Annotated in this window: 111 protein-coding genes, 1 tRNA gene and 4 pseudogenes (1 of these 116 running past the window's edge); 58 read left to right on the top strand and 58 right to left on the bottom strand. The window is 59.6% G+C overall.

What is annotated here, in order from left to right; all coding sequences use genetic code 11:
* Positions 1-1,307: the 5' portion of a type I glutamate--ammonia ligase gene (gene glnA / locus P775_RS14190; RefSeq protein ID WP_099911596.1), read on the bottom strand. Its footprint begins 100 nt before the window's first position; only the first 1,307 of its 1,407 coding nucleotides appear in the window; its start codon is at positions 1,305-1,307; the stop codon falls past the left edge of the window.
* A gap of 40 nt (positions 1,308-1,347) precedes the next feature.
* Complete coding sequence (locus tag P775_RS14185; RefSeq protein ID WP_099911595.1) at positions 1,348-1,686, bottom strand: P-II family nitrogen regulator; 339 nt, start codon at positions 1,684-1,686, stop codon at positions 1,348-1,350.
* Positions 1,687-2,100: 414 nt separating this feature from the next.
* Between P775_RS14185 and P775_RS14180 the strand changes: the two genes are divergently transcribed.
* From P775_RS14180 to P775_RS14170, 3 genes are all read left to right on the top strand, one after another.
* The gene (locus P775_RS14180; protein ID WP_099911594.1) at positions 2,101-3,669 is read left to right on the top strand and encodes an NAD(P)H-hydrate dehydratase; all 1,569 of its coding nucleotides are present in this window, start codon (positions 2,101-2,103) and stop codon (positions 3,667-3,669) included.
* Positions 3,670-3,823: 154 nt separating this feature from the next.
* Positions 3,824-3,907 (top strand) — tRNA-Leu (locus tag P775_RS14175).
* 333 nt (positions 3,908-4,240) lie between these two features.
* Positions 4,241-4,672, top strand: a complete 432-nt coding sequence (locus tag P775_RS14170; protein WP_099911593.1) for a PACE efflux transporter — start codon at positions 4,241-4,243, stop codon at positions 4,670-4,672.
* A 322-nt stretch (positions 4,673-4,994) separates the two neighbouring features.
* On the opposite strand, the gene P775_RS14165 is transcribed toward P775_RS14170, so the two are convergent.
* From P775_RS14165 to P775_RS14155, 3 genes are read right to left on the bottom strand one after another with little or no spacing between them, the layout of a single operon-like run.
* Positions 4,995-6,059 (bottom strand): HlyD family secretion protein, encoded by a 1,065-nt coding sequence (locus P775_RS14165; protein ID WP_099911592.1) that lies wholly within the window; start codon positions 6,057-6,059, stop codon positions 4,995-4,997.
* Positions 6,060-6,072: 13 nt separating this feature from the next.
* Positions 6,073-7,761 carry an MFS transporter gene (locus P775_RS14160; protein WP_099911591.1) on the bottom strand — a complete coding sequence of 563 codons (1,689 nt, stop codon included), beginning with the start codon at positions 7,759-7,761 and terminating at the stop codon, positions 6,073-6,075.
* Complete coding sequence (locus tag P775_RS14155) at positions 7,758-8,228, bottom strand: MarR family winged helix-turn-helix transcriptional regulator (RefSeq protein WP_099911590.1); 471 nt, start codon at positions 8,226-8,228, stop codon at positions 7,758-7,760. Before P775_RS14155 ends, P775_RS14160 begins: the two co-directional genes overlap by 4 nt.
* Before the next feature lie 309 nt (positions 8,229-8,537).
* Between P775_RS14155 and P775_RS14150 the strand changes: the two genes are divergently transcribed.
* From P775_RS14150 to tsf, 3 genes are all read left to right on the top strand, one after another.
* The gene (locus tag P775_RS14150; protein WP_245875699.1) at positions 8,538-9,854 is read left to right on the top strand and encodes a HupE/UreJ family protein; all 1,317 of its coding nucleotides are present in this window, start codon (positions 8,538-8,540) and stop codon (positions 9,852-9,854) included.
* Between the two features lie 413 nt (positions 9,855-10,267).
* Entirely contained in the window at positions 10,268-11,026 is a 759-nt protein-coding gene (gene rpsB, locus P775_RS14145; RefSeq protein ID WP_099911589.1) for a 30S ribosomal protein S2, read from the top strand.
* A gap of 148 nt (positions 11,027-11,174) precedes the next feature.
* Positions 11,175-12,050, top strand: a complete 876-nt coding sequence (gene tsf / locus P775_RS14140; protein WP_099911588.1) for a translation elongation factor Ts — start codon at positions 11,175-11,177, stop codon at positions 12,048-12,050.
* A 154-nt stretch (positions 12,051-12,204) separates the two neighbouring features.
* On the opposite strand, the gene aroQ is transcribed toward tsf, so the two are convergent.
* Together aroQ and P775_RS14130 are read right to left on the bottom strand one after the other, a co-directional pair.
* Positions 12,205-12,648 carry a type II 3-dehydroquinate dehydratase gene (gene aroQ / locus P775_RS14135; protein ID WP_099911587.1) on the bottom strand — a complete coding sequence of 148 codons (444 nt, stop codon included), beginning with the start codon at positions 12,646-12,648 and terminating at the stop codon, positions 12,205-12,207.
* Positions 12,649-13,136: 488 nt separating this feature from the next.
* Positions 13,137-14,360: an acyl-CoA dehydrogenase gene (locus tag P775_RS14130; protein WP_099911676.1), complete on the bottom strand. Its 1,224-nt coding sequence runs from the start codon at positions 14,358-14,360 to the stop codon at positions 13,137-13,139.
* Between the two features lie 100 nt (positions 14,361-14,460).
* Here P775_RS14130 and P775_RS14125 point away from each other — a divergent pair, with 100 nt between their 5' ends.
* A complete protein-coding gene (locus tag P775_RS14125; RefSeq protein ID WP_099911675.1) occupies positions 14,461-15,363 on the top strand; it encodes a LysR family transcriptional regulator in 903 nt (300 codons plus the stop codon).
* A 96-nt stretch (positions 15,364-15,459) separates the two neighbouring features.
* Here P775_RS14125 and phoB read toward each other — a convergent pair whose 3' ends face one another.
* The 6 genes from phoB to P775_RS14095 all read right to left on the bottom strand — a co-directional run bounded on the left by phoB (position 15,460) and on the right by P775_RS14095 (position 21,699).
* Positions 15,460-16,149, bottom strand: coding sequence for a phosphate regulon transcriptional regulator PhoB (gene phoB / locus P775_RS14120; protein ID WP_099911586.1), 690 nt, complete (start codon positions 16,147-16,149; stop codon positions 15,460-15,462).
* A 2-nt stretch (positions 16,150-16,151) separates the two neighbouring features.
* Positions 16,152-16,913 carry a phosphate signaling complex protein PhoU gene (gene phoU / locus P775_RS14115; RefSeq protein WP_099911585.1) on the bottom strand — a complete coding sequence of 254 codons (762 nt, stop codon included), beginning with the start codon at positions 16,911-16,913 and terminating at the stop codon, positions 16,152-16,154.
* 4 nt (positions 16,914-16,917) lie between these two features.
* Complete coding sequence (gene pstB, locus P775_RS14110; RefSeq protein ID WP_099911584.1) at positions 16,918-17,715, bottom strand: phosphate ABC transporter ATP-binding protein PstB; 798 nt, start codon at positions 17,713-17,715, stop codon at positions 16,918-16,920.
* 41 nt (positions 17,716-17,756) lie between these two features.
* Positions 17,757-19,121, bottom strand: coding sequence for a phosphate ABC transporter permease PstA (pstA, locus tag P775_RS14105; RefSeq protein WP_099911583.1), 1,365 nt, complete (start codon positions 19,119-19,121; stop codon positions 17,757-17,759).
* Positions 19,118-20,581, bottom strand: a complete 1,464-nt coding sequence (gene pstC / locus P775_RS14100; RefSeq protein WP_099911582.1) for a phosphate ABC transporter permease subunit PstC — start codon at positions 20,579-20,581, stop codon at positions 19,118-19,120. The genes pstA and pstC overlap by 4 nt, the downstream gene beginning before the upstream one ends.
* A 77-nt stretch (positions 20,582-20,658) precedes the next feature.
* Entirely contained in the window at positions 20,659-21,699 is a 1,041-nt protein-coding gene (locus P775_RS14095; protein ID WP_099911581.1) for a substrate-binding domain-containing protein, read from the bottom strand.
* Positions 21,700-22,063: 364 nt separating this feature from the next.
* Between P775_RS14095 and trhA the strand changes: the two genes are divergently transcribed.
* A complete protein-coding gene (trhA, locus tag P775_RS14090) occupies positions 22,064-22,708 on the top strand; it encodes a PAQR family membrane homeostasis protein TrhA (protein WP_099911580.1) in 645 nt (214 codons plus the stop codon).
* Between the two features lie 23 nt (positions 22,709-22,731).
* On the opposite strand, the gene P775_RS14085 is transcribed toward trhA, so the two are convergent.
* The 3 genes from P775_RS14085 to P775_RS14075 all read right to left on the bottom strand — a co-directional run bounded on the left by P775_RS14085 (position 22,732) and on the right by P775_RS14075 (position 24,559).
* The gene (locus tag P775_RS14085) at positions 22,732-23,187 is read right to left on the bottom strand and encodes a GNAT family N-acetyltransferase (protein ID WP_099911579.1); all 456 of its coding nucleotides are present in this window, start codon (positions 23,185-23,187) and stop codon (positions 22,732-22,734) included.
* An 80-nt stretch (positions 23,188-23,267) separates the two neighbouring features.
* Positions 23,268-24,299 carry an ATP-binding protein gene (locus P775_RS14080; protein ID WP_099911578.1) on the bottom strand — a complete coding sequence of 344 codons (1,032 nt, stop codon included), beginning with the start codon at positions 24,297-24,299 and terminating at the stop codon, positions 23,268-23,270.
* Positions 24,296-24,559 (bottom strand): hypothetical protein, encoded by a 264-nt coding sequence (locus tag P775_RS14075; RefSeq protein WP_143520913.1) that lies wholly within the window; start codon positions 24,557-24,559, stop codon positions 24,296-24,298. The genes P775_RS14080 and P775_RS14075 overlap by 4 nt, the downstream gene beginning before the upstream one ends.
* 127 nt (positions 24,560-24,686) lie before the next feature.
* Between P775_RS14075 and P775_RS14070 the strand changes: the two genes are divergently transcribed.
* From P775_RS14070 to P775_RS14060, 3 genes are all read left to right on the top strand, one after another.
* On the top strand, positions 24,687-25,580 hold the full coding sequence (locus P775_RS14070; protein ID WP_099911576.1) for a PfkB family carbohydrate kinase: 894 nt from the start codon (positions 24,687-24,689) through the stop codon (positions 25,578-25,580).
* 90 nt (positions 25,581-25,670) lie between these two features.
* Positions 25,671-26,579: a pseudouridine-5'-phosphate glycosidase gene (locus P775_RS14065; protein ID WP_099911575.1), complete on the top strand. Its 909-nt coding sequence runs from the start codon at positions 25,671-25,673 to the stop codon at positions 26,577-26,579.
* A 138-nt stretch (positions 26,580-26,717) separates the two neighbouring features.
* Complete coding sequence (locus P775_RS14060) at positions 26,718-27,407, top strand: DUF502 domain-containing protein (RefSeq protein WP_099911574.1); 690 nt, start codon at positions 26,718-26,720, stop codon at positions 27,405-27,407.
* An 8-nt stretch (positions 27,408-27,415) separates the two neighbouring features.
* Here the strand turns inward: P775_RS14060 and P775_RS14055 are convergent, their stop codons facing one another.
* Positions 27,416-28,447: a patatin-like phospholipase family protein gene (locus P775_RS14055; protein WP_425439911.1), complete on the bottom strand. Its 1,032-nt coding sequence runs from the start codon at positions 28,445-28,447 to the stop codon at positions 27,416-27,418.
* 80 nt (positions 28,448-28,527) lie between these two features.
* Positions 28,528-28,758: a hypothetical protein gene (locus P775_RS27625; protein ID WP_143520912.1), complete on the bottom strand. Its 231-nt coding sequence runs from the start codon at positions 28,756-28,758 to the stop codon at positions 28,528-28,530.
* Positions 28,759-28,968: 210 nt separating this feature from the next.
* Between P775_RS27625 and P775_RS14050 the strand changes: the two genes are divergently transcribed.
* Positions 28,969-30,783 (top strand): extracellular solute-binding protein, encoded by a 1,815-nt coding sequence (locus P775_RS14050; RefSeq protein WP_099911572.1) that lies wholly within the window; start codon positions 28,969-28,971, stop codon positions 30,781-30,783.
* Positions 30,784-30,789: 6 nt separating this feature from the next.
* The gene (locus P775_RS14045; protein WP_099911571.1) at positions 30,790-30,906 is read left to right on the top strand and encodes an entericidin EcnA/B family protein; all 117 of its coding nucleotides are present in this window, start codon (positions 30,790-30,792) and stop codon (positions 30,904-30,906) included.
* 17 nt (positions 30,907-30,923) lie between these two features.
* Here P775_RS14045 and P775_RS14040 read toward each other — a convergent pair whose 3' ends face one another.
* A complete protein-coding gene (locus P775_RS14040; protein WP_099911570.1) occupies positions 30,924-31,547 on the bottom strand; it encodes a helix-turn-helix domain-containing protein in 624 nt (207 codons plus the stop codon).
* Positions 31,548-31,612: 65 nt separating this feature from the next.
* On the opposite strand from P775_RS14040, the gene P775_RS14035 reads away from it, so the two are divergent.
* The 4 genes and pseudogenes from P775_RS14035 to P775_RS14020 all read left to right on the top strand — a co-directional run bounded on the left by P775_RS14035 (position 31,613) and on the right by P775_RS14020 (position 35,718).
* Positions 31,613-33,112, top strand: coding sequence for a class I adenylate-forming enzyme family protein (locus P775_RS14035; protein ID WP_099911569.1), 1,500 nt, complete (start codon positions 31,613-31,615; stop codon positions 33,110-33,112).
* A gap of 63 nt (positions 33,113-33,175) precedes the next feature.
* Entirely contained in the window at positions 33,176-33,811 is a 636-nt protein-coding gene (locus P775_RS14030) for a DsbA family oxidoreductase (RefSeq protein ID WP_099911568.1), read from the top strand.
* A gap of 36 nt (positions 33,812-33,847) precedes the next feature.
* Positions 33,848-34,094: pseudogene (locus P775_RS14025) on the top strand (multidrug MFS transporter); the annotation flags it as partial.
* 409 nt (positions 34,095-34,503) lie between these two features.
* Positions 34,504-35,718 (top strand): NADP-dependent isocitrate dehydrogenase, encoded by a 1,215-nt coding sequence (locus P775_RS14020; RefSeq protein ID WP_099911567.1) that lies wholly within the window; start codon positions 34,504-34,506, stop codon positions 35,716-35,718.
* 193 nt (positions 35,719-35,911) lie between these two features.
* Here the strand turns inward: P775_RS14020 and P775_RS14015 are convergent, their stop codons facing one another.
* Positions 35,912-36,565: a VPLPA-CTERM sorting domain-containing protein gene (locus P775_RS14015; RefSeq protein WP_180287446.1), complete on the bottom strand. Its 654-nt coding sequence runs from the start codon at positions 36,563-36,565 to the stop codon at positions 35,912-35,914.
* Positions 36,566-36,936: 371 nt separating this feature from the next.
* Here P775_RS14015 and P775_RS14010 point away from each other — a divergent pair, with 371 nt between their 5' ends.
* Complete coding sequence (locus P775_RS14010) at positions 36,937-37,557, top strand: YitT family protein (RefSeq protein WP_099911565.1); 621 nt, start codon at positions 36,937-36,939, stop codon at positions 37,555-37,557.
* Between the two features lie 447 nt (positions 37,558-38,004).
* On the opposite strand, the gene P775_RS27620 is transcribed toward P775_RS14010, so the two are convergent.
* Complete coding sequence (locus tag P775_RS27620) at positions 38,005-38,274, bottom strand: hypothetical protein (protein WP_143520910.1); 270 nt, start codon at positions 38,272-38,274, stop codon at positions 38,005-38,007.
* 156 nt (positions 38,275-38,430) lie between these two features.
* Here P775_RS27620 and P775_RS14005 point away from each other — a divergent pair, with 156 nt between their 5' ends.
* The 8 genes and pseudogenes from P775_RS14005 (at position 38,431) to P775_RS13980 (ending at position 42,004) form a co-directional block, all read left to right on the top strand.
* A complete protein-coding gene (locus tag P775_RS14005; RefSeq protein ID WP_099911564.1) occupies positions 38,431-38,835 on the top strand; it encodes a substrate-binding domain-containing protein in 405 nt (134 codons plus the stop codon).
* A gap of 455 nt (positions 38,836-39,290) precedes the next feature.
* Entirely contained in the window at positions 39,291-39,650 is a 360-nt protein-coding gene (locus tag P775_RS29575) for a hypothetical protein (RefSeq protein ID WP_099911563.1), read from the top strand.
* Positions 39,651-39,924: 274 nt separating this feature from the next.
* Entirely contained in the window at positions 39,925-40,197 is a 273-nt protein-coding gene (locus P775_RS13995; RefSeq protein WP_143520909.1) for a sugar ABC transporter permease, read from the top strand.
* 111 nt (positions 40,198-40,308) lie between these two features.
* Positions 40,309-40,603 (top strand): annotated as a pseudogene (locus P775_RS28975) (carbohydrate ABC transporter permease); the annotation flags it as partial.
* A gap of 370 nt (positions 40,604-40,973) precedes the next feature.
* Positions 40,974-41,165 (top strand): annotated as a pseudogene (locus tag P775_RS30060) (MGH1-like glycoside hydrolase domain-containing protein); the annotation flags it as partial.
* A 49-nt stretch (positions 41,166-41,214) separates the two neighbouring features.
* Positions 41,215-41,361, top strand: coding sequence for a hypothetical protein (locus P775_RS28095; protein ID WP_180287444.1), 147 nt, complete (start codon positions 41,215-41,217; stop codon positions 41,359-41,361).
* Between the two features lie 189 nt (positions 41,362-41,550).
* Positions 41,551-41,817 carry an ATP-binding cassette domain-containing protein gene (locus P775_RS27615; protein ID WP_143520908.1) on the top strand — a complete coding sequence of 89 codons (267 nt, stop codon included), beginning with the start codon at positions 41,551-41,553 and terminating at the stop codon, positions 41,815-41,817.
* Positions 41,774-42,004, top strand: a complete 231-nt coding sequence (locus tag P775_RS13980) for a TOBE domain-containing protein (protein WP_099911560.1) — start codon at positions 41,774-41,776, stop codon at positions 42,002-42,004. Before P775_RS27615 ends, P775_RS13980 begins: the two co-directional genes overlap by 44 nt.
* A gap of 15 nt (positions 42,005-42,019) precedes the next feature.
* Here P775_RS13980 and P775_RS13975 read toward each other — a convergent pair whose 3' ends face one another.
* Complete coding sequence (locus P775_RS13975) at positions 42,020-42,817, bottom strand: SHOCT domain-containing protein (protein WP_099911559.1); 798 nt, start codon at positions 42,815-42,817, stop codon at positions 42,020-42,022.
* Positions 42,818-42,988: 171 nt separating this feature from the next.
* Positions 42,989-43,318 carry an arsenate reductase family protein gene (locus P775_RS13970; RefSeq protein WP_099911558.1) on the bottom strand — a complete coding sequence of 110 codons (330 nt, stop codon included), beginning with the start codon at positions 43,316-43,318 and terminating at the stop codon, positions 42,989-42,991.
* Positions 43,319-43,498: 180 nt separating this feature from the next.
* Between P775_RS13970 and P775_RS13965 the strand changes: the two genes are divergently transcribed.
* Complete coding sequence (locus P775_RS13965; RefSeq protein WP_099911557.1) at positions 43,499-44,443, top strand: MYG1 family protein; 945 nt, start codon at positions 43,499-43,501, stop codon at positions 44,441-44,443.
* A 155-nt stretch (positions 44,444-44,598) separates the two neighbouring features.
* Here the strand turns inward: P775_RS13965 and P775_RS13960 are convergent, their stop codons facing one another.
* From P775_RS13960 to purC, 5 genes are all read right to left on the bottom strand, one after another.
* Positions 44,599-45,933: a sigma-54-dependent transcriptional regulator gene (locus tag P775_RS13960; RefSeq protein WP_099911674.1), complete on the bottom strand. Its 1,335-nt coding sequence runs from the start codon at positions 45,931-45,933 to the stop codon at positions 44,599-44,601.
* An 8-nt stretch (positions 45,934-45,941) separates the two neighbouring features.
* Positions 45,942-47,723 carry a sensor histidine kinase gene (locus P775_RS13955; protein WP_099911556.1) on the bottom strand — a complete coding sequence of 594 codons (1,782 nt, stop codon included), beginning with the start codon at positions 47,721-47,723 and terminating at the stop codon, positions 45,942-45,944.
* A gap of 35 nt (positions 47,724-47,758) precedes the next feature.
* A complete protein-coding gene (gene purQ / locus P775_RS13950; protein WP_099911555.1) occupies positions 47,759-48,427 on the bottom strand; it encodes a phosphoribosylformylglycinamidine synthase subunit PurQ in 669 nt (222 codons plus the stop codon).
* A gap of 109 nt (positions 48,428-48,536) precedes the next feature.
* Entirely contained in the window at positions 48,537-48,767 is a 231-nt protein-coding gene (gene purS, locus P775_RS13945) for a phosphoribosylformylglycinamidine synthase subunit PurS (protein ID WP_099911554.1), read from the bottom strand.
* A gap of 89 nt (positions 48,768-48,856) precedes the next feature.
* Positions 48,857-49,618: a phosphoribosylaminoimidazolesuccinocarboxamide synthase gene (gene purC / locus P775_RS13940; protein ID WP_099911553.1), complete on the bottom strand. Its 762-nt coding sequence runs from the start codon at positions 49,616-49,618 to the stop codon at positions 48,857-48,859.
* Positions 49,619-49,897: 279 nt separating this feature from the next.
* Between purC and P775_RS13935 the strand changes: the two genes are divergently transcribed.
* The 5 genes and pseudogenes from P775_RS13935 (at position 49,898) to P775_RS28090 (ending at position 54,368) form a co-directional block, all read left to right on the top strand.
* Entirely contained in the window at positions 49,898-50,212 is a 315-nt protein-coding gene (locus P775_RS13935; protein WP_099911552.1) for a DUF1476 domain-containing protein, read from the top strand.
* A gap of 136 nt (positions 50,213-50,348) precedes the next feature.
* Positions 50,349-51,362 carry a betaine--homocysteine S-methyltransferase gene (gene bmt, locus P775_RS13930; protein ID WP_099911551.1) on the top strand — a complete coding sequence of 338 codons (1,014 nt, stop codon included), beginning with the start codon at positions 50,349-50,351 and terminating at the stop codon, positions 51,360-51,362.
* Between the two features lie 292 nt (positions 51,363-51,654).
* Entirely contained in the window at positions 51,655-53,442 is a 1,788-nt protein-coding gene (locus P775_RS13925) for an SLC13 family permease (RefSeq protein WP_099911550.1), read from the top strand.
* Between the two features lie 281 nt (positions 53,443-53,723).
* Positions 53,724-54,097 (top strand): annotated as a pseudogene (locus P775_RS13920) (cobalamin-dependent protein).
* A 97-nt stretch (positions 54,098-54,194) separates the two neighbouring features.
* Positions 54,195-54,368 carry a hypothetical protein gene (locus tag P775_RS28090; RefSeq protein ID WP_180287443.1) on the top strand — a complete coding sequence of 58 codons (174 nt, stop codon included), beginning with the start codon at positions 54,195-54,197 and terminating at the stop codon, positions 54,366-54,368.
* Positions 54,369-54,521: 153 nt separating this feature from the next.
* On the opposite strand, the gene P775_RS28970 is transcribed toward P775_RS28090, so the two are convergent.
* Together P775_RS28970 and P775_RS13910 are read right to left on the bottom strand one after the other, a co-directional pair.
* Positions 54,522-54,794, bottom strand: coding sequence for a hypothetical protein (locus P775_RS28970; RefSeq protein WP_245875696.1), 273 nt, complete (start codon positions 54,792-54,794; stop codon positions 54,522-54,524).
* Between the two features lie 232 nt (positions 54,795-55,026).
* Positions 55,027-55,632 (bottom strand): hypothetical protein, encoded by a 606-nt coding sequence (locus P775_RS13910; RefSeq protein WP_143520907.1) that lies wholly within the window; start codon positions 55,630-55,632, stop codon positions 55,027-55,029.
* A gap of 156 nt (positions 55,633-55,788) precedes the next feature.
* Between P775_RS13910 and P775_RS13905 the strand changes: the two genes are divergently transcribed.
* The 7 genes from P775_RS13905 (at position 55,789) to lexA (ending at position 61,289) form a co-directional block, all read left to right on the top strand.
* The gene (locus tag P775_RS13905; RefSeq protein ID WP_099911548.1) at positions 55,789-56,370 is read left to right on the top strand and encodes an anthranilate synthase component II; all 582 of its coding nucleotides are present in this window, start codon (positions 55,789-55,791) and stop codon (positions 56,368-56,370) included.
* A complete protein-coding gene (gene trpD / locus P775_RS13900; protein ID WP_099911547.1) occupies positions 56,367-57,383 on the top strand; it encodes an anthranilate phosphoribosyltransferase in 1,017 nt (338 codons plus the stop codon). Before P775_RS13905 ends, trpD begins: the two co-directional genes overlap by 4 nt.
* Entirely contained in the window at positions 57,376-58,029 is a 654-nt protein-coding gene (locus P775_RS13895; protein ID WP_099911546.1) for a uracil-DNA glycosylase, read from the top strand. Before trpD ends, P775_RS13895 begins: the two co-directional genes overlap by 8 nt.
* Complete coding sequence (gene trpC, locus P775_RS13890) at positions 58,026-58,829, top strand: indole-3-glycerol phosphate synthase TrpC (RefSeq protein ID WP_099911545.1); 804 nt, start codon at positions 58,026-58,028, stop codon at positions 58,827-58,829. The genes P775_RS13895 and trpC overlap by 4 nt, the downstream gene beginning before the upstream one ends.
* Positions 58,826-59,302 (top strand): cyclic pyranopterin monophosphate synthase MoaC, encoded by a 477-nt coding sequence (gene moaC / locus P775_RS13885; protein WP_099911544.1) that lies wholly within the window; start codon positions 58,826-58,828, stop codon positions 59,300-59,302. The genes trpC and moaC overlap by 4 nt, the downstream gene beginning before the upstream one ends.
* The gene (locus P775_RS13880) at positions 59,299-60,465 is read left to right on the top strand and encodes a molybdopterin molybdotransferase MoeA (protein ID WP_099911543.1); all 1,167 of its coding nucleotides are present in this window, start codon (positions 59,299-59,301) and stop codon (positions 60,463-60,465) included. The genes moaC and P775_RS13880 overlap by 4 nt, the downstream gene beginning before the upstream one ends.
* A 128-nt stretch (positions 60,466-60,593) precedes the next feature.
* Positions 60,594-61,289 (top strand): transcriptional repressor LexA, encoded by a 696-nt coding sequence (gene lexA / locus P775_RS13875; RefSeq protein WP_099911673.1) that lies wholly within the window; start codon positions 60,594-60,596, stop codon positions 61,287-61,289.
* Here lexA and P775_RS13870 read toward each other — a convergent pair.
* Positions 61,253-63,328, bottom strand: a complete 2,076-nt coding sequence (locus tag P775_RS13870; protein ID WP_099911672.1) for a ComEC/Rec2 family competence protein — start codon at positions 63,326-63,328, stop codon at positions 61,253-61,255. The two genes, lexA and P775_RS13870, sit on opposite strands and share 37 nt — an antisense overlap.
* A gap of 118 nt (positions 63,329-63,446) precedes the next feature.
* On the opposite strand from P775_RS13870, the gene gltX reads away from it, so the two are divergent.
* Together gltX and gltA are read left to right on the top strand one after the other, a co-directional pair.
* Positions 63,447-64,856 carry a glutamate--tRNA ligase gene (gltX, locus tag P775_RS13865; RefSeq protein ID WP_099911542.1) on the top strand — a complete coding sequence of 470 codons (1,410 nt, stop codon included), beginning with the start codon at positions 63,447-63,449 and terminating at the stop codon, positions 64,854-64,856.
* Between the two features lie 89 nt (positions 64,857-64,945).
* Positions 64,946-66,241 carry a citrate synthase gene (gene gltA, locus P775_RS13860; RefSeq protein WP_099911541.1) on the top strand — a complete coding sequence of 432 codons (1,296 nt, stop codon included), beginning with the start codon at positions 64,946-64,948 and terminating at the stop codon, positions 66,239-66,241.
* 160 nt (positions 66,242-66,401) lie between these two features.
* Here the strand turns inward: gltA and P775_RS13855 are convergent, their stop codons facing one another.
* From P775_RS13855 to P775_RS13835, 5 genes are all read right to left on the bottom strand, one after another.
* Positions 66,402-67,178, bottom strand: a complete 777-nt coding sequence (locus P775_RS13855; protein WP_099911540.1) for an enoyl-CoA hydratase-related protein — start codon at positions 67,176-67,178, stop codon at positions 66,402-66,404.
* Positions 67,179-67,248: 70 nt separating this feature from the next.
* Positions 67,249-67,731 (bottom strand): cytochrome c-type biogenesis protein, encoded by a 483-nt coding sequence (locus tag P775_RS13850; protein WP_099911539.1) that lies wholly within the window; start codon positions 67,729-67,731, stop codon positions 67,249-67,251.
* The gene (locus P775_RS13845; protein WP_099911538.1) at positions 67,728-69,692 is read right to left on the bottom strand and encodes a heme lyase CcmF/NrfE family subunit; all 1,965 of its coding nucleotides are present in this window, start codon (positions 69,690-69,692) and stop codon (positions 67,728-67,730) included. The genes P775_RS13850 and P775_RS13845 overlap by 4 nt, the downstream gene beginning before the upstream one ends.
* Before the next feature lie 76 nt (positions 69,693-69,768).
* Positions 69,769-70,335, bottom strand: a complete 567-nt coding sequence (locus tag P775_RS13840; RefSeq protein ID WP_099911537.1) for a holin family protein — start codon at positions 70,333-70,335, stop codon at positions 69,769-69,771.
* A complete protein-coding gene (locus P775_RS13835) occupies positions 70,326-70,937 on the bottom strand; it encodes a holin-associated N-acetylmuramidase (protein WP_099911671.1) in 612 nt (203 codons plus the stop codon). The genes P775_RS13840 and P775_RS13835 overlap by 10 nt, the downstream gene beginning before the upstream one ends.
* An 88-nt stretch (positions 70,938-71,025) precedes the next feature.
* Here P775_RS13835 and P775_RS13830 point away from each other — a divergent pair, with 88 nt between their 5' ends.
* Complete coding sequence (locus tag P775_RS13830; protein WP_245875694.1) at positions 71,026-71,463, top strand: cupin domain-containing protein; 438 nt, start codon at positions 71,026-71,028, stop codon at positions 71,461-71,463.
* Between the two features lie 81 nt (positions 71,464-71,544).
* On the opposite strand, the gene P775_RS13825 is transcribed toward P775_RS13830, so the two are convergent.
* The 4 genes from P775_RS13825 to zwf form a co-directional block, all read right to left on the bottom strand.
* Positions 71,545-72,228, bottom strand: a complete 684-nt coding sequence (locus P775_RS13825; RefSeq protein WP_180287442.1) for a PRC-barrel domain-containing protein — start codon at positions 72,226-72,228, stop codon at positions 71,545-71,547.
* A gap of 139 nt (positions 72,229-72,367) precedes the next feature.
* Entirely contained in the window at positions 72,368-73,948 is a 1,581-nt protein-coding gene (gene pgi / locus P775_RS13820; protein WP_099911535.1) for a glucose-6-phosphate isomerase, read from the bottom strand.
* Between the two features lie 5 nt (positions 73,949-73,953).
* Positions 73,954-74,631, bottom strand: coding sequence for a 6-phosphogluconolactonase (pgl, locus tag P775_RS13815; protein WP_099911534.1), 678 nt, complete (start codon positions 74,629-74,631; stop codon positions 73,954-73,956).
* Positions 74,628-76,082: a glucose-6-phosphate dehydrogenase gene (gene zwf, locus P775_RS13810; RefSeq protein ID WP_099911533.1), complete on the bottom strand. Its 1,455-nt coding sequence runs from the start codon at positions 76,080-76,082 to the stop codon at positions 74,628-74,630. The genes pgl and zwf overlap by 4 nt, the downstream gene beginning before the upstream one ends.
* A 418-nt stretch (positions 76,083-76,500) precedes the next feature.
* Here zwf and P775_RS13805 point away from each other — a divergent pair, with 418 nt between their 5' ends.
* The 4 genes from P775_RS13805 to P775_RS13790 are packed head-to-tail and all read left to right on the top strand — an operon-like array spanning position 76,501 to position 79,796.
* Positions 76,501-77,442: a nucleoside hydrolase gene (locus P775_RS13805; protein WP_099911532.1), complete on the top strand. Its 942-nt coding sequence runs from the start codon at positions 76,501-76,503 to the stop codon at positions 77,440-77,442.
* Positions 77,439-77,885 carry a GNAT family N-acetyltransferase gene (locus P775_RS13800; protein ID WP_099911531.1) on the top strand — a complete coding sequence of 149 codons (447 nt, stop codon included), beginning with the start codon at positions 77,439-77,441 and terminating at the stop codon, positions 77,883-77,885. Before P775_RS13805 ends, P775_RS13800 begins: the two co-directional genes overlap by 4 nt.
* Positions 77,882-78,364, top strand: coding sequence for a GNAT family N-acetyltransferase (locus P775_RS13795; RefSeq protein ID WP_218967701.1), 483 nt, complete (start codon positions 77,882-77,884; stop codon positions 78,362-78,364). Before P775_RS13800 ends, P775_RS13795 begins: the two co-directional genes overlap by 4 nt.
* 13 nt (positions 78,365-78,377) lie before the next feature.
* Entirely contained in the window at positions 78,378-79,796 is a 1,419-nt protein-coding gene (locus P775_RS13790) for a protein adenylyltransferase SelO (protein ID WP_099911530.1), read from the top strand.
* Here P775_RS13790 and P775_RS13785 read toward each other — a convergent pair.
* Positions 79,793-80,680 carry a DMT family transporter gene (locus tag P775_RS13785; RefSeq protein WP_099911529.1) on the bottom strand — a complete coding sequence of 296 codons (888 nt, stop codon included), beginning with the start codon at positions 80,678-80,680 and terminating at the stop codon, positions 79,793-79,795. The two genes, P775_RS13790 and P775_RS13785, sit on opposite strands and share 4 nt — an antisense overlap.
* A 115-nt stretch (positions 80,681-80,795) precedes the next feature.
* Here P775_RS13785 and P775_RS13780 point away from each other — a divergent pair, with 115 nt between their 5' ends.
* From P775_RS13780 to P775_RS13770, 3 genes are all read left to right on the top strand, one after another.
* On the top strand, positions 80,796-81,743 hold the full coding sequence (locus P775_RS13780) for a zinc transporter ZntB (protein ID WP_180287441.1): 948 nt from the start codon (positions 80,796-80,798) through the stop codon (positions 81,741-81,743).
* An 88-nt stretch (positions 81,744-81,831) separates the two neighbouring features.
* Entirely contained in the window at positions 81,832-82,698 is an 867-nt protein-coding gene (locus P775_RS13775; RefSeq protein WP_099911527.1) for a tellurite resistance TerB family protein, read from the top strand.
* A gap of 64 nt (positions 82,699-82,762) precedes the next feature.
* Positions 82,763-83,653, top strand: coding sequence for a DMT family transporter (locus P775_RS13770; RefSeq protein ID WP_099911526.1), 891 nt, complete (start codon positions 82,763-82,765; stop codon positions 83,651-83,653).
* Here the strand turns inward: P775_RS13770 and P775_RS13765 are convergent, their stop codons facing one another.
* Positions 83,654-84,925: a DEAD/DEAH box helicase gene (locus tag P775_RS13765; protein WP_099911525.1), complete on the bottom strand. Its 1,272-nt coding sequence runs from the start codon at positions 84,923-84,925 to the stop codon at positions 83,654-83,656.
* Positions 84,926-85,260: 335 nt separating this feature from the next.
* On the opposite strand from P775_RS13765, the gene P775_RS13760 reads away from it, so the two are divergent.
* The 3 genes from P775_RS13760 to eno all read left to right on the top strand — a co-directional run bounded on the left by P775_RS13760 (position 85,261) and on the right by eno (position 87,464).
* Entirely contained in the window at positions 85,261-85,674 is a 414-nt protein-coding gene (locus P775_RS13760; protein ID WP_099911524.1) for a Fur family transcriptional regulator, read from the top strand.
* Positions 85,675-85,855: 181 nt separating this feature from the next.
* Positions 85,856-86,170 (top strand): hypothetical protein, encoded by a 315-nt coding sequence (locus P775_RS13755; protein ID WP_099911523.1) that lies wholly within the window; start codon positions 85,856-85,858, stop codon positions 86,168-86,170.
* Between the two features lie 19 nt (positions 86,171-86,189).
* Entirely contained in the window at positions 86,190-87,464 is a 1,275-nt protein-coding gene (eno, locus tag P775_RS13750; RefSeq protein WP_099911522.1) for a phosphopyruvate hydratase, read from the top strand.
* Between the two features lie 100 nt (positions 87,465-87,564).
* On the opposite strand, the gene ccmE is transcribed toward eno, so the two are convergent.
* From ccmE to P775_RS13725, 5 genes are all read right to left on the bottom strand, one after another.
* Entirely contained in the window at positions 87,565-88,020 is a 456-nt protein-coding gene (gene ccmE / locus P775_RS13745; RefSeq protein ID WP_099911521.1) for a cytochrome c maturation protein CcmE, read from the bottom strand.
* 34 nt (positions 88,021-88,054) lie between these two features.
* On the bottom strand, positions 88,055-89,083 hold the full coding sequence (gene argC, locus P775_RS13740) for an N-acetyl-gamma-glutamyl-phosphate reductase (protein WP_099911520.1): 1,029 nt from the start codon (positions 89,081-89,083) through the stop codon (positions 88,055-88,057).
* 114 nt (positions 89,084-89,197) lie between these two features.
* Positions 89,198-90,010 carry a glutamate racemase gene (gene murI, locus P775_RS13735; protein WP_099911519.1) on the bottom strand — a complete coding sequence of 271 codons (813 nt, stop codon included), beginning with the start codon at positions 90,008-90,010 and terminating at the stop codon, positions 89,198-89,200.
* A gap of 28 nt (positions 90,011-90,038) precedes the next feature.
* Positions 90,039-90,923 (bottom strand): lysophospholipid acyltransferase family protein, encoded by an 885-nt coding sequence (locus P775_RS13730; RefSeq protein WP_099911518.1) that lies wholly within the window; start codon positions 90,921-90,923, stop codon positions 90,039-90,041.
* 92 nt (positions 90,924-91,015) lie between these two features.
* Positions 91,016-94,438 carry an indolepyruvate ferredoxin oxidoreductase family protein gene (locus tag P775_RS13725; RefSeq protein WP_099911517.1) on the bottom strand — a complete coding sequence of 1,141 codons (3,423 nt, stop codon included), beginning with the start codon at positions 94,436-94,438 and terminating at the stop codon, positions 91,016-91,018.
* A gap of 162 nt (positions 94,439-94,600) precedes the next feature.
* On the opposite strand from P775_RS13725, the gene P775_RS13720 reads away from it, so the two are divergent.
* The 3 genes from P775_RS13720 to purL all read left to right on the top strand — a co-directional run bounded on the left by P775_RS13720 (position 94,601) and on the right by purL (position 98,414).
* Positions 94,601-95,506, top strand: a complete 906-nt coding sequence (locus P775_RS13720; protein WP_099911516.1) for a LysR family transcriptional regulator — start codon at positions 94,601-94,603, stop codon at positions 95,504-95,506.
* Between the two features lie 473 nt (positions 95,507-95,979).
* A complete protein-coding gene (locus P775_RS28085; protein ID WP_180287440.1) occupies positions 95,980-96,123 on the top strand; it encodes a hypothetical protein in 144 nt (47 codons plus the stop codon).
* Positions 96,124-96,254: 131 nt separating this feature from the next.
* A complete protein-coding gene (gene purL / locus P775_RS13715) occupies positions 96,255-98,414 on the top strand; it encodes a phosphoribosylformylglycinamidine synthase subunit PurL (RefSeq protein ID WP_099911515.1) in 2,160 nt (719 codons plus the stop codon).
* A gap of 88 nt (positions 98,415-98,502) precedes the next feature.
* Here the strand turns inward: purL and P775_RS13710 are convergent, their stop codons facing one another.
* The 3 genes from P775_RS13710 to P775_RS13700 form a co-directional block, all read right to left on the bottom strand.
* A complete protein-coding gene (locus tag P775_RS13710; RefSeq protein ID WP_099911514.1) occupies positions 98,503-100,422 on the bottom strand; it encodes an OmpA family protein in 1,920 nt (639 codons plus the stop codon).
* 157 nt (positions 100,423-100,579) lie between these two features.
* Positions 100,580-101,839: a vWA domain-containing protein gene (locus tag P775_RS13705; RefSeq protein ID WP_099911513.1), complete on the bottom strand. Its 1,260-nt coding sequence runs from the start codon at positions 101,837-101,839 to the stop codon at positions 100,580-100,582.
* 67 nt (positions 101,840-101,906) lie between these two features.
* Positions 101,907-102,815, bottom strand: coding sequence for an AAA family ATPase (locus P775_RS13700; RefSeq protein WP_099911512.1), 909 nt, complete (start codon positions 102,813-102,815; stop codon positions 101,907-101,909).
* 231 nt (positions 102,816-103,046) lie between these two features.
* Here P775_RS13700 and pyrC point away from each other — a divergent pair, with 231 nt between their 5' ends.
* The 3 genes from pyrC (at position 103,047) to P775_RS13685 (ending at position 106,576) form a co-directional block, all read left to right on the top strand.
* Positions 103,047-104,087: a dihydroorotase gene (gene pyrC, locus P775_RS13695; RefSeq protein WP_099911511.1), complete on the top strand. Its 1,041-nt coding sequence runs from the start codon at positions 103,047-103,049 to the stop codon at positions 104,085-104,087.
* 66 nt (positions 104,088-104,153) lie between these two features.
* Positions 104,154-104,831, top strand: coding sequence for an orotate phosphoribosyltransferase (locus P775_RS13690; protein WP_099911510.1), 678 nt, complete (start codon positions 104,154-104,156; stop codon positions 104,829-104,831).
* Positions 104,832-105,079: 248 nt separating this feature from the next.
* A complete protein-coding gene (locus P775_RS13685; protein WP_099911509.1) occupies positions 105,080-106,576 on the top strand; it encodes a replicative DNA helicase in 1,497 nt (498 codons plus the stop codon).
* 298 nt (positions 106,577-106,874) lie between these two features.
* Here P775_RS13685 and P775_RS13675 read toward each other — a convergent pair whose 3' ends face one another.
* From P775_RS13675 to P775_RS13640, 8 genes are all read right to left on the bottom strand, one after another.
* Positions 106,875-107,462 carry a hypothetical protein gene (locus P775_RS13675; RefSeq protein WP_099911507.1) on the bottom strand — a complete coding sequence of 196 codons (588 nt, stop codon included), beginning with the start codon at positions 107,460-107,462 and terminating at the stop codon, positions 106,875-106,877.
* Between the two features lie 64 nt (positions 107,463-107,526).
* Positions 107,527-108,030 (bottom strand): histidine phosphatase family protein, encoded by a 504-nt coding sequence (locus P775_RS28080; RefSeq protein ID WP_180287439.1) that lies wholly within the window; start codon positions 108,028-108,030, stop codon positions 107,527-107,529.
* Positions 108,021-108,788 carry an adenosylcobinamide-GDP ribazoletransferase gene (gene cobS, locus P775_RS13665; RefSeq protein WP_218967700.1) on the bottom strand — a complete coding sequence of 256 codons (768 nt, stop codon included), beginning with the start codon at positions 108,786-108,788 and terminating at the stop codon, positions 108,021-108,023. Before cobS ends, P775_RS28080 begins: the two co-directional genes overlap by 10 nt.
* A 14-nt stretch (positions 108,789-108,802) precedes the next feature.
* Complete coding sequence (gene cobT / locus P775_RS13660) at positions 108,803-109,816, bottom strand: nicotinate-nucleotide--dimethylbenzimidazole phosphoribosyltransferase (protein WP_099911666.1); 1,014 nt, start codon at positions 109,814-109,816, stop codon at positions 108,803-108,805.
* A gap of 304 nt (positions 109,817-110,120) precedes the next feature.
* Complete coding sequence (locus tag P775_RS13655) at positions 110,121-110,705, bottom strand: HNH endonuclease (protein WP_099911506.1); 585 nt, start codon at positions 110,703-110,705, stop codon at positions 110,121-110,123.
* Between the two features lie 446 nt (positions 110,706-111,151).
* The gene (locus tag P775_RS13650) at positions 111,152-111,817 is read right to left on the bottom strand and encodes an alpha/beta hydrolase (RefSeq protein WP_099911505.1); all 666 of its coding nucleotides are present in this window, start codon (positions 111,815-111,817) and stop codon (positions 111,152-111,154) included.
* On the bottom strand, positions 111,814-112,461 hold the full coding sequence (locus tag P775_RS13645) for a DNA-3-methyladenine glycosylase family protein (protein ID WP_099911504.1): 648 nt from the start codon (positions 112,459-112,461) through the stop codon (positions 111,814-111,816). Before P775_RS13645 ends, P775_RS13650 begins: the two co-directional genes overlap by 4 nt.
* Positions 112,428-112,892, bottom strand: a 465-nt coding sequence (locus P775_RS13640; protein ID WP_180287438.1) for a precorrin-6A/cobalt-precorrin-6A reductase, incomplete at its 5' end; no start/stop codon positions are given. The genes P775_RS13645 and P775_RS13640, both read right to left, overlap by 34 nt.

Genomic DNA, 112,892 nt, shown 5'->3' with positions numbered 1-112,892 from the left:
TTGGTGAACACGTCGCCTGCGAGCAGGTAGTCGTGATCAGCCTGCAGCTCATCCAGGGCTTCGCGCAGCGAACCGCAGACCGTGGGGATGCCGGCCAGTTCTTCGGGCGGCAGGTCATAGAGGTTCTTGTCCATGGCTTCGCCCGGATCGATCTTGTTCTTGATGCCGTCAAGGCCGGCCATCAGGAGTGCCGAGAAGCACAGATACGGGTTTGCCGAGGGATCGGGGAAGCGTGCTTCGACGCGCTTTGCCTTGGGCGAGTCGGTCCACGGGATGCGGACGCAACCCGAGCGGTTGCGGGCGGAATAAGCGCGCAGAACGGGGGCTTCGAAACCGGGGATCAGGCGCTTGTAGCTGTTGGTGCCGGGGTTGGTGAAGGCGTTCAGCGATTTTGCGTGGAACAGAATGCCGCCGATGTACCACAGGGCTTCCTGCGACAGGTCTGCATATTTGTCACCTGCGAAGAGTGGCTTGCCGTCCTTCCAGATCGACATGTTGCAGTGCATGCCCGAGCCGTTGTCGCCATAGATCGGTTTCGGCATGAAGGTTGCCGATTTACCGTAGGCTTGCGCGACGTTGTGGATCACGTACTTGTATTTCTGGATTTCATCCGCCTGGGTGGTCAGCGTGCCGAAGATCAGGCCAAGTTCGTGCTGGCAGGAGGCCACTTCGTGGTGGTGCTTGTCGACCTTCATGCCCATGCGTTTCATGGTCGAGAGCATTTCGCCGCGGATGTCCTGCGCGTCATCAATCGGGTTGACCGGGAAATAGCCGCCCTTGAGACCGGGACGGTGGCCGGTGTTGCCCATTTCGTAGGATGTGTCGGTGTTCCAGGATGCGTCAAGTGCGTCCACTTCGTAGGACACCTTGTTGATTGTGTTGGAATAACGCACGTCGTCGAACAGGAAGAACTCGGCCTCGGGGCCCCAGTAGGAGACGTCACCAATGCCAGTCGACTTCAGGTAAGCCTCGGCCTTGATCGCGGTGCCGCGCGGGTCGCGGTCGTATTTTTCCAGCGTGTCGGGTTCAACCACGGTGCAATGAATGCACATGGTCTTTTCCGCATAGAAGGGGTCGATATAGACGCTTTCGGTGTCCGGAATCAGCTTCATGTCGGAGGCTTCGATCGATTTCCAGCCCGCGATCGACGAGCCGTCGAACATGAAGCCTTCTTCGAGGAAATCTGCGTCGACCTGATCTTCGCACAGGGTCACGTGCTGAAGTTTGCCGCGCGGGTCGGTGAAGCGGATGTCGACATAGGCGACTTCCTCGTCCTTCATAAGCTTGAGAACTGCTTCTATGCTCATTCCCTGGGTCCCTTTCTGTCTTGGTAAAGTCTGGTGTTGTTTACAGCGCGTCCGAACCGGATTCGCCGGTACGGATGCGGATCGCCTGTTCGACGGTTGTGACAAAGATCTTGCCGTCGCCGATCTTGTCGGTCTTCGCCGCTGCGATGATCGCCTCTATGGCGCCATCGACCTGATCATCATCAAGAACAACCTCGATTTTGACCTTGGGCAGGAAGTCCACGACATATTCGGCGCCGCGATAAAGTTCGGTATGGCCCTTCTGACGGCCGAAACCCTTGACCTCGATCACGCTCAGCCCCTGGATGCCCGCTTCTTGCAGGGCTTCCTTGACCTCGTCCAGCTTGAAAGGCTTAATGATCGCTTCGATCTTTTTCATCGCCCGTCTCCTCGCAAATCCGTTGGATGACGCTCAGACCACCTTGGGTCTTCTGTCACAACCGGATTGATCGTGCTTGCGCGGGTGAGCGCAATGCAATTCGAGTTAAAAGATGAAATTTTACGCGACATGTTCAAAAATAGGTCGTTTTGAAATCGCTGTTTGCGCGCATCACTCTGTGCCCGCAGGGCGGTGTTTTGCAACGAATTTGTCAATGAGGGGGGGTCTGTGACCTCCTGCAGCAGGCGGCGGTGATTGCTGAGTCCTTGTGCAGGCAGGATCGGCAGTGCGGGACGGGGAATGTCGCCGCAAGTGTCTCTGAATTTCTGCCCGGCAGGTGGTCATCTGCCCTGCACGCAGATAGCGTTGGGGCAGGGCGCGGGGATGGGTCTGCGACGCAAAAGGAGGGCCGGGATGAATATGCTACTGACATCTGCGCAGATGCGCGCGCTGGAGCGGGATGCGATTGATCGCGGCACGGTGAGTGGTGTTGCGCTGATGGAGCGCGCCGGGCGTGGCGTTGTCGACGCGGTTCTGGCGGAATGGCCGGACTTCGGGGCAGAGGGTCAGCGTGCCCTTGTGCTGTGCGGGCCGGGCAACAATGGCGGAGATGGGTTTGTCATCGCGCGACTGTTGCAGGCGCGGGGCTGGGCGGTGCATGTCTGGCTGTTTGGCGATGCGGGTAGGTTGCCCGGGGATGCGCGGCGCAATCACGACCTCTGGGCCTCTCTTGGGCCCGTCAAGCCGTGGGACGCTGAGGCAATCCTGTCCGGCTCGCAGCCCGATCTGATCGTTGATGCGGTGTTCGGTATCGGGCTGACACGTCCCTTGCCCGGCGTCGTCGCGCAGGTGCTCTGCGCGGAGCGTTGGCAGCAAGAGGGGGCGGTGCGCCGGGTGGCGGTGGATTGTCCGTCTGGACTGAACCTTGACACCGGCACTGTGCCGCAAATGGCGGGTGAGGAGGCCGAGAGCCGCGCAGATCTGACTGTGACCTTTCACAGGGCCAAGCCCGGGCATTATCTGGGACGTGGGCCGGATCTGTGCGGGGCGCTGCGGGTGGCTGACATCGGCCTGCCCGTGCCTTTGGGGGCTGTGCGTGATCCCGAGGTTGTCCGGCTGGTTGACCGCCCAGACCCGAGGTCGGACTGGCCGCTGGGCCTGATCAGCAAGGCGCGGGGCGGTGGACACAAGTTCAACCATGGACATGTCATGGTCTTTGCCGGCGGTGTTGGACGCGGCGGTGCCGGCCGGCTTGCAGCGCGCGCCGCATTGCGGGCCGGAGCGGGGCTGGTCACGCTGCTTTGCCCGCCTGCCGCGCTGCAGGAAAACGCCTGTCAGCTGAATGCAATCATGCTGCAGGCGATCCGCGGACCCGAGGAACTGGGCGAGCGTGCGGACACGCGTGTGAGCGGCTTTTGCCTTGGCCCCGGAATGGGCGTGTCTGTGCGCACCCGGGATATGGTTCTGGCCGTGCTGGCGCGGCGCGATACGATCACGGTGCTGGACGCTGATGCGCTGAGCAGTTTCGCCGATGCGCCCGAGGCGCTGTTTGCTGCCTGCCATCCGAGGGTTGTGCTGACCCCGCATGAGGGCGAATTTGCCCGGTTGTTTCCGGATCTGGGGGCGGCGGTGCGGATGGAACGTTCCAAGGTCGAAGTGGTGCGGCAGGCAGCGGAGCGGGCAGGCTGTATTATGCTGCTGAAGGGGGCGGATACGGTGATTGCAGCACCCGACGGGGCGGCGTCACTTCATGCCGCAGCCTATGGGCGCTCTGCGCCCTGGCTTGCCACGGCGGGCGCGGGTGATGTGCTGGCGGGCCTGATTGCCGGGCTTGCCGCGCCACAGGGCGCTGGGGCGCTGATGGAGATGGTGGAGGCTGCCGCCTGGCTGCATGTGGAATGCGCCCGCCGCTTTGGCCCAGGTCTGATCGCCGAGGATCTGCCGGATATTCTGCCAAGGGTGCTGCAAGAACTGCAGGGCTGAGTATACCTATGACAAGCACTGTTGCGGCGCCGAAGATGCCCTGCACAGATCACGCAGCGTCGCTATGGGGTGGGGGGCGCGAAATTCCTCTCGCATCCGGTTTCAAGCTTTGCTAGAGAACGTCGGACGCGGGTCGAGAGGCCCTGTGTTGCGTGCGGGTGTGGCGGAATTGGTAGACGCACCAGATTTAGGTTCTGGCGCCTATGGCGTGGGGGTTCGAGTCCCTTCACCCGCACCACTTTGAAATCATTGCGAAGAATAGAATTTCTGGGCCATCATGAACGCGGCGTGAGAAACGGTTTGCAGTTTGTGATTTCGCTTCCGGTTGCGCGCCTCTTGAGCGTGCCCACGTGCGTTAATTCTGAAATATTTACAGAGCCTTATACAAGGCATGGATGAGGCGCAGCTTTTGATGCAGGAAGTCTTGCGCCGAGCCGCCTTGTCCTTTCGTCGTGGTGTCATCTCGTAAACCTTGAAGACCCGTTGCGTGCATGGCATGTAGAACGGAATGAGGACGACCTCTCCTGATGGACAGTTGCCGGGACGACCCGGCGCCTAATTTGAGGTTGCCATGCGCTCCTTTCCTGATCGTGTTCGCCACGCCCTGAGCTTTGAAATCATCGCTCTTTTCCTAATCATTCCAATGGGGGCCGTGGTTTTCCAAATGCCGTTGCACGATATTGGTGTTGTCGGCGTGGTCAGTTCCACGCTCGCCACGGTGTGGAACCTTATTTACAATTACTTCTTTGATCTGGGCTTGCAGCGCTATACGGGCACCACGGAAAAAACCGGCCTTGCGCGGATGCTGCATGCCGTTCTGTTCGAACTTACCCTGCTGATGGTGCTGATGCCTTTCATCGCCTGGTATCTTGGCGTCTCGCTCTGGCAGGCCTTCGTGATGGATGTGTCATTTTCCCTGTTCTACATGGTCTATGCTTTTGGGTTTAACTGGGCCTACGACAAACTCTTTCCGTTGCCGCAGTGGAAAACGCATGTTCTCTGAATGGGTATTTGCACTCCAGCACGGCCGCGTTGATGGATGATAAGATGTGTGATCCTTGTGAGCGGCTGCAGCTTGGCGAAGAGGTCCAGTTGGAGCTGACACAAGATGGCCATATCCACGCCCTCAGTGTTTCTGGCAAATTGGTTCTTGTGTAGTGATGAGTCGGCCAGTCGCGTTTCCTGACCTCTGGCAATTTTTTACGTGGCGGCCAGTTTCGTTCCTGACCGCCACGCAGATCAGCTTATCCCCCATTTCCGTATCGGTGATATCTACGTTGTTGCCCCGCAGGCTGCGGGATGAGGGGGGCGCAGGGCTGCGCCCATCAATTGGCCTGCTCGTTTGCGGCATAGGCATTGGCGGGCTGGCGCGTGTCGACGCGGGCCACCACCGACATGCCAGGGGCGAGAGCTGCGCTGCCTGTCTGGCCGGGTGTCAACGCGATCCGGACCGGCAGGCGCTGTGCGATCTTGGTGAAATTGCCGGCCGCCGCAGCCGAGCCGAGGACCGAAAATTCCGATGTGGTGGCTGGTGAAAAACCCATGACCGTTCCCGTAAAAACCGCACCCTGCAACGCATCGACGGCAAAGGAGGCTGTCTGTCCGACGCTCATGCCCGACATCTGTGTTTCCTTGAAGTTGGCGATGACCCAGACGTTGGATTCCACCAAGGCGGCAAGGCTGGTGCCCGCCGTCGCATATTGCCCGATGCGCCCGCCGACTTGTCCGACACGCCCGGATTCCGGAGCGCGAATGGTGGCATAATCAAGGTCGATCTGGGCCAGTTCCAGCGCGGCCTGAGCGCTTGCGACCTGCGCCTGAAGGCCGGTGCGGGCGACGACCACCGATTTCACCTTCTGCTCGGCCACCTGGATCTGGGCTTCGGCCTGACTGACCACGGCGCGGGCCTGATCAAGGGTCAGCCGACTTTGATCTGCATCGGCCTGAGAGATGACGCCACGGCCCTTGAGGGCCTGTTCGCGGTCCCAGCCCGATTGTGCCGCGGCAAGGCCTGCCTTGGCCGAGGCAAGACCGGCTTTGGCTGCGGCAACCCCGGATTCCGCGGTGGCCTGATCCTGCTGGGAATTTGCAAGGTCGGCCTGTGCAGCGTCCAGCGCGCTTTGCGCCTGGGCGACGCGCTGGGACAATTGGCGGTCGTCGATGCGGAACAGCACCTGCCCGGCCTCGACCTGTTCGAAATCCTGCACGGTAACGGCGATGATCCGGCCCGAGACCAGCGGTGCGATCTGCACCACCTTGCCGCGGACATAGGCGTTTTCGGTTGTCATGACGCTGGCCGTGAAGGGCGGCAAGTGCCAGACATAGAGGACAAGACCGACACCCGCGATGCCGATCGCGAGGCTGAGAACAACTGAGACGAGTTTTTTCATAGTATCACCAATGTCATCCCGCGACCGGCGCGGAGCTTTTGTTGCGGGCGGAGGCGACCGCCATGTAAATCAGGTGCAGCGTCAGCGCGGCGGCCATCAGGGCCGCAATGCCGGCGATCACCGCAAAGACGTCATCATAGGCCATCACATAGGCCTGAACCGCGATCTGCTGGCTGATCTGGGACAGCGCCTCTGCGGCACGCAGCGACGGGTCAGGTTCGATCACAGCCATATAGGCGGTGCCCCTGCCGATCAGATCCGCAACCTGAGGCGAGGTGATTGTCAGCCCGTCTGTCAGATAGCCAAGGTGGATCTTCTGGCGGATGCTGACGACGGTGTTGAACAGCGCACCGCCCATCAACCCTCCCAGCGATTGAGTGGTGAGGAAGATCATGATGAAGGAGAGCAGATAGTTCGGCCCCTTTTTCAGAGCGCTGGTCAGACCCGCCAGCAGCGCCGGGGGCAGGAACAGCCCACTGGCAAAGGAGATCAGGCTCTGGCTCAGGAACATCTGTTCCGGGCGGGTCAGGATCGAACTCTGACTGTCCATCCATGCGCCCATGCCGATGAGGACCAGCGCAAAAAGATGGATAGGTCCTTCGCGGTCGGGTTTGATGATAAAAGCGCAGACGGCGCCACCCAGCACGCTGGAGAGCAGCATCAGCCCATAGAGCGGCGCGACCTGAGAGGTGGCCAGCCCCATCTTCTGAAACAGGCCCGCGCCGCCCAGTGATTGTTCCGACAGGATGAGCCGGAACAGCAGCAGCACCCCGGTGAAGTGCAGCACCGGGGGGGAGGTGATCCAGCGCAGATCCAGCAGCGGGGAGTCGCGGTTCAGCTCGATCGCAACCATGATCGCGAGGCAGCCGATCGAGGCCGCAAGCGTCCAGCCGAGCCAGTCATGTTCCAGCCACCAGTAGCCGACGCCCGAGACCGACACCACTGCAATGCCGCCGAAGCCGATGGCAAGCATGCTGTAGCTGACCACATCGACCCAGGAGATAACCTTGACCCGGGGTTGCGAGGTCAGCGGGAACCGCATGACAAGGGCCACGCAGATCAGCGCCAGACCCAGCGACAGAACGGCAAAGGCATGGTCGACGCCGATGTCGGACAGGAGCGGTCCAATCAGGCGTCCAAGAGTGGTACCCGACATCATCACAGTCAGCACGAGGCAAAGGCCGACGTTCATCTTGTATTTCGGTGCCAGCCCTTCAAGCACATAGAGAAAGCCGAGTGAGGTGAGAGGCGCAGATGCGACGCCGGCGAGAAACTGCACCAGCAGGGCAGACCGCAGATCCTGGGTCGCAAGCCCGATCAGGCTGGCAAGTGCAAAGATCGCAACGCTGCATTCGGCAAAAGGGCGCAGGCCGAACTGGGTGCGCAGCTTGATCAGGAACAGCGAAAGAGAGGCGCGTGGCGCATAAAAGGCCGCGACCAGCAGAGAGGCGTGCAGCTGCGTGGCGCCGATCTCCCCGGCCACAAATTGCAGGTTGCCGATGATCACGCCCGAGGCCAGTGCCTGGGTCAGACCGATCAGCACGCCCGCAGCGACATAGCCCGCCGCCCGCGGAACCGAATGCGGAAAGGGCGGCGGCGCCGGTGGGGCCTGTTCGGCCTTTGCAGCGGGTTCTGCCGCCTCAGCTGACGGTGTGGGCGTGCTGTCTTCGACCCGCCCAGAGGATGTGGCGCGGGGCGTCATTTCGTCATCCGATCCGACACCGCATTCATGACGTTTATGGCACGGGTCAACTCTTCGGGGGCAAAGCCCTTCAGGACCTCGCTGGCGATGCGATCCGCAAAGTTGAGCAGATCGCCGACCTCGCTCTGTGATTTTTCTGTCAGGAAGATCCCGTTTGCCCGCTTGTCGCCGTCAGCTGCGCAGCGATAGACATATCCCTGTTCCTCCAATCCATCGACAAGCCGCTTCAGCGATGGCGCCTCGACCTCCATCTCGCGGGCAAGGCTGGCCTGCGTGCGCCCGGGACAGCGGGACACCAGCGCCAACAGCTTTGCGCGGGAGAAGCTCAGCCCCTTTGCCTTCGCTTCGGCATCAAAGCGGCTGTAAACCGTCTTGTGAAGCCGTCCCGCCGCCGCAACGAATTCCCGCGCAAGATGTGAATCGGGCTGGAGCGGATCAGTTGAGGAGTCATTGGCATCCTGCGGCATTTCATTAGTCCGGTAATTATTACCCCCCTAATGTAATTGCTCTGCGCAATTTGAAAGGGGCGGCTGCGGATTATTTTGGCATGGCTGTTCTGCGTCCGGCGCAACGCAGGGGGTATTCCGTTGCAGGCTGCGGGCAGCCCACTCTCTGTCGCAAAGGGCGCAAAAGTCCTCATGTCACGAGACCGGGGCGTGGCCTAAGCGAGAGTGTTCCGCGGGAAATTTTCGGAAATTCTGCAGCGTGGCTCTTGAGTTGGCCGGGATTAGCGCCACAATTGCCGGCGTTGACACAGAACATGAGGGGGCGGGGCCTTGCGCGCATTTTTTACGGGTCTGGGGGTGATGCTGTTCTGGGTCTTCTGCGGCGGGTCGTTTGCAACGGCACATGAGGTGCGCCCGGCCATCGGCGACCTGAGGGTGCAGGAGGGCAGCCTGACGCTCGACATCACCTTCAATGCCGAGGCGATTGTCGCCGGTGTCGATCTGCAGGGCGTGGCAGATACCAACGACACCGCTCAGGCGGAACAGGTCGATACGCTGCGCGCGATGTCGCCAGAGGATTTTGCCGACCGGCTGCGCGCGGATGCCCGGCAGATTGCCGATGCGATCCGCGTAACCGCAGACGGGGTAGCCGTAGCGCTCGAGATGGGCAATGTTTCCGTCGATCCTGTTGGTTCCGTCGATCTGCCGCGCGACAGCTTTGGCAGCTTTACGGGGACAGTGCCCAGCGGCGCGCAGGCCCTGCAGATCACCTGGCCTGCACAATACGGCGCGCTGATCCTGCGCCAGCAGGCGGTAGAGGCACCTTATACCGGTTATCTCGACACCGGCACGCCCAGCGGGGATATCGCGCTGAGCGGCGGGGGACAGGATACGGCGAGCGAGGCCTTTCTGGGGTATATTCCCGTCGGTTTCGATCACATCCTGCCCAAGGGGCTGGATCATATCCTGTTTGTGCTGGGCCTGTTCTTTCTGTCGACCCATATCGCACCGCTGCTCTGGCAGGTGTCGGCCTTTACGCTGGCGCATACGGTGACATTGGCGCTGGGGGCTGCGGGCTGGGTCACTGTGCCGGGCAGTATCGTCGAGCCGCTGATCGCCGCCTCGATTGTCTTTGTCGCCATCGAGAACATCCTGTCAGACGGGCTGAGCCGCTGGCGGCCTTTGGTCGTCTTTCTTTTCGGGCTGTTGCACGGGTTGGGCTTTGCATCGGTTCTGGGGGACTTCGGCCTGCCGGCAGGGCAATTTGTTCCGGCGCTGATCGGGTTCAACCTGGGCGTAGAGCTGGGACAGCTCACGGTGATCGCGCTGGCCTTTTTGCTCGTTTTCGTCGCCCTGCGCGTGGACGAAAACGAGACGCCCCCGCGCACCGGGCAGCTGTTTTACGGACTACTTACTGCATGCTTTGTCGTGCTTGGCTGGTTGCTGGACGGAGCGGGCTTTGTTGCCGTCATGGGCGCCCCCGCGCCGGTGTTTTTGTGGCCACTGGCGATGATTTCAGTGTTCTGCGTTCTGGCCGCGACACATGTGGACCGCCTCGAAGCCTATCGCACCTATGTGGCGATCCCGGTTTCCGTCGGGATCGCGCTGGTTGGGGGTTACTGGTTCATCGAACGCGTCTTTCTCTGAGCCGCAGCACGCCCAACTCGCCCCGGGCGGCCTATTTAAAAAGTGAGGAAGGGCAGGGTGATCCCATGTTTCATCTGCCCGAAAATATCCCGGGGGAGTTGTCGGCACGACGACGGGGGCAGCGCCCCCTGTCCCTTTCGACGCCTCGCAACACCTCGGGCAAAGGACCGGTGGTGCACCTGCGGAAATATTGCAGCACGGGGCATGGCAATGATCGTCTGGTCTGCGCCCCGGCGCCCTTTGCCAACGACGCGCAGCTCTGGGCTTGCACCCCACCCAAAACCCCGCTATGAGCGCCCCACTTAATCCCGCAGGCGGGGTCGGGCCTTTGGGGGAGACATCCCCAAGCGTCCACCGGTTGGAGCGTCCGCTCTCACACCCCCGCCAAGGCGTAAACCGGAAAGGATAAGACCATGGCTCTTCCCGAGTTCAACATGCGTCAGCTGCTTGAAGCAGGCGTACACTTTGGCCACCAGACGCAGCGCTGGAACCCCCGTATGGGCGAGTTCATCTACGGCGCGCGCAACGGCATCCACATCATGGACCTGACGCAGACCGTTCCCATGCTGGACGCCGCGCTGAACGTCATCCGCGAGACCACCGCCAAGGGCGGTCGTGTCCTGTTCGTCGGCACCAAGCGTCAGGCGCAGCAGTCGATTGCCGACGCTGCCGAGAAATGCGCACAGTATTACATGAACCACCGCTGGCTGGGTGGCACGCTGACCAACTGGCAGACCGTGTCCAAGTCGATCGGCCGTCTCAAGCAGATCGACGAGCTGATGGAAACCGGTTCCGATGGCCTCACCAAGAAAGAGCGCCTGAACATGGAACGCGACCAGACCAAACTGCAATCCTCGCTGGGCGGGATTCGCGAAATGGGTGGCGTGCCTGACCTGCTGTTCGTCATCGACGTCAAGAAAGAAGCGCTGGCCGTTGCAGAAGCCAACAAGCTGGGCATACCGGTTGTCGCCATCGTCGACACCAACTGCTCGCCCGATGGTGTCGATTACATCATCCCCGGCAACGACGATGCGGCCCGTGCCATCTCGCTCTATTGCGATCTGGTCAGCCGTGCGGCGCTGGACGGCATGACCGCCCAGATGGGCGCTGCCGGTGTCGACATTGGGGCGCTTGAAGATGCGCCGATGGAAGAGGCCGTCGCCGAGGCATAACTGCTCGGCTGTCGCAAAAGCGACGTGCAGACCCGACTGTCGCAAAAGCGACATACAGGCATGACATGAGCGGGCAGCCCAAGAGGCTGTCCCGGGATGGCCCAGACGGGCCGTCCCCAACAGCAATTCCACACGAGGAGAGCCAGATATGGCGATCACTGCATCCCAGGTGAAAGAACTGCGCGAGATGACCGGCGCAGGCATGATGGACGCCAAGAAGGCGCTGACCGAGACCGATGGCAACTTGGACAACGCCGTTGACTGGCTGCGCACCAAGGGCCTTGCCAAGGCCGCCAAGAAGGCTGGCCGCACCGCTGCCGAGGGCCTTGTTGTCGTCGCGGTCGAAGGCAGCACCGGCGTTGCCGTCGAAGTGAACTCCGAAACCGACTTTGTCGGCAAGAATGCCGATTTCCAGAAGATGGTTGCAGGTATTTCCGCCGCCGCGGTCAAGGTTGATGACCTTGAAGCGCTGCTGGCTGCTGACATGGGCGGCAAGACCGTTCAGGACGAGATCACGTCCAAAATCGCTGTGATCGGCGAAAACATGTCGGTGCGTCGCATGTCCAAGCTGAGCGGTGACACTGTTGTGTCTTATGTGCACAACGCCGCTGCCGAAGGCATGGGCAAGATCGGTGTTCTGGTTGCGATGACCGGTGGTGACGAAGCGTTTGGTCGTCAGGTTGCGATGCACATCGCGGCTGCCAATCCGGCCTCGCTGTCCGAAGCGGACCTTGACCCGGCCGTGGTCGAAAAAGAGCGTCAGATCCAGATCGAAATCGCACGTGAATCGGGCAAGCCGGACGCCGTCATCGAAAAGATGATTGTGGGCCGCATGGCAAAGTTCATGGGTGAAGTCACGCTGCTGGGTCAGGCATTTGTCGTCAACCCCGACCTGACCGTTGCTGCAGCCGCCAAGGAAGCTGGCGCTGAAATAACCGGTTTTGTTCGTCTTGAAGTTGGCGAAGGCATCGAAAAGCACGTTGAAGATTTTGCGGCCGAAGTGGCAAAAACTGCCAGGGGCTAAAGCTATCGGGCAGGGGGCCTGAACCTCTGCCGGTCTTTTTTGGAATGCGCGCTGCACAGATGTGTCAGCGCGCATTTTCGTTGCTGATCCAGGCAATATCGAGCTGCAGGATTGTATGGTGTCAGCCAGGCGCCAGCGGCGATGGCGCGCGACGTCAGGCGATCCCTTCGAGGTGACTGTAGAGCGCATCCATCGCCAGTGTGTATCCGCGCGCGCCAAAGCCGCAGATCAATCCGATCGCAACGGGCGAAATATAGGACAGATGCCGATAGCTTTCGCGCGCGTGAATATTGGACAGATGCAGTTCGATCACCGGCACCTCAGCCGAACGGATCGCATCCATCAGGGCGATCGACGTGTGGGTATAGGCGCCGGCATTGAGGATGACGCCATCCTTTGTCTTGCGCGCATCGTGCAAGGCGTCGATCAGCACACCTTCATGGTTGCTCTGCGCAAATGTCAGATCGACGCCGATCTTTTGGGCATGCGCGCGGCACAGGGCTTCGATATCTGCCAGCGTGGTTGATCCGTAGATTTCGGGCTGGCGTGTGCCGAGCAGGTTGAGGTTCGGTCCGTTGAGGATCAGCATCGAGCGCATGGGGCGTCCTGTCTTTTTTGCGATAAGAGGATAAGCTAACTTTCATCTGCCCAGATGCCGGGGATCTGGGCGTGACGCAAGATGCCGTAATGGTGTCTGGCGTAGATCGATGATCCGTTCCAGCATGGTAAAACTGAACCGATGGCGCGCTTTTGCATGGAGTGCGTTTCCAATAATATTACATAATACTGATTATACGAACTAAGTGCAGCAGCGGCGCTCCTGCTGGTAAACTTTTAAAATTATCATAAAAACAGTGCGTTACAGCGTGTCTGGTTAAACTTGGATCGGATATGCGCGGCCTGTTCCTTTGGTCACACGCGGAATCGGATGCCCGTTTTCTGAGGGTATACCCGAAACGCTTTAGATGACGTTTTGAATGTCATCGCCGTGTCCGCCACCAGCTTCTTCTCTTCTGAAATACGCAAAATGCGGCGCCACATCCGGGCGCCGCAGTGCAACTCTGTCACGCGAAGGATTCTGAGTGTTCAGAAAAACGCCTGCAGGCCGGTCTGTGCCCGACCCAGGATCAGCGCATGCACGTCGTGCGTGCCCTCATAGGTGTTCACCGTCTCAAGGTTGATCATGTGACGGATCACCTGGAATTCGGCGGAAATGCCGTTGCCGCCATGCATGTCGCGCGACATCCGCGCGATATCCAGCGCCTTGCCGCAGTTGTTGCGCTTGATGAGCGAAATCATCTCGGGCGCGGCCTTGGCCTCGTCCATCAGACGACCGACACGCAAGGTGGCTTGCAGGCCCAGTGAAATCTCGGTCTGCATATCGGCGAGCTTTTTCTGGAACAGCTGTGTCTGTGCCAGCGGCTTGCCGAACTGCTTGCGGTCCAGCCCATAGCCGCGCGCAGCCTGCCAGCAGAATTCGGCCGCCCCCATAACGCCCCAGGCAATGCCGTAACGTGCCCGGTTCAGACAACCGAACGGACCTTTCAGACCCTGAACATGCGGCAGCAGCGCGTCTTCGCCGACCTCGACATTGTCCATGACAATCTCGCCTGTCACCGAGGCGCGTAATGACAGCTTGTTGCCAACTTTCGGCGCTGACAGACCCTTCATGCCTTTTTCCAGAACAAAGCCGCGGATCTTGCCGCCATGCGCTTCGGACTTGGCCCAGATCACAAAGACATCCGCGATCGGCGAGTTCGAGATCCACATCTTGGCGCCACTGATCCGGTAGCCGCTGTCGGTCTTTACTGCGCGGGTTTTCATGCCCGCCGGGTCGGATCCGGCGTCCGGCTCGGTCAGGCCAAAACAGCCGATCCATTCACCGCTGGACAGCTTGGGCAGATATTTCTGGCGCTGCTCCTCCGAGCCATAGGCATAGATCGGGTACATCACGAGGCTGGATTGCACCGACATCATCGAGCGATAACCAGAATCGACCCGCTCGATCTCGCGCGCGACCAGACCATAGGCGACGTAAGATGACCCCAGTCCGCCGTATTCCTCAGGGATAGTGATGCCCAGCAGGCCCATTTCGCCCATCTCGGCAAAGATTTCCGGGTCCACACGCTCCTCGTTGTAGGCCGAAATCACGCGTGGCTGCAGCTTCTCCTGGGCATAGGCGCGCGCACTGTCGGCGATCATCACTTCATCTTCGCTCAGCTGATCGACCAGCCGGAACGGGTCTGCCCAGTCAAAGGATCCCAGATCCGGCGCATCCTTGGGTTTCAGCTTCGGTAGGGGTGTGCTCATTTCGTTCATTTCGGGACTCCTTTGATTTTGCACAAGATAACTTGCAATTGACGCAAGTAAAATGGACATTACTGCAAGTATTCATGAGGAAAATGCATACATGTCGCTTGCGCGTCGACTTCTTCCACCACTTGCTGCCTTGCGGGCGCTCGAAGCGCTGGATCGACTTGGCAGCGCCACCGCCGCAGCTCAGGAACTCGCGCTCAGCCAAAGCGCGGTAAGCCGCCAGTTGCAAACGCTCGAAGATCATCTGGGCACGCCTCTGCTGGTTCGCGAGAAGCGCAGTTTGCGGCTGACTCCAGCGGCGCAGGACTATGCCGGAACGATCCGCGCTGCACTCAACAGCATCGCCAATGCCTCGATGGCGCTGCGGGTCAATCCGGTCGGAGGCACGCTCAGCCTTGCCATATTGCCCAGCTTCGGGATGCGCTGGCTGGTGCCCCGCCTGCCCGATTTTGCCCGCAGGCACCCGGATGTGACAATCAACATCACAACCCGGCTGAAGCCTTTCGACTTTGCCAGCGAACCCTTTGATGCGGCGATTCATTTTGGTGGAAATCTGCCCGGTACCAACAGTCTGGTGCTGATGCGCGAACAGGTGCTGCCGGTCTGTGCCCCTTCGTTGTTGCCAGAGGGGGTGGCGCGCACCGAGCGACTTGCCAAACTGCCCCTGCTGCATATCCAGACCCGGCCGGAGGCCTGGCGCGACTGGTTTCGCCTCCAGGGGGTGGATCCGGGCGCCCTGCCCGGCACGACGTTTGATCAGTTCACGACAATCATACAGGGCGCATTGCACGGGCTTGGGGTTGCGCTGCTGCCAGATTATCTGGTCGACGCTGAACTGCTGTCAGGCCAGCTGGTGCGCGCCACGCAAACTGTTCCGGTCAGCCTCGGCGCCTATCACCTGGTCTGGCCGACGGACCGACCCGCAACCCCTGCCCTGATCAAGTTCCGCGACTGGCTGAGCCTGCAGACCGAAGAAGAGGAAAATCTGCCGCGGTGATCCCGCGGTTTCATCTGCCCAAAAATATCCCGGGGGAGTCCGCCGCACGGCGGACGGGGGCAGAGCCCCCGAGACTGCAGCAAAGGCTGGGATCCGTTACCCCAGCGCGTAGCCTGCACCGCGTACGGTGCGCAGCGGATCACCGCCACCATGCTGGCACAATGCCTTACGCAGCCGTCCGATATGGACGTCAACGGTGCGTGTATCCACATAGATGTCGCGCCCCCAGACCCGGTCCAGAAGCTGTTCACGTGACCAGACCCGGCCGGGCTTTTCCATGAAGGTCGACAGCAGCCTGAATTCGGTCGGCCCCAGTTTCAGGGAATCGCCGTGACGGGTGACCCTGTGGGTTTCGGCATCCAGAACGATGTCATCGTATTCCAGACGCAGGCCCGCTGCTGCGGGCCGGGTGCGGCGCAACTGCGCGCGCACCCGGGCCATAAGCTCCACCACGGAATAGGGTTTCACCACATAGTCATCCGCCCCGGTTTCAAGCCCGCGCACCTTGTCCACCTCTTCAGACCGGGCCGAAAGCATGATCACGGGAACGCCGCGCGTTTCGGGACGAGTCTTGAGCTGGCGGCAGACCTCGATCCCGGACACGTTCGGCAGCATCCAGTCCAGCACGATGATATCGGGCTGCTCCTCTGCCACCAGCATCAGCGCCTCTTCGCCATTCTCGGCACGGGCGACGCGAAATCCTTCGGCTTCAAGATTGTAGCTCAGGACCTCGCGCTGCGCGGCCTCATCCTCGACAACCAGAACGACGGGTTGATCGGCTGACATATTCAGTCCTCATCCCTGTTGGCATCAATGCTTTCACTCTTTGCATCAACGCTGTAGCGCGGATCCGAAGAGGTCAGATCCCCTTTGGTACGCGGCTCCCCGGGCTTGGCGCCGGTGACCAGAAACACCACCTGTTCCGCGATCGATGTCACATGGTCGCCCATGCGTTCGATGTTCTTGGCAATGAAATGCAGGTGCATGCAGGCTGTGATGTTACGCGGATCTTCCAGCATGAAGGTCAGGAATTCGCGGAACAGCGTATTGTACATCTGATCGACATCGCGGTCACGCTCTATCACATCCATTGCCAGTTCTGCGTCGCGCTGGATATAGGCGTCCAGCGCATCCTTGAGCATCAGCTCGACCTCGCGCGCCATGCGGCGCAGGGCAGTGGGCGAACCCTGAATCGGCGTCAGCTGTGCCAGAACACCCGTGCGCTTGGCCATGTTCTTGGACAGATCACCGATGCGTTCAAGATTGGAGGACATGCGCATCACCGACAGGATGACCCGCAGGTCAACAGCGGTCGGCGAGCGGATGGCGATCACCCGCGCCGCTTCGTCATTCAGCTGCTCTTCGAGTGCGTCGATGGCCCTGTCGCCGAGTCGTACTTTTTCCGCCAGTTCTTCGTCGCGGGTTTCAAGCGATTTTGCCCCGTCGCTGATGGCGGCTTCGACAAGGCCACCCATCTTCATGATCTTTGCCTGAATCCCCTCAAGGTCCCGGTCAAAGGCCGAGGCGATATGCTGCGTCATGTCGGTCATGGCTCTATCCAATCCGTCCGGTAATGTAGGCTTCAGTACGCTTGTCCTGCGGGTTGGTGAAGATTTTGTCTGTCACGCCGTATTCGACAAGGTTTCCGAGGTGAAAGAAGGCGGTCTTCTGGCTTACCCGGGCGGCCTGCTGCATTGAGTGGGTCACGATCACCACCGAATATTCCTGACGCAGCTCGTCGATCAATTCCTCGACCTGAGCGGTTGCGATCGGGTCAAGCGCCGAGCAGGGTTCGTCCATCAGCAGCACTTCAGGCTCCGTGGCCACGGCGCGGGCGATGCACAGACGCTGCTGCTGGCCACCGGACAGACCGGTGCCGGGGGCATGCAGTCGGTCCTTGACCTCGTTCCAGATGGCGCCGCGCTTGAGCGCGCGTTCGACGATCTCGTCCAAGTCGGTCTTGTTCTTGGCCATGCCGTGAATGCGCGGCCCATAGGCCACGTTGTCATAAATAGACTTGGGGAACGGGTTGGGCTTTTGAAAAACCATGCCCACCTTGGCGCGCAGCTGCACGGGGTCGACACGCTTGTCATAGATGTCTTCGTTGTCGATGCGAATGTCACCTTCCACGCGGCAGATGTCGATCGTGTCGTTCATGCGGTTCAGGCAGCGTAGGAAGGTCGACTTGCCACAGCCCGACGGGCCAATGAAGGCGGTGACGGTCTTGTCTTCGATCTGGACGCTCACGTCCTTGATCGCATGGGTGTCGCCATAATAGACCTGCACGCCCGTGGCGGCGATCCTGATGTCCTTGACTTCCACGTCTCTCTCCGAATTGGGGGCGTCGTACATGGGTATACCTTTCTTGTCGGTTGCGTTCAAAGCGGCTGTTCTTACCAGCGGCGCTCAAAGCGGCGACGTAGCAGGATGGCGATGATGTTCATGATCATGAGAAACACGAGCAGGATGATGATCCCGCCCCAGGCCCGTTCGTAATAGGCCGGGTCAGCGCGCTTGGCCCATTCGTAGATCTGGGCAGGCATGGCCGAGTTCGGGGAAAGAAAGCCGCTGGCGATGCCGTCGGGATAGTTCGTGGCGATATAGCCCACCATGCCGATCAGCAGCAGCGGTGCGGTTTCCCCCAGCGCCTGAGCCAGACCAAGGATGGTGCCGGTGAGGATCCCGGGCATGGCCAGAGGCAGCACATGGTGGAATACAGACTGCATTTTGGATGCACCAACACCCAGAGCGGCGGCGCGGATCGACGGCGGAACCGAGGCAAGCGACGCACGGGTCGAGATGATGATCGTCGGAAGTGTCATCAGCGTCAGCACCAGACCACCGACCAGAGGGGCAGATTGCGGCAGATGCATGAACTGGATGAACACTGCCAGACCAAGGATACCAAACACGATGGACGGCACCGCCGCGAGGTTCGAGATATTGACCTCGATGATATCGGTGAAACGGTTTTTCTTTGCGAATTCCTCAAGATAGATCGAGGCTGCGACGCCGATGGGTAGCGAGAGCACAAGCACGACCATCATCATGAAGAACGACCCGAGGATCGAAACACCCAGACCGGCCTGTTCCGCACGGCTTTCAGAGGCATCCGCACCGGTGATGAAGTCCATGTTGAATTCGCGCGCGATGATGCCATTTGCCCTGAGGGCATCTGTCAGGTCGAGCTGTTCGACACTGATGTTCTTGTCCCGCGACACGTCCTCGCGTTTCACCCGCCCCTTGAGGTAGCCGTCAACCCTGCTTGACGCCAGAATGCGGAAATCGACTGTCTTTCCAACCAGATCCGGATTTGCCAGAACAACATCGCGCACCTGTGCAGCGGCCGAGGCAGAAATCATGTCTTTCATCGCCTTGGCGCCGTCCAGAGTCGTCTCTGCGCCGCTGGCCTGCACCGCTTTCCAGAGAGAGTCCTGGATCAGCGGGGCGTAGCCGAAGGTCGAGACACTGCTCATTTCCTCGGGATTGCGGTTGCCGGCTTTGTCGAGCTTGGCCGCGTCCAGATAAACCGGCACGTGGATGAAGGTCTGCTGAAACGCGCCGATGCCGTTGCTGAAGATTGCGGTCAGAAGGACCACCAGAAAGAAGATCCCGGCACCTATTGCCGCAAGGCCATAGGCCTTGAAGCGGCTCTCGGCGGCGTTGCGACGCTTGGTGCGTGCATCCAGGGTGATCAGCGACTTGCCCTTGGGTTTGGGCGGGTTCGCTCCGGGTGTGGCGAGGGTTGCGTCGGTCATTCGTATTGCTCCCGGTATTTCCGCACGATGTAGAGGGCAAAGACATTCAGCCCCAGTGTTATGACAAACAAGGTCATGCCCAGGGCAAAGGCCACCAGCGCCTCGGGCGAGGAAAAGTCGGCGTCGCCGGTCAGCTGGCTGACAATTTTTGCGGTGACGGTTGTCATGGCGTCAAAGGGGTTGAGTGAGAGACGGGCCGCAGCCCCTGCCCCCAGCACGACGATCATCGTCTCACCAATCGCGCGCGAGGCCGCGAGAAGGATGGCGCCGACGATCCCGGGAAGAGCTGCGGGCAGAATAACATGACGCACGGTTTCCGACTGGGTCGCGCCCAGGCCATAGGAACCGTCCCGCATGGATTGCGGTACCGAGTTGATGATGTCGTCCGACAGAGAGCTGACAAAGGGGATCAGCATGATGCCCATGACAAGACCCGCTGTCATCACGGCCGTACCTGCCTGCATCCAGCCAAACCCGCCATCACCGAAGACCGACTGAAGCATAGGGCCGACAGTCAGCAGGGCAAACAGACCATAAACGATGGTCGGGATACCGGCGAGCACTTCCAGAAGCGGTTTTGCCACCGCCCGCAGTTTCGGGCCTGCATATTCCGAGAGGTAGATCGCGGCAAAGAGACCAATCGGCACAGCCACAAGCAGCGCGATCAGCGAGATGTAGAGCGTGCCCCACAGGAGAGGCAGAATGCCAAGTTGCGAGCCGCCACCAAAGCTGGGGCTCCAAGTTAAGCCAAAGAAGAAATCGGTTGCAGGATAGCGCTGAAAAAACTGTATGGTGTTTGAGATCAGGCTGAGCACGATCCCGACGGTGGTCAGGATGGCAAGTGATGCCGCAGTGACCAAAAGCCCCAGCATGCCCTTTTCCACAACATTGCGGGCGCGATAGTCCATGTTGGACTGCATGACACCCCAGCCGCAGAAACCAAGGGCCACCAGCAGAACGACGACCGTCATCGCCAGATTGCCGACACGGCTCATCGAGCGGTACCGCTGTGCGGCGCTCATAACTTCGGAGGAGACCTCTGAACCAAGCGCGACGCCGGCCTGACCCAGACGTTCGCGCACATTGGTGAATTCCGTGCGCATGTCGTCCGCTTCGTCAGCGGAGATAAGACCGACAGAAACCGCAGTGTCTAGACCATCAGCGACCCGGCGTACGTCAGACATGACCAGCCCGAGCGTGGTATCCGCGGACACAGCCCGGTCGGGCAGCAAATCCGAAACGGTTGAATTGACGACAAATGGCTGCACAAGCAGCCACACCACAAGGACGCCCATGGCGGGCGCGATCGTCTTCATCGCAACGTTGCTGCCATAGTAGCTTGGCAGCGAATGCAGCTTGCGATTGTCCCCATCCGCGCTGGCCAGCGCCTTTAAACGTCCCAGCACAAAGCCGATTACGCCAAGCGCTACCACGATGAGAACAAGCCAGAGAGTGGGCATGGTCGCTCCGTTCGTTCTTTAAAAGAAAAAATGAAAATGGGACGGCAAAACTCGCCGCCCCCGGTAAGCCGTCTGGCTTACATGTTCGAGCCCATGACCTGCTCTTCAGTGACCATTTCCTGAGTTTTGCCCAGTTCGGGGTCAGCAACGAGGCCGTAGCTGGACAGCGGGCCGTCGGGGCCTGCGATCTCGTCCGATACGAAGAACTCGGCATATTCCTTGAGGCCCGGGATCACGCCGATATGAGCTTTCTTCACATAGAAGAACAGCGGGCGTGATACGGGGTATTCACCTGTCGAGATGGTTTCGGTCGACGGAGCGATGCCGTCCATCGTGGCGACCTTCAGCTGGTCGGTGTTGTTCTCGTAGAATGCGAGACCGAACACACCCACACCGTTGCTGTTGGAGCCGATACGGGCCAGCGTTTCGGTGTAGTCGCCGTCGATGTCGACCGACTTGCCGTCTGTACGAACGCTGATACACGCTTTTTCAGCATCTTTTTCGTCCATGCCGGAAGCAACCATGGCTTCCAGAGCGCCAGTGGCCTTGCAGCCAGCGGCAAGAACTTTTTCCTCAAACACTTCACGGGTGCCGTGCTTGGTGCCGGGGATGAAGGCCGCGATTTCGGCATCCGGAAGATCGGCGTTAAACTCGGACCAGTTGGCGTAGGTGTTGTCGACAATCTCGCCGTCCTTGACGACTTTGGTCGCCAAAGCATTGTACCAGTCGGAGGGCGTGAAGGCGGTGAAGGCCGGGCCGTTGATCTGGCTGGCGAACACGATGCCGTCATAGCCGATCTTGACCTCGATGATGTCGGTCACGCCGTTTTCGGCACAGGTCTTGAGTTCGGATTCTTTGATCGGGCGCGATGCGTTGGCAACGTCGATGGTTGCTTCGCCCACACCTTCACAGAAACGCTTGAGGCCCGAAGAAGAGCCGCCGGATTCCACAACGGGTGTCGGGAAGTCAAAGTTTTCGCCAAAGGCTTCGGCCACAATCGACGCGTAGGGCAGCACGGTCGAGGAACCGGCGACCTGCACATTGTCACGGGCGTAGGCTGCGGAAGCGGAAACGGCAGCGATCGCCAGGGCAGAGGCGGTCAGTTTCACGGTTTTCATGGATAGCTCCTGTTCGAGTCGGTATGACGATCACCGTCACGATGATCTTGCCGCCGACTTAAAGACGCGACGCTATGGTTTTGTGACGTTTGTGTAACGTTTTTATGACAGCGCTGCCGGTCATGGCGTAGTCTTGCCGACTTTGTGACTGCATGCAGGTCAAGCCATTGTTTTAAAATACGTTTGCTTATTCCCCCTCAGACTGAGATGCTTTTTGGTGGTTAAACGAGGTGCCGCATTTCTTTTGCCAACCTTGCCGTGGGATCGGGCCACCCGCGATAATGTCGCGGTCGCCGGGGTTGAGTGTGACAGATTCTTCACCAACTTCAGTCATGACGGATGCGCAAAATCATGGAGCAGACCAATGAGCTATCCAAGCTATTCCCGCTCTGAGCGGATTGCCGACGGCGCGATGCATCTGGTGGGAGTTTTGTCAGCCTGCCTTGGCGCTTTGCTGCTGGTTATTTGGTCTCTGGGCGAGGCCAATGGCTCGCAGAGGATGGCACTGGCCGTCTATGGCGCGGCGCTGGTTCTGACCTTTGCAGCTTCGGCCTGCTATCACATGACGCCATGGGAAAGCCTGCGCCCTGCCCTGCGCCGCATCGATCATGCCGCGATATACCTCAAAATTGCAGGGACCTACACGCCGCTGGTTGTGATCATCGGCTCTTTTGGATCTTATCTGGTGCTGGGTGCGGTCTGGGCACTGGCGGCCTTTGGCGTGGTGAAAAAGGTGTTTTTCTGGCGCACGCCGGGGCGCTACGACACGCTGCTCTATCTTTTCATGGGCTGGCTCAGCCTGCTGCTGATCTGGTCGCTGGTGCCGTTGGTCCCGATTACCACAATTTGGCTGATTGCTGCCGGTGGCGTGCTCTATAGCGTCGGTGTGGTGTTCCACAGCTGGAACGGGCTAAAATTCTCGAACGCGATCTGGCATGCTTTCGTGATCAGCGCCTCGGCCTGTTTTTATGGCGCCATCACGCTGGGAATGTTTCAGGCACCTGCATGACGCGCGGCATCATGTGAGGTGATTCAGTCCAGATCCAGCCGCATGGTCGCCATGCCGTTTCGTTCAGACAGGGTTTCATAGCCGGCAGAAGTATAGGCGTTCATGGCCGGTTCATTGTCCAGTTCGCACTTCAGCGTGATTGTCAGCGCCCCGAGATCGCGAGCCGCAGCTTCCACTTCGGCGGCGAGAATTCCGCCTGCCCCTCCACGCGCCTCTTGGGCGACAAAGGCATAGGTCAGATGGCGCACCTCGGGGCCTATGCCGATCCGCAGGGCGAAAAAACCGACCTCCTTGCCTGCCGAATCTATCAGATAGAACGAGGCATCATCTAGGTCCGCCAGCCATTTTTCGTGCCATTCCAAGGGATCGAACGGGAATTTAGCATTTGGATTGACCAGCGCCAGATCCGCCTCGTCCGTCAGAATCCGGGACAGGGGAACAAGGTCAACGGGCAGGTTCGGGCGGGCAGTCAGGGGCATGATCTGATCTCCGTCTGAAAAAAAGATGAAGCCAGAATTTCACAGAGCGCCGGTGCGCGCAACCAGATCCCCAAACAACGTCAGACTGGCAGGATCACCTTGAACACGCTGCCCTTGCCCAAGGTGCTGTCTACCTGCAGCCGCCCGCGGTGCCGGGTCACGATATGCTTGACGATGGCCAGACCCAAACCGGTTCCGCCCTTTTCCCGGCTGCGGTGATTGTCCACGCGATAGAACCGTTCGGTCAGGCGCGGCAGATGAATCGGATCAATGCCGGGTCCGCTGTCGCGCACCTCAAGAGTAACCCCCTCGCCGCGCACCTTGGGTTCATAGCCCGGGACCGAGAGGCGGATGACGACGTCAGAACCGCGTCCGGAATATTTGATCGCGTTTTCCACCAGGTTGGTCAGAACCTGACGCAGCTGATCGGAATCTCCGGTCATCTCGAACGGCTCGGGCAGGTCTGTCTTCACAAGAACCCCAGCCTCGGCGGCGAGCGGCGCGAGCCCATGGACGGTCGAGTCAACCAGCTCGCCAAGGTCGAGCCGTTCGGTCGGGCGGACACGTTCATCCTGTTCGACCCTGCTGAGAGACAGCAGATCCCCGACCAGACGGTTCATGCGCCCCGCCTCGCTTTCCATGATGTTCAGAAACCGTTCGCGCGCTGCGGGATCGTCGCGCGCGGGGCCTTTCAGTGTTTCGATGAACCCCATAAGCGCCGTCAGCGGCGTGCGCAGTTCATGGCTGACATTGGCGACAAAGTCGCGGCGCATCTGCACGGCCTGTTCCAGATGTGTCACATCCTCGAACACCACCAGCGCGCCTGGCCCCTGCGCGAGCGGCACCGCGCGGCAGGACACCTGAAATGTGGTATCCTGCCGTCCGTCATTGGTCAGGTAGCGCGACTGGCGCGGCTTGCCGTCGCGTAACGTCGCCTCGATTGCATCTAGCAGCGCTGGCTGACGCAGGGCGGTTATGAAGTGCCGCCCTCGAATCCCTTCCCCCAGCAGGCGGTGTGCGGCTTCGTTCGCGCCCTCGATCCGCTCGTCCCGGCGGATCATCACCGCCGGTAGCGGCAGCGCGTCGATCACGGATTGCGGGGTGAAGCTCATCCTGCGGCCAAAGCGGCACGCAGACAGTCGTCAAAGGATGCCAACAAGACGTCGGTGTCCTGAGGGCGTGCGAAACCTGCGCAGATTTCCTGCTTTTCCTGTGCGTACCCGCCAAGTGTGTTGCGGCAATCCAAGGCATCCGGCCTGTCGCTGACACATGTAAAGTCGCTGACACAGGCCAAAGAGGGTCTGAACGGCATGACCATGAGAGTTGCAGCGCTGATCGCCATACTGACAGGGCGCATCAATGTGTGTGTCATATCCGGGCTCCTTGCCGTTTGCGCAACTGGTGGCACAAGCCCTGCTGCGGGGCAAGAGCACGGGACCTTGGATGTTCCCGCAACAGATGCTCTTGCGCGCGCGCTATATCCGCGCCAAAACCGCTTGATGACCAAGTCCCCCGATATCCTTTGCATTGGTTCTGTCCTTTGGGATGTGATCGGCCGCTCAGCCAGTGTCATGGCGCGCGGCAGCGATGTGCCCGGCCGCATCATTCGCCTGCCCGGCGGTGTGGCGCTGAACATCGCGATGACGCTTGTGCGCTTTGGCTTGCGTCCCGGTCTGCTGTCGTCGGTTGGCCGTGATGCCGAAGGGGACGAGCTGACCAAGGCCTGTGCACATCTGGGGCTGGACACGACGTATTTGTATCGCTCCGAAGATCTGCCGACGGATCGTTACATGGCGGTCGAGGGTGCAAATGGTCTGATCGCCGCCATCGCTGATGCCCATTCTCTGGAGGCTGCGGGTGCCAAGATCCTGCGCCCTTTGATTGATGGTCCGCTGGGCAGCGCGGCCGCGCCCTACCCTGGTCCCGTCGCGCTGGATGGCAATCTGACCGAATCCCTTCTGGATGACATTGCCCGCAGCCCGGCCTTTTGCGCGGCCGACCTTCGAATTGCCCCGGCATCGCCCGGCAAGGCAGAACGTTTGCTGCCCTTCCTACGCTCTGGGCGTGGCACGCTTTACGTCAATCTCGAAGAGGCTGGCCTGCTGTGTCAAACCCGCTTTGACACAGCGCCCGAGGCGGCTGCGGCCCTGCTGGCCCGGGGGGCGGCGCGGGCGCTTGTGACCGATGGCGGCGAGATCACTTGTGACGGCCACCGCGACGGCATCCTGTCCCGGCGCCCGCCCGAGGTGCTGGTGACGCGGGTGACCGGGGCCGGTGATACCTTTATGGCGGCGCATATTGCAGCGGAACTGTGTGGCGCGGATCGCGATACGGCGCTGTCAAAGGCGCTGACGGCAGCGGCGGCCTATGTGTCGGGCGACACACCGTCCTGACAGGGACCTGCAACGATCCGCCACCTCGACATTCCCACACAAACCGGGCTATCCCCGCGCAATTGCTGCCTGTCGATGAAAGGACTCCTTATGCCGCTGTTCCATCTCTCTCCTGCCGTCGCCGCAGCCCTGTCGGAAAAGCGCCCGGTTGTGGCGCTTGAATCCACGATCATCACCCATGGAATGCCCTGGCCGCAGAACCTTGAAGTGGCTCGCAAGATCGAAGCCACCGTGCGCGAAAATGGTGCCGAACCCGCCACAATCGCAGTAATCGACGGGCGGCTGTGCATAGGTCTGGAAGATGCTCAGATTGAGGCGCTTGCCCAGGCGCGCGGTGTGGCCAAGCTGAGCCGTGCTGACATGGCCGTCTGCATGGCTGAGGGCCGCACCGGTGCGACAACCGTTGCCGCGACGATGATTGCCGCACAGCTGGCAGGCATCCAGGTCTTTGCCACTGGCGGGATCGGCGGCGTGCACAAGGGCGCCGAATCGTCCTTTGATATTTCTGCTGACTTGCGCGAACTGGCCCAGACAGCCGTCACCGTCGTCGCCGCTGGCGCCAAGGCCATCCTCGATCTGCCCAAGACGCTTGAAGTGCTGGAAACCCTTGGCGTGCCGGTCATTGCCTATGGGCAGGACCAGTTGCCGGCCTTCTGGTCGCGCTCCGCAGGTCTGCGGGCACCGCTGCGGATGGATTCGGCCTCCGCGATTGCCCGGGCACACCGCATGCGCGGCGCGCTGGGCCTGCCGGGTGGTCAGCTGATCGCCAACCCGATCCCCGAAGCGGCTGAAATCGCGCGTGCAGAATTGACGCCTGTCATCGCAAAGGCGACGCAGGACGCGGTGGACCACGGCATCAGCGGCAAGGATCTGACACCCTACCTGCTGCAGCGCATCTATGAGCTGACAGAGGGGCGTTCTCTGGAAGCCAATATCGCGCTGGTGCTGAACAACGCACGCCTTGGCGCAGAAATCGCCTGCGAACTGGTCAAGGACTGACGCTGCAGCGACCGCAGAGACAACAGGATGCACGTGAATTAACCAATTGCCGGGTTCGCGCGCATCCTCGGCCCTCTCGGCCATTGTAGTAGGCGGTATGAGCTCCTAGATTGCGCCCAAATCGATGAAAGTCTGCGCATGAAAACTCCCTTCGATCCGACCTCGAACAGGCGTCCAGGACTGCTGGCCAAACTCCGCGCGAGCTTTCTGACCGGGCTTGTGGTGATCGCACCCGTTGGACTGACGATCTGGCTGATCTGGACGGTTATTGGCTGGATTGACGGTTTCGTGTTGCCGCTCGTGCCGTCCCGTTTCAACCCGGAACTTTATATCGGCATCAACCTGCGCGGCATCGGGGTCATTTTCTTTCTGGTGTTCACCGTCGCTGTCGGCTGGATTGCAAAGGGTCTGATCGGGCGCTCACTGATCCGGTTTGCCGAAAGCCTTGTCAATCGCATGCCGGTGGTCCGCTCGATCTACAGCGGCGTGAAGCAGATCGCCGAAACGGTGTTCCAACAAACTGAAAGCAGCTTTGAAAAGGCTTGTCTTGTCCAGTATCCGAGCAAAGGGATCTGGGCCATCGGCTTTGTTTCGACCCAAGCGCGCGGTGAGATTGCACAACGGGCTGTGGTGGGGGGCACTCTGATGTCGATCTTCGTGCCGACAACACCCAACCCGACCTCGGGCTTTCTTTTGTTCTTCCCGTCCGAAGATGTGATCGAGCTTGATATGACCATCGAAGATGCGGCGAAGCTGGTGATTTCGGCAGGTCTTGTCTATCCCAACGCCAAGGATCCAAGCAAACCTCTGGCGCGTCTGGTCTCCTGACCTCTGGTCTAGCCGAATTTGGCACGCAGATCGGCGGTCTGGCGAATGTTCAGATCCTTGCGGTGATCCTTCAGAAAGCTGCCCGCAGCGCGCCGACCGGCCGCTTTCAGCTGGGCCAGCACCGACGGGATCGGGATTGATTTGGTGGCGACCGAAAGAGCGTTCATCAGCTCGTCATCAGCAATCATGTGCACCAGTACCTTCTTCATCGCCCCCTCGGGCAAGGTGCCCTGCCCCAGCAACCTTTGCACGAATTCGATGGCCCGCAATTCGCGCAGAAGTGATGAGTTGAAGCTGATCTCATTAATCCGGTTCTGGATCTCGGTCGCGGTGACCGGCACATGATCGCGTACAATCGGATTTATGTTGATCACCATGATGTCATCCGGCAAATGCCGCGCGAACAGCGGGAACAGCGCCGGGTTGCCCGTATAACCGCCATCCCAGAATGCCTCGCTTACGCCGGTTTCCGGATCTTCGACTTCGACCGCCTGGAACAGCGTCGGCAGGCAGGCCGATGCCATGATCGCCTGAGTGGTGATCCTGTCACGGCTAAACACCCGCACCTTGCCATCGCGCACATTGGTTGCACAGATGTGCAGCTCTGGCCCCGCTTCGGAACAGACCTTGTCAAAGGTGAACCGGCTGACGATCCGTTCCAGCGGATTGCGGTAGAGTGGCCCCCAGACGTAGGGCGAGAGGCTGCGCCCAAGCGTGTCCCCAAGCAGGTAGGGCAGAGACATGGACAGGCTCTGGCTGACAAAAGACGGATCGGGCAGCCAGGCGTTCAGCCATTCGGGCAGACCGGGATGTTCGATGGCGCCGATCTCGCCCCAAAGCCAGTCCAGATTGCGGCGTGCGCCTTCGGCGCCTCCCTCCATCATCCCGGCCTTTAGCGCCGCGCCGTTCAGAGCCCCGGCAGAGGTACCGGAAATCGCCGCGATCTCGATCCCGTCATCTTCCAAGATCCGGTCGAGCACACCCCAAGTGAACGCGCCATGCGCGCCGCCTCCTTGCAAGGCCAGATTGATCCGCTTTATGTCAGCTTTGCCCACGGTTTTTCCTCTTCTCTTTTTAAATTCGCCGGGGGTATGGGGGCTGGCCCCCGCTGCGTCACCCATCAAAGGGTGGAACCGTCCCCATCCAAGCGGATCGTCGTGGTAGAGCGCCCCAGTTCGCGGGCGATTCCCGCCCTGATTCCCCTTTGGGAGTCGGAGAAATAGACGGCTTTGCCCTGCAACTTCATACTGGCATCTTCCAAAAATTTATGCAGGTGCAGCATAACACTCTGCCTCAATAAAATAAGGTCTTTTTCTAGATAAATTCTTTCGTCAAGTCCAGTTTTGTTCAATATATTGTGTTCTCGAAGCCAAAAAAAACGCCCGCACAAGGCGGGCGCTAAGTTATTGAGGCAGGTTTCATACAGGCAAGAAACCTATCGAGCAGTAGGTTATGTATAAGCCCTTATCCGCCGTCGGCCAAGCTAAAAGTTTGAAAAGAGAAGAATCCTGCGATATTCAAAGCTTAACCAAATATAGAGCAGTCAGGAATTTTCGCCCAAATGGCCAAAGGGTTTTTCTCAATCGCGCGACACACTTGCACCGGGTTCCTGCTGTTCTGCATCGGCTCTGCCCTGAGTGCAGATCCGCAGCAAGGCATAGCTATGTATGGCGACCCTGCCCTGCCACAGGATTTTGTGTCGCTGCCCTATGCCAATCCTGATGCGCCGAAAGGCGGGCGCATTGTGATGGGCGAGGTTGGCAGTTTTGACAGCATCAATCCGCATATCCTGAAAGGCACCGTGCCCTGGCAGTTAGCATCCTTGGGATACGAGTCCCTGATGGGGCGATCCTGGGACGAGCCCTTCACGCTCTACGGTCTGTTGGCCGAATCGATCGAGGTTGGCCCGAATCGCGAATGGGCCGAATTCACCCTGCGGCCCGAGGCGGCATTTTCGGACGGATCGCCCGTTACGATCGAGGATGTGATGTGGTCCTACACGACGCTGGGCACCAAGGGGCACCCGCGCTATGCCGGGACCTGGTCCATGGTAAAGACGATGGAACAGACCGGGCCGCGTTCTGTACGCTTCACCTTCAACGTCGAGGATCGGGAACTGGCGCTGATCATCGGCATGCGACCGATCCTGAAAAAGGCCCAATGGGAGGGGCGTGATTTCGCGGCTTCTGGCATCGACATGATCCCCATCGGCACCTCGCCCTATGTCATCGACAGCTTCGAAGCGGGGCGATATGTATCGCTCAAGCGCAATCCCGATTACTGGGGCCGCGATCTGCCCTTCATGGCAGGACAAGCCAATCTGGACGAGATCCGGATGGAGTTTTACGGTGACAGCCAGGTGATGTTCGAGGCCTTCAAGGCCGGTCAGCTGAATTCCCTGCGCGAAAACAATGCCGAAAAGTGGGACCGCCAGTATAATTTCCCGGCTGTGGAACGCGGTGATGTGGTCAAATCGGTGATCCCGCATCAGCGCCCCTCCGGCATGACGGGCTTTGTTATGAACACCCGCCGGGATGTGTTCAAGGACTGGCGCGTACGCGACGCTATGATACATGCCTTCAACTTTGAATTTATCAACGAAACCATGACCGGCGGCAGACAGCCCCGGATCACCTCCTACTTCTCGAATTCCGTACTGGGCATGGACGCTGGCCCCGCGACCGGCCGGGTTGCAGAGCTGCTGGCCCCGTATTCGGATCAGCTCTTGCCCGGCGCGATGGAGGGGTATTCGCTACCTGTCGGGGACGGCAGCCTGCGCAACCGGGCCAATCTGCACAAGGCGATGGATCTGATGGAGCAGGCAGGATGGCGGATCGAACAAGGCCGGATGGTAAGCGGCGATGGTCGCCCCTTTGCCTTTAACATCCTCCTGCCGCAGGGCATGACAGAGGAGCAGTCAGTGATCGACCTTTATATCCGCGCGCTCGAACGGATGGGGATCACCCCGACGGTCACCACCATCGACCCGGCGCAGTTTCAGGAACGCACCAACCAGTATGATTTCGACATGACCTACTATCGCCGTGGACTGTCGCTAAGCCCGGGGAACGAGCAGAAACTGTACTGGGGCGCTCAGGGGGTTACGGAGCCAGGGTCGCGCAACCTCATGGGCATGAACTCTCCCGCGGCAGAAGGGCTGATTGATGTGTTGCTCAACGCGCGGGATCGCGACGACTTTGTAGCTGCCACAAAGGCCCTTGACCGGGTCCTGACCACGGGGCGGTATGTGATTCCGATTTACCAGTGGAATGTGAGTCGAATTGCGCATGTAAAAGAATTGAAATTTCCAGACAGATTGCCGATATACGGCGACTGGTCCGGATGGCATCCGGATGTTTGGTGGTATGAGGACTGAGAACAGATGTTCAGGAAAATGACGGCGCTGGTGCTTTTGACGCTTCTGGCAGGGTGCGGTACAGTGGATGGCGTGGGGCAGGATATCTCAAGCGGTTCACGCACGGTGCAGACCTGGTTCTAGTGCTGGTCGGGGCAGTCTCAGACCAGTGAGGTGACCCAGAGGATCGTTGCATCTTCTTCGCTGACTGAGATCACGTTGTGGCCCATGGTGGCGTCGTAATAGGCGCTATCGCCACGGCGCATTTCGATGGATTCGTAAAATTCGGTGTAAAGCCTGATTACCCCGGTCAGCACATATAGAAATTCCTCGCCATCGTGACGCACCCAGCCGTCGAATTCGTCCATGCTGCGCGCCCGGATGCGGGCGCGATACGGCACCATCTGCTTTTTGGTCAGCATCTCGCCCAGCAGTTCATGTTCATAGGTTGTGGTCGCCAGATGTGTTCCGGCCCCGGCCTTGGTCACACCCAGCCGACCATTGACCTGTTCGCGTTGTGGCGGCGTGAACAATTGCGGAACCGAGATTTGCAGCCCCACCGCCAGCTTCTTGAGCGCGTCATAGGTCGGTGACATCTGGCCGTTTTCGATCTTGGACAGAGTCGAGCGCGCAAGCCCTGCCTGACGCGCCGCTTGTTCCAGCGTCCAGTTGCGCGCTTTGCGCAGCTCGCGCACCCGCGTGCCAAGGTTCAGCGGTTCTGCGCTTTCTTCTGTCCCGGAGTCACGGGTGAGTCGGATCGGGGATTTTGGCTCGTGTGTCTTCATGTAAATCTCATAGGCTGGGTTGCGCAGGCTTGCAAGAATCCTGGCTGCGGCGTAAGTCTCTGATCATGCTGTCAGTCTTTGATCAAGGGGCGCATCCACCCTGCCCCGAACCCTTTAATTTGGCTGCTTTTGTGCTGGGCCGCGCGGCGGAACTGGCCGACAAAACCGCGCTTGCCGTGATCAGCGCAGACGGCGCTGAAAGCTGGAGCTATGGCAAGCTGGAGGCTGCGGTACGTGGTACCGCCACCGCGCTGCTGGAAACCGGATTAAAGCCGGGCGATATCCTTTTGATGCGGCTTGGAAATACTGTCGATTTCCCCATTGCCTATCTGGGCGCGATTGCGGCCGGGATTGTGCCTGTGCCGACCTCTTCGCAGCTGACCGCGCCCGAGGTGCAAAAGATCATCGACAGCCTTGCGCCCGCCGCCCTCTTGCTGGGCGATGGCGTGGCCTGCCCGCAAACGGTTCTCCCCGTTTACACAACGTCTGACATGGCGCAGTGGCGCGACCTGCCACCAGCAGACTACCATATGAGTGAACCTGACCGGCTGGCCTATATCATCTACACTTCTGGCACCTCAGGTGTGGCGCGCTCTGTCGGCCATGCGCATCGTGCCATCTGGGCGCGGCAGATGATGATGCAGGGTTGGTACGGGCTGAGCGATAACGACCGCATGCTGCACGCGGGCGCGTTCAACTGGACCTATACGCTGGGCACCGGGCTGATGGATCCCTGGTCCATGGGTGCTACTGCGCTGATCCCGGCCGCAGGGGTTGATCACAGCCAGATCCCCCAGCTTTTGAATACGCACAAGGCAACGATTTTTGCCGCAGCGCCGGGGGTTTACCGCAGTATCCTCAAGTCCGCGCCATTCCAGGTTCCGCACCTGCGCCACGGGCTTGCCGCGGGGGAAAAGCTGAGTCAGACACTGCGCGACGCATGGGCCAATGCCACCGGCACAGCAATATTCGAAGCTTACGGCATGTCGGAATGTTCAACCTTCCTGTCCGCCTCTCCGGCGTTGCCCGCGACTGGCAGCGCCCTTGGTCGCCCTCAGCCGGGGCGCCGGGTCGCCATCCTTGGCCCGCTGGGGCCGGTGCCGCGTGGCACACCGGGAGTCATTGCCATCCATAGCTCTGACCCGGGGCTGATGTTGGGCTATATCGGGGCGCCGCACGAAACTGCGGCAAAGTTTCAGGACAATTGGTTCCGCACCGGGGATATGGGTGTCATGCACGGCGACGACCAGATCACCTATCTGGGTCGCGACGATGACATGATGAATGCCGGCGGCTACCGGGTTTCACCGATCGAGGTGGAGGCCGTTCTGATGACCCACCCGGACATAACCGAGGTCGGGGTGACGGATATCGCAGTCAAGGCTGATGTACGGCTGATCGCCGCGTTTTACACCGGTCCCAAGGTGCTGGAACCCGAAGCGCTGCAGGCTTGGGTCAGCGAACGACTGGCACGCTACAAGCAGCCGCGCCTGTTCTTTCACCGCGACAGCCTGCCGAAGAACCCCAATGGCAAATTGATGCGGCGGGCCTTGCGTGCCGAATGAGCGGGGTGCAATCGACCGTGCGGGCTGCTAGAGAGGCGCAAACTCCGCGAAAGGTACTTTTCCATGGTGAAACTCGACATCATGTCCGACCCGATTTGCCCTTGGTGCTATATCGGCAAGACCTATCTTGACCGCGCATTGGCGCAGATGCCGGACCATCCCTTTACCATTGAATGGCACCCCTTCCAGCTGAACCCCGACATGCCCGCCGAGGGCATGGATCGGCGCGCCTATCTGGAATCCAAGTTCGGCGGTAAGCAAGAAGCCGTTCAGGCCTATCTGCCCGTTGCCGAGCATGGCGTGAAAGCCGGGATAGATCTCAATCTCGATTCGATCACTCGTACTCCAAACACCATAAACGCGCACCGGCTGATCCATTGGGCAGGCATTGAGGGGCGTCAGTCGACTGCTGTTTCAGCGCTGTTCCGCGCCTATTTCAGCGAGGGCCGCGATATTGGTGAAACCGAAGTTCTGGGAGACATTGCCGATGGTATCGGGCTTGATGCCTCGATCATCCTGCGGCTGCTGGGGTCTAAGGCGGATATACTGGAGACGCGCGCCCGTGATACCGCTGCGCGAGACATGGGCATTACCTCGGTTCCGACATTCATCGTCGCCGGACAGCACGCCGTACCCGGCGCCCAGCCGACGGATCTATGGATCAAGGTGCTGACAGAACTGCGCGCAACCGCCGAATGACACGAAACCACTGCCGACCCTAATGGACATCACCCTATGGCGCTAAGCATGAGCCGGGTCGAATTCATTGCACTGATTGCGATTCTGTTCGCCATAATTGCTTTTTCCATCGATTCCATGCTGCCCCGCCCTGCCCGAAATCGGCGCGGCCCTGTCACCGGATAACGGCAACCGGGCGCAGTTGATCGTGACAAGCTTTGTTCTGGGCATGGCCGTGGGGACGTTTTTCACCGGCCCGCTTTCGGACACCTTCGGGCACAATCCGGTGGTGGTCGCCGGTGCATTTAAACCGTGGTCGTGGTCGTTCTGGCTGTACCCGTGGGATTACGGTTCAATCGGCACGTCGATGCCGCTTGCGGTCGGTATCATTTTTCAATCAGTTTTGGCCTGCGCCCTCATGCTGAAAATGCGGCGCAGCATCAACGCCTCATCTGCGCATTCTGGGGGAAATCGTTGATGCCAGCGCACTGTGCCCACGTCGAGTCCCACAAAGATTGTAGTCGAAGGAAAGGCGCATTTTGCGGCTCCTGCAGCTATGATAAAGGCGGGTTGGAGCAGAATACGTTTCCAAGCGGGTGCGGCAGATAAAAAACTGCGATGCGGCGGTATACAAAGGCATACCGTACTTCCCTGTGACACAGAACTACGCTACAGCCACCGTTAGACGGACAAGCCATGGAAAGGGCCCTTAGATGTCTAAAATCAAGGTAGAAAACCCCATCGTAGAGATGGATGGCGATGAAATGACCCGGATTATCTGGCATTTCATCAAAGAAAAGCTGATCCTGCCCTATCTCGACCTCAATTTGATCTATTACGATCTGGGCATGGAAAGCCGCGACGCGACCGATGACCAGATCACCATCGACGCGGCTGAAAAGACCAAGGAAGTCGGCGTTGCGGTCAAATGCGCAACCATCACGCCCGACGAAGCCCGGGTCGAGGAATTCGGCCTCAAGAAGATGTGGCGCAGCCCGAACGGCACCATTCGCAACATCCTTGGCGGTGTCGTGTTCCGCGCGCCTATCATCTGCAAGAACGTGCCGCGCCTTGTCCCAGGCTGGACCAAGCCGATTGTCATCGGCCGCCACGCCTTTGGCGACCAGTACCGCGCGACGGACATGAAATTTCCCGGGCCTGGCGTGCTGTCGATGAAATTCGTTGGCGATGATGGCACCGTGATCGAGGAAGAAGTCTATAAGGCGCCTTCCTCGGGCGTTTATATGGGTATGTACAACCTTGACGACTCGATCACCGATTTCGCGCGTGCGTCGCTGAACTATGGCCTCAGCCTTGGCTGGCCTGTCTATCTTTCGACCAAGAACACAATCCTGAAACAGTATGACGGCCAGTTCATGCTTATTTTCCAGAAGGTGTTCGAAGAAGAATTCGCCGACAAGTTCAAGGCGGCGGGCATCACTTATGAACACCGCCTGATTGATGACATGGTCGCATCGGCGATGAAGTGGTCCGGTGGCTTTGTCTGGGCGTGCAAGAACTACGATGGCGACGTGCAGTCCGACACTGTGGCACAGGGTTTTGGCTCACTTGGCCTCATGACGTCGCAACTGATGACGCCGGATGGTCAGATTGTCGAGGCCGAAGCGGCCCACGGCACCGTGACCCGCCACTATCGCCAGCACCAGCGTGGTGAACAAACATCGACCAACTCGATCGCGTCGATCTTTGCTTGGACTGGCGGGCTCAAGCACCGCGCCAAGCTGGACAGCAACGATCAGCTGATGACCTTTGCCACAACACTTGAAAAGGTGGTTGTAGACACGGTTGAAGCGGGCTTCATGACCAAGGACCTCGCGCTTCTCGTGGGACCGGATCAGAAGTGGCTGACCACCATGGGCTTCCTCGAAAAGGTGGACGAGAACCTGAACAAGGCGCTTTCGCTCTAAGGCTTGGAAATTGGCTATCCGTGTGGTGGAACAGGCGGCCGTGTTGACCGGCTGTTCCTATCTAAGTCTGACGCTTTTTGATTATTAGAGCCGGATCCGTATCAAAAAAAACCGGCTGTCCCTGAAAGGGCAGCCGGTTGTTCACATCTCACGGTATCAAAACTGCTGTGCAATCAACCTGCGCAGCTTATCTTCAGGCCTTGCGGCGACGCGTTGCAGCAACACCGCCAAGCACAGCCAATCCACCGAACATCAGGAAAATACCTGCCGGCAGAGGAACGGCAGATGCAATTGTTGGCTTAGAAGCCAAACTCGCATTTCCCGGCGCCGAGATATTGTATTGAAGGCTGCCATAGGTTCCGTAAAGCTGCAGATAAAGCTCGCCACCGAATGAACTGTCGAGGCTGAGCGTCAAGGTCTGCGGCGTGTAGAACTTTTCCTTCTGGATGCCGATGCTTCCAAGTGGTGTCCCCTCCCAACCGCTGTATTGCAGAGGAGAGGTTTTCCAAAACACATTGCCACCCGCAGAGAAACTGTCGGAATAGGTCGTTCCAGTGATGGGAGAGAACGTCAGAGTGATATCCTGAGCGCCTTTGGTAAGCCCTGTCAGAGCCAGAATATCGTAGTCGTTGCCTTGCGACCAAGTGCCAACGATACTGTCGGAGCCGAAACCGATGACGGTCGGTTTTTGCCACTCACCCGAATAATCCCCGCCCGAAACGGATGTTTCCTGAACGGTCGAAGCAGCAGCAGAGAGTGAAAATGCAGAAACGGCCAGAAGGGCTAGTGTTGCGCGCAGCGCAGTCATACTAAACATTGGAAACTCGCAAGTCAGAGTGAAAATCATGCAGATGTGCCTCGGTTGTTCGAGCACCCTTGGACATGTGATATGCTGTCTTTGTGGTGAAATGTAGGCCGCATAGGTATAGTGCGGCGGCAAAAAATGGGACATTCGGATAGGTCCGAACGGCGGTCTCAGGTTGTGCCTTCGTGGCAGTGCTTTATCCTCCGCTTGTGCGGTACTCTAAAGTCCTTTTGATTACACACGTGCGAGGCGCCTTACCTCTGCAGTGCCGTTCCTAAGTCAATATGGGCAAATTCTTTCAAGACGGCAGGTTTGCAGAAATACCGAGCAAAGCTGTGCCTCTGGCGCTATTTCCGGCGTGTTGAGTCGTCCCGGCGTTGACAACAGCTGGCCAAGCGCAGATTTCCTAGATCATGATCCTGCTCGACTCTCCCACGGCCGAAAGCCACAGCCTTGCTGAAGACGTGCAGGGTATCCTGATCGGGGCTACCCTTGTCGCCTTGGGCATGCAGTTCTTGCGTGCGTCAGAGCTGTTCACCGGGCAGATTGCCGGTCTTTCGCTGATCATCTCCTATCCGACGGGATGGCCGTTTGGGGCAATCTTTTTCCTGCTCAACCTGCCGTTTTACTGGTTGGCGATCAAACAGCTTGGCTGGCGTTTTACGATCAAGAATTTCTGCGCTGTGGCTCTGATGTCCTCTCTTGTGGAGGTCATGCCCTATGTTCTGAAGATCAACCCGGTGCATCCGGCTATCGGCGCGACGCTGTTTGGTATTCTGGCGGGGATTGGACTGCTGTCGCTTTTTCGGCATGGGGCCACACTTGGGGGCGTTGGGATTGTCGCACTATGGCTGCAGGACAAGAACGGTTTCAAGGCGGGCAATACGCAGCTGCTGTTCGACTTCTGCGTCTTCACGCTGTCCCTTTTCCTGTTTCCCTGGACGACTGTGGCGTGGTCCCTGATGGGCGCGATGATCCTCAATATGATCATCACCATAAACCACCGCCGCGACCGCTACATCGCACGGTCCTGATACAGATGTACCGGTCAAAAGCGCGGGTTTAATAACCGGTTTAACACACACCTTGTCAAAACGGCTCTGAGGATCCGCTGGCGTAGACCAGTCCCCCTGACTCTTGGAATGCTTGGTTATAGCAAGGCCATTCTTGGAAATCTCAATCACCCGACGTGGACAGATTTTGCGCGTGAGCAGAAAATATTCCGAAACCTCTTGCCGAAATCGCTTTCGGCAGCCTTCCTGCCTTCGCGGAGGACAAAATTTAGCAACATAGCGGATCAGAAGACAGTCGCTCGAAAACGAGCGCGTGTCAGAATTTGGGATGTCTCTCAGGTTCCCGAGCTGACGAAATCGACCGTCTCCTGTGCTCTGAACGGTTATACCGATAATTCCGAAAGCATCCGCGCCCATGTGCGCAGTAAGGCCGACCGCATCGGTTAACGGCCGTTCAGTTCGCCCCAATCAATTCGCACGGATCTGGCAAAATCGCTGGGTATGGTGATCCAAGTGGATGATCATGATGCGCAGCGTCCATTTCTTTCCGAATTTCTTTCGGGACTGTTCCAACTTGCCAGCGCACATGGATGGATGCTGACCATTGCAGCCGCGCACGGTCCCAAAGCCACGCTGGACACCTTTCAAAGACTGATCCGGGACCGCTAGGTAGACGGTTTTGTCCTGCCGCGCACCCAATTGAGCGATCCGCGCATTACATTGCTGCGAGACTCTCATGTCCCTTTTGTCCTGTTCGGGCGCAGCGTATATCCCAGAGACTTTGCCTGGCACGATATACCGGACGAGGAAGCAATGCAGAATGCGCTGGCGCATCTCGCACAGCTAGCGCAAAGGTCCATCGGTTTCATCGATGGCGGCATGCGCTAGACCAATGTGCTCCTGCGCCATGACGGTTTTCTCGCTGGCATCGCGCAGGCCTGTCTGGCCGTTAACCCCGCACTTATCGCTCGGAATGCGGTGACCCTTCAGGACGGTGCTGATGCGGCGCTGTTCATCCTCATCACACCTACCCCGCCAACCGCTATCGTCTGCGCCGTCGATCTGGCGGCGCTTGGCCTCTACCGCAATGCGAACCGGCTGGGCCTGACCATCGGGACGGACCTGTCGGTGTTTGCCTATGACGGCATCCCGGGCGGAATACATGTGGTGCTTTCCCTGACCACCTTTGCGGTGGATTACACGGTGTCGGGCTGCCATCTCAGCGCTCTCCTGATCCGCACAGTCAGGTGCGAGGCGCCAAATATGTTGCGCAAAACAGTGCAGGCCACTTATCCATGATCGCGGCTCAGCCGGACCACCCAAACTGACCCCAAATCAGATGGCACAGACAATCGCGCAAAACCTTTAAGACACTTTCAATTTCCGAGTGAGGAAGACCATGACACTGAACAGAAAAACCATCCTGCTGATCGGGGCCGCAACGGCAGTGGTGATATCGGGACTAGCGGCAAGTGCGGACAGCCCGCGCTTCAGGACAACCGAGCGTTTGCCCATTCAACAGCAAATGTCCGCCAATTTCTCTTAAAAGTCCGGCCATACGCTTGAAGTGATCCCGATGATGGAAAACGACCTGTGCGGCTGCGCAACCGCTGCAATATGCCCTGCCCTGGGCCGAGGTCGGTATACTGGAGATTGATGCCGCCACGGGTCTGATCGAAAATCTAGGTGCCGACACCTTTGCCTCCCGCGCGCTGGGAATCGCGCAGATCGACGATGGCTATGGCGCCATTCCGGTGGATGGCTGGACGCAGATGATCCTCTACCGCAAGGATCTGTACTGGGATCAGTCCCGTTGTATCTATTTTTCTGGCAATGCTGCAATGATCATCTGGTCACCGTTCATCCTGGACGATCTGGCAGGCTTGCGCGATTCTGCGCCGCATACACTCAACAATGATCCGCAAAGCTGCGGCCTTGTCGCCGCAACCAGCATCGTGCCCCCCTTTGCGGGGCCATCCAACCCTGACGGCGCCGCCTGGGGTCAGCTGCGTTTCTTCTGTATCACATCGGATGCGCAGACAGATGCGGCGATGGACTTCGTCGAATATTCTCTGCCCGGCGGGCTGAGTGTGACCAAACTTGATCCGCGCTGAACTGTGATCTGGGCGACTGAGAAGGCGCCTACCTCGAGACGCTGATGATCCCAGTCACCGTGGATCAGGCGTATCTCGGCAATAAGATCGACCCCGGCGCTATCGAACCCGTCACCAAGGGGCGTGCGGTGAAAGTGCTGACCAGAGGCAATTTCACGCTTGAGGATTTCGCTCGGATCTTTGACGGGGAGGAGTTCTGGAAGGTTCTTGGCATCACTCTATTCTGTTCGTTCTTAGGAAAGGGGGTGCACTCTTGTTCGGACTGTTTGCGGCCATGCTGCAGAACAAGTCGTTCAAAGGTTCGGGTATTTTACGCGGGATGTGCATGTTCCCCTATGTATCGACTGTCATCGCCGTAGCTTTTGCCTGGATCCTGCTCTTCGACCCCTTTTCAGGCAGTGCTAATGCACTTCTGAACCAGATGGCCGTGACGACACAAGCGCTCAACTTTTTCGGACAGCGCCCGCTTGCCCAGATAATGGTTACGGTGTTTGAGATCTGGCGCTGTTTTCTGCTGTCCTTTCTGTTCATTCCGGCGCTGATGTGAGGGGCGTGCCCGTCCTGATCTGCGCGCTTATCCTTGCTGCTTGTACGCCAGAGACTCTCTGCAGCATCTTGGCCGGCTGCCCGGCGCGACCACTGAAACGCCATGAATTGCCGACTGAAAGTGATCTGCAGGATCACCTTGCCACTGTCCCTGCCCGCGCTCGATTCGGTGTCACTCTATGTCTTCATGATCGCCTGAAGCGAATTTCTGCTGGCCTTCATGCTGCTGGATGACCCTGGAAAATTCACGCTCATCCGGGGCATCTCTTAGATCATTTCCTCTGAAATCTCGCGCCAGAATCTGATGGCAGGTTCAATGATTGTGACGGTCCCGATCATGGCCCTGTTTCTGGGGCTGCGCAAAATTCATGACCGCAGGCCTGACCACAGCCGGTGTAAAAGGATGACCCAAATGACTGATCTGAACGATCAGGCCACGTTGGATGATCAGGCGCGCGCGATCCTGCGCTGCAACGACAAGGGGGGCTATATGCTCTGCCCAGCCATAACCTTTACCCCTATCAGTGGAACTGGGAGTCCGCTCTTGCCGCATGGGGTTTTGCACCTTTTACAACGCCCACGCTTGGGACGATATTGACATGCTTATGGCAAGCCGGGCGGACGACGGGATGTTGCCGCACATCAGATTTCACAAACCTGATTCGGGCTATTTTCCCGGCCCCAATGTCTGGCATCACGCAGCCCTCTGTTGCCGCAAACCTTGCCCGCCGACTGTGAGACAGTGACCGGGAGGCAGGACAAACGTGCAGCAGCGCGCTGTTTCCCAAACTGGTCAAATGGCAACGCCGGTGGCAAGAACAGCGCTGCACCCACGGTCCGGCAGCTTTCACGCTCCCTTGTGAAAGCGAGCGCGACAACTGCACGAACTGGATTATTGGCATGGCCAATGTTGATGGTTCAGCGGCAAGCGATTTCACCCGCCGCGACACCGGTCATGTGAATCCTGAGATGCGGCCAACCAAGCAGGATTCCGATCGCTACAGTGCGATCGTCAAGTATGGCGTTGCCTCTGGCAAAGATCGTGACCGAAGGCCGCTCCCCGATGGCCGATCTTGGCACCACCTTTATACTGTTGAGCGGGCATGACGATCTCGACGCTATGGGCCGCGTCCTAGACGAAGATGTGAGAGAGATCGAGGGCTAGGCCAATGCCCTGCCTGCGACCCTGCCGCAACTCTGGAAAGATGCCCTCGGCGCGTCACATCAGAGCCACCCGCCAAGTGCGGCCTTGCCATGGTGCTCCAATTCTACGCGCTTTACCCGCCTATGTCCGTACGTTAAAACGTGGCCTTCCCTCTGAAATCCGCATGTCTGCACAAGGAAGAGAGCGACGATGACCTATTTCATTCGCGATCAGGTAGAGGTTGAGGCAATGACTCTGGCCAGCAGGATCGTCGTACTTGAGGCATGTCGCATCGCGCAGGTTGATGCGCCCCGGGATCCTTATGAAAACCTCGCGAACCTCTTTGTGGCACAGTTCATCGGATCAGCCCGCATGAACGTGATGGATTTGAGCACAGCCCCCAAAGGTCGCGGCCCCTCCCACCGCGCGCCACATGGGCATCGGGCCCGAACACATCAAACTGGCAGCGTCCGGTGAGGGACATCTTGAGCGTGTGGCGGAATACCTTGGCGCGGATACTTTTGTGACCATAGCCTACGAAGGTGCGTTTCAGGTGACGGTGCTGTTGATCGGCAATACCGACCTAAAGCCCGATGAAACCGTTGGCCTGCATTTCACGCCGGAAAACCTGCGGTTTTTCGACGACGCAGGCCTTGCCGTCTGAGAAAGGACGCGGCTGTCAGAGCCGCGCCAGCAATTCGGTTTTCTTTGCGTCGAATTCAGACTGGCTGAGGATGCCTTTGCCGAAAAGATCGGCCAGCCGTTCGATGCGGGCAAAAATCTGCTCATCGCTCATCTCTGATATAGCAGCTTGTATAGAGGTAGGTGTTTGGGCCAAAGGCCGGGCAGGCTCTGACGTGCCGGGAACGAGGACCGAAGCTTCAGGTTCCGGCGTCTGGGGTGCAGCAATCGGTTCAGAAGGTGTCACGTTGCTGTCAGCGCTGTCCTGCACGACGCGCAGATCACAGATCTGAACAGGCCCGTACTGGCTGGTGAAGGTCAGGTTTTGTCCGCCGCTTTGCGACTGGGAAAAGCCGCCAATCTGGTGATCGCCGGTGTCGTAAACTGTCATCTTACCGCCCAAATCAATCGCAAGCCTGCGACTCGACGGAAAATAGGCGTAGCGCATATTGTTCTGGGCCCCGACCGAGGCAGGCTGCCCCAGTTCTCTTGGCCAGAGAGTTGCAGTCTGGGACGTGTCTGCGAACAGGTTCTGATCGCGCAAAATTCTGGACAGTTCAGTGCAGAGTCCATCAACGCGGGCCTTCAAGCCGTTGTTGAACATATCGCCGATCATCGTCATGCCGCCCAGGGACCATTGCCCCATACCGCCGAGTTCGGGGTGATTGAACTGCGCCTGCGTACCCTGCCCGCGCTGGACTGCCTTGAGCAGATGGGTCACCGCATCCATGCTTATCCCATTACGTGCGGCAAAATCGTTGACGATTCTCCTGCCGTCTTCGCTTAGCTCAGACATCTGTCATCCTCCGTGCCACACTTGATGTTCTGGCTATCATCTCGCGCAAAGGACGCATACCCGAATGCGGGGTTGCGCAAAGATCTTTACCCGCCAAGCTTTCAAGCGATCAAATGAGCGTCCTGAAAGCGCTTTTCGCTCAGAATGTGGTCAAACCCGTGTCACGCCGTCTCAGCCTGGCAGTATCGCCTTTTGCACTGCGTCGTCCCAGCCAAGAAAGAGGGTCTTTCCCTGCCGGATCAACGGACGTGTCATAATCTTGGGCTGTGCCGCAATCTGTTCTTCCGCTTCGGAATGTTTCAGCCAATCACTCAGGCCACGCCATTCGTGCGATTTGCGATCCACCAGCCGGTCACCGAATTCCACAATGAATTCAGAAAGTTCTTCGGCGCTCAATGGCTCCGCGCGCACATCGCGAAAGGCAAGATCATGCCCTTGCGCTTCCAGCGCCTTGCGAGCCTTCTGACAAAGCGGACAGGTGCTCAGTCCGTAAATGATCATGGCGCAGTCTCCTTTTGGGATAAAACTACCTATCTTCATTTTCTCTTATGGCACAAGGGGACCACGGTCGCAGGCAGGGCCTCGAAAACACGCCGTATTCAGTGGTTGATCTCCCCTCGGTCAAACCGCTATTGGAACCCGTGATCTGCCGTAAACTTCCACTTTGAAGGTATTCAGTCCATGACCCCCAGCTATCTTGTGACCCATTCCGGGGGCTTTCATGCCGATGAGTTGCTTTCCAGCGCCATTCTTACTCGGGTCTATCCCGAGGCACGAATCGTGCGCAGCCGATCCCCCGAATGGATTATCCCGGGCAGCGATCGCATAATTTATGATGTTGGCGGTAGATATGACCCCACGAGCTTCATCTTCGATCATCATCAACGCGATGCACCCTTGCGCGATGATGGTCAGCCTTTCAGCTCGTTTGGGTTGATCTGGCGGCATTTTGGGCACGCCTATCTTCGCGTGATGTTGGTTCCAGAAGCCGACCTTGACGCGGTGCATGCCAGTTTCGATGCGAACTTCGTGCTGTTGATCGACCTGCTGGACAATGGTGCCATCAGCCCTTCGGTTGCCGGGCCTATGGCGGGAATGACCCTGCCTGCGTTGCTTGAAACGCTGAAGCCAGTGTTTGACGATACGGATCCCGAGGCTGAGATGCGCGGATTTCACGCGGCTCTTGACATCGCCAGGACCTTTGTCGAGGCGCGTATCGCCCGCAGCTCAGCCAAGATGCGGGCCGAGGGTATGGTGCGGCAGGCGATTCAGCAGACGGGGGGCAGTCGGATTCTTGAATTGCCGATGGGCATGCCCTTCCGACCCACAGTTGTGAAGGAAGGCGCTGATCATCTGCTGTTTGTCATCACCCCCCGCGGCGACGACTGGTCACTGAGCGGGATCCGCAGCAAGGATGAAGGGTTCGAGCAGCGCGCGGATCTGCCCTTGGCTTGGGCAGGCCTGACCAATGAAGAACTTGAGAGGGCAAGCGGGGTCAAGGGCGCCAGCTTCTGTCACAATGCGCGCTTTATTGCGGTTGCCAAGACTCGTGACGCGATCCTGGAATTGGCGCGTCTTGCAGTGGAAGAGGCAGAGGCAGAGGATATCGGGACTGCAAACACCTGATCCAAGGCGTTTCCACTTTAACTTTTGCCATCCCACATTGTCGTTCGAGGAACAAATCTTCGATTCGAGGCAGAGAGTTACGATTAAGTTTCAAGTGGAATGCTGTAAGACGGGAAGGCTGCGTTGGCAGCCCGCCCTTTTTTTACCAGCTGCGTTCAAAGATAATCTGAACGCTGCAGCGTATATTTCGCCATCTTCTCATTCAGGGTCCGGCGCGGCAGACACAGCTCGTCCATCACTGCGGCGATTGATCCCTTATGGCGGCGCATGGTGTTGTCGATCAGCATTCTCTCGAACGCTTCGACATATTCCTTGAGCGGTTTGCCTTCGGTGGTCATCACCGGCTGCATCTCATCATGGTCGTTCATGAGCAAAGAAGCGATGGTGCCGGATCCACGCCGCGACTGCAGAACGGCCCGCTCCGCGAGATTGATCAACTGACGCACGTTGCCCGGCCAAGGTGCCTGCAGCAGCTGTGCCGCTTCTTGAGCGCTGACCTGCGGCGCTTCGCAGCCATATTCCTCGGCATATTGCTCGGACAGGCGCGTGAACAGCGTGAGGATATCCTCACCACGCTGGCGAAGCGGTGGCACGGTGATCTTGAGCGCCGCAAGCCGGTAATATAGATTAGAGCGCAGCGCATCTTCGCAGGTGCGGCCCTCGTCCTGCATGTTGCAGATGGCGATAATGCGGGTTTCGGGCGGATTGCCCTGATCGTTGATCACAGATAGCAGGCGGGACTGTGCGGCATCCGACAGTGCCTCCACATCCTCGAGCACCAAGGTGCCACCACGCGCCTCTTCTATGGCAGGCAGGCGTGTATCATCAGATTGCATCGGACCGAACAACCGTTGCATCAGCGTATCTTCGTCCATTGCAGCACAGGACAGGAGCACAAATTTCTTGCCCGCGCGCGAGCCGACCGCATGTAGCGCATGGGCAATCAGAGTTTTGCCGGTACCGGTTTCCCCATCAATCAGCACATGGCCATCTGCCTGTCCCAGATCCAGCACATCTTCGCGCAGCCGCTCCATCGTTGCAGAGTTGCCGATCAGCTTTCGCATCATCTGGGTGCCGTCGGAAAGTTCCTTGCGCAGCGCGCGGTTGTCCAGTGTCAGACGGCGTGCGTTGGTCGCCTTCTTGGCAAGCTCGGACATCCGGTCCGGGTTGAACGGCTTTTCCAGAAAATCAAAGGCGCCGATCCGCATCGCCTCGACCGCCATGGGCACATCGCCATGCCCTGTGATCATGATCACCGGCAGCGCGGAATCCTGCCCCATCAGTTTGCGCAGCAGCTGGATGCCATCCATCCCCGGCATACGGATATCCGAGATCACGATACCGGGATATTCCGCCGCAACAGTGCCAAGCGCCTCTTCTGCGCTGGCAAAGGTTTCCGTGTCATAGCCCGACAGGGCCAGCCACTGGCTGATGGACTGGCGCATGTCCTTTTCATCATCGACAATCGCTATTTTCATCGCCTTGGCCATCTGTTCTTTCACTCCGCCGCTTGGGTCTTGTCATTCAATATGGGCAGCTGGATTTCAAATACAGCCCCCCCCGCTTCGGCATTGCGCGCAATGAGCCGTCCGCCGAGGTCGTTTACGATACCCGAGGAAATGGCAAGGCCCAGACCGACGCCATCCCCCGGCTGCTTTGTCGTGTAGAACGGCTCGAACAGGGCTTCCAGATCCTCGATGCCGTGGCCATTGTCGCGCACGGTCATAGTCGCGGTTTCCCCGCTGGCGAGGATCAAATCCAGCTGCGGATCCGGCACCATCTTTGTGGCATCCAGCGCGTTGCGCAGCAGGTTCACCATGACCTGTTCGATCCGCATCCGATCCCCCATCACTCGCACCCTTTCTTCTGGCAGGATACGGGTTATCTTGACCTTGCGGGACTTCAGTTGCGGTTCCATCATCGAGAGCGCAGAGGCCAGCGCATCGCCCATATCCACAGGGGAAAACTCGGCCTGACCCTTGCGTGCATAGCTCTTGAGTTGTCGCGTGATGGCCCCCATCCGCTCGATCAGATCATCGATGCGGTGAAAGGCCGACAGTGCCTCTTCCGGACGGTTGCGGCGCAGCAGAAGCCGCGCACCGGCCAGGTAGGTCTTCATCGCCGCAAGTGGCTGGTTCAGCTCGTGGCTGACGGCCGCTGACATCTCGCCCAAGGCGGCGAGTTTAGAGCTTTGTGCAAGGGTCTGTTCGGCCACGGCCAGCGTCTCCTGCACCCTCTCACGTTCGGCGATTTCCCGCTGCAGGCGCATGTTCAACTGGCGCAACTCCGCCGATTCACGCTGAAACAACGCCATGCGCAGGGCCGTCTTGCGGGACAGGGCATAGAACGCAAGCGCAGCAAGAATCGCGAATCCCATGATTTCGAGCGCCAGAACTCCGTTCACCTTTTCACGGACGCTCGAATAGGTTGTAAAGCTGGTCATAGACCAGCCGCGGAACGGGATGCGTCCGTCGATGCGCATCACCGCCTCCCCCTGCACATATGCATCAGCGGGAAGTGCAGTCCAATCCGCTGTCGCCTGAATGGCGCGTTCGATGGCGCTGTCAGCCGGTTCGCGTTGCAGCGCTGCACTTGGCGTCAGGCCACGCCAGCGGGGTTCGGTGGCAAGGATGATGTTGCCCTCGGAATTCGTCACCAGTACAGCGTCGGAAATACCCGCCCACGCACGTTCGAACTTGGCAAGATCCACCTCGACCACGATCACGCCAATGGCTTTGCCCTGACTGTCAAGGCGGCGGGAATAGGTGAAGGAATAACCACCGGCCTCGCGTTGCAGCGTGGTGAACACGGTGGCGTTGGACCGCAGGGCATCCACGAAATAGGGCGCGTTGCGATGGGATTCCCCCAGTCGGTTGCGGTCTGTCGCCGCCACGGTGCGCCCATCCCCATCCAGCAGCATCAACGATGCTGCACCTATCTCATCTACATAAGAAATCAGGCGCTGCGAACTCTGGCTGTATTCCGAAGAATTTAGCGCACTGATCAAGGCCGGATCGCGTGACAGCAACTGCGGCACGATGGCGTTGCGGCGCAGTTCCGACAGCAGGTTGCCGCTGTAAAGCGCAAGCCGCAGTTCGGCCCGGTTGCGAGTCGTTTCAGTGAAGCGGCTGGTCAGAAGGGAATTGGTCGTCCAGACCGTGGCAACCGCAAGCAGAAACAAAACAAAGAGTGCAGAACGCACACGCCAGCTCAGAGGGCCCGGGCGCTTGTCACGCCGGGCACGATCCTTGGGTGCTTGAAGGGGATTGCCGTCAGCCATGCTTGAAGATAGGGCGCGGAGGCCTCGGGCTCAAGTCAAGCCTGCGCCATAACCTCCGCCAGGTGCGCGAAAAGGCGCGCACCATCGGTGCCCCCCTGATCGGCCTCGGCGGCGCGTTCAGGATGCGGCATCATCCCCAGTACCCGACGATTGGCTGAAAGAATTCCGGCAATATCACCATCAGACCCGTTTGGATTGCTATCATAGGTAAAGGCAATACGATCTTCTTCTTTCAGCGCGGCCAACTCATCGGCTCCTACGGTATAATTGCCGTCGTGATGCGCGATTGGCACCTGAATACGATCCCCGGCATTATACCCACGGGTATAAACACTGTCCGACGTCGCAACCGTCAGCCCGACGGTTCGGCAAATGTACTTCAGCCCTGCATTGCGCAGCAGCGCCCCCGGCAAAAGACCTGTTTCGGTCAGCACCTGAAAGCCGTTGCAGATCCCAAGAACATAACCGCCCTTTTCGCCATGCGCCTTGACCGCGCGGCAGATGGGCGAATTTGCGGCGATGGCGCCACAGCGCAGATAATCGCCAAAGGAAAATCCGCCGGGCAAGCCGACGATATCGGTGCCTTTCGGCAGATCGGTGTCCTTGTGCCATACCATCGTTACATCACATCCCGCCTTGCGAAAGGCAGTTGCAAGATCGCGGTCACAGTTCGACCCGGGAAAAACGACGACAGCGGCTTTCATCAGACAGCTTCCTTCCGGCTGGGCGCCGATCCATCAGCGCATTTGGCGGGGGTTTGGTGCGAAGACAAACATTTGGCAAGAGGCCCGCAGGCTTTCTTGCCATTTCGATTCAGGCCATTTCGATGCGGTAGCTTTCGATCACCGTATTGGCGAGCAATTTCTCGCACATGTCACGCACGGTGTCCTCGCTCGTGCCGTCAGCCAGATCCAGCTCGATCACTTTGCCCTGACGTACACCCTGAACACCGTCAAAGCCAAGGCCGCCCAGAGCGTGGCGCACCGCCTCGCCCTGCGGGTCCAGAACGCCGTCTTTGAGCATCACATGTACATGTGCCTTCATCTTTTCATCTCCGCTCGTTGCACGGGACCTGTCCCCTGCTCTTATCTTTTCAAATACGCAAAGTAGACGCCGAAACCGGCGTAGACCTATCAGTTGATAAGCGTTGGCTTGGGCATCTGCATCGTGTTCTTGGGCAGTACGCCCAGGCGGCGCGCCACTTCAGTATAGGCATCCGTCAGATTGCCCAGATCGCGGCGGAACACGTCCTTGTCCAGCTTCTGACCCGTTTCAATGTCCCACAACCGGCAAGAATCCGGCGAAATTTCATCGGCAACCACAAGGCGCTGAAAATCTCCATCATAAACCCGACCGCATTCGATTTTGAAGTCGACCAGTCGAATGCCGACTGCCATCATCACACCGGACAGAAAATCGTTCACCCGCAAAGAAAGGCTCAGGATATCGTCCATGTCTTGCTGGCTTGCCCAGCCGAAGGCAGCAATATGCTCTTCAGTGACCAGCGGATCGCCCAGCTTGTCGTCCTTGTAGCAATATTCCACGATGGGACGCGGCAGCGGCGTGCCCTCTTCGATGCCCAGACGTGTCGACAGTGATCCGGCAGCATAGTTGCGCACGATGATCTCCAGTGGGATGATCTCGCAGGAGCGCACAAGCTGTTCGCGCATGTTCAGCCGGCGGATGAAATGGGTCGGCACGCCGATATTGTTCAGGCCGGTCATGAAGAATTCGGACAGGCGGTTGTTCAGAACTCCCTTACCGTCGATCACATCTTTTTTCTGAGCGTTGAACGCAGTGGCATCGTCTTTAAAATACTGCACGATCGTCCCAGGCTCAGGGCCTTCGTACAGGATCTTCCCCTTGCCTTCATAGATTTTCTTGCGGCGTGCCATGCGGTCTCTTTCCATAAGGAACATACAGGCTCAGAGTTTGCCCGTTTGCGTCGTCTTAGTCCAAGGTGATCGCTGTCGCAAGCACCGCCCACACGACTGTGCGGCGTCAAATGATTTTCAGCGCAATTTTTAACGCACGTTGACGGGGCAAATAGGTCTCACTCCAAGCTTATTTGAAAGTTAAGTAGATTGGCCCTGCATATAAAGGCTGCAAGACTTGCGGGCGGGCCGCTGCCACAACATATCTTGTCTATGTAATGTGTCTTAGGGAGCTTGGCCATGACCTCATTCAATGATCGCGAAACTGCGTTCGAAAACAAGTTCGCGCATGATGAAGAAATGAAATTCCGTGCAGTGGCGCGGCGCAACAAGCTTCTGGGCCTCTGGGCCGCCGCGCTGCTGGGGAAGACCGGCGAAGATGCCACCACCTATGCCAAGGAGGTCGTGAAAGCCGATTTCGAGGAAGCCGGGCACGAAGATGTGGTGCGCAAGGTTTCTGGCGATCTGGGTGACAAGGTCAGCGATGACGAAATCCGCACCAAGATGGCCGAGCTGTCCATCACCGCCATGGACCAGTTGATGAACGAAGCCTGATCCGACCACCCTTGCCACATGGTGCGCGCGCGTCTCGGTGTCCGGGCACGCCCTGAGTCCGGGAATGAATTTGCCCAAACGGGGGATCTATCGGAAACGTACCGCGTTCCTACGCAGGCCAGACAGGACCAAGATCATGACAAATGCGCTGAGCAGACTCCTTGAATCAAAGGACTGGCTGATGGCCGATGGCGCGACGGGCAACAACCTGTTCAACATGGGACTTGCCGCCGGTGACCCCCCTGAATTCTGGAATGCGACCGAAACCGACAAGATCCGCACGCTGTATCGTGGTGCAGTCGAGTCCGGCAGCGACATCTTCCTGACCAATTCCTTTGGCGCCAATGCTTCCCGGCTCAAGCTGCACAATGCACAGAATCGTGCTTATGAGCTGTCCTGCCTCGCGGCCCAGATCGCACGCGAGATTGCAGATGTCGCCGGCCGCTCCGTCGTTGTTGCAGGCTCCGTCGGCCCGATGGGCGAGATCATGGAGCCGGTCGGCACGCTCAGACATGCCAGTGCGGTCGAGATGTTTCACGAAACCGCCGAGGGGCTGAAAGCGGGCGGCGCGGATGTCCTCTGGGTCGAGACGATCTGGGCGCCCGAGGAATTCCGTGCCGCGGCCGAAGGCTTCAAGCTTGCAGGCATGCCTTGGTGTGGCACGATGAGCTTTGACACTGCCGGGCGCACCATGATGGGTGTCAACTCATCGGACATGGTGCAGATGGTGGGCGCAATTGAAAACGCTCCGCTGGCCTTTGGCGCAAATTGCGGCACCGGCGCGTCCGACATCCTGCGCACGGTTCTTGGCTTTGTCGCGCAAGGCACAGAGATGCCGATCATCGCCAAGGGCAACGCCGGCATTCCCAAATACCACGACGGCCATGTCCATTATGATGGCACCCCGGAACTGATGGCGGATTATGCCGTGATGGCCCGCGACTGTGGCGCGCGGATCATTGGTGGCTGCTGCGGGACCATGCCTGACCATCTGCGCGCTATGCGCGCCGCGCTTGAGACCCGATCCAAGGGTGAACGTCCGACGCTGGAACAGATCGTTGCGACGCTCGGGCCGTTTTCCTCGGACAATGATGGCAACGAGTATGACACAGCGCCCAGGCGCGAAGGCCGCAGGCGTCGCCGGACCTGAGATGTAAACCAACAACTAGAGCAATGCCCTCTTCCGGGGCCTTTTTTGAAACCGAAAGACAAACAAATTTTTGCAGGAATTTGTGCGATCTTAGTGTGGCGGCACTCCGTGAATCCCAAAGTTGGCTGTCGAGCATTCCGGGGCGTCTAAAATCCAACAGAAGCAGGCATTTTGGTGTTTTTCCGCTGGTTCTGAACCGCCATCCGCGAAAGCGGAACCCGCACCTATGCGGAGCGTTTCTCCCTCACATAAAAGAACGCGGTCCCTCCGCGTCAGGCAGGAGACAAGTGAAATGATGTCCTGGATTGCAGAGCATGACGCCCTTCTGGCGCTCACTCTGGTGTTTGGTCTTTTTGTCGCCTTCGCCTCCGAGCGCTATCCGCCAGATGTCACTGCTGCGGCAGGAGCGGCGCTTTTTATCATTCTGGGACTCGTCCCGACGGATCAGGTGATGGATGTCTTCGCGAACTCTGCGCCGATCACGATTGGTGCGATGTTTGTTCTGTCGGGTGCGCTTGTGCGCACCGGCGTGATCGATGCGCTGGCGGACGTGGTCATCGCCCGCGCACGTACCGCTCCTATGATCGGTCTTGCCGGATTCTTTGCCGTTGCGCTGATCGCCTCGGGTTTCGTGAACAACACGCCGCTTGTCCTTGTGCTGATCCCAATTGTCATCCGTCTTGCCGGTGCGCTCAACCTCGCCCCGACCAAGCTTTTGATACCTCTCTCGTATGTGTCCATTCTCGGCGGGACCTTCACACTCATCGGCACGTCGACAAGCCTGCTTGTGGACGGGGTGGCGCGCAATGCAGGGCTTGATGCGTTCGGCATCTTCGAAATTGCCCCGGTCGGGATCATCGCCGCCGTTTCTGGTATTTCCTTCCTTCTGCTCGTCGGGCGCCGCCTGCTTCCGTCGCGGAACGAAACAAGTGCGGCCCTTGATGTGGAGCCTGATTTCCTGACCGAGGTCACTCTGCTGGAAGATGCGCCCTTCATCGGGCAGCGGATCGCAGAGGTCGCTGACTTGAATAGGCCAAATATCCGACTGACAGGGCTGCGCCGGGGTGCGCGCATCCAGCGCAGTGGCCTGTCCGAGATAGAGCTGCGCAAAGGCGATGCGCTGATCCTGATGACCACCACGTCTGAGGCGCTGACCCTCTATCACATGGCTGGCCTGCGCATCGGCACCACCCGAAAGATGCCCGGTCAGTCAGAATCCCCGTTGATTCTGGCCGAAGCGATGGTCGCCCCGCGTCGCGGTCTCACCAGCGTGCCGCTCGCGCAACTGGGCCTTGGCGGACGTTATGGCGTCCGCGTCATTGCCGTCAGCCGCCACCGCCACATTGCCGGCGCTGACCTGCCAAGTACGAAGCTCAAACCGGCGGATCGTCTGTTGCTGGAGGGTCCCGCCGAAGCGTTTGAATCCTTGTCGCGCAGCGGTGATCTTGTCGCGGTATCGGGACCCTCCGGGCGACCCTATCGGCGTAAGCAGGCCCCCGTCGCCGTACTGGCGATTCTAACGGTTGTTGTCCTCGCCGCTTTCAATATCATGCCGATCGGCATTCTGGCCCTTCTTGCCGTGGCCGGAATTCTAGTTCTGCGCTGCATCGACAATGACGAGGCCTGGGGATCAATCGACGCGTCCATCCTGATCCTGATCTTTTCGATGCTGATTATCGGCGCGGGACTGGAAGCAACCGGTGCGGTGGAAACGGTCGTCTCTGTCATCGCGCCTCATCTCGGGGGTCTTCCTCCACTTCTTGCGCTTGCGGCGGTCTATGCGCTGACCTCGGTGTTGACGGAGCTGGTGACCAACAATGCGGTCGCGGTCATCCTGACGCCAATCGCCATCAGTCTGGCCACGACGTTGGGTCTGGATCCCCGCGCCTTTGTTGTCGCGGTGATGGTGGGGGCCTCCGCCAGCTTTGCAACTCCGATAGGGTATCAGACCAACACTCTCGTTTATGGTGCGGGGGCTTATCGTTTTGCTGACTTCCTCAAGATCGGTATACCGATGAACATCGTGGTGGGGATCGCTTCGATCCTGGCAATATCGGTTTTTTTTCCACTAGCTGGCTGAGGGCATGACCCCACCCGGACGGTCGTCGGGACTGTGCCTCATATGTCTGCATCGTTCGTTTGGCACTGGGATCAGCGGGATGTGGGGAACCATCCAGAATAAAGAACGAATGCGCGCAATCGTCAGACTTGTAATTGTGCCAAGCGTCTGCGCTGCCCGGGTAAAAGTCGGGGAACGTGCAAGGCGCGTCGCTATCCGCCAATCGGCGCGGACAGAAAGCGAGCAGGAGGCTGTGTCAAAGGGACCAAGCGCGCGTGTCACCGGCACAAAGGAAACACCGCATGTTTGATGAAGACGAACTGATCGAGCAGATGTTCGACGACCTTTACCACGGTTTCAAGGGAGAGACTCAGGAGGGCGTGAGCATTCTTGTCGGACGCGGCTGGCAGCCCTACGACGTGCTGACCAAGGTGCAGACATCGTTGGCATGTCCGCCCCGCTGACGACCACAATGCCTTATATGAAGGTTGTCATCGACACGATGATTGAACGCGGAATTCGCGAAAACTAAATTGTTGTGGTCGGGGGTGCCCCTCTGAATGAGGAATTTTTCACGGCAATTGGCACGGATGACTATTGCCGTGACGATGCCGGGGCTGTCGAAACGGCAAAGGAACACGTCCTGTGCAAACACAATCGCACAAAAGTCGACTAAATGCAGCGCGCAAGCGCAAATATCGGACCTTATCCCAACGGCAGGGTCTTTTTCTTTAACCTTCTCCACCCCATATTAGTTTCGAGAGGAGATTCGAATGCCTGTGACGTCCTTTGCTTTGACAATTCTAGCCGTGATCTTCGCCGCCGCTCTGACAGTTTGGGCGATGACGGCCTGGGGTTTTTTGACCGTCGTCCCCATGGTCATGGCCGTTGGCCTGATCGCCAGATGGGCTCTGGGCCGCGTGCCTTATGACGACAGCCACCCTTAGAACCGCATCCAGCGACCGCCCCAAGGATACGGCTCTGACTCGCATTGGACTGCGTACCAAAGGTACGGGTAGCATATTTTTTGATCGCCTGCGTAGTCTTGGCGCGCGAATTACTGGATCTGAAAGAGCAGAATAGGTGGGCCCATATCTACCTCACTTGTCTGCCCGCGATCCTGCAAAACCACCCGCAAAAAAATCACCCAAGCGGTGCGCGACGCTGTTAAGAGGCACGCGGAGCACTAAGACACCATCCATGTGCTTCATGGAGATTGCGGCACCAGTGGTCTGTTGCGGACTGCTTGTGCTGGAATGGATGTCGAAATGCTTCCAAGAACCCATTGCTACAGCTTTTTCGAGGGTAACAATGTGTTTTCCAGTTGGGACGAGATCAGGGCCTTTAATCTCACAGATTTCTTGTTGCGCCAATTTGATTACTTTGTCTGACAGCCGCTTGGCTTAACCGACGTCCGGAGCTGAGGGAGACTTATTTCGGCAATTACGAAAAACTGGTTTGTCAGGCGCAAACCGACGATCCGGCCTGACATGTTTGGCGAGCACCATGCTAAACACATTCACCTGGCGTTCGTGAGGCGCCTGAAGGGCTACGGCGGCCTAGAGACCTCCATGAGGCACTTGGTGAGCTAAAAGGCGCAGTATTTTATGGCTTGACCATTGTCGCGGGATCTTCTGAAGTCTGAGACTGCGCACCAAGAGCCCCGTCATTGCTGAGAACCAAACCGCCGGTGTCTTGGGGCACCTGTGGTGCCGGGGGTTGCATCGGTTCGCTGGTCACTCTCGGCCCCACATTCAGCGCGGCGGGCGCGGTGCGCTGAATGGTCGGCGCTGTGGCCGCGTCTGTCGAGACAGAGGCTTTTTCTGCGTCATCGGGGGACTGCGGCGATGTCAGGGCAGTACCGTCCTTGGCGACGTCCGGCATTGATCCGTCTTCTGTCTTCAGCGGCTCTTTTCCAGCCTCAGGTGGTATATCCGGCGCTCCCGCAAGGGGAGCAGACAGCGCTGAACTTTCAGACTGTCGCAATGCAGGCGGCACAGGCGCCTTGGCGAGCGATGGGTCGTTGGGCGTTTCTTCAAAAAAGCGCAGCGGAGGCGTGGTCGGCAGCTGCGCCTCATCCGAGGTAGTGGAACGTTGCGCCGCATCCTCAGCGTCGCCAAGCGGTATATCGGCATAAAGAGACAGTCCTGCCGCCCCGATCACCGCGACCATCGCGCCGCAGACCATCCCCGCAAACCAACCTCTTGCCACTATCCTGTCCCTCTCAATGCCCCAGACCGGGATGTCTCCGCGGCCCTGTTTCAACCTGACGCTTGTGACCACGCGCCCCTTGACGCTGTGTCCCCTGCCTGCGCATGTATATCGCGACCCGGCCCATGCAGGCCAGCCCGCAAAAAAGAAATGCCGATGCTGCTGCTGATAGATAATTATGACAGTTTCACCTACAATCTCGTCCATTATCTGGGCGAGCTTGGCGCTGATGTGAAAGTTGCCCGCAACGATGCCCTGACGGTTGAGGAGGCGATGGCGCTCCACCCCTCTGGGATCCTCTTGTCCCCGGGACCATCGGATCCCGATCATGCAGGCATCTGCCTTGGGCTGACAACCGCCGCTGCCGAGACAAACACGCCGCTTATGGGGGTTTGCCTTGGCCACCAGACCATAGGCCAGGCCTTTGGAGGTTGTGTCGTTCAGCACGATCAGATCGTGCACGGCAAGATGGGCGTGATGCACCACAAAGGCGGCGGAGTGTTTGCCGGATTGCCGTCACCATTCGAAGCGACACGCTACCATTCCCTGGTCGTCGCCCGTGACACCCTGCCCGCCTGTCTTGAAGTCACGGCCGAACTGGAAGATGGCACGATCATGGGCCTGTCCCACCGAACTTTGCCGATCCACGGTGTGCAGTTCCATCCAGAATCCATCGCCTCTGAATATGGTCACGCGCTGCTGAAAAATTTTGTCGACGTTCTGAAAGTCCCTACATGAGTGATTTGCTTAAACCTCTGATCGGTGCCGCCGCCGACCGCCCGCTGACCCGCGCCGAAGCGGAAACCGCTTTTGGCATCCTCTTCGCGGGCGAAGCGACGCCATCCCAGATCGGTGGTTTGCTGATGGCCATGCGCACCCGTGGCGAAACGGTGGATGAATATTCCGCAGCCGCCAGCGTGATGATCGCCAAGTGCAACAAAGTGGCGGCCCCAAAAGGCGCGATGGATATTGTCGGCACAGGCGGTGACGGCAAGGGCACGCTCAACATCTCGACAGCAACGGCCTTTGTTGTAGCTGGCGCAGGTGTCCCGGTCGCCAAACATGGCAATCGCAACCTGAGTTCGAAATCCGGGGCCGCAGATGCGCTTACGGCCATGGGCATCAACGTCATGCTGGATGCGCCCCGCGCTGAAAAAGCGCTGAAAGAGGTGGGCATCTGCTTTATGATGGCGCCGATGCACCATCCGGCCATGGCCCATGTCGGGCCGGTCCGCGCCGAACTTGGCACCCGCACGATTTTCAACATCTTGGGTCCCTTGACCAATCCGGCGGGTGTCAAACGTCAGCTCACCGGTGCGTTTTCGCGTGACCTGATCCGCCCCATGGCTGAAACGCTTGCCCAGCTTGGGTCGGAAAAGGCTTGGCTCGTTCACGGCTCTGACGGCACGGATGAACTCTCTATCAGCGGGATCAGCTGGGTTGCAGCGCTGGAAAACGGTGCTGTGAGCGAGCACGAGGTTCACCCGGAAGATGCCGGCCTGCCGGTACACCCGTTCGAAGATATCGTCGGCGGCAGCCCTCAACAGAACGGCGCGGCCTTCAAGGCCCTGCTGTGTGGGGAACACTCGGCCTATCGTGACGCTGTTCTGCTGAATGCCGCCGCAGCTCTGGTGGTGGCGGACCACGCAAATTCCTTGCCCGAAGGTGTTGAAATGGCAAGGATAAGCATCGACAGCGGTGCTGCTTTGGCAAAGATTGATGCACTGGCGCGCGCCACCCAAAATGCCTGAATCGAGAGCTCCGGCCCAATGGTCTTTCCTGCCTTTTTTCCAGCATGACCTGCCGGTGATCACTGCCAAACTTTCGCAAGAGGTCCGCACGATCTATCCGCCAGCACAGCAGGTCTTTCGCGCGCTGGAGCTGTGTCCACCGGACAAGGCGCGCGTTGTCATCCTGGGTCAGGACCCCTACCACACGCCTGGAAAGGCCGATGGCCTGGCGTTTTCCATTCCACAGGATTTCGGCGGGCGGCTTGACAGCCTTGGTAATATTTTCAAAGAGATCGTGGCCGATCTGGGTGCGCCGCGCAGCGTGACAGACCTCAGCGATTGGGCAAGACAAGGCGTACTCCTGCTCAACACCGCGCTGACAGTGCCCGAAGGCAAGGCCAACGGGCATGCCAAACTTGGCTGGAACCATCTGACACGGGATGTGTTGATTGCACTTTCGGATCACCCTCGTGCCTTTGTTCTTTGGGGGAACCACGCGCAGGGCTTTGCAAAGCATATTTCTGGGCAAAATCACCTGATCCTGCGGACGGCGCATCCCTCGCCACTGTCTGTACATCGGGGATTTTTCGGCTCTCGCCCCTTTTCGCAGATCAACGCTTGGCTTACAGCCAGAGACGAGACACCGATACACTGGACAGACCCATGACCGAAACGATCCTCGACAAGATCAAGACCTATAAGCTGCTGGAAATCGCCGCCGACAAATCCAAGGCTCCCTTGGCAGAGGTCGAAACAGCAGCCCAAGCTGCGAGCCCGGTGCGCCCTTTTGCTAAGGCGCTGATCGCAGCGCAATCACGGGGATATGGTCTGATCGCCGAGGTCAAGAAAGCGTCGCCTTCCAAGGGATTGATCCGGGAGAATTTTGACCCGGCGACCCTCGCCTCCGCTTATGAGACGGGCGGGGCGAGCTGTCTTTCTGTGCTGACCGATACACCCAGCTTTCAGGGCGCAAAGTCCTTTCTGACGCAAGCCCGCAACGCGACGACCCTGCCCGCCCTGCGCAAGGATTTCATGTACGACCCCTATCAGGTGGTCGAGGCGCGCGCCCTGGGGGCAGATTGCATTCTGATCGTCATGGCCAGCGTGTCCGATGCGCAAGCCTCAGAACTTGAGGCCTGCGCTTTTGACTGGGGTATGGATGCCCTGATCGAGGTCCACGACCGCGCCGAACTGGACCGCGCGTTGGCGCTGAGCTCACCCCTTCTGGGAATCAATAATCGCAACCTCAAAACGTTCGAGACGCGCCTTGGCACAACACGCGACCTTTCCCGACACGTGCCTGAGGGCCGTATCCTGATCTCTGAATCCGGTCTGAACAGCCCTGCGGATCTTGCTGACATGGCAAAATATGGCGCGCGCAGCTTCCTTATCGGGGAAAGCCTGATGCGCCAACCCGATGTGGCACAGGCCACACGGACGCTTCTGGCCAACCCGGTGCCCGCATGAGCGGCCTCAGTCATTTTGATGCCAAGGGCGATGCGCATATGGTTGATGTTTCGGACAAGGCCATCACATCGCGCGTCGCCGTCGCCGAAGGATACATCAGGATGGCGCGCGAAACCTATGATATCATTACGGAAGGTCGCGCAAAAAAAGGCGACGTTATCGGCATCGCCCGGCTAGCTGGGATCATGGGGGCAAAAAAAACCTCTGAGCTGATCCCGCTCTGTCATCCCTTGCCCATAACCAAGGTCGCTGTCGAACTGACGCCGGATTCGGATCTGCCTGGCCTGCGGATTCAGGCGACCGTCAAGACCACGGGCCAGACCGGGGTCGAGATGGAAGCGCTTACGGCGGTCAATATCGCCGCGCTTACAGTCTATGACATGGCCAAGGCCGTGGACAAGGCGATGGAAATTGGCGGAATCCGTGTCATGCTGAAAGACGGCGGAAAATCAGGACGTTACGAGGCAAAATGATATCCGTTGGCGACGCCCTTGCTCAGCTTTTTGCGCTGGTCAGACCGCTGGAAACCGAAGCTGTCGGCCTGCGCGATGCGTTGGCGCGTGTGATGGTGCGTGCAGAAACCGCGCGGCGTGACCAGCCACCTTTCGCGGCTTCTGCCATGGATGGCTACGCGGTTACGCATGCCGCGCCAGGGCTAACCTTGACCGTGATCGGTGACGCAGCAGCAGGCCATCACTTTTCTGGGACGGTGGCCGAGGGTAAGGCTGTCCGTATCTTTACCGGAGCGCCCGTGCCCTTGGGTGCCACACGCGTCGTGATTCAGGAGGATGTAACGCGCAGCGGCGATACCATCACCTTGCGTGACAATCTGGATGCATCGGACAATATACGCCCGGTTGGCAACGATTTTTCCGCTGGGTTCACTTTAGAGGCCCCTCGCCGCCTGACACCAAACGACATTGCGTTGCTCGCCTCGATGAACATCGCCAAGGTTACGGTCACGCGTCGCCCCGTTGTGGCCCTGATCGCGACCGGCGATGAACTTGTGATGCCCGGAGAGGCTCCCTGCGCCGACCAGATTGTCGCTTCGAACACCTTTGGCCTTTTTGCCCAGATGCTGCAACTTGGGGCCGAACCCCGGCTTTTGCCCATAGGGCGTGATACCGTCGCCTCGATGCGTCAGGCGCTTGATCTTGCCCAAGGCGCTGACCTGATCGTGACGGTGGGCGGCGCATCGGTTGGCGATCACGATATCGTTGGCCGTATGGCGCAAGAGCTCGGTCTGGAACGTTCCTTTTATAAGGTGGCGATGCGTCCTGGCAAGCCGCTGATGGCCGGGCGTTATGCTGGCGCCATGATGATCGGCTTGCCCGGCAACCCGGTTTCGGCGATGGTTTGCGGGCATGTTTTCCTGGCACCAGTCGTGCGCGCCATGCTCGGCCTTGCGGCGGAGCCAGCTAAACGAGAGGCCGCGCCGCTCTTGAAAGCCTTGGGTTCGAACGGGCCAAGGGAACATTACATGCGTGCGCAGTGCACCTCTGACGGCTTGCAGGTCTTTGACCGTCAGGACAGTTCCTTGCTCAGCGTTCTGGGGCAGGCCAATGCGCTGCTGGTTCGCGCGCCAAGGGATCCCGCACGCGCAATTGGTGAGCAGATGGAGTTTATCGCCCTTTAATCAGAACCTTGCCTCGTGTCTCTAAGTAATTTTTGGATGCAACCGCTTGATAAATGTGCTGACTTTGCGTTGACACAAAACGGGAACATGCGTAGAACAAAGCCGAACAAAGTTTGGGGCTCAACGATATGCTGACAAAAAAACAACTAGACCTGCTGGCATTCATCAACAAGCGCGTCGCGCGCGACGGTGTACCGCCCAGCTTTGACGAGATGAAAGAAGCGCTGGATCTGCGGTCGAAATCCGGCATCCACCGGCTGATCACCGCTTTGGAAGAGCGTGGATTCATCCGTCGACTTGCACACCGCGCCCGTGCCATCGAAATCGTGAAGCTGCCCGACAGCATGTCCGACAAGCCAGCCGGGTTCACACCCCGTGTGATTGACGGCGACCGGGATGACCGCGGGCCGGATCACGCCGCGACGACCAACTCTGTTCACGCGATCAACCTGCCTTTGGCCGGTCGCATAGCAGCCGGCTTCCCGATCGAAGCCATAAATGACCCCGCCCCCGCAATTGCCGTACCTGGTGCCATGCTATCCGGCTCCGCCCGTCATTACGCGCTGGAGGTGAAAGGCGATTCCATGATCAACGCCGGTATCAATGATGGCGATGTGGTGGTCATCCGTGAAACCAGCGATGCAGAGACGGGTGATATCGTTGTCGCGCAGATCGACGGTTACGAAGCAACGCTCAAGCGTTTTCGTAAAGAGGGCGCGACGGTCATCCTGGAATCTGCAAACCCGGCCTTTGAAGCGCGCCGCTTTCCGATGGGCGACGTGTCTGTTCAAGGCAAGCTTGTCGGCCTGATCAGAACGTACTGATCCGGTGCTGGTTCTGCAGGTATTGCGCCTGCACCATGCCATATCCTGTGCCCGGCCACATCTGACACGCTGAGCAGTCTTAACCCCTTTTTGTCCTCGATCAGGGCAGTGGCGCCTGTGCGTGACAGCCTTTCTGGTTCGAAGGTGCGACATTGCAAACCGGTCGGCAGCGCTACGCTGGACACAATGATATCGCGAGCGTCACATCCAGTGAACTGGGTCAGCGCTCGCTTGCCTTGCACATGCACCAGACGCAGCCCGCGCAGATCATAGATCGCGATGCCGTCCTTTTCGTGATGTGGCCAACGCCCTGCGGCCTGCACCTGATCTGCCCCGTCGCCATCATTCTCAAGCCAGTTCTCGGCGACAAAGCCAGCGCCGCTCTCTTTTGACAAGGCGCGGCCGACGTCGGTCATGACCCCAACCAACCCGCCATCTTGAGAAATCAGCACCAAGGGCCGCGTGCCCTGCTGCCAAAGTCCTATCGCCACGATCACAGGCAGCAGGCCAAGCCAGCGCGATCTTCCCTGCCAAAGGATCACGAACAGCGCACCAAGCGTCAGAATTGGCAACACCGAGGGCACTGGGGTGGCGATGTAGCCGACTGATCCGTCCCAGTCTGCAACAGTATGTGCCACCCCTAGTATCCAGTCCAGCCCCAGTTGCATCGGCCACAGTGCGATCCAGTCCAGCCCGAAAGGCAACAAAAGCGCCGCGAGTACGGCCGCAGGCATGACCAGCATTCCCATCAACGGGACCGAAAGCAAATTGGCCAATAAGCCATAGTGTGACATCTGATTGAAATGTGCAATGCCAATGGGAGCGGTCGCGGCCCCGGCCACAAAGGACGACAGGCAGACCGCCAGCACCGGTGCCAGCCATCTATGCGCGCGCCAACGCTCTGGCAACTCGCGCATCAGCGCAAAAATCGCCACGAGCGCCGTGGTCGCGGCAAAGGACATCTGGAACCCTGGGCCCAGCAAAGCCTCGGGCCAGATCACTAGGACCACCATCGCCGCCATTGCCACAGCGCGCAATGACAAGGCACGCCGGTCCAGCACAACTGCGATCAGGGCGACCGCCACCATGATAAAGGCCCTTTCTGTCGCGATGTTGCCACCGGACAACGCCAAATAGCCCGCAGCGCCCGCCAGCGCCCCGACCGCTGCCAGCTTCTTGATCGGCCAGCGCAGTGCCAGCGGCGGAGCCATCAGGAACATCAACCGCAAGCCGGAAAAAAGGAACCCCGCCAACAGACCCATGTGCAACCCGGAAATGGCCAGAAGATGGGCCAGATTGCTGTCGCGCAGGGCCTGCAGCGTGTCCTGCCCCATGCCCGAGCGATCCCCTGTCATGATGGCCGCAGCAAAGGCCCCGGTTTCACCGGGAATCGCTGCGCGCACATGCTCTGACAGAGCCATGCGTGCGGCAAAAATCGGCAGAGCGGCTTTGTCACGTTCCAAGTAAAGCACAGGGACGCGGGTGTAACCTACCGCTCCAATACGTTCAAACCAGGCATTTCGGCGGAAATCAAAGCCCATCGGCTCAACCGGGCCATTGGGCGCAGATAGATGGCCAGTGGTCATGACAAGGGCGCCCGGTTCAGGATGGAACGGCGTATCTCCAGGCAAGGACACACGCACACGTGCCGGTGTGTGCTCGGGTGCCATACGCCCCAAGACGACATGGTCGAGTGTCAGACGCATCACATCCGAAGAAGATCGGTCAATGCTGACAATCCGCCCTTCGATAGCGCCATAATAGCGGAAGGTTAGCAAGGGCCCGGCCACAAGATGTGTCCGCACGCCTGCAATCGACACTCCCAGCAGAGCCAGCGCCACACCACATGCCAATGGCCCGCCAATTCCCCCCAACCAGCGGCTGATCAGCAGGATAAGAGTGGCGCTGCCAAACATCGCCCAAAGCATCCACCCCGCGGGCTCTGATTTGAACGAGAAGTACCATCCAATACCAATGGCCAGAGAAATGGGCGCCCAAGGGAAAAGATGTCCGCGCTGCCGCAGTAGGCCGTCGATCAACGCATTGACGCCGCGCCCCAAAGCTTGCCATTGCCCCCATGCTTGTCCTCACCCAAGCGCATGGGTATGGAATAGCCAAAGCTAGCCCCCATACGGTTATCAAAAGGTTAAAGTCCCCATGTCAGCAGAAATCGTCACCCGTTTCGCCCCATCGCCAACGGGCTACCTTCACATTGGCGGTGCGCGAACTGCGCTGTTCAACTGGCTCTATGCGCGCGGCCGCGGCGGAAAATTCCTGCTGCGGATCGAGGATACAGACCTTGCACGCTCCACGCCCGACGCCACGGCCGCCATCTTGCGCGGGTTGGACTGGCTGGGGCTAGACTATGACGGAGAGGCCGTTAGCCAGGCGGCCGGCGCTGCTCGTCACGCCGAAGTCGCATTGCAAATGCTGGACGCCGGCAACGCTTATAAATGCTTCTCGACACAGGAAGAAATCGAAGACTTCCGTGAAGCTGCCCGGGCGGAAAACCGCTCGACCCTCTATCAAAGCCCCTGGCGCGATGCGGATCCGGCGACATATCCCGACTTGCCATTTGTGATCCGGCTAAAAACACCAACTGCAGGTAGCACAATCATTCATGACGAGGTGCAGGGTGATGTCACAATCCGCAACGATCAGCTCGACGACATGATTCTGCTGCGCTCAGACGGGACGCCAGTCTATATGCTGGCCGTCGTGGTAGACGATCACGACATGGGGGTGACCCATGTGATCCGGGGTGACGACCACCTCAACAACGCCGCACGTCAGATCGGGATCTACACTGCAATGGGTTGGAAAGTTCCCGTCTGGGCGCATATCCCGTTGATACATGGGCCTGACGGCAAGAAACTGTCCAAGCGCCATGGCGCCCTCGGGGTCGAGGAGTATCAGGCCATGGGTTACCCGGCAGCAGGTGTGCGAAACTACCTGGCGCGGCTGGGGTGGAGCCACGGAAATGATGAATTTTTCGACGACTCCCAGGCAAAGGAATGGTTTGATCTATCGGGAATCAACAAATCTCCGGCCCGGCTTGATTTCAAGAAACTGGAGAACCTGTGTGGCCAACACATAGCTGTGACAGACGATGCTGCGCTGCTGCATGAATTGCAGGCTTATTTCGCAGCTGCAGAAAAATCTCCCCTGAGCAAGCCCCAGAAGGATGGCTTGATGCTGGCGATGTACTGTCTGAAAGACCGCGCGAAGACATTTCCTGAACTCATTGAAAAAGCAGAATTTGTTTTGGCAACAGCACCGCTGGAAATGGACGAGAAAGCGGCGAAAATGCTCGATGCGGTATCCCGTGGTATACTGGGTGCGTTGACGCCGCAGTTGCAAAATGCTAGCTGGTTCAAAGACGAATTGGAGGCGATACTGAACCGTGTAGCCGAGGAAAACGGCACCAAATTCGGCAAACTGGCGGGCCCCCTGCGGGCGGCGCTTGCAGGTCGGACAGTAACGCCAAGCGTATTCGACATGATGCTTGTCCTGGGCCGTGACGAAACCATTCTTCGTCTTAACCAGGCAGCGGCCTTTGAAGGGTGACAGCCGACAACGCTTAACCCTTTTTCAAGGTTAAAGACGATACTGAGCCCGGGCGCCCGCCCCGGCGGATTGAGACGAAGGGAACTTCCATGGCTGATACTTCCAAGACCGCGACCCTTACGATTGACGGCACATCCTTTGAGTTGCCAATCCATTCGCCGACGGCTGGCCCGGATGTGCTCGACATCCGCAAGCTGTATGGGCAGGCGGGTGTTTTCACCTATGATCCGGGCTTTACCTCCACTGCCGCTTGCGACAGCACGATCACCTTTATCGATGGCGACAAGGGCGAGCTGCTGCACCGCGGCTATCCGATTGACCAGCTGGCTGAAAAATCGCATTTCCTCGAAGTCTGCTATCTGCTGCTTTATGGTGAACTGCCGACGGGTGCACAGCTTGAAGATTTTGAAAACCGTGTGACTCATCACACTATGCTGCACGAGCAGATGCAGAATTTCTATCGCGGGTTCCGTCGCGACGCGCATCCGATGGCCGTCATGGTCGGCGTTGTCGGTGCAATGTCAGCCTTCTACCACGATTCGACCGACATCACCGATCCCTGGCAGCGCGAAGTCGCCTCAATCCGCCTGATCGCCAAGATGCCGACAATCGCAGCCTGGACCTATAAATATCACGTCGGCCAGCCGTTCGTCTATCCGCGCAACGACCTCGACTATGCATCCAACTTCCTGCGCATGTGCTTTGCCGTTCCGGCCGAGGATTATGTGGTGAACCCGATTCTGGCACGCGCCATGGACCGCGTCTTTACCCTGCACGCGGATCACGAACAGAACGCCTCGACCTCGACCGTGCGTCTGGCCTCGTCCTCGGGTGCAAACCCATTTGCATGCATCGCGGCTGGGATCGCCTGCCTATGGGGGCCCGCTCATGGCGGCGCCAACCAAGCGTGCCTTGAGATGCTCAAGGAAATCGGCACTGTTGACCGGATCCCCGAGTTCATTGCCCGTGCAAAGGACAAGAATGATCCCTATCGCCTGATGGGCTTCGGTCACCGCGTCTACAAGAACTTCGATCCTCGCGCGACGGTGATGAAGCAATCCGCAGACGAGGTGCTTGATCTGCTGGGCGTTGAAAACAATCCGATCCTGCAGGTCGCGAAAGAGCTGGAAGCTCAGGCGCTGGCAGATCCCTATTTCGCAGAAAAGAAACTCTTCCCGAACGTCGACTTCTATTCGGGCATCATCCTCGAAGCGATGGGCTTTCCGACATCGATGTTCACGCCGATCTTTGCTGTCGCCCGCACCGTCGGCTGGATCTCCCAGTGGAAAGAACAGATCAGCGATCCGCAACTCAAGATCGGTCGTCCACGGCAGCTCTACCTTGGTGAGACCGCGCGGGACTATACGGACATCGAAACGCGCTGATATCCTAACAAAAAAGAGTGGGGTGCAGTGTCTTGCGCCCCACTTCATTTCTGTAGGCAGGGAAAACCTGCATCATCTGCCTATAAATATCCCGGGGGGTCCGAACAAAGTTCGGGACGGGGCAGAGCCCCAAAATCCAATTGTTCAGCAACAGACGGGCTCAGCGTCCTTCGTATAGCGCAGGCCGCTTTTCCATAAAGGCAACGACGCCTTCCTTGAAATCTCTTGTTTTTCCACACTGCCCCTGCAGTTTTGCTTCCAACGCCAGCTGCTCTTCCAGATCGTTGTCAAAGGATCCGCGAATGGCTTCCTTGATGCGTGCATAGGCGCCGGTTGGCCCATTGGCCAACTGCGCCGCGCGTGTCTGCCAGTGATCGACAAAAGCGTCATCTGGCACACATTCCCAGATCATGCCCCAGTCATCGGCCTGCCGTGCACTGATTTTTTCGGCGAACAGCGCGGCCCCCATTGCTTTGGCCAACCCCATCTGGCGGGGCAGATACCATGTACCGCCCGCATCTGGAATCAGACCAATCCGGGCGAAGGCCTGAAGAAAGAAAGCAGATTCGGTCGCTATCACCACATCCGCCGCAAGGGCCAAGTTGGCACCCGCCCCTGCCGCAGCGCCGTTGACGGCGGATATCGTCGGTACCGGGCAGTCGTAAATCGCCCGGAGCATCGGCACATATTCGTCGCGGAGCGTCCGTTCAAGGTCTAGATTGGCGGCATTGGCCCGATCACCCAGATCTTGGCCGGAACAGAACGACCGCCCCGACCCTGTCAGCACCACCACCCGCGCGGCGCGACCACCCTGTGTGACCGCATCGGTAATCTCGGCCCGCATCTGGGTGTTGAGCGCGTTCATGACATCCGGGCGATTTAGGGTGACCAAAGCCACGTCGTCCCGAATATCAAGCTGGATGGTGTCGTATTGCATTGCCTGTCCTCCTGAAGTGCGAAGCGCATCAAACACCGGAGGGTTTGGTTTGGCAAAGCTAAACGCTGCGTTACTCTTTCAGGAGTTCCTGAAGTCTTTGCTGCTCGGTCGGGTTCAGTCCTTCTTCGCGTTCGGTGGTTGAACGCGCCCGCCCGCGAACGTAAATGGCCCCGGTTCCGATCGCGGCCAGCAGCATCAGCGGCCCGGCCGCCCACAGCAGCCAGTTCCAGCCCCCTGTGGTCGGCTGCAGCAGGACAAATTCACCATAACGGTCAACGATAAAGGCGACCGCCTCTTCGTCACTGTCGCCAGCCACCAGCCTGTCGCGCAGCAAGATCCGCAGATCCCGCGCCAGCGACGCATGCGATTCATCAATGCTTTCATTCTGGCACACCAGACAGCGTAGGCCTTTGGACAGTTCCCGTGCGCGCGCTTCGAGCGCGGGATCAGCGAGTACCTCATCTGGCTGAACAGCCCAAGCCGCACCTGCAAACATAGTGGTTACCGCAGATGAGGCGAACATCAACATCAGCGCAAGAATAAGAGCCTTCATTCTGCTGGAACCGCCTGGGGCATAGCGTTGCGCGCCCCGGCTGCAATCCGATAACGCCGGTCAGACAGGCTCAAACCGCCGCCGAGGGCCATGATCATGCATCCGCCCCAGATCCAGTTGGCCAGGGGCTTGATATAGGTCCGCATCACATAGCCGCCATTATCCTGCGCGTCGCCGATCACCACATACACATCCCTCAGAAAGCGGTAATCAATCGCCGCTTCGGTGGTTGGCATTTGCGCAACCGGATAGTTGCGCTTTTCGGGATGCATCAAAGCAATCTGGTCCCCGTTCTTCATCAAACGCACAGTTCCCATCGTCGAGAAATAGTTAGGTCCGCGGATTTGATCCACATCCGTCAGCTGAAGTTCATAGTCGCCAACTGTGAAAGTTTCGCCGATTTGGGCAACGCGAATGTCTTCCTGCTGCCAAGCCATAATCCCAGCAATGCCGATCATTGTGATCCCCATGCCTGAATGGGCAAGCAGCTTGCCCCAGTCCGCACGCGGCAGTCGGAACAGTCGCGAGAAATCGTGGGATTTTCCAAGACGGCCGAGCAAATCGGTCATTGACCCCGCCACCAGCCACACGCCCAAGAAGACACCGATCGGCCCCATCAGGCTGCGCCCGGTCTGCATGGCCCAGACAAGCCCGGCCAGCGTGATCGCCAGAATGAAGGCTGGCACAAGAGTTTGCAGGGTGCGTGCCACCTTGCCTCGTTTCCATGCCATCATTGCGCCAACCGGCATGATCAGCCCAAGCAGCATCATGAACGGCGTAAAGGCCATGTTGAAAAACGGCGGTCCCACGCTCAGCTTGCGATCAAAGAACATCTCAGCCACCAGCGGCCACATTGTTCCGACGAAAACGACAAATGCCGCAACGGCAAGAAGGATGTTGTTCGCGACCAGCGCGCTTTCGCGACTGACGACGCCAAACACGCCTTTGGCCTGCATCGTGCTGGCACGAGCTGCAAACAGCGTAAGAGCCCCTCCGGTGAAAAACACAAGAATCGTCAGGATAAATACCCCGCGTTCAGGATCGTTGGCAAAGGCATGCACCGAGGTCAGCAGTCCCGAACGCACTATGAACGTCCCGATCAGCGAAAAGCCGAAAGCAAGAATAGCAAGCAGGATCGTCCAGCTTTTCAGTGCTTCGCGCTTTTCCACGACGATGGCGGAATGGAGCAATGCAGCAGCAAGTAGCCAAGGCATAAAGGATGCATTTTCGACCGGATCCCAGAACCAGAAGCCGCCCCAGCCGAGTTCATAATAGGCCCACCAGGACCCGAGCGCGATTCCGATTGTCAGAAAAATCCAAGCAGCAAGTGTCCACGGCCGGACCCAGCGCGCCCATGCAGCATCCACTCGCCCCTCAATCAACGCCGCGACAGCGAAGCTGAAGCAGATGCTGAGGCCAACGTAGCCAAGATACAGGAACGGCGGATGAAATGCCAAACCGGGGTCCTGAAGCAGCGGGTTCAGGTCCTGACCGTCAAAGGGAGGCACGATCAGGCGAAGGAACGGGTTTGAGGTAAAGAGGATGAAGGCAAAAAATGCCACTGCAATCGAGGACTGTACCGCCAAGACGCGTGCGCGCAGTGTCGGTGGCAGATTGCCACCAAACCATGCTGCCAGTGCTCCAAACAGCGACAGAATCAGCACCCAGAGGAGCATCGACCCTTCGTGATTTCCCCAGGTTCCCGAGATCTTGTAAAGCATCGGCTTGGCTGAATGCGAATTCTCTACGACGAGCTTCAGGCTGAAGTCTGACGTGATAAAGGCATGCATCAACGCGCCAAAGGAAAAGGCGGTTAACAAGAACTGCGCCGTCGCAGCCGGTTCGGCCACAGCCATCCAGCCAGGCCAGCGTTTGTGAGCGCCAATGAGGGGAACAACCACCTGAACGCAAGCGACCAGGAAGGCGAGGATAAGGGCGAAGTGGCCAAGCTCTGTAATCATAAGCTGACATATACGCCGACATGGTTAAGGGGCCAACGAAAATCCGTGGCCCCGCATGATCACTTTGTCGCGGTTGTCAGTGTCTCAGTCCTCGCCATTCGGCTAAGGCGGGATTATCGCCCTGAAACACGTCGTCTTCGGACAGTATAGCAGGTGATTCCGGTCTGGGGCTTACTTCGCGCAGCGACTCTATATCGCCTATGGTGCGCACCACCTGCGGGACTGTGGAGAGGCCTACAACCAGATCGCGCTGAAAATCCTGCCCTTTAGATTGAAAGCGTGCACCGAAGTAAAAGCTGACGATCGCGCCCAGCAGCCACCAAAGCGGTTCGGGAACCAAGGCGATTCCGGTCATCCGGGCGGCAAACCAGATCGGATCGACCATTGCCGCGACAAACATGGCAAGCGTTCCCAGCGCCATTGCGGGCCGTGGGATGCGGTTCAGCGCATCCATGAACCGATCAAACCCGCCGCGCTGAGTCAGGCAAAACTCTTGCCCGAATTGCTGCAACGCCGCGCTTTGCAATCCGGCCTCCCTGCCCGCTTGCGCCTCTGCATTGACCCGAAAGACTTCGGCGGTTTCGGCCACCACATTGCGACCTGACCCAAAAACCAGCCCCATAATTTGTCCGATCAGACCCATCCTGCCACCCTCTCCTTGAACTGCTGTTCACTCAGATGAAACCGAGGCGAGATGAACTCTTCGGCCCGGGTGATCCAGCCGCCCTTGCCACCGTCACGGCGTCGCGCGTATTTGCGCGACGCTGCGCGTCGATCTGCCAGATCAAAGTAGTAGTTCCGTCGCGCGATTCCGTAGGCATCCGTCAGATGGGCGGGCGCCGCAGCCATCGCCGCTGCCGCAGTGCGTACGGTTTGCGGACCGATCAGACCATCCACCGCCACGTTCTGCCCCATCTGGTTCAGCAAGCGTTGCAGAATCTTCACCGCGTTTCCCCCGGCGTTCACATACATGTCAAACACCGACCCATGCAGCGCCTCTGGCAGTTGGGCGATCTTGGGCCGCAAGAAATAATGCGCGACAAAAATCTCGACCGCCTGTGCGCGCGTCAGCTGACGCACATCTGCAATCGTCACTTGGCCATCCTTGGTCAGATCAAGACCCAGTCGCTGCATCGTGTGAAGGGTCACACCGTAATTGGTGGGCCCCCCGGGATCATCCGGGTCGTTTACAAAGCCGCCTTCGCGGGCGATGATTTCTTCAGCAATCTGGCGAACGGTGCGGATCATGGGCTGCCTCGTGGTCGATTGAAACCTTGGGCAAAGGCTGCTCCAACGTGATTAAAGTCCCCTCTCACCACCGTTCGGAGCCCTGATGCCCCCAATCCCCTTGACCGCAGAACAGATCATCGACCTTCTCGACCTCACCCCACATCCCGAAGGCGGGTTTTACCGCCAGACCTGGGTGGACTCTGCCGCTATTGGGATGCGTCCCACCGGAACCTGCATCTATTTCATGCTGAAACGTGGTCAGACCAGCCATTGGCACCGCGTCGATGCGAAAGAGATATGGCATCACTACGCCGGTGCGTCGTTGACATTATCGCTGTCTGAAACGCTGCAAGGCCCGCGCAGCGATCACACCCTTGGACCTGATCTGATAAACGGCGCCCGGCCCCAGATCATCGTGCCAAAGGACCATTGGCAAGCGGCAGAAACCTTGGGCGACTGGACCTTGGTGGGCTGCACTGTCTGTCCCGCCTTTCACTTTGACGGGTTCAGGCTGGCAGAGCCGGGCATCACCATCCCCTGAAAACCAAAAAAAACGCGCCCCGGAAAGGGGGCGCGCGACACGCAGAGGGGAATAAGCCCCATCATCCGTCGGCAGGAACCATTATTCCCAGAAAGCTTCGTCAACGTTCTTCATGTTTACCAGCTGCTCTTCGCTGTAGCCGACGACAAGTGCCATATCAGCATCTTCGACCGGGATCAGTTTCACGCTATCCATAGGGACGAAGACATGCTTGTCGCCCATCCCTAGAAATCCGCCGATTTCGGCAACGACACCCTGCAGTTGGCCGTCTGAGGAGAGGACAATATCCTCGATTTCACCGATATTTTCCCAGTCTTCACCGACGCTGTCATAAGTCACCGTTTCAAACTCGGCGACGCCGTCTTGGGCATTCGCGGAATAGATTGTGCCCCCCATGATATCACGAGCACGGATCATGTTGGTGTCATTTTGCAGCATACCGTCGGTCGCGTTTGCAGTCGCAGTTGCCGCATCGTCCACAGCATTACCCGTGGCTTGGGCTGCATCTTCAGCGGCCTGTTCCGTCGCTTCAGCCGCGTTTTCAGTGGCCTGCGCTGCATTCTCTAGCGCCTTCTCGGACGCGTCCGCAGCATCGCCAGCCGCGTTCCCTGTTGCCTGCGCAGCGTTCTCACCTGCCTTTTCCAAGCTTTCGCCCGCGTTTTCTAGGTTCTGCTCCACCTTCTCGCCGTTTGTGTGGCTCTCCGCATGTGCGGAACCAGCGGCCAGGGTCAGAGCGAGTGCGGTTGTTGTGATCAGACGTGTCATGTTCATTCCTTTGCAAACTGCTTCAAAGTTGTGCAATGGGAACGATTGCCCCCCTGTCTCTGTTCCAGAAAAAGGGAGATTTATTTCATAAAATTCACGGAACCGTGACGCTGTTCGCCGCGTTCGGGCGCATCGGATTTTAGCTGTAGAGCTTAACGTATTCAACCAGTTGCCGGGTCGAGCCGTCCTTACCCTCGGACGAGACCTCGCCCCTGACGACCGGCCCCAGAGAGGTGGCAAGTTCCTTGCCCAGTTCGACGCCCCACTGGTCATATGAGTTGATGCCAAGGACAACTCCTTCGACAAAGACACGGTGTTCATAGAGCGCGATGATCCGTCCCAGGACCTCGGGGGTCAGCAGCGGATAGACAAGTGTTGTGGATGGTCGGTCACCCGGGAACACCCGATGCGCCGCCTGTCGTTCCAGATCATCCCCCTCCAGCCCCTTGGCCCGCAAAATCTCGCGCGCCTCCGCCATCGACCGGCCGCGCATCAATGCTTCGGACTGCGCCAGACAATTGGCAATCAAAAGGTCCTGATGGTTGCGCAGATCCTCTTCGTGGCCTGTGGCCCCGACCATGAACTCGCACGGCACCGTGCGGGTGCCCTGATGGATCAGCTGGTAAAAGGCATGCTGCCCGTTGGTGCCGGGTTCCCCCCAGACAACGGGCCCGGAATTGACGCTCAGCGGCTTTCCGTCTATCGACACGCCCTTGCCGTTGCTTTCCATTTCCAGCTGCTGGAGGTAGGCTGGAAGACGCGACAATCGGTTGTCATAGGGCAGAACGGCCCGCGTCGCATAGTCACGCACCTGATTGTGAAACACTCCAACCAGCGCCAGTAACACTGGCATGTTCTGGTGCAACGGTGCTGCGCAGAAATGCCGGTCCATCTCTTGCGCTCCACGCAGAAAGGCCCGGAATGCGTCAACGCCTATGGCAACCATGAGCGACAGACCGATCGGGCCCCAAAGGGAATAGCGTCCACCGACCCAATCCTCGAACCCTATAACCTTGTCGCCCGGAATGCCCCAATCTGCTGCCTTTTCGGCATTGCTCGACAGGGCGACAAAACGACCCTCGTCCGACACACCATGATGCGCCAGCCAGTCCTTGGCGGTCTGTGCATTGGTCATTGTCTCGATGGTGGTGAAGGTCTTTGATGCGACGATAAAGGCGGTTGTCGCCGGATCGCATTGCCGCAGAACATCGGAAATATCAGCACCGTCGACATTGGACACAAAATGCACGCGCGGCCCGTCGTGATAGGGTGACAGCGCAATCGCCGCCATCTTGGGGCCCAGATCCGAGCCGCCGATGCCGATGTTCACCACGTCGCTCACACCCGAGTTGCGGATCTCATTCGCGACGGCTTCCATCCGCTTCAGCGTCTCAACTACGCCGGGCATCACGTCCTTGCCATCTACCAGCACCGGAGCGCCGTCCAGATTGCGCAGCGCGGTGTGCAGCACCGCCCGGCCTTCGGTTTCGTTGATCTTGACCCCGCCGAACATCTCATCCCGGCGCGCCTCCACACCCGCGTCTTGGGCGATTTTTATCAACGCGGCACGGATCTGATCGTCCAGTTGCGTCTTGGAATAGTCGAACAGCATTCCGACCGCATGCAGACTGAACTCGCCTGCACGGTTGGCATTTTCGAACAGGTCCAGAATGCGGCGGTTTCCGATACGACCGGCCAGCTGTTTCACGTCATCCCACATGAGTCTCACTCCGCCCAATGTACCATCGCGTCATCCAAAACCGCCGAAATGGGCGCCTCCATCGGTGTCAAGCCCTTGGATCGTTCCAAAGCCTCACGTTTTTCTTGCCCGAAAATCAGGACATGCTTGCGCATCGCGCCGTTCAAAACTTCGGCGGAAAGGGTGATCCGGGGTTCCGGCGCACCGGGCGCGCGCATGGCCAGAAGCAGCGGAGCGCCGGGGGCAAGGGCGTCGATCAGCCGGTCAGCGCCGGGAAAGATCGACGCCGTGTGCATATCCGTCCCCATGCCGAGAAGAACGACGCCCAGCGGCAAACTGGGCCGCAAGGTTTCAGCCAGCTCGTCGATACGGTCTTCAGGTAACTCGCTAGGCAAATACATCGGCAACAAATGTGCAGCAGCAGCCTTTTCCACCAGCAGCCTCTGCCGCAGCAGCCGGGTGTTTGAGCGCTCGCTGACCTCGGGCACCCAACGTTCATCGGTCAGCAGCACATCCACACGCGACCAGTCCATGTCCACGGCACAAAGATCGTCAAATACTGGCCCGGGAGAAGTGCCGCCCGGCACGGCAAAAGCGACCCGGTCGTTTTGGGCCAGCGCTGCGCGCAGATCACCGGCCAGCTGATTTGCCAGATCCATGGCAAGCAACTCGCGATCGGGGTATTCCAGAAGAGTAAAGCTCATCCTTTCAACTCCCTCCAGCGTCGTCCGTCCCGATGCATCAGCATCATCGAATCTTCGGGACCCGAGCCACCTTGGTCATAAGGCTTCGGCACATCGCTGCGCGCAGTCCAGCCCGCAATGATCGGATCGGTCCAGGCCCAGGCAGCCTCAACCTCATCGCCGCGCATGAACAGGGTCTGATTGCCGCGAATTACATCCATGATCAACCGCTCATAGGCTTCGGTCGCCTGCTCCGCCTCTGGTCCCAGCGCATCGGCAAATGTCATGTCCAGCGGCACATCAATCAGACGCATTCCCCCTGGGCCCGGTTCCTTGATCGTCACGTCCAGCGTCATGCCTTCGTTGGGTTGAAGGCGAATAGCCAGAACATTCCTATGTCGTCCGGCATCCGCACCAAAGATCGAATGCGGCGCATCCTTGAACACTACGACAATTTCAGAGGTCCGCGCCTTCAATTTCTTGCCGGTCCGCAGGTAAAACGGTGTCCCCGCCCAACGCCAGTTGGAGATGTGCAGCTTGAGCGCCAGAAAGCTTTCGGTGAAAGAGCGCGGGTTTTCCACATCCTGCCGATAGCCCTGCGAGTTTGCCGATTTATCATACTGACCGCGTACGATATGATGCGGCTCTACCGGCTCCAGCGCGCGGATCACCTTGAGCTTCTCATCCCGCACCGCATCGGGGTCGAATTTGGCAGGTGGCTCCATGGCAATCAGGCACAGCAGCTGCATCAGGTGGTTCTGCACCATGTCCCGCATAGCCCCAGAGGCATCGTAATAACTGCCTCGCCCGCCCACGCCAACCGTCTCAGCAACGGTGATCTGGATATGATCGACATATTGTGCATTCCACAGCGGTTCGAAAAGAACGTTCCCGAAGCGCACTGCCATCAAGTTCTGTACCGTCTCCTTGCCCAAATAGTGGTCGATTCGATAAATCTGTTGTTCATGGAAATGTTTGGCGAGGGTGGCGTTCAACGCCTTGGCTGAATCCAGATCCTTGCCAAAGGGTTTTTCCACAACGATCCGGCTTTCGTCCCCGGCCAGGCCGTGCAGATGCAGACGCTCGGCGATATCCCCGAACAAGGCTGGTGCGACCGAGAAATAGAAGGCGTGAACCAGATCATCCCGGACCCTGCTTTTCAACTCTTCCCAGCCGCCTTCGCCCTTTGCGTCGATAGCGACGTATCCAACCCGTTCCAGAAACTCGTCGATCTGTGCGTCATCTTCGGACAGCGGACCCGCGAATTCGTGGATCGCGTCGCGCACAAAGTCACGATAGCCCTCGTCATCCAACTCGGATCGTGCGGCGCCGATTATCTGCGCCTCTGGCGGCATCTGTCCAGCGCAAAAGCGGCGAAACAGCCCCGGTAGGATCTTGCGCCGGGCAAGATCCCCGGTGCCACCAAAAATGACAAGGTCGAATGGATCGACAGGAATTACACGCGAAACCATGGCAGGTCTGCTCCGTTCTAATGTCTTGGGCGCTTGGGCCGGCATCTGATCTTGACCATATCGTTAGCGCTAACGCGGATGATATACCGCAGGTGTAAGAAAGAGTCTAACATCCACTACAGCCACCACAATGCCCCCTAACGCATTGTATTGCCCCCAATGCAAACTGGGCTTCCTCGAGGATCGCTATTTTAGCACAATCGGCGCGTTTTTTCATCATTTTCAGCGCATTGAGGGGCCCCAACTTCCCACATTATCACCGCGTCATGTCGCGCGATTTTTCAAGCGCATCGTTTTATTTTTCAAGCTCATCGTTTTAAAGTCCCCGGTAAGGCACGATACCGCAGGGAATTTCCAAGAACCATTCCTCTTGAACGCTTGCCCGGCACATGCGACCAACCCTGAAAGGAGGGTTAGTATGGCACCCCGTAAAATTATCATCGACACAGATCCGGGTCAGGATGATGCTGTCGCCATTCTGCTTGCGCTTGCCTCCCCTGAGGAGGTTGAGGTGTTGGGTATCACGGCCGTGGCCGGAAATGTGCCATTGCCCATGACCCAAAAGAATGCACGCATTATCTGCGAACTGGCCGGAAAACCTGACACTCTGGTCTTTGCGGGCTGCGATGCACCGCTCAGCCGCAAGCTGGTCACTGCGGAACTTGTGCACGGCAAGACGGGGCTTGACGGGCCTACCCTGCCCGATCCGACAATGCCACTTCAGGAACAGCACGCCGTCGATTTCATCATCGAAACCCTTCGCAGGAACGATCCGCAGACGGTCACGCTCTGCCCGATCGGACCTTTGACCAATATCGCGACAGCCCTTGAAAAAGCGCCTGATATCGCGTCGCGCATTCAGGAAATCGTCCTTATGGGGGGCGCCTATTTCGAAGTGGGCAACATCACCCCAACCGCTGAATTCAATATCTATGTTGACCCGGAGGCTGCAAAAAAGGTCTTTGCCTGCGGTGCGCCGATCACCGTCTTGCCGCTGGACGTGACACATGCCGCGCTGGTCACGACGAAGCGAAACGCCGCCATCCGCGCCCTGAACACACCTGTTGGCGAGGCCGTAGCCCAGATGACAGAATTCTTTGAACGGTTCGACCGCGAAAAATACGGATCCGACGGCGCGCCGCTGCACGACCCTTGTGTGATCGCTTATCTGATCCAGCCCGATCTGTTCACCGGCCGCCACATCAATGTCGAGATAGAGACTGTGTCAGAACTGACACTTGGCATGACCGTCGCGGATTGGTGGGGTGTCACAGATCGCGCACCCAATTCTACCTTCATGCGCGCGATACAGGCCGAGGGATTCTTTGCACTGCTGACGGAAAGGCTGGGGCGACTGTGAAATCTCTTCATCTTGCCGTCGCAGAAGATGCGCCAAAGCTGCTGGAGCTTGTCGCCGCTATGCATCTTGACCAGGGTTACGGGACGGATGCCGCGCATCAGGAACGTTCTATCCTACCCCTTCTCGAAGGGTCTCCGCATGGCGCGGTCTGGCTGATCGGACCGCGTCGCTCACCTGTAGGATATGTGGTGGTCAGTTTTGGCTGGTCCATCGAATATGGCGGCATGGATGCCATTGTTGACGAGCTTTACATCAGGCCTGCGGTGCGGGGTCGTGGCATGGCAGGCGAAGCGATCAATGCCTTGGCCCAGGCATTGAAACAAAGCACGATCAAAGCGCTGCATCTTGAGGTGGATCGCTCCAACGAAACGGCGATGCGCCTTTATGAACGTTGCGGCTTTGTGGCGCGTGACAGCTACATGTTCATGTCACGCGTGCTTTGATACATCCTGAACCTGCGCCGTCCGATTTCGATGACTGGAATGGCCTTCTCGGCCTGATCAAGGACAGTTTCGCTTATATGAACGGTCGCATCGACCCGCCATCCTCTGCGCTCGCGCTCACAATTGCCTCACTGCGGGAACGTTCCAAGGCCGAATATCTCTATCTTGCAATGCCTCCCTTGGTTGGCTGTGCCTATTTCGCGCAACAGGCTGATGCTCTTTACATCGGCAAGCTGGCCGTGCGATCCACCGCGCAAGGCAGGGGTTTGGGACGTGCTTTTGTCCAACAGGCAGAGGTCTTAGCGCGGCGCCTGAACCTGTCTCGTTTGCGGCTCGAAACCCGAATCGAGCTGGTCAGCAACCACAGAGCTTTTGGCGCCCTTGGATTTGTCCGCACAGCGGAAAGAGCCCATCCCGGTTTCTGCAGAACGACTTCGATCACGATGGAAAAAACACTCTCGCAATCCGGCTCAATGTGATTACCTGTAACCAATGACATACATCCCCTTTGACAACAGCTTTGCCGCCCTGCCCGAAGGCTTCTATGCACGGATTGATCCTACCCCTGTGGCAGCGCCATCGCTGCTCGCAGTGAACCGTGGCTTGGCAAAAACGCTGCAGATCGCGCTGCCCGATGACGAAGCTGAGATTGCGCAAATTTTCTCTGGCAACACCGTTCCAAACGGTGCTGCTCCGCTCGCCCAACTTTATGCCGGGCACCAGTTCGGCCATTTCAACCCGCAACTTGGGGACGGGCGGGCAATTTTGCTGGGCGAGACGATTGGCAGTGATGGCCTGCGCCGGGACATCCAGCTTAAGGGCTCTGGACCCACGCCGTTTTCCCGCAATGGTGATGGCCGGGCTTGGCTGGGTCCGGTGCTGCGGGAATATGTGGTGTCCGAAGCGATGCATGCGCTTGGCGTGCCCACCACCCGCGCACTTGCGGCTGTCCGCACAGGACAGGATATTGCGCGCGAAGCGATGCTGCCCGGTGCCGTGCTGACGCGCGTCGCGGCCAGTCATATCCGCGTTGGAACATTCCAGATCTTTGCCGCCCGCCGGGATGCAAAAGCCCTGCGCCAGCTTTATGACTACACTGTCCAGCGACATTACCCGGATGTCAAAGACCCCGCAGAGCTGCTGCAAAAGGTCATCAACCGTCAGGCGGCACTGGTCGCGCAGTGGCTCAGCCTCGGTTTCATCCATGGCGTGATGAACACCGACAACTGCACTGTTTCTGGCGAAACAATCGACTACGGCCCTTGCGCGTTCATGGATGTTTATGACCCACAAACGGTCTTTTCCTCCATCGACCGGAACGGGCGCTATGCCTATGCGGCGCAGGCCGATATCATCGTTTGGAACATGGCGCAGCTGGCCACCGCGCTGATCCCGCTGATGCCCGATCCGGACGCCGCAGTCACGCAGTTCACCGAAAAGGTCCACGCCATGCCTGCGCTGATCCGGGCGGAATATGAACACCGGTTCGCGGCCAAGATCGGCATCGCAAACCCACGCCCTGCGGACAAGGATCTGGTGACCGCTCTGCTTACCCTCATGCATGTGAACGGGGCGGATTTCACCAACACCTTCCGCGCCTTGTCAGATGGAAATGCCCGGGATCAGTTTAGCAATCCTGCCGCCTTTGATGGGTGGTCAACCGACTGGCAACAACGCCTGAAAGAGGAACCCGGCGCTACCGAACTGATGCGCAACAGCAATCCGGCTGTCATTCCCCGCAATCACAGGATCGAGCAGATGATTGCGGCAGCGGTCGCTGGCGATGACGCCCCTTTCCACCGGTTGAATGCGGTCCTGTCGCGCCCCTATGAAAGTGATCCAAAGGCTGAGGATCTGCGTCGACCACCAACCCCGGCTGAGGTTGTTGCAGCCACCTACTGCGGTACCTAGGCCGTTCGCCGCAGGTTGATCAGCACGATCCCGACCGCCACCAACGCAAGGGCACCGATGATCCCCGCTCCCACGGGTTCCCCCAGCATCACCCAGCCGAGCCCTACCGAGAGCACGGGCGACAGGAAACTGAACGCCGCCACATCCGAGGCGGGATAGATCGCGATCAAACCAAGCCAGAAGAGAAAGCCAAAGCTCGCCACAAAGAGCGCCTGAAACCCCAGCCCGGCGAGATGGACCCAGCCGGGATCGCGCAACAAATCTCCGAACAGCGGCGACAGGGCCAGCAACAGCACCGCAGAAACAGCCAGCTGCAGGCTGAGCTGCGTTTCGGCATTCAGCTCAGACACTCTGGTCAGCCGCACGGTCAGCGCGATCCCCGCCCATGACAAAGCTGCGCCAAGGGCTGCCAGATCGCCACGCAAATCTCCGGCTGCCCGGGTGTGGGGATCAAGCAGCGCCCAGATCACCCCCGCCATGGCAAGCGCGAGGCCAAGGGCGCGTTGCAGCGACAGCGTTTCGCCCGGCAACGTGAAATGCGCGACAAGTGCCAGCCAGACCGGCATCGAATAGAACAGGATCGAGGCGCGCGAAACCGTTGTCAGATCCAGCGCTGTATAAAGAAAGATAAACTCAAGCGTGAAGAAACAGCCCAACAGCAGGCTTGGCCAAAGCCTGTCACGCAGGCCAGAAATTTTGCGCCCGCGTAGCCGCGCCCAAATCAGCACGATGCCAAGCGCCAGAACAGAGCGCAGCCCGGCAGAGAATACCGGGCCAAAGCCGCCGTTGGTGACCTTGATCACCACCTGATTGAGGGCAAGAACAGCGGCGAACACCACAAGGCCGCTCGCACCGGCAAAATCTATCGAGTCTCGTCTTTTCATGCCGCCATGGACACCTGCCCGCCCCAAAGGTCAAGTCGCCAAAACGATGGCAGAATCCCTCTCTCTGCGGCAGAACAGGACGAACCAATTGATTATACCAAGACCTGAGGATTCCATGACTCCGATGTCTGCCTTGGATATTACGCCAGACGGCCGTTCCACACCCACATCCGATCTGTCGATCCCAGTTACGTCTGGTTATCGCTGGGTGCATTGTGATCGCAACGATCCGTTTCTGGCCGATTGGCTGGCGGACAAGGTCCCCGAACGGGCCATCGATGCCCTGCTGGAGCCTGAAACCCGTCCGCGTGCCTTTGCTCATGACGGCGGGCTGATCGTCATTCTGCGTGGCCTCAACCTTAACGACGGGGAAGACAGGGATGACATGGTGTCTCTGCGCGCCTGGCTTTCACAACGGTTGATCGTGACCACGCGGATTCGTCGGCTTTATGCCACCCAGGATCTGCGCCGCTCGATCGAGGCGAATAACGCGCCGCCCACGCCAGCAGCATTTCTGGTCGCTCTGGCCGAAAACCTGACCGACCGAATCGAAGAGAATGGTGTCGCGCTCGAAGACCGGCTCGATGATCTGGAAGAGATCCTCTACGAAGACGACCAGGCCCTCGAAAGCGAAGACATTCCCGAATTGCGCCGATCCGCGATCCGGCTGGGTCGGTTCCTCAATCCTCAGGCGGCGGCGTTACATGCCCTGCTGGACACCCGCCTGCCCTTGATCGATTCCGCCATGCGCGAGGATCTGGGCGAGATTGCCAATGGCGCGCAACGCGCGGTTGAAGAGCTGAACGCCGTGCGGGACCGTCTTGCCGTGCTGTCGGATTATCTTGAGTCCCGCCAGAATGTGCGCCTGTCACGCAATTCCTATGCGTTGTCGGTGGTGGCGGCGGTGTTTCTGCCGATGGGGTTTCTGACCGGATTGTTTGGCGTCAATGTCGCAGGCATCCCCGGCACCGGCACGCCCTATGCCTTTGCTTTCCTGACCGCAGGTACACTGTTGATGGGTTTTCTCGTCTGGATGATCCTGCGCCTTTTGCGCCTGTTTTAGCTGTTTTTTGGGTTTTCACTGTCACAGGTGGTCATTTGTGGCATGCTGGGATGGCAAGAGATTGAATTTTCCAGGGAGGAGACACCGCATGGGACTGATGGGAACACTGGCCAAGGTGGCAATCGGATACGCGGCGGCGCGGGGCGTCGACAAGATGGCCGGAGGTCAGGGATTGGGTGGACCTCTGGGCGGCGGCGCCCAGATCACGGGCAAACATCCTGCCAGCAGCGCACAGGCCCAGATGGGTGACATGCTGTCGGGCAAGACATCTCAGGGCACGGACACGATGCAAAAGCTGATGGACAAGATGAAGGCATCGGGGATTGATCTGTCGGCCTTCAGCGGTGCTACGGGCGGCGCATCCAATCCCATGGCCTCGATGATGGAGCAGATGAAAAAAAGCGGCGTCGACCTGTCCTCGCTCATGGGCGGCAACAGTGGCGGCACCGCTGAAAAAGGTCCGCTGCTTTCTTCTGCTGCCCAGGGGGGCGCAGCTATGGCCGGGATGATGGCCGCCGCTGGCGGCGCGGCTGCAACGCAGGGCAAAGGCATTGCCGACATGCTGGACCAGTTCAATACCACGCAAACCGCCCCCGAAGCAGAGAAAAGCGCGGCCCTGATGCTGCGGGCGATGATCCAGGCTGCCAAGGCGGATGGAGAGATCGACAAGGCTGAAAAGACCAAGATCCTTGAAACTGTCGGCACAGATGCCAGCCCCGCCGACATCGCCTTTGTCAAAGCTGAACTTGCCGCTCCGGTTGATGTTGATGCGCTGGCCGCCGATACGCCGCAGGCGCAGCGGATGCAGGTCTATTCCGCCTCACTCATGACCATCCGTGTCGATACCCAGGACGAGGCCGAGTACCTCGATTCTCTGGCCAAGGCGATGGAACTGGACGAACCGACGGTGAACATGTTGCATATGCAGATGGGTCTCCAGCCGCTTTACAAGTAAGGCACAGTTGAAAACGCGCCGCGCACCCTTGACCGGTGCGCGGTTTTGCGGCCAAACATCGCGAATGAAATCTCATCCCCTTTTCGGTCTGCTGCTCGCCACCTTCGGCGCGCTGGTACTCACCCCCGACGCCCTGTTCATGCGTTTGTCTGGAATGGACGGAATGCAGATGCTGGGCTGGCGAGGTTTGTGCATGGGCAGCCTGTTCCTGCTGGTCTGGCTTGCCACCTCTGCCCGCCGACGCGCAGACCTTGGCATTCTGGCCAGCGGGACTGGGCTGACGGTGGTTGCCTGTCAGTTCACCAATGCCACGCTGTTTCCCACCGGCATCGCCCTTGCCCCGGTTTCGGTTGTGCTGGTCTCAGTCGCAACAGCGCCGGTGTGGTCTGCCGTCCTTGCCCGGGTGATCTATGGCGAACGCACGAGCACCGCCACCTGGATCACCATTGCCGCGGTTCTTGCGGGAATTGGCATCGCGGTCAGCGGCAAGGGCGCAGCAGCGCTGAACACATCCGCGCTATGGGGCGCGCTCTGCGGGCTTGGCGTCGCGTTTACACTGGCGATGAATTTTGTGACCCTGCGCAATTCCGGGAACGTTCCGATCCTGCTGTGCATCGGCATAGGTGCCCTGCTGGCGGGGGTAAACGGGCTGTTCTGGACAGGCACCGGGCGCATGACGGACGGTGTCGTATGGGCCATTGTCATGACGGGCGCGCTGATCCTGCCGGTGTCGTTCTTTTCGCTGTCCTTCGCCTCGCGTCATACGGCGGCGGCAAATGTCAGCCTGCTGATGCTGTTGGAAACCGTGATCGGGCCTGTCTGGGTCTGGATCGGCACCGGAGAGGTGCCAACCCCCAGAATGCTGACAGGCGGCGCGCTGGTTCTGATCAGCCTCGCCGCCTATCTGATTGTCAATGACCGCGCCGCCCGCAGACGGCGCAGTCTGATGGCCTGATCAGGCCGCTTTTGCAGCAGGCCGACCGCCGCCACCAGAACGACGGCGACGGGGTGCGCCCGGCTTGCCTGCACCCGCAGGCTTGCCACCGCCATTGCCACGACGCTGACCGCCATTGCCGCCGCGATCAGGTGTATCCAGACCTTCCCACGCGCGCCCTGAGGCGACCGGAATGGTCATTTTCAGAACCTTCTGGATTGCCTTCAGTTCGCCGATCTCATCCGGTGCACAGAATGCGATGGCCGATCCTTCACGACCCGCACGGGCAGTCCGGCCGATGCGGTGCACATAGTTTTCCGGCACGTTCGGCAGTTCAAAGTTGTAGACGTGGCGGACCGCCGGAATATCGAGGCCGCGTGCGGCCACATCCGTCGCCACAAGAACACGAACCGTGCCATCGCGGAACGCCTTAAGTGCGCGATCACGCTGGCCCTGGCTCTTGTTGCCATGGATCGACGCGGCGGCAAAACCGGCCTTTTCCAGCGTCTTCATCAGCTTTTCAGACCCGTGCTTTGTGCGGCCAAAGACCAGCGCCAGCTCGTCCTTGTGCTTGTCCAGAAGCTCGATCAGCAGCTTGGTCTTTTCCGCCTTGGCGATAAAATGCACCGACTGTTCGATCTTGTCCGCGGCTTTGCCCGGAGGTGAAACCTGTACCTTCTCGGGGTTGTTGAGGTACTCGCGCGACAGGTCTTCCATCAGCTTGGGCATGGTGGCCGAAAACAGCATGGTCTGACGCTTTTTCGGCAGATGGGTCGAGATCTGACGCAGCGCATGGATAAAGCCCATGTCAAGCATCTGATCCGCCTCGTCGAGCACCAGAAAGCTGCACTCGTTCAGGCGCACGGCGCGGCGTTCGATCAGGTCGATCAGGCGGCCCGGCGTGGCGACCAGCAGGTCGATGCCGCGTTCCAGCCGCTTGGACTGTGCGTTCAGCGACTGGCCACCAACAACAACCGCCACTTTCAGCGGCGATCCCAGGGTCAGTTCTTTCAGTGTTTCGGCAATCTGGCTGGCCAGCTCGCGGGTCGGCGCCAGCACGAGGCCACGCACGGATTTCGGATCGGGACGGCCAAGGCCGGAAATCTGCGCCACCAGCGGCAGGCCAAAGGCTGCCGTCTTGCCGGTGCCGGTCTGGGCCAGACCCATCACGTCACGGCCCGCCATGGCAAAGGGAATGGCACCAGCCTGAATCGGTGTCGGCTCGGTCAGGCCCATCTGGGTCAGACGGGTGACAAGCGACTTGGGCAGGCCCATTGTGGTAAAATCAGTCAAAACAGTTCCTTTCGGGCTGCGATATCGCAGCCGCACAACAGGCTGCTCTTGCGGCCCGTCAGGTGGAGAGGCACAGAACCGCCATCAGACCGAATGTCCGAAAGGCGTTGCACCCCATGCCCCACGCGTGATTTTGGAAGCAATCGCGGTCTCCGTGACCCGCGGCGCATGCTGCGCCGGTCAATCTGCTCACGCGGCAGAAGAGATCCGTTGGTTGCCTGATGCCCGCTAAAGCTTGGGAAGTCAAGAGAACTCCCAGATTTCGTGCAATTCGGGTGTTGGCCTCCCTACCCCGGATTGGCTAAAGCTAATGAACCCGAGGCCGCGAGGATTCCATGACCGACACCATCATCAGCCGCTGCGAAGCTATAGGCCTGCGCATGACCGATCAGCGCCGCACCATCGCGCAAGTGCTGGAAGAGGCAACCGACCATCCGGATGTCGAAGAGCTTTATGCGCGCGCCTCGGCCCGCGACGACAGGATTTCCATTGCCACAATCTACCGGACGGTGAAACTGTTCGAAGAGGCCGGTATCCTTGACCGGCTGGAATTCGGCGATGGTCGCGCCCGCTACGAGGATGCCGAACGCGACCACCACGACCATCTGATCGACATGCAATCGGGTGAGGTGATCGAATTCGTCGATTCCGAAATAGAGGCTTTGCAGGAAAAGATCGCCGCAAAGCTGGGCTACCGGCTCAAGGGGCACCGACTGGAACTCTACGGCGTGCCGATCAAAAAAGGTTGAAGCCACCGGAAAACGTGCCACTGCACGCCGAGGGTCTCTCGAAGAGAATTCAGAATGCCCTTGGACCCTGTCCTCGCCACTGCGCGCTTTCCGGCGTCGCTGTCCTAGACATGGACATTGCTGGCCTCTCTGGCCCGACGGCGCCTCGGCTCTGATTCTACTGTGCGGCACCGCCGTTGGCGTGTTGGGATATGACTGCATCATCCTCGCGACCCGGACCGGTGATGTTTTTCTTATCACGCTGTCACGCTATTCCAGACTGATCTTTGCGCTGATCCTCGGGATTCTGGTGTTTGGCAAAGGGCCTGACCTGTTGACCTTTGTCGGCGCCGCGCTGATCATCGCCTCGGGCCTTTATACCATTCTGCGCGAACGATATCTGGTCCGGAATGCTGCGCGGCAAGGCGCAGAACTGCAACGCGTAAGCGATCCGTTAGCGCTAACCGACGCGGTTTACTTTTTACATCCGCCTGCTATAGGCAGGATAAAAGATTAACCATCAAGAGACTGGACCCATGAGCACAATCATCGACATCCACGCCCGCGAAATTCTCGACAGCCGCGGCAACCCCACGGTCGAGGTCGACGTGACCCTCGAAGACGGCACCATGGGCCGCGCAGCAGTGCCTTCGGGTGCGTCCACCGGCGCCTACGAGGCGAATGAACGCCGCGATGGCGACAAATCCCGCTACATGGGCAAAGGTGTTCTTGAGGCCGTCGCCGCCGTGAACGGCGAAATCGCCGAGGCCCTGCTGGGTATGGACGCCACCGAACAGGTTGCCATCGACATGTCGATGATCGAACTTGACGGCACCGACACAAAATCCCGCCTTGGCGCCAACGCGATCCTTGGCGTGTCGCTCGCGGCGGCCAAGGCTGCGGCCGAATATAACGGCATGCCGCTGTTCCGCTACGTGGGCGGCACCTCGGCCCGTGTGCTGCCGGTTCCGATGATGAACATCATCAACGGCGGCGAACATGCCGACAACCCGATCGACATCCAGGAATTCATGATCATGCCCGTCGCGGCAGAGAACATCCGCGAAGCTGTGCGCATGGGCTCTGAGGTCTTTCATACGCTGAAAAAGGCGTTGTCGGCCAAGGGTCTGTCCACCGGCCTTGGCGATGAGGGCGGCTTTGCTCCAGATCTCGGCTCCACCCGCGAGGCGCTTGATTTCATTCTGCAATCCATCGAAACCGCCGGCTACACCCCGGGCGAGGATATCTGCCTCGCGCTCGATTGCGCTGCGACCGAATACTACAAGGGTGGCAAGTACGAAATGAAAGGCGAAGGCAAATCCCTCACCTCCGAGGAAAACGCCGCCTATCTCGCCCAGCTTTGCGCCGACTACCCTATCATCTCGATCGAGGACGGCATGTCCGAAGATGACTGGGATGGCTGGAAGACGCTGACCGACATGCTGGGTGACAAGATCCAGCTGGTGGGCGACGATCTGTTTGTGACCAATCCCAAGCGTCTGGCCATGGGCATCGAAAAGGGCTGCGCCAACTCCATGCTGGTCAAGGTCAACCAGATCGGCACGCTGACCGAAACGCTGAAAGCTGTTGAAATGGCCCACCGCGCCCGCATGACCAATGTCATGTCGCACAGATCGGGCGAAACCGAGGATGCGACCATTGCCGATCTCGCCGTTGCCACCAACTGCGGTCAGATCAAGACCGGCTCGCTGGCGCGTTCTGACCGGCTGGCGAAGTACAACCAGCTGATCCGCATCGAAGAGATCCTGGGCGAAACGGCTGAATTCGCAGGAAAATCCATCCTGCGCTGACTGAAAAAAGGGCGCGTGGAGCTTTCTCCGCGCGCCCGAATTCTTCTCTTTTCAAATACGCAAAATCGAACAGTTCACCGAAGTCGACCGCTGATATTTTTCAGCTGCCCGCTTCGTCTTCCTTGTAGACACCTTGCGCCTTGAGCGCGTCGATCACCTCTTTCGGCATGTAGCTTTCGTCATGTTTGGCAAGGATTTCAGAGGCTTCAAAGATTCCGTTAATGTATCGTCCAGTGCCGACCATACCCTGTTTTTCGTCAAACAGATCCGGGAGTACCCCAGCATAGACGACTGGCACCGATGCGCCGCCGTCGGTCACGCTGAAGGTGATCTCGTGCCCCTGACCGCGCTTGAGCGTGCCTTCCTCGACCAGACCGCCGATGCGGAACACTTCGGTGGGGCGCGGAGGTTCCTGCATGACCTGACTTGGGGAGCGGAAGAAATTGATCCCGTCCCGCATGCCGTAACCTATCAGCCCGGTCGAGATGACAAGGGCCACAGCCGCCACTGCCACAACCTGTATCCGGCGCTTTTTCTTTAACGATTTAAAGGCCATGCACGTCTCTCCTCACCCATCTAACGAACCTGACTTACGGAAAGCACGGCACCAGCATCAGGCCTGCCGTCTCTTCCTCACCTAGCATCAAATTCGCATTCTGCAAAGCCTGGCCCGAGCTGCCCTTGGTCAGGTTGTCCAGCACGCCGATGACGGTGGCCCGCCCCGGGATACGGTCGCCAGTCATACCGATATGGACAAAGTTCGATCCGCGCACGTGGTGGGTCGACGGCGTTTCCCCAAACGGCAGCACCTTGACGAAAGGCTCATTCGCATAGGCCTTTTGCAGCGTGGCATAGATCGCCTGAGGATCGCCTTTGACATAGGTGGTGGCAAGGATGCCGCGGTTGACCGGCATCAGATGCGGCGTGAACTGCACCTTGACCGGACGACCCGCAAGGGCGCTGAATTCCTGATCGAATTCGCCCTGATGGCGATGCGTACCGCCGACAGCATAGGCGTTGTAACCCTCGGACAGTTCCGCATGCAGAAGGTTTTCCTTCAGGCTGCGGCCGGCACCGGATACGGCGCATTTCATGTCGAGGATAATCTCTTCGAGGTCGATCACGGCCCCGGCCACAAGTGGGCGCAGGATGAACTGACCCATTGCGGCGTTGCAGCCTGTGCCCGCCACCAGCCGCGCCTTGGCAATCGCATCGCGGTAGAATTCCGTCAGGCCGTAGACCGCCTCTTTCTGCATGTCGACGGCGCCATGGGCGTTGCCATACCATTTTGTGTATTCCGCAGGATCACGCAGCCGGAAATCGGCGCTCAGATCGACGATCTTGAGCGTTTTGGGCAGCTCGCGGATCACCTCCTGGCTGGTCTTGTGCGGCAGGGCGCAGAAACACAGGTCGATCTGGCTGAAATCAATCTGCTCCCAGGTCACCAGATCCGGCAGATCCAGATGGCGCAGATGCGGAAAGACCTGTTCCATGCTTTGTCCGGCCTTGGAATTGGCGGCAAGGGCGGCGATTTCCATGGTCGGATGGGTGGCAATCAGGCGGATCAATTCGGCGCCGGTATAGCCGCTGGCTCCGATGATCGCGATTTTATGGGTCATGTCGTCTCTCCGTCCGCGCAGCGCCTCAGCGTTGCTTTTGACATTCTGTTTAGCGGATTATTGCAGGGCGTCAAAGCCTTGCAGGAGACCTGTCACCAAGACGTGCGCGGGGTGTCAGGCCTGCTGAAACAGGATCTGTCGTCGCAGGAACTGGGTCGCGCGATCAGAGACGCGGCGCGGATCACCGGTGGTCAGAAACTGGGACTCCGTCCCGGTGCCTAGCATATTCGGATGCCGGACCAGATAATCGGCCAGCGACTCAGCCACCAGATTGGCCTGACTGTAGACGCTGACATTCGGCCCCAGCGCCTGCTGGAACACCTCCTGCATCAGCGGATAATGGGTGCAGCCGAGGATCGCCGCCTGTGGCTCGGGCATCTTGCGCATGAGGGCATCCACATGGCTGCGCACCAGCGCCTCTGCCAGGATCATGTCGCCCTCTTCGATGGCATCCACCACGCCGCCGCAGGCCTGTGCTTCGACATCCACACCGATGGCGCGAAAGGCCAGTTCGCGCTGGAACGCCCGGCTGCGCACCGTTGCGGGGGTCGCGAACAGCGCGACATGTTTGACAGCCACCTCACGCGGCGGGGAATTGTCGCCCCACTGGCGTTCGGTCATCGCCTCGATCAGGGGCACAAAGACACCCAAAACCCGCTTGTCCGTGGGAATCCAGCTTTCCTGCATCCGGCGCAGTGCGGCAGCTGAGGCGGTGTTGCAGGCCAGAATGACCAGATCGCAGCCCGCAGCCCAGAGACGTTCCACCGCAGCGCAGGTCAGGTTGGTGATGTCATCCGCATCGCGCACGCCGTAGGGCGCATTGCGACTGTCGGCGAGGTAGACAAACGGCACGTCCGGCAGGCGCCGGGACACCGCGTCCAGCACGGTCAGACCACCCAGACCCGAATCGAATACCCCAACAGCCATGATAGAATCCTTCTCTATATCCGGCTAATTACGCCTTCTTCTTGTGCCGTTCCTCAAACTCGAACCCGTAGTCGTAAGAGGAAAGCGGGCTTGGGCTAAGCTCATACGTTGCCTTGCGGAGGAAATCCATCATCGCGCGTGGGTCTCTGGCGTGGATCTGCAAAGCTTCGGCTGGAATTGGCTGACCGATGACGACCCGCACTGGTGTGTCGACCCGTTTGCGGAATTCCTTGATCAGCAGACCCATACGCAGCGTTGTGTGCAGATGGCTGGCCAGCTGGAACATCCGGCTGGTGTGGCCGTCAAAATAGATCGGCACCACCGTCGCGCCACTTTTCGCCACCATTTTGGCGGTAAAGCTGCGCCAGCCGGGGTCCATGGGTCGGTCAAACGGTTTCAGCGCCGTGGACACCGTGCCACCGGGAAAAATACCTATGGCGCCGCCCGCTGCCAGATAGCGCAGGGATTCCTTACGGGTCTCAAGGTTCTGCGCGACCGCCTCTTTGGTTTCGTCGAAAGAGACCGGCAGGATCACCCGCTCAAGATCTGCTGCCTTGCGAAAGATGCGATGCGCCAGAATGCGGAAATCGCCGCGCGCCACGGACAGGATATGCCCCAGCATCAGCCCGTCGAGAATGCCATAAGGATGGTTCGCGATCACGATCAGCGGGCCGGTCGTGGGAATATTGGCCAGCGTGCCACCAATCACGTCCAGTTGCAGGCCGTAGCGTTCAACCATGACCTGCCAGAAATCGCGCCCCTCGGCCACCTCGTGTTCATAGCCGCTGGCGCGCTTGATCAGACTGATGCGGCCAGTGGCATTTTCCATCAGCCGGATCAGGGCCCGGCCCCCCCGGGTGCTGGCCGAATAGGAATAGCTGATATCCCGGGCTATCTGGCGCGTCGCCTGCATGTGACGGATCCTTGCGAAATCTGCGCCTGACTAGCGCGGTTCGGCTCTTCTCGCCAAAGTCTGTAACAGTTGCGTAAATGCTTTATGACCGCTCACTCCGCTGCCTGCGCAACAGGCGTACCACCGGCGCGGATCAGGGCCAAAAGCTCTTCGCGTCGTTTGGCGGCTTTTTCAGCGTTTGCCTGCTTTACCGGCCCGAACCCCTTGATCTGCAAGGGCAACTCTGCCAGCGCGATGATCGCATCCCGCGTCGCCGGGGTCAGCCGGGGCAGTACATCGGCCATATCGGCCTCGTATTCGGCAATAAGCGCGCGCTCCATCTTCCGCTCTTGCGAACGACCAAAGGGGTCGAGCGGCGTGCCGCGCAGCATCTTGAACCGTTTCAGCACAGCAAAGCCGCGCAACATGCCATCGCCAAACGTCTTTTTCTGCGGGCGTCCGTCGGGACCAGTTTTTGCCAGCAGCGGTGGCGCGAGGTTGAAGGTCAGCTTAAAGCCATCCTCGAAGGTCTCTGCCGCCTTGTCGCGGCTTTGCAAAAGCAAGCGGGCGACTTCGTATTCGTCCTTGTAGGACAACAGCTTGTGATAGCCTTTTGCCACGGCTTCTTTCACCTTGCGGTCAGTGATCGGGTCCAGCATCCGCTGGTAGCGTTTGGCCAGACGCTTGCCCTGATAGGCCACCAGATGATCCGCGCGAAAGGCGATCCTTTCTTCCAGCGTTTTGGGCATCTGCACCACTTTGGGCGCGCTGAGCTGTGCGGCCTGTTCGGAATGCAGCACGGCCCAGCGACCGATTTCAAAGGCGCGCAGGTTCTTGTCCACCGCCGCGCCGTTCAGTGTGACGGCAGTCACAAGCGCAGATTTGGACAGCGGAACAAGGCCCCGCTGCCAGGCGGCGCCAAGGATCATCATGTTGGAAAAGATGGAATCACCCATGGTGGCCCGCGCCAGTTCAGAGGCGTCGAACAGGTCCAGCCGGTCCTGAAGACGCGCCTCAAGAGCAAGGCGTAACCTGTCTACAGGCAACGTAAATTCGGTGTTTCGTGTAAACTCTCCGGTGATGATTTCGTGACTGTTCACGACGCCACCAGTGCGGCCGGTGCGCATCAGGCCGAGGGTTTTCGCCCCGGCTGACACCACCAGATCACCGCCGATCAACGCGTCACATTCCCCCGTTGCGACCCGTATCGCGCTGATATCTTCTGGTTTTTCCGCAAGACGGCAATGGATGTGCACCGCGCCGCCCTTTTGCGCAAGGCCGGCCATTTCCATCATGCCGGCCCCTTTGCCATCAATCTGCGCGGCCTGTGCCACGACCGCACCGATGGTCACAACCCCGGTGCCGCCGACGCCGGTGACGATCAGATTCCAGGTGCCGTTGATCTGGGGCAGCTTTGGGTCTGGCATGTCGGGCAGCTGTAATTGGGTGGTGCCGCCCTTGCGCACCTTTGCGCCCTCAAGCGTTAAGAACGACGGGCAAAACCCTTTGAGACAAGAGAAATCCTTGTTACAGGACGACTGGTCAATCGCCCGTTTTCGGCCAAGTTCGGTTTCGACCGGTACGATGGACACGCAGTTGGATTGCACCCCGCAATCGCCGCAGCCTTCGCAAACATCGGTGTTGATAAACACGCGTTTGTCGGGATCGGGAAACTGTCCGCGCTTGCGGCGCCGCCGCTTTTCCGCCGCACAGGTCTGGATGTAAACGATGGCCGAAACGCCCGTATGGTTTGCATATGTTTTCTGTATGGAATCCATATGGCTGCGTGTGTGGGTTTCGACGCCTTTGGGAAAAGCGGAAAGGTCCACCTCTTCCTTTTCGTCATAGACCACGGCCACGTGTTTCACGCCCATGGCGACCAGTTCGCGCACGATCTGTTCAGCCGTCAGGCCGCCGTCATTCTTTTGCCCGCCGGTCATGGCGACAGCATCGTTATAGAGGATCTTGTAGGTGATCGTGGTATCGGCCAGCAGTGCCGCGCGGATCGCCTGCACGCCGGAATGGTTATAGGTGCCATCGCCAAGGTTCTGGAACACATGGGGTGTGTTGGAAAACGGCGCCTCACCGATCCAGTTCGCGCCTTCGCCGCCCATATGGGTAAAGCCCACGGTAGAACGATCCATCCACTGCACCATGTAGTGACAGCCGATGCCGGCATAGGCGCGCGACCCGTCGGGCACCTTGGTCGAGGTGTTGTGGGGGCAGCCGGAGCAGAAATACGGCAGACGCGCTGCGATCTCTTCGGCATTGTCGGCGCGCCGGGCGCGGTCGAGCATCTCCATCCCGGCCTTGAGGCGATCGGTTCCGCGCCCCTCTTCAATCAGGATCTCGCCCAGTTTTTCAGCGATCAGGATCGGGTCCAGCGCGCCGCGCGTCGGGAACAGTTCGACCCCATGCATCGACCCGGCGCCGCCACCCTTGTGCCAGCCATAGACGCGGCGGCCGCGGCGGTCGTTGAAGATTGCCTCTTTGATTTGCACCTCGATCAGTTTGCGCTTTTCCTCAACCACGACGATCAGATCGAGCCCCTCGGCCCAGTCGTGAAAGCCCTGCATGTCGAGCGGGAAGGTCTGGCCGATCTTGTAGGTGGTGATGCCAAGGCGCTCGGCCCCTTCTGCATCCAGCCCCAGCAGCGACAGCGCGTGCACGAGGTCGAGCCAGTTCTTGCCGGCGGCCACAAAGCCGATTTTTGCGCCCGGCTTGCCCCAGATGCGTTTGTCCATGCCGTTGATGCGGGAAAATGCCTCCGCTGCGAAGCGTTTGTAATCAATCATCCGCGCCTCTTGGGCGTGGGGTGTGTCGATCAGGCGGATGTTCAACCCGCCGTCGGGCATGGCAAAGTCTGGCAGAAACAGTTTCATGCGGTCGGGGCGGCCATCAACGACCGATGTCGCCTCGACCGTGTCCTTCATGGTCTTGAGGCCGACCCAGAGGCCGGAAAAGCGCGACAATTCATAGGCGTAAATGCCGTAGTCGAGAATTTCCTGCACCCCGGCGGGCGACACGACGGGCATATAGGCATCGACCATGGCCCATTCGGACTGGTGCAACACGGTTGAGGATTCGCCGGTGTGGTCATCCCCCATCGCCATGATCACGCCGCCATGTTTGGACGATCCGGCCATGTTGGCGTGGCGCATCACGTCACCGGAACGATCCACACCAGGCCCCTTGCCGTACCAGAGACCAAAGACGCCGTCATATTTGCCCTCGCCGCGCAGCTCGGCCTGTTGCGACCCCCAAAGGGCGGTCGCGGCCAGATCTTCGTTCAGGCCTTCCTTGAACAGAACATCGGCAGCGGCCAGCGATTTGGCCGCGCGGTTCATCTGCAGATCGACCGCACCAAGAGGAGAGCCGCGATAGCCGGTCACGTACCCGGCCGTATTCAGCCCGGCAGCCTGATCGCGCGCCTTTTGCATCAACATCAGGCGGACAAGCGCCTGCGTGCCGTTCAAAAGGACCTGATCCTTGGAAAGATCAAACCGGTCGTTCAGGGTGATATCTTGGGTACTCATCTTACGCCTCCCGTCGCTCAATGATCGTGCCTTGATGTATTTTAGGTCACAATATCTGACCTGAACAGCAATTTCTAATCAACTTCATGTTTTCCTCTTGGTTACGCCTTATAGTGAGAGAGCTTTCGTGTAGAAGGGCCGCAAAATAAGAAAGTTGACGTCATGGACTGGGATAAACTCAGAATTTTTCACGCTGTTGCCGATGCCGGCAGCCTGACACATGCGGGCGATACGCTGCACCTGTCGCAGTCTGCGGTTTCGCGTCAGATCAGATCGCTTGAGGAATCGCTCAACACCACGTTGTTTCATCGCCATGCGCGTGGGCTGATTCTGACTGAACAGGGTGAGTTGCTGTTTGATGCCACGCGATCCATGCTCAAACGCATCGACGCGGCCACCGCGCGCATCCGCGACAGCGAGGAAGAGGTGTTCGGCGAACTGCGGGTGACGACAACCACCGGTTTCGGCTCGCTCTGGCTCGCCCCGCGTCTGCCCAAGCTTTATGAGAAATATCCAGACCTCAACATCGACCTGATGCTTGAGGAACGCGTGCTGGACCTTCCCATGCGCGAGGCGGACGTTGCCATCCGCATGAAGGAACCCAGTCAGGCCGATCTGATCCGCAAACGGCTGATGCAGATCCGGATGCGCCTCTATGCCTCGCCAGAATATCTTGAAGAGCACGGCGTGCCCGAGACGCTTGAGGATATGGCAAAGCACCGGCTGATCTGCCAGAATACCCGCTCGGCGCAGGTGATGGCAGGTCTGAGCCTGGTACAGGAGCTGATGACCTATGACATCCGCTCGACCCTCACGGTGAACAACTATTTTGGTGTGCTGCAGGCGGTGATCTCTCACCTCGGGATTGGCGTACTGCCCGATTACATCATCGAGGATTTTCCAACCGCCGTGCGCGTCCTGCCCGATCTGGAATCCGGCGAAGTGCCGGTGTTTCTAGCCTACCCAGAAGAGTTGCGGCAATCAAAGCGTATCGCGGCCTTTCGCGACTTTGTTCAGGAAGAGATCTTTGCCCATCGCAAGCTGCTGAAGGCCATGGGACAGGCGTGACAGCATGCTATGCGCCAGACGCATAGCCGCAATGCTGCGCCAGCGGTACGAATGGACTTGATCGTTTACAAGTCGGCTATTAATTCATCCTCATGTTGTTTGGAGTGCCTAACGGCGCATCATCTTCATACCTCCCTGTTGGACTTCGGCCGAGCTTTTTAGCTCGGCCTTTTTTTTGCTTGCGATTCTGCGTTGTTATGGGATTGTTTCCCCCCCTCGTCCGAAGGCGGCAGTTTATTGCGCTTGCCTATTGCCCGTATTCCGGTGCAGGCCATGCAGCCCCGACATCCAACACTGCCCAAACGCAACGTCTCTTAAGCCCGCAACGGCAGATTTTCCCGCCTTGGGTGCGCGCTGAACGTGCGCCGTTTCGCCCTCTTCCAGCAGGCGCGCCCGCTGGGATAGGAGCTTGACCTGAAGCTGATGGCCCGCAACGGCGCTCGGACGGCCTGATCCCTGCCAGCGAACTTGGGGTGCGCGATGATCTGGCCGCTGGCGTGCTGTTGGAACTGACCCTGCCCGAGCTGGCGATGTTTGACCATTGCGCGGTGATCCCCAAAGGGCCGCGGCGGCAGGCGGTGACGCAGATTGTGGACTGCCTGAAGGCGCTGTTCTGAGCCGGTTTGGCCGCGCTTTAGCCGCTGGGCGCGTCTTTTGCGCCTTATCGGCCGCGTTTCAAGGAGCGGCCCCTTTCCCCCACGCGCGGGCTGGCTTATAGCGCCCTCATCCGTATGGGGAGTTATGAACAATGCAAGAACCGGCCATCACAGACGAATTGATCGCATCCCACGGGATCAAGCCTGATGAGTATCAGCGTATCCTTGACATCATCGGCCGCGAACCGACGTTCACGGAACTTGGCATCTTTTCGGCCATGTGGAACGAGCATTGTTCCTACAAGTCCTCCAAGAAATGGCTGCGCACCCTGCCGACCACAGGCCCGCAGGTGATCTGCGGCCCCGGCGAAAATGCCGGTGTGGTCGATATCGGCGATGGTCAGGCTGTCGTGTTCAAGATGGAAAGCCACAATCACCCCTCCTACATCGAACCATATCAGGGTGCGGCCACAGGTGTCGGCGGCATTTTGCGCGATGTGTTCACCATGGGCGCACGCCCCATCGCCGCCATGAACTCGCTGTCCTTTGGCGAGCCGTCGCATCACAAGACCCGACGCCTTGTGCATGGCGTCGTCGAAGGGGTCGGCGGCTATGGCAATGCCTTTGGTGTGCCGACCGTCGGGGGCGAGGTGCGTTTCCATTCGGCCTATAACGGCAACTGTCTGGTCAATGCCTTTGCTGCGGGCCTTGCCGATACGGACAAGATTTTCTATTCCGCCGCCAGCGGTGTCGGGCGCCCTGTTGTCTATCTGGGTGCCAAGACGGGCCGCGACGGTGTGGGCGGGGCCACCATGGCCAGCGCCGAGTTCGACGATACGATCGAAGAGAAACGCCCCACCGTGCAGGTGGGGGATCCGTTCACCGAAAAGCGCCTGATGGAGGCGACGCTGGAGCTGATGCAGACCGGCGCTGTGATTTCCATTCAGGATATGGGGGCGGCCGGCCTTACCTGTTCTGCCGTGGAAATGGGTGACAAGGGCGATCTGGGCGTGCGTCTGGATCTGGAAAAGGTCCCCTGCCGCGAAACGGCGATGACCGCCTATGAGATGATGCTGTCGGAGTCGCAGGAACGCATGCTGATGGTTCTGGACCCGTCCAAAGAGGCCGAGGCCAAGGCGGTGTTCGACAAATGGGACCTCGATTTCGCCATCGTGGGCGAGACGATTGCCGAGGACCGTTTCCTTGTCATGCACAATGGTGAGGTCAAGGCCGATCTGCCGCTGAAGGCGCTGTCAGGCAACGCGCCCGAATATGACCGCCCGTGGGAGGCAACGCCGCCCGCCGATCCGCTGTCGGACGTGCCGCAGATCGACCCGCTGCACGGGCTGAAGGCGCTGCTGGTCAGCCCGAATTACTGCGCGCGCACATGGGTTTACGAACAGTATGACAGCCAGGTCATGGCTGATACCGTGCGCATTCCCGGCTTTGGCGCCGGGGTGATCCGGGTGCATGGGACGGGCAAGAAGCTGGCCTTTACCTCGGATGTGACGCCGCGCTACGTCAAGGCCAACCCCGAAGAAGGTGGCAAGCAGGCTGTGGCCGAGGCGTTCCGCAACCTTTGCGCTGTGGGGGCGAAACCGCTTGCGACCACCGACAATCTGAACTTTGGCAACCCCGAGAAGCCCGTGATCATGGGCCAGTTCGTCGGCGCCCTGCGCGGCATCAGCGCGGCCTGTCTTGCGCTGGATATGCCGATCGTGTCGGGCAACGTGTCGCTGTACAACGAAACCGACGGTGTGGGTATCCTGCCGACCCCGACCATCGGCGCCGTGGGTCTGATTGCCGACGGCGAAGAGCCGATCCTGGGCTTTGCCCGCGACGGTCATGTGGCGCTGGTGATTGGCGAGACGACGGGCCACCTGGGGCAATCCGCGCTGCTGGCGGAAATCTTCAACCGCGAAGACGGTGATGCGCCGCATGTGGATCTGGCGGCTGAGCGGCGCAACGGCGATTTCATCCGCGACAACCGCGCTCTGATTTGTTCCTGCACCGATCTGTCGGATGGGGGCCTTGCCCTTGCCGCGTTCGAGATGGCCGAGGCGTCGGGCGTTGGTGTCACGCTGGACATGGACGACACCCCGACCCTGTTCGGCGAAGATCAGGCGCGCTATCTGGTCGCCTGCACCTTTGACGAGGCCGAGGCCCTGATGGCCAAGGCCGGTGCCGCCGGTGTGCCGATCATCGCCGTGGGCAAGTTTGGCGGCACCACGGTGCGCATGGGCGGCGCGGACATGCCGCTGGACGAATTGTCGGCGCTCTATCGCGGCAGTTTCGGGTCGATCTTCGGCTGATCCCCGGCGTTCCCGGTTCACGATGTAAAAAGGCCCCGTGCAGCGCTGCACAGGGCCTTTTTGTTGCTTTTTGTAGCCACTGGCAGGATCAGCCGTTGCTGCCATCCAGCAGCGGCGTGATGCGGCGCACGGCGGCGCGGCGGTTGGAGCGTTCAGCGGCAGATGTGCGCAGCATCAGATCGCTTTCGCCGTACCCCTGCACCACAAGGTTTTCTGGCGGCACCCGGAAATATTCGGTCAGCGCCAGCGCCACCGATTCCGCGCGACGGTCCGACAGGGCAAGGTTGTAGCCCGCTGCACCCACCGCATCGGTATGGCCTTCGACAAGGAACACCTCGGACGGATTGCGTTCGATCATCCGGCGCATGGCATTGCCAAGGGCGGCCAGTGCCTCGGCCTCCTGCGGCTGAATCACTGCGGAATTGGTGGCAAAGTTCACGGAATCGACGTTGATTTCCGGCACCAGCTTGCGCACCGCGTCGATGTTGCGGATCTGGCTGAGCGAGAAGGTCCGGTTCACATTCTTGGCCTGCGCAGCTGTCAGCGCGGCGGCAAGGTCATCGGCCTGCAGACCGCGGTAATCGACCGAACGGCGGCTGCTGATCTGCGGCAGCGCACTCACATCCACCGCACGAGAGCTTTGGGTGTCGTCAAACAGCAGTGCACTTGTCCCGTCCGGCAGGTTGCGCGCACGGCGCAGCACGCGGCCATCAACGGCGCGGACGGTTTCAACCTCGCTGCCATCCTCGCGGGTTACGATGGTGCGGGTCGAGCCGTCGGAATAGGTGTAGGTCTTGATGTCTGAACCGGGCTGACGCAGCAGGGCGTCGTCATTCTTGATCACCCGGAACTGGCCGTTCTGCTCGGCGATCACCCGATCGCCGGTATTTGCCGCGACGGTTTCGTTCTTGCGCAGCAGCGTGCCGATGGCGACAGCGCCTATGCCCAGCAGGGCCACCTTTTCAAAGTTGCTCAGGCCCTTGTCGTCTTTCTTGTCCTTTTTCTTTGCGGCGGGCGCTGTCTGCGCCTCGCCTTGGAGATTGGTGCCGAACTCCTCGCTCGAACTGCGTGCGGTGTCTTCGGTCACCGTCTCCTCGACCAGCTCGGCTTCTGCCGGCGCGGCATCACTGCTCGCCGCCAGAGAGGCGGGCGCTTGCGCTTCCGCTTCTGCCTGAACCTCGGCCTGGGCTTGGGAATCGATCGGGGTCACATCCTCGATCTGGGCCGCGGTCTCGGGTGTGGTCTCGGCCGCAGTCTCGGCGGTGGTCTCAAGCGCGCCGTCGTTCTGATCGCTCAGGCGTTGCAGGCTTTGCTCCAGACTTTCGGCGGAGGTGTCGGATTGGGGTTCGGCGGCCGTATCGGCGGGCGCAAGGGGTTCGTCTGCGGCCTCTCCTTCCGGTGCCGCAGGCTCGATCGGCGCTTGCGGTGCGCTGGTCTCGGCTTCCGGCGCAACCTCAGGCGTAGCGTCGGGTTCTACGGCCTCTGTCGCAGGTTCCGGCACAGCTTGACGTTGCGCAGCCTCCGGTGCGACTTCAGGTTGCGCGGCCTCTGGCGCGGCTTCAGGTTGCGCGGCCTCTGGCGCGGCTTCAGGTTGCGCGGCCTCTGGCGCGGCGTCTGGGATTGTCTGGGCTTGCGGGGTCGGTTCGTCGGCTTGCGGCGCTTCGGGTGCGGCTTCTGGCTCTGGTGCGACGTTTTGAGGGACCGGTTCGGGCGCGGGTTCCGTTACGGGCTCTGGCACGGGTTCTGGCAGCACCTCTGGCACGGGTTCTGGCAGCACCTCTGGCACGGGTTCCGGCTCCGCTGCCGGGGTTTCAGCAGCGGCGTCAACATCGGCCTGGGCGTCGATTGCGTCTTGCAGCTGTTGGCGCAACAGATCGGCCTGGCCCGCGTCGTCAGTCTGCGCTGCAGGATCGCTGTCGGCACTCTGGGCAAAGCTCGGGATCGGCGCGGCGGCAAGGCTTGCCACCAGCACCATCGCTGTCGACGATTTGAGGAATCCGGGTTTCATTACATGTCCTTTCCAAGGTCCGCCGCAGCGGTATGGGGTAGAAACGCGTGAACAGGCTAGGGAGTTTCGCGCGGGGCACATCCACACTCGGCGGTTCACCGCCGGGGTTGAAACATTTGAGTCTGCGACGGGCAGAGTTCAGGCACACCCCGCCGTTTCAGGGCGCCATCATCGCCATCAGACGCGTCTTTTCCCCCACATCCTCAGGGCGAGAGATCACGTCAGCCAGATCCTGCAGCGACTGCACGGAATGCCCGGCGCGGAAGGAGTGCACATGCGGCAGCATCGCGCGGATTCCGGCCGCCTTGGGGGCAAAGCCATCCCAGCGCAGCAGCGGGTTCAGCCAGATCAGCCGCCGGGCAGAAAGCTGCAAACGCTCCATCTCTCGTGACAGGGCGCCACCGTCGTCGCGGTCCAGCCCATCGGTGATCAGCAGCACCACAGCGCCCTGCCCCATGACCCGGCGCGACCAGTCCCGGTTGAAGGCGTGCAGGGAGGAGGCGATGCGCGTGCCGCCCTCCCAGTCCTGTGCCTCAGCCCCGGCGGATTTCAGGGCGGTGTCCACATCACGCGTGGCCAGATGGCGGGTGATATTGGTGAGGCGCGTGCCAAAGGTAAAGGCGTGCACACGGGCCCAGCCTGCGCCCTTTTCATTGGCGACCGCATGCAGGAAATGCAGCACCATGCGGGAATACTGGCTCATCGAGCCGGAAATATCGCAGAGCACCACCAGATTGGGCCAGCGCGGGCGGGGTCTGGTCTGGGCGAAGCTGCGCATCTCGCCGCCCTGGCGCATGGCGGCGCGGATCGAGCGGCGCCAGTCGACGTCATGCCCGTTCAGCGCCGCCATGCCCCGGCGCGAAGGCAGCGGTTTGACGGGAAGTTTCAGCCGCGCGAGCATGCGCTTGGCCTCGGCAATCTCGGCCGTGGACATCTGTTCGAAATCGAGGCGGCGCAGCTTTTCCTCGGCCGACATGGTCATCGAGGCATCGACCTTGATCAGGGTTTCCTCCTCCTCCGCCTCGGGGCGTTCGGGGGCTTCGGGCTGTTTGCCGTCCAGCAGCGCCTCTGCGGCGCGTTTTTCAGCCGCCTGCGCAGGCTTTTCTTCCTGCGCGCCGCGGATCGCGGGCAGCAGCATCGACATCATGTGTTCAAGGTAACGTGGGTCGCGCCAGTAAAGCCGGAAGATCTGATTGTACACCGTGCGGTGTTCGGGGCGGTTGACGAAACAGGCGTGCAGCGTCCAGTAGAAATCACGCCGGTCGGTGAAACCCGCTGCCTCGACCGCGCGGATGGCGTCGATCACCCGGCCCGTGCCGATGGGCAGACCCGCGCGGCGCAGCGCGCGGGCGAAATGGGTGATGTTATGGGAGAGTTTGGGGTTCTCGGGCAGATCGAGGGGGATGTATTCGGCCATCAGCGTCCTTTGGGGCTCTGCCCCGCGCCTGCGGCGCCCCCCGGGATATTTATGGGCAGATGAAACATCAGGCCGGGGCGAGCGAGGCGCGGGCCTCGTCCAGCAGGCGTTTCGCTTCTGAGCCTTGGATTTTCTGGATGTCATCCTGGTATTTCAGGATGGCGCCAAGGGTGTCAGAGATGACTTCGGGGGAGAGGTCGATCACATCCAGCGCGAGCAGGCATTTCGCCCAGTCGATGGTTTCCGCGACTCCGGGTTTCTTGAACAGATCCTCTGTGCGCAGTTTCTGCACGAAGGCGACGATTTCGCGGCTGAGGGTTTCCGACGCCTCGGGCTCGCGGGTTTGCAGGATCTCTATCTCTCGGTCGAAATCCGGATAGTCGACCCAGTGATACAGGCAACGGCGTTTCAGCGCATCGTGCACCTCGCGGGTGCGGTTGCTGGTCAGGATGACGATGGGCGGCTCTGGCGCCTTGATCGTGCCAAGTTCCGGGATGGTGACCTGAAAATCCGACAGCGCTTCGAGCAGGAAGGCCTCGAACGGTTCATCGGTGCGGTCGAGTTCATCAATCAGCAGGATCGGCGCGCCGTTTTCGTCCGGGCGCATGGCCTGCAGCAGCGGGCGTTCGACAAGGTATTCGCGCGAGAAAAGTTCGGTTTTCAGCGCCTGCCGATCCGCGCCCCCTGCGGCCTCGGCCGTGCGGATGGCGATCATCTGCGCCGGGAAGTTCCATTCATAGACGGCAGAGGAGACATCGAGCCCTTCGTAACATTGCAGGCGGATCAGACGGCGGCCAAGGGCCTGCGCCAGCGCCTTGGCGATTTCGGTCTTGCCCACACCGGCCTCGCCCTCAAGGAACAAGGGGCGTCCGAGTTTGAGCGACAGGAAGACAACCGTGGCCAGCGCGCGTCCGCAGACATAGCCGGTGTCGGCCAGCGTGCTTTGAACGGCGTCGATGGTGGGCGGTATCTGCATGTCATGCTCCTGCTGTGTGCCCTGTTGCTGCACGGCGGGTCGGCTTGGGTCAATAGCGCATAGGTCGCATGGACGGCGGGTGAGCTCAGCGTTTGGAACGATCTAGAACACCCGTCCGGCGCAGCGCTGGGGCAAGGCGGCGCCCATGTCACGGGCAGCTGCGGATTATCGCACTGCAAGGGGCGCAAATTCTCTGGCGCCTGCGCCCGCGCCCGTGCTAACGCCGACGCCATGACACAGAGCCTTACCCTTTGCCGTCCGGATGACTGGCACCTGCATCTGCGCGATGGCGCCATGCTGCGCGCCGTGGCGCCCGAAACTGCACGGCATTTTGCCCGTGCGATCATCATGCCCAACCTTGTGCCGCCCGTGGTGACGGGCGCGCAGGCTGCCGCGTATCGTGACCGCATCCTGGCCGCCCTGCCCGAGGGCACGGTGTTTGAGCCGCTGATGACGCTGTACCTGACCGAGGACACCGATCCGGCAGATGTGGCAGCCGCCCATGCCTCTGGTCTGGTGAAGGCGGTGAAGCTCTATCCGGCGGGGGCGACGACCAATTCCGCCTCTGGTGTGAGCAATTTCGACACGGTCCGCCCGGTGCTGGAGCGCATGGCCGAGATCGGTCTGCCGCTGTGTATGCATGGCGAGGTGACAGATCCCGCCGTCGATATCTTTGACCGCGAGGCGGTGTTCATCGACCGCGTTCTGGACCCGGTGCGCCGCGCGACGCCCGGCCTGCGGGTCGTGATGGAACATATCACCACCTCGCAAGGGGCGCAGTATGCCCGTGAGGGCGGCGATGATCTGGCAGCGACAATCACCACACATCATCTGGTGATCAACCGCAACCATCTGCTCGTTGGCGGGATCAAGCCGCATTATTACTGCCTGCCGGTTGCCAAGCGTGAAGAGCACCGCCTTGCCCTGCGCGCAGCCGCCACCTCGGACGATCCGAGCTATTTCCTGGGCACGGATTCCGCCCCTCATGTGGATGCGCTCAAGGAACATGCCTGCGGCTGTGCGGGGTGTTTCACCGCCACCAACACGATGTCTATCTTGGCAGAAGTATTCGAACAAGACGGTGCGCTGGACAGACTTGAGGCGTTCACCTCGCTCAACGGCCCGGCATTCTATCGCCTCCCAGTGAATAAGACGACGCTGACCCTGACAAAGGGTGCACCTGTCACCTATCCCAAGAAGATCGATGCAGATGGCGACACGGTGACGGTGTTCGACCCCGGATTCCCGCTGCATTGGAGCATTACCCCTTAGGGGCACGAACAAAGCCCCAAAGCGGGGCACAGACGCACCACGACCACCCATCGAAAGGCCCGCCAGATGATCCCGACCAATGCCCCGACCTCTGAAGAGATGGCCCGCCTGACCGCCCGCATGCTGCTGGAAATCAAGGCGGTGCATTTCAACGCGGCAGAGCCGTTCATCTTTGCCTCTGGCCTGCCCTCGCCGGTCTATATCGACTGCCGCAAGCTGATCTCTTATCCGCGCATCCGCTCCACCCTGATGGATTTTCTGACCGCCAAGGTGATGCGCGACGCCGGGTTCGAGGCGTTCGACAACATTGCGGGCGGAGAAACTGCCGGCATTCCGTTTGCCGCCCTTGTGGCCGAACGCATGGCCCTGCCCATGACCTATGTGCGCAAGAAGCCCAAAGGCTATGGCCGCAACGCCCGGATCGAAGGTGCTATGAGTGAGGGCGAGCGTGTGCTGCTGGTTGAGGATCTGACCACTGATGGCGGATCAAAGCTGTCCTTTGTGGATGCGATCCGCGAAACCGGGGCAAGCTGTGCCCATACGGCAGTGATTTTTTACTACGGCATCTTCCCCGAAACGATCAAGACACTGGGCGATCACGGCGTCAGCCTGCACCATCTGTGCACCTGGTGGGACGTTCTGGCCGAGGCGAAATCGCAAGGCATCTTTGACGCTGAAACGCTGCGTCAGGTCGAGGCCTTCCTGACCGATCCCGGCAAGTGGCGGGAACTGAACAAGAAATAAATCTTCCACAGGGCTGAGGCGAATGACGCGCGGAGAATCGCGCGTCATTCCCAGATATGGTGGACAGCACGGGGCGCCATACCCTATGCTGAGGCAACTTTTCGATCATCAGCGGAGCGCCGCCGCTTCCCGGGACTTGTCCACAGACTTGTTCCCCCTAGGGGTCGGCAGGCGCTTTCGCTATGATGATCCAACACGCAAGACCGGCCAACCGGCACGCGGACCAGAGCAGAAATCAGGGGCAGATGATGAACGAAGTCACCGCATTCAATCCGACCGGCGCCGAGGTGCAGGCCCCGGAAACCATGCCGCATTCCATCGAGGCGGAACAACAGCTTCTGGGCGCGATCCTGACCAACAACGACATTTACGACCGGATCGCCAGCATCATCAGTTCGCAGCATTTCTATGATCCGGTCCATGCCCGCATCTATGAAATCGCCGCCGCCCGCATCGCCAAGAACAACCTCGCCTCTCCCGTGACGCTCAAGGCGTTCATGGAGGATGACGAGGGACTGAAGGAACTGGGCGGCCCCGCCTATCTTGCCCGTCTTGCCGGCGCTGCGGTCAGCTCCTTTGCGGTGCGTGACTATGCACAGATGATCTATGACCTTGCGATCCGGCGCGATCTGATCTCGCTTGGCCGCGACATCAGCGCCAAGGCGTCCAAGGTCGATGTGAGTAATGAGCCGCGTGAACAGATCGTCGAGGCGGAACAGGCGCTCTACAAGCTGGCCGAACAGGGCAATTCTGACTCCGGCTTCCAAAGCTTTCTGCGCGCCGTCACCGATGCGGTCAATGTCGCCAATGCCGCCTATCAGCGTGAGGGGGGCCTGTCGGGGATTTCCACCGGGCTTGTCGATATGGACAAGAAACTGGGCGGTCTGCATCCCTCTGACCTTCTGATCCTCGCCGGGCGTCCGTCGATGGGGAAAACCTCGCTCGCCACCAACATCGCCTTCAATGTGGCCAAGGCGTACAAGCGCGGCATGAAAGCCGACGGCACCGAAGGCGCGATAGAAGGCGGCGTGGTCGGGTTCTATTCGCTGGAAATGAGCGCCGAACAGCTGGCCGCGCGGATCCTGTCCGAAGCGTCCGAAGTGCCCTCCGAACAAATCCGCCGGGGCGACATGACAGAGGCCGAATTCCGCCGTTTCGTCGACGCCGCCAAATCGCTGGAGGCCTGCCCGCTTTATATCGACGACACGCCTGCCCTGCCGATTTCACAGCTTGCGGCGCGCGCGCGGCGGCTGAAGCGGACCCATGGGCTGGATGTTCTGATCGTCGATTATCTGCAGCTGGTGCGTGGCACGGGCAAGTCGGAAAACCGGGTGAACGAAATCTCGGAAATCACCATGGGCCTCAAGGCCATCGCCAAGGAATTGCACATTCCGGTCATCGCCCTGTCGCAGCTGTCGCGTCAGGTCGAATCCCGCGAGGATAAGCGCCCGCAGCTTTCCGACCTGCGGGAATCCGGGTCGATCGAACAGGATGCGGACGTCGTGATGTTTGTGTTCCGCGAGGAATATTACAAGGAACGCGAAAAGCCCGGTGATCACGACCTCGACAAGATGGCCCAGTGGCAAGAGGAAATGGAACGCCTGCACGGCAAGGCCGAAGTTGTCATCGGCAAGCAACGTCACGGCCCAATCGGCACGGTCGAATTGTCGTTCGAGGGGCAGTTCACCCGCTTTGGCAACCTTGTGAAACCCTGGCAGAACACCAATGGTGACGTGGGTTTCTAAGCGGTGTGACCTCAGGCATCCTGAAAAGGAAACGGGCGGCTTAACTTGATGTTAAGCCGCCTGCTGCCTATCTTTTGTTGGCAATCAGCTGGTCTGAGCTGATCAGACAGCTGTCGGCGACACAGGGTGTGTGACCCACCCGATCAAACCGCTTTGTCGGCGGGCCGAAATCGGATATAACCAAAGCATGCGCATGCGGCTTGAAAGAGGTGCCTATGACCAGTCCTGATCCGATCATCGTCTGATCCAAATCCCGTTCCGGACGGCGCCTGCCCTGTTGGCGTCAGTCTTTCAGCACCTACAGGCGGGACCTGAAACTGCGGTCAAAGCGCGTCAAACCCAGTGCCACGTAGTCCTCTGCCATATCGTCCAGAATATCCTGTCCGAAATCGCGGGCGCGCTCGGCTGTGCGGATGATCACCAAAACCGCATTCATCCGCCCCTCGATACTCAGCGTCTTGTAACTGGGGTAGTTGTCGGCGTCGATCTGCACCTTGATCTTTTCCAGCACCCCGTAGAAATGCACCATCCGGCGCAGGGTTTCATGCTTGACCGTGTGCAATTCACTGATCCGGCAGCGATAAATCTCGGTATGGCGCGCGTCGGTGATATGCGGCACAAGGTTCGGATCGGCGGTCATCTTGTCGCGCAAGACCGCCTCTGACGGCGATTTTTCCAAAAACTCTTCCATATCGCGGGTGTTGAAATCGATCTCGGCATAAAGCGCGCGCACCAGATTGTCCTGCGCGCGGGCCCGGCGACGGTTGTCCTGCCAGCCTTCATACCAGATCCGCCCCACCCAGGCGACAAAGGCACAGAGCGCGGCAACCAGCGGCACCAGAAGGCGCAGATCCAGCCCCGCGGCCTCTGATGCGACTCCGCTCATGGCCATCCCCCAGCGGCACGAACAGTGGCCATTGGAACGTACCAGCGACAAGATCGCAAGCCTGTCACAGCGGCACCACCGCGCCAAATTCCGAACGATGGTCCCAGCCCGCCGCATCACCGCGCAGCGCCAGCGCCGCCTTGATCACCCCGGCATGGGTCACCACAACGGCGCCATCGGGCAGGCCGGACAGGCCCCGCGCCACGCGGTCGCGCAGCTGGGCCACGCTTTCCCCGCCATGGCCCGCATAGCCCAGAAAATCCGCGGCCCAGTCATCCAGCGGGCCGCGCCCGATGGCGTCCCAAGCAACCCCCTCCCAGGCGCCGAAATCCATCTCGATGAAATCCTCGGACAGGATCAGATCCACGCCAAACTCCGCTGACACGCGCGTGGCAAGCACCCTGCATCGTTCCAAAGGTGAAGAGACCACAACAGATGGCCGGGGTAATGCCGCGATCACAGCATCACATTCCGTCACAAACCCCTCGGCCAGGGTCAAATCCGTGCGTCCGTAACAGATGCCCTTGGCGACATCGGGCCGGGTGTGGCGCACCAGCGTCACAGCCACAGCGCAAGTCCCAGATAGATCCCCAATTCGCCCAGTTGCTGGATCGCCCCCAGACAATCGCCGGTATACCCGCCGATCCGGTCCAGACAGATGCGCCGCATCACCTGCCCAAGCAGAATGCAGAGGGCAAACCCGGTCAGCGCCGGCCCTGGCCCCAGCGCCAGAACCCCGCAGCTCAGCACGACCAGCGCAAGGGTCAGGGCAATCCGATAGCCATCGCCCGTCACCATAGGGGCGACAAACTTGGCCCCCACATCCCGGGCATAAACTGTGGTTGCAATCACATGCACCGCCGCCATCCGCCCCAGCACATGGCCCAGAACCAGCCCCCAAGCCGCCACCCCGGGCGTCAGGCTCGCCAGCAGCGTCAGTTTCAGCGCCAGCACCGTGATCAGCGCCACGGTGCCATAGGTGCCGATGCGGCTGTCGCGCATGATCTCAAGCCGCCGCTCGCGCGTGAGCCCCCCCCAAAGCCCGTCGGCCGCATCGGCCAGACCGTCTTCGTGAAACGCCCCCGTCACAGCCAGGGTCGCGGCCAGCGACAGCACCACCGCCACCGGCAAGCCCAGCGGGCGGGCAAAGACCATCAGCACACAGGCCCCGATCAGACCGATCAGCAGGCCGACCAGCGTGTAGTATTTGGTCGCCCGGATCAGAAGATCATCGGAAAATGGCAGATCCCGCGGCACCGGCAGCCGGGTCAGGAACTGCACCGCCAGCAGAAACAGCCCCCATTCGATGCGCAGCGCCTCTTTCACCCGCAGGCTCCGGATCACGCCGGACCGGACACGCCGGCATCCTCAAAGCTCGCCATCTCGTTCAGCATGGCGACAGAGGCGCTCAGCAACGGCCAGGCCAGCGCGGCGCCGGATCCCTCTCCCAGCCGCATGTTCAGATCCAGCAGCGGGCTGGCGTCCATCGTCTCAAGCACCGCACTGTGCCCCGCCTCGTCCGAGCGGTGGGCAAAGATCATCGCCGCGCGCACCGAAGGGTCCAGCGCGCAGGCGGCCATTGCCGCAACGGTGGCGATGAACCCATCCACCAGCACGATGCGCTTAGCCCTGGCAGCGCCCAGCATGGCGCCGGTCATCATCACGATTTCAAATCCGCCGTAGTGCTCCAGCACGGCGCGCGGCGTCAGCGCACCCGTGCGCGCCGCCGCCCGTTCCAGAACCGACAGCTTGCGCGCCAGCCCCTCGGGCGCAAGCCCGGTGCCACGCCCGACCAGCACATCCAGCGGCAGACCGGTCAGCTTGTGCGCCATCACAGAAGCGGCAGAGGTATTGCCGATCCCCATCTCGCCAAAGGCCGTGGCATCATGGGTGCCGCAGGTGCCAAAATGCTCGCCAATATACAGCGCCTCCTGCGCCTGTGCGGCGGTCATTGCGGGGCCGGTCAGGAAATTTGCCGTGCCTTCGGCGATCGCATGCTCCTCAACCTCCAGCATGTCAAAGGCGCCGCCGATCACCCCGGCATTGATCACCCGAAGATCCATGCCCTGTGCACGGGCAAAGACATTCGCCGCCGCCCCGCCACTGGCAAAATTCGCCACCATCTGCCGGGTCACAGCCTGGGGATAGGCAGACAGCCCCTCCTCTGCGATGCCGTGATCGGCGGCAAAAAGAATCAGCGCACAGCGCTTCATCACCGGGTCCAGCCGCCGCTGAAGCCGCGCAACCTGCGCTGCGATGTCTTCGATGCGTCCCAGGGACCCCTGCGGTTTGGTCTTGGTGTCGAGTTTTCGCCGCAGGGCCGAGTCGAACTCTGATATGTGATCTGTGTTCATGCCAAAGGCATATCCGGGCGACGCGCGCCGCTCAACCATTAGTACATCGCAGGACACTCTGGTATGGCTTCCCGGCAACTTTGCCCCCGGATGCCAGAGGGATCTGCATCATAATCCACCCCTGCGGCAGGGGCGCAGCCATGTTTCGGCGGGCAGCTGACCAAGGAGCGGTCTGCCCCGCTCTCAACAAACTGAAGAACACGCAGCTCTGTCGGAGCATGACGCAGAACAATCGCCCCTCAGGCGATCCCCTGCCCCCCGGAGCCCGGCACGCGAAACCCCATCAGACCACAGAATGCAGACCTCAGGCCTCCAGTTCCGCATCCCAGTACAGGTAATCCATCCAGCTGTCGTGCAGGTGGTTGGGTGGGAACTTGCGCCCCATGTTGCGCAGATCTTCCGCACGCGGCTGGCGCGGCGGCTTGCGCAGGGACAGCCCCGCCTGCCGCAGGCTCTTGGATCCCTTGCGCAGATTGCAGGGCGCACAGGCAGCCACGACGTTTTCCCAGGATGTGATCCCCCCCGCCGCACGCGGTACCACATGGTCAAAGGTCAGATCGCCCTTGCTGCCGCAATACTGGCAGTGGAATTCGTCCCGCAAAAAAAGATTAAAGCGCGTGAAAGCCACGCGCTTTTGAGGTTTTACGTAATCTTTCAGCACCACGACGCTGGGAATTCTCAGGGTCATCGAGGGGCTTCGCACCACCTCGTCATATTCGGCCACGATGTCCACCCTGTCGAGGAAGGCCGCCTTGACCGCCTCCTGCCAGGGCCAAAGACTGAGTGGGTAATAAGAGAGGGGTCGGTAATCGGCATTCAGCACCAGCGCAGGGTTCTGTCTCAGAGCCCCCGGCTCGCGCACAAATGCTGTTCTGAAATCGCCATCCATTGGGGACTCGTCTCCTGCACTGCCTGCCCGTTTCCGCGACACCAGAGCAGGACACCCTGCCCCAGCCTCAGATCACTATATATCGCGGAAAGCATCTGGCAAGCCCCGCCATATGGAGTGTCCCGCCATGGGTTAAGCGGCGCAGGTAACGCCCATATGACAGGCAGACGCGGCACTGAACCCTGTAACCGGCTATAGGCGCAAAAGGTAAACGACCTTCGCATAATTTCGCTAAAAAACGCACAGCGCCCCAAAACAGCGCCCCTGCGTGACAAAGCCCGCACTTCATCTGCCTCTAAATATCCCAGGGGAGCCGCCCAAAGGGCGGCGGGGGCAGCGCCCCCTACAGCTTCTCAGTCGCGCCGCGCGACTGGGGCAGCGCCCCCTTACCGCTTCTCAGTCGTGCCGCGCGACGGGGGGCAGCGCCCGCTACCACGCTTCCGCCGTCACAACCCGCACTTGTCACGCATGAAGGCCAGCGCCACCGACAGCCCGTCCGGCGCGATTCCATGCGCCGTGCCCTTCATGACATGGGCAAAGACGTCCTCGAATCCCGCAGCCTGCAGCGCTTCGACCGCCTGCGGCAGGGATTGCGGCGGCACCACATCATCCAGATCGCCATGCAGCAGCAGCACCGGCGGGAAACTCACCACATCCTCGACCAGCAGTTCCGGCTGCAGCAGTCGCCCCGAAAAGGCGACGATACCCGCCATCGGATCCTCGCGGCGCGGCGCCACATGCAGCGCCATCATCGATCCTTGGGAAAACCCGACCAGCACCACCTGTTCGGGCAGCAGATCCTCATCCACCATCAGCGCATCCAGAAACGAGTTCAGATCCTGCGCCGCCTGCAGCAGACCGGCCTCGGCCTCTTCTTCGCTGGAATTGTCGATCCAGGGGATCGGGAACCACTGAAACCCGAAGGGCGCCCCGGCGCAGGCCTCGGGCGCATCAGGTGCCACAAACAGCGTGTCGGGCAGATGTTCGCCCAGCGGATCGGCCAGCCCCAAAAGGTCTGCGCCGTTCGCGCCGTAGCCATGCAGAAAGACCACGCAGGACCGTGTCTCTCCCGATACCGGCTCGCGCCGTTCTGCCTGCAATACCCGCGTCATAGGGTTCCCTCTCTCTGTTTCTCCACATGGTAGTAGGCCCAGAGGATGCGTGCCGCAACCGATCTCCACGGGCTCCAGGCCCCGGCCATCTGCCGCAGGGCCTTATCCTTGGGCCGCTCGGGCAGATCGAACAACAGCCGCGCCCCCTCCTGCAAGGCCAGATCGCCGGGGGCAAAGACATCCGCACGGCCCAGACTGAACATCGCATAGATTTCCGCCGTCCAGATCCCGATGCCCTTGACCGCCGTCAGCTTGCGCACAACCTCCGCCGTCGGATCCCCCCGCAGCGCGTCGAAATCAAGCCCCGCCCCGGCCAGCGCATGGGCATACCCGGCCTTTTGTCGGCTCAGCCCCAGCGCCCGCAGATCCTCTTCGTTTACCGACAGGATCGCGGGTGCCGTGACCATGCCCGCCATCTCAAGCTTACCCCAGATCGCGCGCGCACTGGCCACGCTCACCTGCTGGCTGATGATCGCCTGCAACAACTGCCCGAACCCGTCTGGGCGCAGGCGCAGCGGCAAAGGCCCCGTCGCCGCCAGCGCCTCCGCAAAGCGCGGCTCGGATGCCGCGAGCCACGCCGCCCCCTCTGCCACGCAGGCATCCGAGGTGATCACCCGGCCGATATTTGTCTCTTGCTCAGCCATGCCAAGGCCTCCTTTACTGTCTCCACCCGTGCGCCACCGGGGCGGCGGGGCCGTGCCACCATCATCACCGGCAGACCCAACTGGCGCGCCGCGGCAAGCTTGGGCCAGCCCCCCGGCCCCCCCGCATTGCGCAGCACCAGCCCGTCAATCCGCAACCGGCGCAGCAGCGCAATCTCTTCCACCACCGAAAACGGCCCGGTTCCGGGCACAAACCGCCCGCGCCGCAGCGGAAAGGCGCCAAACTCCGTCCCGATCACCCGCGCCAGAACCTCCCCGCGAAACGCCTTCAGCCCGGGCAGCTCCGCACGCCCCAACGTCACCAGCAGCCGCGCAGACGGCGGCACAACCCGCGCCACATCGCGCCCATCGCGCACCGGCACCCAATGATCACGCGCCGTCGCCCGCCATGCGGGCCGCACCAGCTGCAGATG

This window comes from Puniceibacterium antarcticum, assembly GCF_002760615.1.
Taxonomy (GTDB): domain Bacteria; phylum Pseudomonadota; class Alphaproteobacteria; order Rhodobacterales; family Rhodobacteraceae; genus Puniceibacterium; species Puniceibacterium antarcticum.
This window is presented reverse-complemented; position numbering and strand designations above follow the sequence as displayed.

What these genes read in the sequence shown, in the direction of transcription:
- P775_RS14185 (WP_099911595.1), bottom strand. Translation starts at nt 1,686, where the DNA reads ATGAAAAAGATCGAAGCGATCATTAAGCCTTTCAAGCTGGACGAGGTC.
- P775_RS14180 (WP_099911594.1), top strand. Translation starts at nt 2,101, where the DNA reads ATGAATATGCTACTGACATCTGCGCAGATGCGCGCGCTGGAGCGGGAT.
- P775_RS14170 (WP_099911593.1), top strand. Translation starts at nt 4,241, where the DNA reads ATGCGCTCCTTTCCTGATCGTGTTCGCCACGCCCTGAGCTTTGAAATC.
- P775_RS14165 (WP_099911592.1), bottom strand. Translation starts at nt 6,059, where the DNA reads ATGAAAAAACTCGTCTCAGTTGTTCTCAGCCTCGCGATCGGCATCGCG.
- P775_RS14160 (WP_099911591.1), bottom strand. Translation starts at nt 7,761, where the DNA reads ATGACGCCCCGCGCCACATCCTCTGGGCGGGTCGAAGACAGCACGCCC.
- P775_RS14155 (WP_099911590.1), bottom strand. Translation starts at nt 8,228, where the DNA reads ATGCCGCAGGATGCCAATGACTCCTCAACTGATCCGCTCCAGCCCGAT.
- rpsB (WP_099911589.1), top strand. Translation starts at nt 10,268, where the DNA reads ATGGCTCTTCCCGAGTTCAACATGCGTCAGCTGCTTGAAGCAGGCGTA.
- tsf (WP_099911588.1), top strand. Translation starts at nt 11,175, where the DNA reads ATGGCGATCACTGCATCCCAGGTGAAAGAACTGCGCGAGATGACCGGC.
- aroQ (WP_099911587.1), bottom strand. Translation starts at nt 12,648, where the DNA reads ATGCGCTCGATGCTGATCCTCAACGGACCGAACCTCAACCTGCTCGGC.
- P775_RS14130 (WP_099911676.1), bottom strand. Translation starts at nt 14,360, where the DNA reads ATGAGCACACCCCTACCGAAGCTGAAACCCAAGGATGCGCCGGATCTG.
- P775_RS14125 (WP_099911675.1), top strand. Translation starts at nt 14,461, where the DNA reads ATGTCGCTTGCGCGTCGACTTCTTCCACCACTTGCTGCCTTGCGGGCG.
- phoB (WP_099911586.1), bottom strand. Translation starts at nt 16,149, where the DNA reads ATGTCAGCCGATCAACCCGTCGTTCTGGTTGTCGAGGATGAGGCCGCG.
- phoU (WP_099911585.1), bottom strand. Translation starts at nt 16,913, where the DNA reads ATGACCGACATGACGCAGCATATCGCCTCGGCCTTTGACCGGGACCTT.
- pstB (WP_099911584.1), bottom strand. Translation starts at nt 17,715, where the DNA reads ATGTACGACGCCCCCAATTCGGAGAGAGACGTGGAAGTCAAGGACATC.
- pstA (WP_099911583.1), bottom strand. Translation starts at nt 19,121, where the DNA reads ATGACCGACGCAACCCTCGCCACACCCGGAGCGAACCCGCCCAAACCC.
- pstC (WP_099911582.1), bottom strand. Translation starts at nt 20,581, where the DNA reads ATGCCCACTCTCTGGCTTGTTCTCATCGTGGTAGCGCTTGGCGTAATC.
- P775_RS14095 (WP_099911581.1), bottom strand. Translation starts at nt 21,699, where the DNA reads ATGAAAACCGTGAAACTGACCGCCTCTGCCCTGGCGATCGCTGCCGTT.
- trhA (WP_099911580.1), top strand. Translation starts at nt 22,064, where the DNA reads ATGAGCTATCCAAGCTATTCCCGCTCTGAGCGGATTGCCGACGGCGCG.
- P775_RS14085 (WP_099911579.1), bottom strand. Translation starts at nt 23,187, where the DNA reads ATGCCCCTGACTGCCCGCCCGAACCTGCCCGTTGACCTTGTTCCCCTG.
- P775_RS14080 (WP_099911578.1), bottom strand. Translation starts at nt 24,299, where the DNA reads ATGAGCTTCACCCCGCAATCCGTGATCGACGCGCTGCCGCTACCGGCG.
- P775_RS14075 (WP_143520913.1), bottom strand. Translation starts at nt 24,559, where the DNA reads ATGACACACACATTGATGCGCCCTGTCAGTATGGCGATCAGCGCTGCA.
- P775_RS14070 (WP_099911576.1), top strand. Translation starts at nt 24,687, where the DNA reads ATGACCAAGTCCCCCGATATCCTTTGCATTGGTTCTGTCCTTTGGGAT.
- P775_RS14065 (WP_099911575.1), top strand. Translation starts at nt 25,671, where the DNA reads ATGCCGCTGTTCCATCTCTCTCCTGCCGTCGCCGCAGCCCTGTCGGAA.
- P775_RS14060 (WP_099911574.1), top strand. Translation starts at nt 26,718, where the DNA reads ATGAAAACTCCCTTCGATCCGACCTCGAACAGGCGTCCAGGACTGCTG.
- P775_RS14050 (WP_099911572.1), top strand. Translation starts at nt 28,969, where the DNA reads ATGGCCAAAGGGTTTTTCTCAATCGCGCGACACACTTGCACCGGGTTC.
- P775_RS14045 (WP_099911571.1), top strand. Translation starts at nt 30,790, where the DNA reads ATGTTCAGGAAAATGACGGCGCTGGTGCTTTTGACGCTTCTGGCAGGG.
- P775_RS14040 (WP_099911570.1), bottom strand. Translation starts at nt 31,547, where the DNA reads ATGAAGACACACGAGCCAAAATCCCCGATCCGACTCACCCGTGACTCC.
- P775_RS14035 (WP_099911569.1), top strand. Translation starts at nt 31,613, where the DNA reads ATGCTGTCAGTCTTTGATCAAGGGGCGCATCCACCCTGCCCCGAACCC.
- P775_RS14030 (WP_099911568.1), top strand. Translation starts at nt 33,176, where the DNA reads ATGGTGAAACTCGACATCATGTCCGACCCGATTTGCCCTTGGTGCTAT.
- P775_RS14020 (WP_099911567.1), top strand. Translation starts at nt 34,504, where the DNA reads ATGTCTAAAATCAAGGTAGAAAACCCCATCGTAGAGATGGATGGCGAT.
- P775_RS14015 (WP_180287446.1), bottom strand. Translation starts at nt 36,565, where the DNA reads ATGATTTTCACTCTGACTTGCGAGTTTCCAATGTTTAGTATGACTGCG.
- P775_RS14010 (WP_099911565.1), top strand. Translation starts at nt 36,937, where the DNA reads ATGATCCTGCTCGACTCTCCCACGGCCGAAAGCCACAGCCTTGCTGAA.
- P775_RS27620 (WP_143520910.1), bottom strand. Translation starts at nt 38,274, where the DNA reads ATGAGAGTCTCGCAGCAATGTAATGCGCGGATCGCTCAATTGGGTGCG.
- P775_RS13995 (WP_143520909.1), top strand. Translation starts at nt 39,925, where the DNA reads ATGCTGCAGAACAAGTCGTTCAAAGGTTCGGGTATTTTACGCGGGATG.
- P775_RS28095 (WP_180287444.1), top strand. Translation starts at nt 41,215, where the DNA reads ATGGCGTTGCCTCTGGCAAAGATCGTGACCGAAGGCCGCTCCCCGATG.
- P775_RS27615 (WP_143520908.1), top strand. Translation starts at nt 41,551, where the DNA reads ATGACCTATTTCATTCGCGATCAGGTAGAGGTTGAGGCAATGACTCTG.
- P775_RS13980 (WP_099911560.1), top strand. Translation starts at nt 41,774, where the DNA reads ATGGGCATCGGGCCCGAACACATCAAACTGGCAGCGTCCGGTGAGGGA.
- P775_RS13975 (WP_099911559.1), bottom strand. Translation starts at nt 42,817, where the DNA reads ATGTCTGAGCTAAGCGAAGACGGCAGGAGAATCGTCAACGATTTTGCC.
- P775_RS13970 (WP_099911558.1), bottom strand. Translation starts at nt 43,318, where the DNA reads ATGATCATTTACGGACTGAGCACCTGTCCGCTTTGTCAGAAGGCTCGC.
- P775_RS13965 (WP_099911557.1), top strand. Translation starts at nt 43,499, where the DNA reads ATGACCCCCAGCTATCTTGTGACCCATTCCGGGGGCTTTCATGCCGAT.
- P775_RS13960 (WP_099911674.1), bottom strand. Translation starts at nt 45,933, where the DNA reads ATGGCCAAGGCGATGAAAATAGCGATTGTCGATGATGAAAAGGACATG.
- P775_RS13955 (WP_099911556.1), bottom strand. Translation starts at nt 47,723, where the DNA reads ATGGCTGACGGCAATCCCCTTCAAGCACCCAAGGATCGTGCCCGGCGT.
- purQ (WP_099911555.1), bottom strand. Translation starts at nt 48,427, where the DNA reads ATGAAAGCCGCTGTCGTCGTTTTTCCCGGGTCGAACTGTGACCGCGAT.
- purS (WP_099911554.1), bottom strand. Translation starts at nt 48,767, where the DNA reads ATGAAGGCACATGTACATGTGATGCTCAAAGACGGCGTTCTGGACCCG.
- purC (WP_099911553.1), bottom strand. Translation starts at nt 49,618, where the DNA reads ATGGCACGCCGCAAGAAAATCTATGAAGGCAAGGGGAAGATCCTGTAC.
- P775_RS13935 (WP_099911552.1), top strand. Translation starts at nt 49,898, where the DNA reads ATGACCTCATTCAATGATCGCGAAACTGCGTTCGAAAACAAGTTCGCG.
- bmt (WP_099911551.1), top strand. Translation starts at nt 50,349, where the DNA reads ATGACAAATGCGCTGAGCAGACTCCTTGAATCAAAGGACTGGCTGATG.
- P775_RS13925 (WP_099911550.1), top strand. Translation starts at nt 51,655, where the DNA reads ATGATGTCCTGGATTGCAGAGCATGACGCCCTTCTGGCGCTCACTCTG.
- P775_RS28090 (WP_180287443.1), top strand. Translation starts at nt 54,195, where the DNA reads ATGCCTGTGACGTCCTTTGCTTTGACAATTCTAGCCGTGATCTTCGCC.
- P775_RS13905 (WP_099911548.1), top strand. Translation starts at nt 55,789, where the DNA reads ATGCTGCTGCTGATAGATAATTATGACAGTTTCACCTACAATCTCGTC.
- trpD (WP_099911547.1), top strand. Translation starts at nt 56,367, where the DNA reads ATGAGTGATTTGCTTAAACCTCTGATCGGTGCCGCCGCCGACCGCCCG.
- P775_RS13895 (WP_099911546.1), top strand. Translation starts at nt 57,376, where the DNA reads ATGCCTGAATCGAGAGCTCCGGCCCAATGGTCTTTCCTGCCTTTTTTC.
- trpC (WP_099911545.1), top strand. Translation starts at nt 58,026, where the DNA reads ATGACCGAAACGATCCTCGACAAGATCAAGACCTATAAGCTGCTGGAA.
- moaC (WP_099911544.1), top strand. Translation starts at nt 58,826, where the DNA reads ATGAGCGGCCTCAGTCATTTTGATGCCAAGGGCGATGCGCATATGGTT.
- P775_RS13880 (WP_099911543.1), top strand. Translation starts at nt 59,299, where the DNA reads ATGATATCCGTTGGCGACGCCCTTGCTCAGCTTTTTGCGCTGGTCAGA.
- lexA (WP_099911673.1), top strand. Translation starts at nt 60,594, where the DNA reads ATGCTGACAAAAAAACAACTAGACCTGCTGGCATTCATCAACAAGCGC.
- gltX (WP_099911542.1), top strand. Translation starts at nt 63,447, where the DNA reads ATGTCAGCAGAAATCGTCACCCGTTTCGCCCCATCGCCAACGGGCTAC.
- gltA (WP_099911541.1), top strand. Translation starts at nt 64,946, where the DNA reads ATGGCTGATACTTCCAAGACCGCGACCCTTACGATTGACGGCACATCC.
- P775_RS13855 (WP_099911540.1), bottom strand. Translation starts at nt 67,178, where the DNA reads ATGCAATACGACACCATCCAGCTTGATATTCGGGACGACGTGGCTTTG.
- P775_RS13850 (WP_099911539.1), bottom strand. Translation starts at nt 67,731, where the DNA reads ATGAAGGCTCTTATTCTTGCGCTGATGTTGATGTTCGCCTCATCTGCG.
- P775_RS13845 (WP_099911538.1), bottom strand. Translation starts at nt 69,692, where the DNA reads ATGATTACAGAGCTTGGCCACTTCGCCCTTATCCTCGCCTTCCTGGTC.
- P775_RS13840 (WP_099911537.1), bottom strand. Translation starts at nt 70,335, where the DNA reads ATGGGTCTGATCGGACAAATTATGGGGCTGGTTTTTGGGTCAGGTCGC.
- P775_RS13830 (WP_245875694.1), top strand. Translation starts at nt 71,026, where the DNA reads ATGCCCCCAATCCCCTTGACCGCAGAACAGATCATCGACCTTCTCGAC.
- P775_RS13825 (WP_180287442.1), bottom strand. Translation starts at nt 72,228, where the DNA reads ATGACACGTCTGATCACAACAACCGCACTCGCTCTGACCCTGGCCGCT.
- pgi (WP_099911535.1), bottom strand. Translation starts at nt 73,948, where the DNA reads ATGTGGGATGACGTGAAACAGCTGGCCGGTCGTATCGGAAACCGCCGC.
- pgl (WP_099911534.1), bottom strand. Translation starts at nt 74,631, where the DNA reads ATGAGCTTTACTCTTCTGGAATACCCCGATCGCGAGTTGCTTGCCATG.
- zwf (WP_099911533.1), bottom strand. Translation starts at nt 76,082, where the DNA reads ATGGTTTCGCGTGTAATTCCTGTCGATCCATTCGACCTTGTCATTTTT.
- P775_RS13805 (WP_099911532.1), top strand. Translation starts at nt 76,501, where the DNA reads ATGGCACCCCGTAAAATTATCATCGACACAGATCCGGGTCAGGATGAT.
- P775_RS13790 (WP_099911530.1), top strand. Translation starts at nt 78,378, where the DNA reads ATGACATACATCCCCTTTGACAACAGCTTTGCCGCCCTGCCCGAAGGC.
- P775_RS13785 (WP_099911529.1), bottom strand. Translation starts at nt 80,680, where the DNA reads ATGAAAAGACGAGACTCGATAGATTTTGCCGGTGCGAGCGGCCTTGTG.
- P775_RS13780 (WP_180287441.1), top strand. Translation starts at nt 80,796, where the DNA reads ATGACTCCGATGTCTGCCTTGGATATTACGCCAGACGGCCGTTCCACA.
- P775_RS13775 (WP_099911527.1), top strand. Translation starts at nt 81,832, where the DNA reads ATGGGACTGATGGGAACACTGGCCAAGGTGGCAATCGGATACGCGGCG.
- P775_RS13770 (WP_099911526.1), top strand. Translation starts at nt 82,763, where the DNA reads ATGAAATCTCATCCCCTTTTCGGTCTGCTGCTCGCCACCTTCGGCGCG.
- P775_RS13760 (WP_099911524.1), top strand. Translation starts at nt 85,261, where the DNA reads ATGACCGACACCATCATCAGCCGCTGCGAAGCTATAGGCCTGCGCATG.
- eno (WP_099911522.1), top strand. Translation starts at nt 86,190, where the DNA reads ATGAGCACAATCATCGACATCCACGCCCGCGAAATTCTCGACAGCCGC.
- ccmE (WP_099911521.1), bottom strand. Translation starts at nt 88,020, where the DNA reads ATGGCCTTTAAATCGTTAAAGAAAAAGCGCCGGATACAGGTTGTGGCA.
- argC (WP_099911520.1), bottom strand. Translation starts at nt 89,083, where the DNA reads ATGACCCATAAAATCGCGATCATCGGAGCCAGCGGCTATACCGGCGCC.
- murI (WP_099911519.1), bottom strand. Translation starts at nt 90,010, where the DNA reads ATGGCTGTTGGGGTATTCGATTCGGGTCTGGGTGGTCTGACCGTGCTG.
- P775_RS13730 (WP_099911518.1), bottom strand. Translation starts at nt 90,923, where the DNA reads ATGCAGGCGACGCGCCAGATAGCCCGGGATATCAGCTATTCCTATTCG.
- P775_RS13725 (WP_099911517.1), bottom strand. Translation starts at nt 94,438, where the DNA reads ATGAGTACCCAAGATATCACCCTGAACGACCGGTTTGATCTTTCCAAG.
- P775_RS13720 (WP_099911516.1), top strand. Translation starts at nt 94,601, where the DNA reads ATGGACTGGGATAAACTCAGAATTTTTCACGCTGTTGCCGATGCCGGC.
- purL (WP_099911515.1), top strand. Translation starts at nt 96,255, where the DNA reads ATGCAAGAACCGGCCATCACAGACGAATTGATCGCATCCCACGGGATC.
- P775_RS13710 (WP_099911514.1), bottom strand. Translation starts at nt 100,422, where the DNA reads ATGAAACCCGGATTCCTCAAATCGTCGACAGCGATGGTGCTGGTGGCA.
- P775_RS13705 (WP_099911513.1), bottom strand. Translation starts at nt 101,839, where the DNA reads ATGGCCGAATACATCCCCCTCGATCTGCCCGAGAACCCCAAACTCTCC.
- P775_RS13700 (WP_099911512.1), bottom strand. Translation starts at nt 102,815, where the DNA reads ATGCAGATACCGCCCACCATCGACGCCGTTCAAAGCACGCTGGCCGAC.
- pyrC (WP_099911511.1), top strand. Translation starts at nt 103,047, where the DNA reads ATGACACAGAGCCTTACCCTTTGCCGTCCGGATGACTGGCACCTGCAT.
- P775_RS13690 (WP_099911510.1), top strand. Translation starts at nt 104,154, where the DNA reads ATGATCCCGACCAATGCCCCGACCTCTGAAGAGATGGCCCGCCTGACC.
- P775_RS13685 (WP_099911509.1), top strand. Translation starts at nt 105,080, where the DNA reads ATGAACGAAGTCACCGCATTCAATCCGACCGGCGCCGAGGTGCAGGCC.
- P775_RS13675 (WP_099911507.1), bottom strand. Translation starts at nt 107,462, where the DNA reads ATGAGCGGAGTCGCATCAGAGGCCGCGGGGCTGGATCTGCGCCTTCTG.
- cobT (WP_099911666.1), bottom strand. Translation starts at nt 109,816, where the DNA reads ATGAACACAGATCACATATCAGAGTTCGACTCGGCCCTGCGGCGAAAA.
- P775_RS13655 (WP_099911506.1), bottom strand. Translation starts at nt 110,705, where the DNA reads ATGGATGGCGATTTCAGAACAGCATTTGTGCGCGAGCCGGGGGCTCTG.
- P775_RS13650 (WP_099911505.1), bottom strand. Translation starts at nt 111,817, where the DNA reads ATGACGCGGGTATTGCAGGCAGAACGGCGCGAGCCGGTATCGGGAGAG.
- P775_RS13645 (WP_099911504.1), bottom strand. Translation starts at nt 112,461, where the DNA reads ATGGCTGAGCAAGAGACAAATATCGGCCGGGTGATCACCTCGGATGCC.